This is a genomic window from Chitinilyticum litopenaei DSM 21440, assembly GCF_000428145.1.
Lineage (GTDB): Bacteria > Pseudomonadota > Gammaproteobacteria > Burkholderiales > Chitinibacteraceae > Chitinilyticum > Chitinilyticum litopenaei.
This window is the reverse complement of sequence record NZ_ATZJ01000008.1, coordinates 1-115343: the sequence shown is the minus strand read 5'-3', so window position 1 is coordinate 115343 and position 115343 is coordinate 1. Positions and strand designations below refer to the sequence as shown.

The window sequence follows — 115343 nt, the reverse complement described above, 5'->3', positions numbered from 1 at the left end:
CTGGATCTGGCGCGCAAGCGCCAGAAGGAGCACGAAGAGCTGGTGGCCGCCGGCGCCGGCGACAAGTTCGCGCTGGAAGAAGCCAGATCACGCGTGCTTGAGCTGGAAGGCGATCTGGCCAGCGCCATTGCCACGGAAAACGAAGCCAAGCAGAAATTGTCCGCCAGCAGCCAGGGCGAGTTTGCCGCGATTGCCTCGGCGCGCGCGCAGCGCGCCGCCACCGAGGTGCAGCTGGAAAACGCCAAGTGGGAACTCGATCAGACCATCTATCGCGCGCCGGCCGATGGCAAGGTGGTCAACCTGCAGGTACGCGTCGGCACCATGCTGGTGCCCATGCCGTTTGCTCCCGCCTTCAGCTTTATCGAGGACGAGCAGGAGCTGATTGCCTTCTATCACCAGAACGAACTCTACAAGGTGGGCGAAGGCAACGAGGCCGAGGTGGCGCTGGAAACGCATCCGGGCGAAATCATCAAGGCCAGGGTCGACTCGGTGATCTGGGCGCAATCGCAAGGCGCCGTGCCGATGGCTGCGATGGCCGGCAATACCGGAGGCACCCTGCCCAATACCGGCCCCTATGCGCCGCCGCCCAACCGCTTCGCGGTCAAGCTCAAGGTCGACGGCAAATCCAAGGGCATGTTCCTGCCGACCGGGGCCGTGGGCGCCGGGGCCATTTACACCGACAGCGGCAAGATGGTGCATATCCTGCGCAAGGTGATCCTGCGCGTGAACACCAAGATGAATTACCTGATCCTGAAGCTGCACTAAGGGGAATGCCATGACCGTTTCCCCACGCATTACCCCGCTGCGCAGCCTGCCGGCCCTCTTGTTGCTGGCCCTGTCCGGCTGCGCGCTGCAGCCGGTGCCGACCAGCGGCGAGTTGCGCGAGCAGCAGCTGCCGGTGCTGGCCGAGCGCGGCAACTGGAGCGCGCAGGCCATAGCCGGCGACCCGCAGCGCGGCTGGCTGGCCGACTTCAACGATCCGCAACTGCTGGCGCTGGTGCAGGAGGCGGTTGGCAACAATCGCGACCTGCTGCGCGCCGCCGCACGCATCGAGCAGGCCCGCGCCATGGTCGCCGTCAACGGTGGCGAGCTGTATCCGGCCATCGGCCTCAAGGGCGTCGGCGGCAAGAGTGACACGCAGATTCTCCAGCTTGCCGCGAGCTGGGAGGTCGACCTGTGGGGCCGCGTGCGCGCGCAGGCGCGCGCCGCCGATGCGCAGCTGGCCGCCACCCAGGCCGATTTCGCCTGGGCCGAGCAGCTGGTGGCGAGCACGACGGCGCGCTACTGGTTTGGTCTGCTGCAATATGCACAGCTGGAGACGCGTCTGCAGGGCATCATCGCCGCGCAGGAAAAGCTGCTGGCGCTGACCCGTCAGCGTGTGGCGACCGGGATCAGTCCGGCCAGCGACATCCAGGATGTGAACAGCGCGCTCTTGCAGCAGCGCGATCAGCTGCGCCAGTTGCAGCTGGCCAGAACGCAGCTGCAGCAGGAATTCGAAGTGCTGCTGGGCCGCTATCCGGCCGCCAGCCTTGCCGCTGATCGCAGCCTGCCTGCCCTGCCGGCAGCGCCAGCCGCCGGCCTGCCGGCCAGCCTGCTGGAGCGCAGGCCCGATCTGATCGCTGCCGAGCGGCGCGTGGCTGCCGCCTTCGACCTGCAGCAATCCGCACAGGCCGCGCGCCTGCCGCGCATTGCGCTGACGGCAGCGATTACCGACATCCAGAGCGACGTTTTCCTGCTCAATGCCGCGGAAACGCCGCTCAAGGGCCTGAGCGGCAGCTTCCTGGCGCCGCTGTTTACCGGCGGCCAGCTCAAGGGCCAGGCCGATTACTACACGGCCGTGCAGAAGGAGGCCGCGATTGCCTACGGCAGCCAGGCGCTGAACGCGCTGAAGGAAGTCGAGGCCGGCCTGCAGGGCGAGGCGGCGCTGGCCGAGCGCGCCCGCTTGCTGGAGGCGCGGCTGGCCGAACAGCACGAGGCGCTCCGGCGCGAGCAGGTGCGCGTCAAGGTCGGCTCGCGTGACCCGCGCAGTGTGCTGGCACGCGAGCAGGCCGTGCTGGCGGCGGAAAGCGAGCTGCTGCAGTTGCGTACCGCCCAGCTCAATCAGCGCATCACGCTGCTGCTGGCGCTTGGCGGCGGCTGGCAGGGCATGGCGGCCACGCCTGCCGGCTGAAGTGCTGCCCATGCGGCATGAAAAAGCCGGCGCGAGCCGGCTTTTTCATGAGTATTGTCATAGGTATTGACATGGGTATTGCCCTGTGGCCATTTTCTGGCTTGGGCTGTGGGGCAATACCCTATTGGTTTGGCCCTCAGGGGCATGAATTTCTGTAGGAGCGAGCTTGCTCGCGAAGCGTTGCTGATCGCGAGCAAGCTCGCTCCTACGAGTGAAAACAGCAAAGGGCCGGATCAAGATCAGCTGCGCCAGAAGGTGGGCGTCAACAGCACCAGCACCGAGAAGATCTCCAGTCGTCCCAGCAGCATCGTAAAGCTGCAGATCCAGATCTGCACGTCGCTCAAGGCGCCATAGTTGTTGGCCGGGCCAACGACGCCCAGACCCGGTCCGGCGTTGTTGATGCAGGCCAGCACGGCCGAGAAGGCGCTGATGAAATCCAGCCCGGTCAGCAACAGCGCCAGTGTCAGCACGACGATGCTGGCCACATACAGAAACACGAAGCCCATCACGGCAAAGATCACCGGATTGGCGATCACCATGCCGTTCACGCGCAGCGGCGTCACCGACTGCGGGTGAATCAGGCTGCGGAACTGGCGGCCCGATTCGCGCAGCATGACGAGCGTGCGGATCATCTTGATGCCGCCGCCGGTCGAGCCGGCGCAGGCCGTCATGCACGACAGCAGCAGCATCGTCAGCGGCACCAGTATCGGCCACTGGCCGAAGTCCTGACTCGCGAAGCCGCTGTCGGTGGCGATGGACACCAGATTGAAGGCGGTGTGGCGCAGGGCGGTGAGGTAGTCGGGATAGGTGCTGTGCCAGAGCAGGTAGCCGGCCAGCAGCAGTGTGCTGCCCACAATCAGCAGCAGCATGCTTTTGAATTCGCTGTCGTGCCAGTAGGTGGCAAGGCGGCGGCCGGTCAGTGCCAGATAATGGGTGGCAAAATTGGTGGCTGCCAGCAGCATGAAGACGATGAGAATGCCCTCGATCAGCGGCGAATCGAAAAAGCCGACGCTGGCGTCGTGCGTGGAAAAACCGCCCAGCGACAGGGCTGCCATGGCGTGGCAGACGGCATCCAGCCAGCTCATTGCACCGGCGTATTTCAGCAGCAGCGCGCAGACCAGCGTCAGGCCGGCATACACCAGCCAGAGGTTGCGCGCGGTTTCGTGGATGCGCGGCGTGAGTTTGGCGTCTTTCATCGGCCCCGGCGTTTCCGCCTTGAAGAGCTGCATGCCGCCCACGCCCAGCAACGGCATGATGGCGACGGCCAGCACGATGATCCCCATGCCGCCCAGCCAGTTCAGCAGGTGGCGCCACAGATTGAGCGACGGCGGCAACTGGTCCAGCCCGGCAAAGGCGGTGGCCCCGGTGGTGGTCAGCCCCGACATGGCCTCGAAATAGCAGTCGGTAAAGCTCCAGCCCGGGTTGTAAAGCTGCAGCGGCACGGCGGCCACGGCCGGCAGCACCGTCCACAGGCCGACGACCAGGATGAAGCCGTCGCGCGCCTGCATTTCGCGCCGATAGCGGCGCGTGGCGAGAAAGGTCAGCAGGCAGATGGCCTGCAGGCCGATCAGCGCGTCGATGAAGGGCCACAGGCCGGCATCGCCGCCGAACCAGGCCAGCGCGATCGGCGCCAGCAGCGACAGCGAGAAAATGCCGGCGACGCGCGCCAGCACATTGGCTACGGGCAGGATGCGGCGGGAGAGGGCCATGGCGGTGCTCAGAAAAAGCCGATCTTCACGGCAAACAGTTTTTCGACGGTGCGCAGGTGATTCTTGTTGTCGATGAACACGATGGCGTGGTCGCCATCGTGCAGCACCGTGTCGTGGTGCGCCATCAGCACCTGCTCGCCACGGATCACTGCCGCCAGATTGGCGCCGGAGGGCAGCTCCAGCTCTTCCACCTTGCGGCCGATCACGCGCGAGGTGTCGCGGGTGCCGTGAATCACCAGCTCGATGGCCTCCGCCGAGCCGCGGCGCAGGCTGTGTACGGCGACGATATCACCCTGGCGCACATGCGCCAGCAGCGAGCCGATGGTGGCCTGGGCCGGCGACAGCGCCACGTCGATGCGCCCCCCCTGCAGCAGATCGACATAGCTGGAGCGGTTGATGATGGCGATGGTCTTGCGCGCGCCCTTTTGCTTGGCCAGCAGCGCGGACATGATGTTGTCCTCGTCGTCGCTGGTCAGCGCCAGATAGAGGTCGCAGCGCTCGATCTGCTCGGTGTCGAGCAGGGCTTCGTCGGTGGCCTCGCCATGCAGCACCAGCGTGTTGTCCAGGCGCTCGGCCAGCCAGGCGGCGCGCTCGGCCTTGCATTCGATCAGCTTGACCTGATAGTCGTGCTCCAGCGCGCGCGCCAGCCGGTAGCCGACATTGCCGCCGCCGGCGATGAGGATGCGCTTGATGGCGCGGTCGCTGGCGCGGAATTCGCGGATGACGCTGCGCGTGTCGGCGCTGGCGATCAGCACGAACACCTCGTCGCCCACCTGCAGATGGGTGTCGCCATCGGGCTGGATGCGCCGGTCCTTGCGGTAGACGGAGACCACGCGGCAATCGGTTTTCGGCAGATGGATGGCCAGCGCGCTGAGCGCTTTGCCGTCCATCGGCGCGCCGGCTTCCACGCGCAATACGACGAGCATTGCCCGGCCGGCGCCGAACTCCAGTACCTGCAGGGCTTCGGGGGTTTCAATCAGGCTGACCAGATAGTCGGTGACGATCTGCGCGGGGGTGATCACATGGTCAATGGCGAAGCCGCCCTCGCCAAAAAGCTGTCGGTGCTTCAGGTAGTCCTGCTGGCGGATGCGCGCCAGCCGGGTCGGGACATTGAAAAGCTCGCTGGCGACCTTGCAGGCCACCATGTTGACCTCATCGCTGGGGGTGACCGCCAGCAGCAGGTCGCAGTCCGCCGCGCCCGCCTGCTGCAGCACCGCCGGGGAGGCTGGCTCGCCCTGCACGGTGCGCAGATCCAGCCGGTCCGCCAGTGGCTTGAGCAGCGTGCCATTGCTGTCGACGATGGTGACGTCGTATTTCTCCAGTACCAGCTGTTCGGCGACCGATGAACCAACCCGGCCAGCGCCGAGAATCAGGATGCGGGACATGCTGCGGGCGTCTCCAAACGAAACGACCGCCGCGGCATGCGCCGGGCGGTCATGGTCTTTTTGAGGGGTATATGGCCACAGGCAATCATGGGAATGGCCTCGGGGCATATACCCTTCATGGGTTTCTGATTATGTCTCTGCTTCTGGAAGCCTGAGCAACAAAGGCGCTGATTAGCACGCTCTGCCCTGAAAGCCGCTGAGAAGCGCAGGTTTTCCGGGATCAGGCGCGGGACGTGTTTGAGGCCCGCAGGGCCGAGTTGTCCCGCGCCCCCGGAAAAACGAGCATCGCAAGGTACCCCGCGTAGCGGGGCGGCTGGCCGGGCGCGCCTTGGGGGTGTCGGGGGGCTTGGCAAGACAAGCCCCCTGACGTGCCGCCGGGCACCCCCGGCATCAAAACACCGCGCCGCAGGCGCTGAAAACCTTGCTTCCTGAAGGAAAGACATAATCAGGCATGGGTTTAGTCGTCTTCTTGTACGCGGTTTTTCTTCTGCATCTGGATGCCCAGCTGCTTGAGCTTGCGGTAGAGGTGCGTGCGCTCCAGGCCGATCTTCTCGGCCACCCGGCTCATATTGCCGCGCGCCAGTTCGATCTGCCGTTCCAGATAGAACTTTTCGAACTGGTCGCGCGCCTCGCGCAAGGGCAGATCCAGATCCAGCTGCGGCAGCGGCATCGCCGCCACCGGCGCGCTCGCCGCATCACCGCCCTGGGTCGGGCCGATCTGCGAGAGCAGGCGGCTGACCGGCAACACGTCGATTTCCGGCGTGCGGCAGGTGAGCGCCAGGCTTTTCACCACATTGTTCAGCTGGTCGAGGTTCCCCGGCCAGCTTTGCTGCGACAGCAGCTGCATGGCGGCGCGCGAGAAATGCTGCTCGCCGTTCTGGTTGGGGATTTGCGCCAGCAGCTGGTTGGCCAGCATCGGGATGTCTTCGGCATGCTCGCGCAGCGCCGGGATCGGCACGATGACCTGGGTCAACAGGCGCAGCAGTTCCGGGTCGAATACCGGTACCAGCTGGTCGAGCGAGCGGCTGCTCACGCACACCAGACGCACTTTCTGCTTTTCCAGCTTGGGCAAGAGGCCCAGCAGGCTCAGCTGCGCCTTGCGCTCCAGCCAGGCGATGTCGCGCAAAAACAGCGTGCCGCCGCTGGCGCGGTTGAGCAGGTCCTGCGGGGCAATGGCCAGATCGTCGTTGGCGTTCGGGGCAATGAAGGGGGCGTTGGCCGGCGTCAGATAGCGGGCACACAGTTCGTAGCCGGCGCCAGGTTCGCCGGTCAGCAGAATCGGCAGGGGCTGCTTCCCGACCTGGTCAAGTGTCTCCTGCAGCGCAGCAATCGTGCTGCTGCTGCCAAGACTCTGCAACCCCTGCGTCACTTTTGGGGGGGCGGCCTGCTGGCTCATTGCCCGCTTGACCACCGCCAGCAGTTTCTGCAGGCCGATCGGTTTTTCCAGAAAGTCCAGCGCGCCGATGCGCGTGGCCTCGACGGCGGTGTCGATGGTGGCGTGGCCCGACATCATTACCACCGGCATGGTGAGCTGGCCGTTGCGCGACCATTCCTTGAGCAGGGTGACGCCGTCGGTGTCCGGCATCCAGATGTCGAGCAAGACCATCTTCGGAATGGCCTGGTTGCGGTAGCGGCGTGCGGCTTCGGCGTTTTCCGCCTCGGCGACGCTATAGCCTTCGTCCTGCAAGATTTCCGAGAGCAGTTCCCGGATGCCGATTTCATCATCGACAATCAAAATATCCTGACTAGCCACTTATTACATCCTCCCACAGCGGCAGTTCAATGCGCACAAACGCGCCCCCGGTTGGCAAATTGCCGACCTGGATGCGTCCATGATGCTCTTCAATGATTTTTTTCACGATGGCCAGTCCCAGTCCGGTCCCTTTGGTTTTGGTTGTGATATAGGGCTCGAAAACACGGGGCAGAAGCTCGCTGGAGAACCCAGGGCCATTGTCGGCAATGTTCAAGCGCGCCCATTTTTCGTCTTTTTCGCAATGAATGCAAACTTTTGGCTCGGTACTTTCCCTAATGGCGTCCTGGGCGTTTTGCAGCAGGTTGTGAATGACCTGGCGCAAATGGGTGGCATCGCCCTTGACCATGACGGGCGCGACCGGGATGCCGTGCTGCTCGATCGGCGCGGCTTCGTAGAGCACCAGTACCTCGCGCAGCAACTGGGCGAGATCGAGCGGATGCAGCTTGCCCGATGGTTTGCGCGCGTAGTCGCGGAAGGCATCGACCATCTGCTTGAGCGCGGCGACCTGCTTGACGATGGTTTGCGTATTGCGAGTCAATAGCTCGGCGGCCTGCGGCTCCAGCTTGTCGGCAAGCTTGTGCTCCATGCGCTCGGCAGCGAGCTGGATCGGGGTGAGCGGGTTCTTGATTTCGTGGGCCAGCCGGCGCGCCACCTCGCCCCAGGCGGCATCGCGCTGGGCGGCGAGCAGGTCGGTGATGTCGTCGAAGACCACGACGAAGCCGCCCATGATGTCGAACTGGTCGGGCATGCCCGACAGCCGTGTGCCGTGCACGAGCAGCACGCGCTTGTCGCCAGCCAGCTCGACCTGGCATTGCCAGTGCTCGTCGTCGGACAGCACGCCGCGCAGCACCTGCGCGCAGAAATTGGCCAGTACCGGGTATTCCTCATGCCAGCGCCCCAGCGGCTGGCCATCGACCTTGGCGGGGTCCAGCCCGAGAATGCGCAGGGCGCTCAGATTGGTCGACTGCAGCAGGCAGTCTTCGTCAAACGACAGCACGCCGGCGGAAATCGAGCCCAGGATCGCCTCGACATAGGCCTTGGCGGCGGCCTGTTCGGCCTGGTTGAGCTCAAGCTTGGCACGGGTTTCGGCCAGCTGGCGCGTCATGCGGTTGAAGGAGTGCGTGAGGATGCCCAGCTCGTCGCGACTGACCACCGGCTGCTGCTGGCTGAAGTCGCCCTGTGCCACTGCCTTGGTGCCGGCGGCCAGCAGCGACAGCGGTGCGGCCAGCTTGTCGGACAGATACAGCGCCAGCACCAGCGCACCCAGCAGTGCCACCAGCAGGGCAATCGTCAGGGTCAGGCTGAAGATCATTTTCAGCCCCTGCCGCGAATGCGAGAGCTGCTTGTATTCGCTGCGCACCTGTTCGACCAGCTCGGCATCCTGCGCCAATTGCTGCGGCACCGGCTGGATCAGCTGCAGGTAGCGTTTCTTGTCGCTGAAGGTATTGCCGGGCAGCTGGACCAGTACGCGCATGTCCAGCGTGCCGTCCAGATTGTCTTCCAGTCCGCTGTAGCCATCGACAGCAGCCTTGCGCAGCATCTTGCGGTCCGGCTGCGGCGGGATCAGGCTGGCCCGTTCATTGCCGATGTGCGCCGCCACGCCGCCGTATTCGTCGAACAGCGTGATTTCCTGCACGCCGGTCGTGTCACGCAGGCGGGTCAGCCGCGTCAGCATGGTGCTGCTCGGGTTGTCGTGCACATCCCAGGCGATCACCTGCGCCTTGCGCGCCAGCTCGCCCAGCTGGAAATCGATGGCGGTGTGGCCCAGGTTCAGGCCCTTGTCGAGGGCGTTGTCGACGCGGACATCGAACCAGGTTTCGATCGAGCGGTTGAGGAATTGCACCGACAGCGTGTAGACGAGCGCGCCGGGCAGGACGGCGACCAGTGCGAACATCAGCATCAGCCGCAGCATCAGCCGCGAGCCGAAGACCTTGCTGCGCACGCGCTTGAGCAGGCGGTAGAGGTGGCCGATGACGAGCGCCGCCATGCCGCCCAGCAGCAGCAGGTTCAGCGTCAGCAACACATCGTAGTATTCGGAAAAGGCGGATTCATTGCCGGCAGCGGTGGCCAGCATGAACAGCAGCACGGCGCCGAGCGCCGCAAAGACCAGCAGCAGGCGCTTCATGGCGCGGCTCCCGGCAGGGCGACGGCCTGCAGTTCGTGCCAGCCCGAGTCCAGCCGCCAGTCGCTGTTGCCCAGCGCGCTGATCTGCATGGGTTTGGGCATCAGCGCCACATCCAGAAAGAGGCGTACCTTGCCGGAAAAATCGGCGACATCACTGGCGGCGCTGCTGTCGCTCAGTACGGTCCAGCCGCCGATGGTGCCGGCGGCCAGCAGGGCTTCCTCCAGGCTGGCGAAGTTGCGGGCAATGCCGTTGGTGGTCACGCGGTACTGGCGGGTCAGCGGGTGGAAGCTCAGCCTGTGAGTGCTGCTGGCAATCGCGCCAAAGCCGTTCTTGGTCTGGTGATACCAGGCCGCCAGCCGCGGCTTTCTGAGCTGGAATTCAAAGGTGAAGGGCAGGCTGCTGCCATTTTGCAGCGCCTGCTCGGTGGCCGGGCTGAGCGTGATCGCGAAGCGCGCGGTGAGTTGCACCTGACCGTTGCCAAGCTCCGCCTCGGTTTTCAGTGGCTGGATGTCGCCCGCCAGCGCGGCCAGGCTCAGCAGCAGCGCGCACAGCGCCAGTCTGAGCCTAGGCGGACGCAGCATCCTTGCTGAAAAGCGCGTAATAAAACCCATCATGCTCCGGGGAGGGCAGTAACTGGCCGGCGGCAGGCAGGCTGTCGGGCAGCGGCAGGCGGCGGGCGTCCGGATGACGCGCGGCAAATGCGGCTGCGGACTCGCTGTTTTCCGCCGGAAAAACGGAGCACGTAGCGTACAGCAGTTTCCCGCCGACAGCCAGAAGCGGCCACAGCGCATCCAGCATGGCGGCCTGCTGGCGGGCAAAGCTGGCGAAATCCTCGGGGCGGCGCAGCCATTTGATGTCGGGGTGGCGGCGGGTGACGCCCGAGGCCGAACAGGGGACGTCGGCGAGGATGCGGTCAAAGGGCTGGCCATCCCACCAGCCTTCCGGCTGGCCGGCATCGCCGCAGCGCAGGGTGGCCGTGAGCTGCAGGCGGCCGAGATTGTCGGCCACGCGCGCCAGGCGCTCGGCGTTGTTGTCGATCGCGGTGAGCTGCACATCGGCCAGCTCCAGAATATGGCCGGTCTTGCCGCCCGGCGCCGCGCAGGCATCGAGCACGCGCTGGCCATCGCGCACATCCAGCAATTCGGCGGCGAGCTGCGCGCCGTAATCCTGTACCGACACCCAGCCCTCGGCAAAACGCGGCAAGTGCTCGACACCCACGGCCTTGTCCAGTTGCAGCGCCGCCTGGCCCAGCGGGCGGGCGGCAATGCCGGCCTCAGTCAGCAGGGCCTGGTAAGCGGCGGGCGTGCCGTGCCGGCGGTTGACGCGCAGGGTCATCGGCGGGTGGCTGTTGTTGGCGGTGAGCACGGCCTCCCAGTCGTCGGGCCAGGCGCGGCGCATGGCGTCCTGCCACCAGCGCGGATGATTCCAGCGTCCTTCGGCCTGTTCGGCCGCCTGGTTCAGCAGGGTGTCCTGCTGGCGCAGGAAATTGCGCAGCACTGCGTTGACCAGCCCCTTGGCGCGCCCGCTGCCGGTTTTGGCGGCGACCTGGACGGCATGGTCGACAATCGCATAGCTGGCCGCACGGCCGGCCGCCAGCTGCTGCAGGGCCACCAGCAGCAGGGTTTCGATTTCCGGCTCGCTCAGCGGCGCTTTCAGCAGTTGCCGCAATACCGCGCGCCATAGCCCGAGCTGGCGCAGCGTGCCGTAGCAGGCATCCTGGATCGCGCCACGCTGTTGCGGGCTCAGTTGCGGATGGCGTCGCCAGAGCTGCTGCAAGGCGTCGGTGAGATTCTGGCCGCCGAGCACGGCGTGCAGGGTCTGGCTGGCGAGCTTTTGCGTGAGGAACATGATTGATCCGGGTATCCGCCTGCGGCCGAATTGGTTAATGAGCTACAGGCGGATAGGGGTTGGGGTTTATGGGTGGCTTGGCCTGGCAGGGACGTGGCTCAGTCCGCGCCGAGGCGCTGGCCACAGGCCAGGCTGTTGCCGGCCAGAAAGGCTGCAGCATCAAGGCGCTTGCCACCGGCCTTTTGCAGCTCGGTCACCCGCAGGGCACCGTCGCCGCAGGCAATCAGGATGCCGCTGCGCTCGGTCGCGAGGATTTCGCCGGGCGCGCCGCTGGCGGCTTCCGGGCTGGCACGCCAGAGCTTCAGTGCCGCGCCCTCGAGCGTGGTCTGCGCGGAGGGGAAGGGGTTGAAGGCGCGAATCATGCGGTCCAGCTCGGCCGCCGGACGGCGCCAGTCGATGCGCGCTTCGTCCTTGCTGAGCTTTTCCGCGTAGGTGACGCCGGCCTCGGGTTGTGGCTGGCGCACCGCCTGCAGGGCCGGCAGGTCGGCCAGTGCGGCGACGATCGCCGTCGCGCCCTGGCTGGCCAGCTTGTCGTGCAGGCTGACGGCCGTATCGTCGGGCAGGATGGGGGTGACATGGCGCGAGAGCATGTCGCCGGTATCGAGGCCGGCATCCATCTGCATGATGGTGATGCCGGTTTCTGCATCACCGGCCAGAATGGCGCGCTGGATCGGCGCCGCACCGCGCCAGCGCGGCAGCAGCGAGGCGTGGATATTCAGGCAGCCCAGGCGCGGCAGATCCAGCACCGCTTGCGGCAGGATGATGCCGTAGGCCGCAACGACCATCACGTCGCAGCTCGCCAGGGGCGCCTGCTGTTCCGGTGTGCGCAGGCGCTCTGGCTGATAGACCGGCAGGCCGAGCTGTACGGCCAGCGCCTTGACCGGCGAGGGGGTGAGCTTCATGCCGCGCCCGGAAGGGCGATCGGGCTGGGTCAGCACCTGGACAATCTCGTGGCCGGCTTCGTGCAGCGCCGCCAGCGCGCTCGCGGCGAAATCCGGCGTACCGGCAAAGACAACTTTCATTTTTCAATCAATCCGGTCAAGTGCTTCTTTTTGGGTATGGGGCTGCAGCCCTTATACGGAAAAGGCTGTGTAACGATACCCGGTGTTGGATATGGTTCTGCCGCCTCGCGCCTTACGCCTCACAGCGTCTTGCGCTGGTTTTTCTTCAGCTTCTGGATAATGCGGTTCAGTTTCAGACGCGAGAGCTTTTCAACGAAGACCTTGCCGTCCAGATGGTCGATTTCGTGCTGGATGCAGATCGCCAGCAGGCCGTCGGCGTCCAGCTCGAAAGGCTGGCCGTGGCGATCCAGTGCGCGAATCTTCACCCGCTCGGCGCGCTCGACTTCTTCATAGATGCCGGGCACGGACAGGCAGCCTTCCTCGTAGGTGGTGATGCCGTCCTTTTCGAGGAACTCCGGATTGATCAGCACCAGCAGCTGATCGCGGCTTTCGGAAAGGTCGATCACAATCAGGCGGTAGTGATAATTGACCTGCGTGGCCGCAAGGCCAATGCCGGGCGCGGCGTACATGGTCTCGGCCATGTCGTCGATCTGCTTTTGCAGGGCAGCGTCAAAAACCGTCACCGGCTTGGCAACCGTGTGCAACCGTTCGTCGGGGTAGTGCAAAATGTTCAGGATGGCCATATTTTCTTGCGGGGAAAAAAGTTTCTATGCAGAATCAGGAAATCTGGCGATAGGCTTTGCGGCGTGATTGCACTGGCATTCGCCGCAAGGCTTTCGCAATTGTCGCCGGCTTGGTCTACCTTTGGGAAGGTATGGGCAATCAAACTGGCAAGGAATGGGCATACCAGCATGCGTAAAACAATTATATCGCTTCTTCTGTCGCTTGGTTCATTGGCCGGCGTAGCCAATGCCGATACCTTGCAGCTCGCCAAGGATGCGCCGGATCGTTACGTCGTCGTCAAGGGCGACACCCTGTGGGGCATCTCCGGCAAATTCCTGAGCCAGCCCTGGCGCTGGCCGGAAATCTGGCAGATGAACAAGGAAGAAATCAAAAACCCGCACTGGATTTACCCGGGTGACGTCATCCTGCTCGACCGCTCCGGCGCCCAGCCTCGCCTGCGCCTGCTGAAGAACGAGAAGGTGTCCGGCCGTTCGGTCAAGCTGTCGCCGACGGTGCGCTCATCGCCCCTGCAGGGTATGGCGATTCCGAGTATTCCCGCTTCGGCAATCGATCCTTTCCTCGACAAGCCGCTGGTCATGGCGGAAGCCGACTACAAGACGGCTGCCCGCATTGGCGCCGGTCTGGAAAACCGGGTGGTTTTCGGTACCGGCGACACGATCTACGCCGTCGACATGGCCGGCAAGGAAGGGGAAACCTGGCAGGTGGTGATCAACCGGGCCTCCATCCTTGACCCGGACAACAAGGAAAAGAAGATCGGTCTGGAGCTGGCTTACCTGGGCGACGCCATCGTTACCGCCGAGGGCGAAGTGACCACGCTGAAAGTCACCAAGGCCGTTCGCGAAATTCCGGTCGGCGCCCGACTGGTCCGTGCTCCGGAAAAACCCTTCATCAATTTCGTGCCGCACCTGCCGGAGCAGGCCATCGAAGCCAAGGTCCTGTCGTCCTATTCCGGTGCGCGCCATGTGGGGTCCCTGTCAACCGTGGTGGTGAATCGCGGTGCAGCCGATGGTATTGATCTGGGTACCGTGCTGTTCGCCTACAAGCCCGGCAAGCTGATCAAGAAGGAAAGCAAGGAAGAAGCCGACCGCATGACCCCGCCGGTGCGCAATGGCGCTGTATTCGTATATCGGGTCTTCCCCACCCTGTCTTATGGTCTGGTGCTCGACAGCACCGATGCGGTTACTTACGGTGACTTGCTGAAGGCGGAGCCGGCCAGCAGCGAATAAGGTTGCCGTCTTGTCCGAACACGACGCGTGGTTGCGACTGGCGCTGGCGCCTGGTCTGACCACGCGTCGTCGTTTGCGGCTCCTGCAGCTTGCCGGTGGGGCGCCACAGATTCACCCGCTGGCGGACAAGCTTCTGCCGGAGCTGGTTCGCCCCGATGCGCTGGCGCAGGCCCGTGCGTTTTTCGATCCGGATCACGAGCAGCCCGACGTCGCTGCGGCCTTGCGCTGGCTGGAAGACCCCGGCCATAGCCTGCTGACGCTGGGTGAGCCGGCTTATCCGCGCGCTCTCCTGGATTTGCCCGATCCCCCCGTGCTCTTGTTCGCCAAGGGCAATCCGGAGACCTTGCTGCATTTTGGTCTGGCCATTGTCGGCAGTCGCAATCCGACGCCACAGGGCGTGAATCATGCACATGATTTTGCCGCCGAGCTGGCGGGCCGCGGTGCGGTGATCATCAGTGGCCTGGCGGCTGGCATCGATGCGGCGGCGCATGCGGGCGCCCTGCAGGCGGGCGGTCTCACCGTCGCGATCGTCGGAACCGGCCTTGATCGGGTTTATCCTGCGGCCAATCGGGATCTGGCGCACCGGGTCGCCGAAACGGGTCTGTTGCTTTCCGAGCTGCCGCTTGGTGCGCCGCCCAAGGCCGAGCATTTTCCGATGCGCAACCGCCTGATCGCCGCTCTGGGGCAAGGCTGTCTGGTGGTCGAGGCCACCGAGGGCAGCGGCTCGCTCATTACCGCCAAGCAGGCGGCTGACCTGGGGCGCGAAGTTTTCGCGATTCCGGGCTCAATCCATTCGCCGCTGGCCAAGGGCTGTCACTGGCTGATCAAGCAGGGCGCCAAGCTGGTCGATTCGGTGAATGACATCAGTGACGAGCTGGCCTGGCCGGTCAGACCGCAAGCGGTGATCGGGCCGGCAGGCAAGGTCCAGTCCGGAACGCCGGTGCCGAACGAAGATGCACAAGACGCAGTATTGCTGCAGCAACTGGGCTGGGATCCGGTCGATCTGGATACGCTGGCCTTGCGTTCGGGCTTGACTCACGGCCGCCTGTGCGAGATTCTGCTCGGTTTGGAATTGCAGGGCGCCGTCCTTGTGCTTCCGGGCGGCCGTTATCAGCGCGTCGCCAATGACAGGGTAATGTGAATGCTGGACGTACTTGCTTTTTTGTTTGAAGAAAATGTCGATGCAGACACGCCGGACCTGGGGGCGCTCGCCCGCAAGCTGGATGTGGCCGGTTTTGCCGACGAGGATATCCAGGCTGCCTTGGCCTGGCTGGGTGAGCTGACCTCGCAGCAGGTGCCAACCCCGCTTGGTGGTCTGCAGTACGGCATTGCCTCCCGGGCGCTGCACCCGCAGGAGATGGAGCGCATGAGTGCCGAGTCCATTCATTTTCTGGCTGCCCTCGTGCAAAGTGGCGTGCTGTCATTTGACGAGCGCGAGCAACTGCTTGACCGGGTAATGCGCGAGCCAGAAGGCGAGGTCGCGCTGGAGCGCATGAAGCTGCTGGCCTTGATGCAGGTCTGGCGCAAGCAGGACCAACTGTCTAATCTTTGGGTCGAAGAGATCCTGTTCGGCCGGGAAGGGCAGACGCTGCAATAACGGCAAGCCACGTCATTTCCTGCCTGTAAACCAACACACACCGTTAGCCGGGGAGCCATGCCCGACAATCTTCTGATCGTTGAGTCGCCGTCGAAAGCGAAAACACTGCAAAAGTATCTGGGCAAGGATTTCCAGATTCTGGCGTCTTATGGCCATGTACGCGGTCTTGTCCGCAAGGATGGCTCGGTCGATACCGAGAATGACTTCAAGATGAAGTATCAGGTGATCGACAAGAACAAGAAGCACGTCGATGCCATCTGCGCCGCCGTCAAGGAAGCCAAGCACGTTTATCTGGCAACTGACCCGGATCGTGAAGGCGAAGCCATTTCCTGGCACATCATGGAAATCCTGCGCGGCAAGAAACTGGTCGCGCCGGAAAAAACCTTCAAGCGCGTGGTATTCCACGAGATTACCGAATCCGCCGTGCTGTCGGCGGTTGCCAACCCGCGCGACATCGACAATGACCTGGTCAATGCCCAGCAGGCGCGCAGTGCGCTTGATTATCTGGTTGGCTTCAACCTGTCGCCGCTATTGTGGCGCAAGGTGCGTACCGGCCTGTCGGCCGGCCGCGTGCAAAGCCCGGCCCTGCGCCTGATCTGCGAGCGCGAGATCGAAATCCGCGCCTTTGTCACCCAGGAATACTGGACGCTGCATCTGGATACCCACAAGGGGCGCCAGAAATTCGGTGCCAAGCTCTCGCAATGGCAGGGCAGGAAGCTTGAGCAGTTCGATATTCCCGATGCCGCCCGCCATGAAGAGATTCTGGCGGCCCTGCAGGGCAAGACCGCCCAGGTCAGATCGGTCGAAAAGCGCAAGAAGTCACGCAGCGCCGCCGCGCCGTTCACCACATCCACGCTGCAGCAGGAGGCCGTACGCAAGCTGGGAATGACCACTGACCGCACCATGCGTACCGCCCAGCAACTCTATGAGGGTATCGATGTTGGTGGTGGCACTGTCGGTCTGATTACCTATATGCGTACCGACTCGGTCGCGCTCGCCAATGACGCGCTGGTTGAGATCCGCGACTACATCGGCCAGCATTTCGACAAGGATTACCTGCCCAAAGAGCCGGTCGCCTACAAGAACAAGGCCAAGAATGCCCAGGAAGCGCACGAGGCGATCCGCCCGACGTCGATCTTCCGCACTCCCGATTCGGTCAAGGCCTTTCTGTCGCCCGAACAATTCAAGCTCTACCAGATGATCTGGAAGCGCACGCTGGCCTGCCAGATGGCCGCGGCCAAGTTTGATACCGTTGGCGTTGACATTGCCGTGGGCGACGAAGCCATGTTCCGTGCCTCCGGCCAGACGCTGGTCTTTCCCGGCTTCATTGCCGTTTATCAGGAAGATGCCGACGACGTCGAGGACGAGGATGAAGCCCGCCTGCCACCGCTGGAAGAAGGCGACGAGCTGCCCGTCGACAAGCTGTCCGGCGAGCAGCATTTCACGCAGCCGCCGCCGCGCTACTCGGAAGCCTCGCTGGTCAAGGCGCTGGAAGAATTCGGCATCGGCCGTCCGTCCACCTACGCTTCGATCATTTCCACGCTGAAGGATCGCGAATACGTCATCCTCGACAAGAAGCGCTTCACGCCCACCGATACCGGCGAAGTGGTCAACAAGTTCCTCACCGATCACTTCACCCAGTATGTCGACTACAACTTCACGGCCAAGCTGGAAGACCGGCTGGATGATGTCTCGACCGGCAAGCTGGACTGGATTCCGGTGCTCGACGAATTCTGGAAGAAATTCCACCAGCAGATCGAAGAGAAGCAGAGCCTGTCGCGCAAGGATGTCACGCACGAGGAAATCGACGAGGACTGCCCCAAGTGCGGCAAGAAACTCGCCATCAAGCTCGGCAAGCGCGGCCGTTTCATCAGCTGCACCGGCTACCCGGAATGCACGTACACGCGCAATCTGGGTGAGGACGCCGAATCGGCGCCGCTCGAGCCGGAAGTGGTCGAAGGCCGCACCTGCCCGAAGTGCGACTCAGCGCTGCACATCAAGACCGGTCGTTACGGCAAGTTCATCGGCTGTTCGGCCTATCCGAAGTGCAAGCATATCGAGCCGCTGGAAAAGCCCAAGGATACCGGCGTGGAATGTCCGGAATGCCACAAGGGTTCGCTGATCGAGCGCAAGAGCCGCTATGGCAAGCTGTTCTACTCTTGCAATACCTATCCGGATTGCAAGTATGCGACGTGGAATCCGCCCATTGCCGAACCTTGTCCGAAGTGCAACTGGCCGATCCTGACGCTGAAGACCACCAAGCGACGCGGCACGGAAAAAGTCTGCCCGCAGAAGGAATGCGGTTACAGCGAAGTCGTGATTCCGCCGGAAACAGCGGCCAAGGCCTGATGCGGTTGCGAGGAGGGCGCAGGTGTTTGTTCATCTAATGACCGGCAATGATGCGCCAGACTTCAACCTGCGCCACGAAGTCGCGATCTACCACACCTACTTCAATGCCTTTGACGGTGTGGTGGCCTCGCTGCTGGCGGCTGACGAGCCGGATGCGCTGGCCGAGGCCATTCGCATCCTTGGCGAGGCCTGCCGCTGCAGCCTCGCCACGCTCTACCTCAATACCCCGGATGGCGAGCATGCCCGGCTGATTGCCGCCTGGCGCGATGCCTCGGGCCGGGTGCCGCACATCATTCCCGATGTGTTCATGGAGCTGCATTACGCGGCGTATCCGCTGCTCGCCGATTCGCTCGCGGTGGGCATGGTGCTGAACAAGTCGCTGCTCGAGTTGCCGCTGTCGGAGCAAATGCTGCTGGCGCTGGCCGGTGGCCGCCAGCTGCTGTGCATCCCCCTGCTTGATCGCGGCGAGCCCTTCGGTTTTCTGGCTTTCATTTTTGAAGAAGTCGAGCACAGCCGCGACCCGGTCGAGCTGCGCCTGCTGGCCATGCTCGCCAATCATGTCGCCCAGGCGCTGCTCAAGCAGCGCATGGAGCAGCTGGTCGCCGCCAACCAGCAGCGCCTGCAGGCACTGGTTGGCGCCTTGCAGGACATGGTGTTCGAAATGGACGCCGATGGCGTGGTCGAGCGCGTCTGGTCGGTCTTGCCCATCCTGCCCGGCGCCGAGCGCCTGCAGGGACAATCGATCCGTACCGGCCTGCCTGCCGAACTGGCCAGCGAGCTGGTGCGGGTGCTGCCGCTGGTGCTGTCCAGCAGCCGCAGCGAAAGCTTCAATTGCGGCCTGCCGACCGCGCAGGGCATGGCCTATCTGCTTGTGCGCGTGCAGCCGGTGCTGGCCGAGAACGGCCGGCGCAATGCCGTGGTGCTGGTGCAGGATGTGTCCTCGCTGATGCAGGACGCGGCACGCCGCAAGACCATGCTTGATACGCTGAACCTGCTGGAAGAGGCCATCGTCGACCTGCTGCCCGGCGGCGAGATGGTCGAGCTCACGCCGGCATGGGCCAAGCTGCGCGGCATCGACCATCAGGGCTTGCTGGCCGCGCGCGGGCAAAACATCCTGACCTGGGTGCACCCGGAAGAGCAGGAGCTGCTGCTGGCGACACTGGCCAAGCTCGAGCGCACTGCCACGCCCGAGGCCATCCGTTTCCGCCTCCAGCAAAGCAATGGCAGCTGGCTCTGGGTCGAGGCCAGACTGATCGCGCACCGCAACCCGTCCGGCAATGTCACCTCGCTGCGCGGCATCCTGCGCGACGTGACGGTGGCGCACCTCAACGAACAGCACATCACGCGGCTGGCGCTGTACGACAACCTCACTCACCTGCCCAATCGCCTGCTGCTCGATGACACGCTGCACCAGGCCATCGACCGCGCGCGCCGCAATCACACCAAGGTCGCGCTGGGCTTCATCGATCTTGATCACTTCAAGCAGATCAACGACGCCTTCGGTCACAAGATCGGCGACGAGCTGTTGGTGAATGTTGCCCAGCAGCTGTCGGCCGAGCTGGGGGACGAGGCCATGCTCGCGCGCTGGGGCGGCGATGAATTCATCGTGCTGATTCCCGATCAGGATGATGTCGAGCAGGTGCGCAAGCTGGCCGAAGCGCTGCGCAATGCCGCACGCAAGGGCGTCACCATCGACGGGCTGGAAACGCGACCGACGATTTCCGCAGGGTTCGCGCTGTATCCCGACAATGCCGAATCGGGCGAGGAATTGCTCTCGGCCGCCGACCACACGATGTACCACGCCAAGCATGCCGGGCGGAACAATGTCTGCTTCTACAGCGACATCGTGCACCTGAAGGCGCTGGGCCGCGAGCATGTCGCCATCCAGTCGCGACTCTCGGACGCGATCCGCAATGGCGGCCTGCAGGTGTATTACCAGCCGGTGATCCACGCGCGCAGCGGCGAGGTCATGGCCGTTGAAGCGCTGGCGCGCTGGCAGGACGACAAGAGCGGCTGGATCAGCCCCGAGCTCTTCATTCCCATGGCGGAAAAGGTCGGGCTGATCCAGGAATTGTCCGAGCAGGTCATCCGCATGGCCTTCGAGCGGCTGCGCGCCTGGCGCGATGCCGGCCTCAAGCAGAAGCTGATGATCAATATCTCGCGCAGCCAACTTTTCTATCCGCGCTTCATTTCGCAACTGATCGACTGGCTGGACGAGCGCCGGCTGCAGCCCTCCGACGTGATTCTGGAAATCACCGAAAGCGTGGCGCTCACCGACTATTCACGCCAGCTCAAGCACCTCAAGCATCTGGTGCTGGCCGGCTTCCAGCTGGCAATCGACGATTTCGGCACCGGCTACTCCGCACTGTCGCAGCTGCATGAAATGCCCGCCCATCTGCTGAAGGTGGACGTGTCCTTCGCCCAGCGCCTGCATACCGAAGAAGGCCGGCGCGTGATGCAGGCCATCGTCCAGCTTGGCCAGGGTCTTGGTCTGCAGGTGGTCGTCGAGGGGGTGGAAAACCTCGAAACCGCGCGCTTCCTGCAGGGGCTGGGTGTCGATTACCTGCAGGGTTTCCACTTCAGCGAACCGGTGCCGGCCGGCGTTGTCGACCTCTATCTGCGCCTTGGACTGGGCAACAAGACCTGAAACGATGGGCGCTGCCGCGCTACGGTCGGGTTTTATTTGGCTATGTACCAAAACCTAGTTGTTGTCTTGAATTCGTCATTCCGGCGCAGGCCGGAATCCAGTGGTTCCGGTTAAAAATGCAGTCTGGATACCGGCCTTCGCCGGTATGACGAAGTGGTTTCTCATGCTTCTGTGACACAACATAGTTCTGGGGCAAAATCTTTTATTTCCTGGGTATGTGCCTGAAGCCATTGACCGGGATGGGTTCTGTACGTATACCCTGGCTTTTGTGGTTTCATTTGGCCTGTCGCAAGCCCTCCCACATTTGATCGCACCGCCCATCCCCCCACAGCGGTGCAGATTGGCTTGCCGGCCTGTATGGGCCAAGCCTAATATTCCTCTCGCGCCACCGGCGTACCTCAATACCAGCGGCATACCAACAACAAGCCGCAATAACGATGCGCAATGAGGAAACACATGAAGAACGTAAAGCGAACGGGCTGGGCCCTGGCGCTGGCGGGCGCCTGCCTGTCGCCGCTGGCGCTGGCCGATTGCGGCGGCTTTGCCGCCTGGCAATCCGGCAAGATCTATGTGGCGAACAATGTCGTCAGCCACAAGCAGGTGATTTACGAGGCGAAGTGGTGGACGCGCGGCGAGGAGCCGGGAACCACCGGCCAATGGGGCGTCTGGCGCACCCGCAGCGCTTGTCCGGCGCCTTCCGCAACGCCCACACCCACGCTCAAGCCCAGCCCGACACCGACCGCCACGGCTACGCCGAAGCCCAGTCCGACGCCCAGTGCGATGCCCACCGCGACCCCCAGGCCTTCCGCCACGCCAACGGTGACGCCCACCGCGACCGCCACGCCAAAACCCAGCGCGACGCCAACGGCCACACCGACGCCAGCCGCGACGGCCACACCCAAACCCAGTGCGACACCGACGGCCACGCCCACTTCCAGTCCAACGCCGACCGTAACGCCAACGCCGCTCACGGCGTCGCCAGACCTGAACGACCCCGCCTACCGCCTGACGAATGCCAGTCCGGTCTTTGATAGCGGCCGCAACTGGCCGTCGGGCTTTACCGTCCATGTACCGGTCGGCGCGCCCGTGCTGGATCCGCAATTGCGGGTCAGCGACATCGAGGATGGCGACCTGAGCGCACGCATCGTGCAGACGGCCGGCTACAATCCGGCGGTCAGTGGTGCATACACGCTAGCCTATACGGTCAGGGACAATGGCCATGCTGACGTTGGGGCGTATACCTCGAATTACTCGCTGAATGTCGTGGTGTACGACCCGCTGCAGCCGCCCACCCAGCCCATCCCGCTGCCGCGCCTGTGGCCCGCCGAGCTGCAATCCGCCGCGCTGGTCCGCAGTGCCGGACAAAGCTTCAGCCGCGTCATCAAGATCGACGGCGCGCAACTGCCCTGGCCCACGCAGCAGCTCGCGCTCAAGAGCCTGACGGTCAAGGAAACCCAGTGGGGAGGCTCGGCGCGGCAGTTCCGCCTGCAGATCAGCGATGTGGCCGCGGGCGCCATCGTCTATAGCGATGCCACGACGCTGCAGAGCGGCAAGACGCTGACGCTGACCGCCCCGGTGACCTTGCAGACCGGCCGCGACTACCGCGTCACGCTGTTCTACGACGCCGGCAATCCGCAAGGCCTGGCCGGCACCGGCACGGGCGAGCTGTGGCTGGAAGCCGCCGGCGAGCTGCTGAAGCCGGTTTACCCCTACGCCGACATCAGCGCGGCAGCAGGCAATCGCCTGGCCTGGGACCCGGGGCTCGCTGCGCCGCTGAAGGCCAAGCTGCTCGCCGCAGACGGCAGCAGCGAAACGCTGCGCGTGCGCAAGCTGCTCAACGGCCCGGCGCTCAGCTACCGCCTGCGCAATCCGGCACTGGCCGACCTGCGTGTCGAGGCGCAGGCCAATGGCGACGAGCTGCTGGTGCTGACCGGTCGCAATGCCGGCGAGACGGTGCTGGAGGCCTGGGCCAATGGCGCGCTGGTCGATGTGGTGCAACTGGTGGTCGCCCGGCCGAAGACCGTGACGCTGTCGTACAGCTATATCCGCCATCCGAGCGAAGCGGTGACGCACATGCTCAGCGACGGTCCGGCCATCATGCAGCAGATTGCCGCCTTCTACGTGCCGTATCTGGTCGATGTGCAGTGGGTGAATCAGGGCGTGATCGTCTACAACTGGGACGCCAACGGCAATCTGAACAACGATAGCGAGGAGAAGGCGCTGGCGCTGCAAAATGGCGCGATTCCGGGCGCTGCGGCCGTGTTCTCCAATGTGTTCACGATGCGGCAGAACCTGATCAGCAGCTCCGGTGGCAGCAACGGCGGCGGCTCGTCGATCGGCATGGGCGCGGCCGATGGTCCGGTGCGCGCCGCCTATCGCGGCACCACGCCGGACAACTACCCGTTCAACAGCGCGGTGACGCTGACGCACGAGCTGGGGCACAACCTGGGCCTGTCGCACTACGAGATCGGCTCGGCCAACCGCGATGGCAACTTCATGGCGATCAACAAGGTTGATCCGGCCTTCTATGCCTTCCAGTGGTCGACGATGCACGCGACGCTGGAGGCCAGGCTGGCCGCCGGCGATCCGGGGATCGCGGCGCGCTGACGGGCGTACTTCCCGATCAGGATGGCGCCGTGCGCGAGCATGGCGCCATTTTTACTGATCGCTGGGTATTGCCATGATGGTCATGCAGTAAATGGGGTGTGGCGATATACAGGTGGCTGTATAAAAGAGGCTAGCCCGCAGGCGCAACAGTCGCATCCCTGGTGCGGGCATTCGCGTTTATGCTGAAAGCCCCGAAAGCCATTCCGCCATGCCCGACCATGATCAAGAAAATCCCGCTCAGCGAACTCAAGCCCGGCATGTACATCCACGACCTCAATGTCGGCTGGATGGATCACCCCTTTCTACGCAACCAGTTCCCGGTCAACACTGAGGAGGAACTGACGCGCATTCGCGCCACCGGCGTGCGCGAGGTCTACATCGACACCGAGCTCGGACTGGATGTGGGCAATCATGCGCCCACCGCCGCCGAGGTGCAGGCGGGCATCGAGGCGGAAATCCTGCAGGCGGCAAGCGCCCCCGCGCCGGTGCTGCAAGTCTCGTTCGCCGAGGAGGTCCAGCGCGCCAGCCGCATCCACAAGCAGGCACACTCGGTGGTGAAAAGCGTGCTGCAGGACGTGCGCCTCGGTCGCGCCGTGCAGCTCGACGCTGTCGAGGAAGTGGTCGAGGCCATCACCGAGTCGGTGTTGCGCAATGCCGGTGCGCTGGTCGGCCTGTCCGCGATCAAGGACAAGGACGAATACACCTTTCTGCATTCGGTCAGCGTGTGCACGCTGATGGTCACCTTTGCCAAGAATCTGGGCTTTTCCCCGGACATGATCCGGCTGGCCGGCGTTGGCGGTCTCCTGCACGATACCGGCAAGATGAAGGTGCCCAATGAAATCCTCAACAAGCCCGGCCGGCTGACCGACGAAGAATTCGCCATCATGCGCTCCCACCCGGAGGAGGGCTGGAAAATCCTCAAGGACATCCCCGACATCGACGACATCACGCTCGATATCGCCCTGCATCATCACGAGCGCATGGATGGCAGCGGCTACCCGCACAAGCTGCCCGGCGTGGCGATCAGCAAAATGGCCCAGATGGCCGCCGTGGTCGATGTGTATGACGCCATCACCTCGGATCGCTGCTACCACAAGGGCATGCCGGCACCCGAGGGGCTGCGCAAGCTGTGGGAGTGGAGCAACTTCCATTTCAACCCGGCGCTGGTGCAGGCCTTCATGCGCTGCGTGGGGATCTATCCGGTCGGCTCACTGGTAAAGCTGGAGTCGGGAAGACTGGCGGTGGTGATCCAGCAGAACGAGGGCACGCTCTTGCAGCCGCTGGTCAAGGCCATTTTCAGTACCAAGTCCAACAGCTATATCACACCGGTCGAAATCGACCTCGCCCGTCCGATGGGCCGCGGCGGCGCCGACCGCATCACCGGCCACGAAGACCCCGCGCAATGGCGGATCGATGTGCAGCGCTTCATGTTCTAGCTTGGCTGAGGCGCCAGCCGTGCGTCCAAATAGCGCAGAAGCCCCAAACACCTGCACTTTCCTGCGTCGTGCTGCCGCACTATCCGCCAGGGGGCGCTACTGAACCTGTACCTAAGCACGTATATGGTTTTGAGCTTTTTTGGTGTTTGGCTTCAGAGATATACCCTGTTGATTGACCCTGATTGGGTAGTCGGCTCAGCAACTTGGCATGCCGGCGAAAGCCGGCATCCAGAGCGGCGCTCGAATGGGCATTGCTGCAGTAGCTATCGATTGATCCAGTCCTCTGATGTTGTCTCTCGAGCGAGCTTGCTCGCGATCAGCAGCGCCTCGCGAGCAAGCTTGCTCCTGCGGAAATTCAAACTGCTGAGGGCCGGATCAATAATCAGGTGATTGCTTGCATCACTCCAGGCTGGGTACTCCTCCTGGTCGCTGTCGCACTGACATTTCGACCAGCTCGGGTCTGGCGATGGTGAATGTCTCCTTGCTGTGTGTTGATTGGCTGCGCGCGCATGCGGTCATGGTTCTGTCGCCGCCCGTGAATTAGAATCGCACATGAACTGGTCCGCCCACATGTCATGAGGCTTCGAGGCCAGCCATCGGGAGACCCATGTGAAATCGATCTTGTCTGGCCTTGTCACCGGCCTGTTGTTGCTGCAGGGCTGTTCAATGACGCCGCCACGTTTGCCGGCTGTACCTCCTGAGTCTACGGCCAGGGCGGAAATTCCGGGAATGCCGGGGGTGCGCTATGTCGTCGGCGAGAGAGCCAGCGCACTCAATGACGCTGCGCAGAAGGCCCTGCAGCGCGAATTGCGCCATCTGGCCGCCCAGGGTCATCAGGGCGCCATGCCGCCTGCCGTCTTTCTGGCGATTTCCGGCGGCGGCGACAATGGCGCGTTCACGGCCGGCGTGCTCAATGCCTGGACACAGACCGGCACCCGGCCGGAATTCAAGCTGGTGACCGGCATCAGCACCGGCGCGCTGATTGCGCCCTTTGCCTTCCTTGGCCCCAAGTACGACGCGACGCTGAAAGAGGTTTACACAACCATTTCTCCCAAGGATGTCATCGAGTACCGCAGCTTTATCGAAGGGGTGCTCAGTGATGCGATGGCCGACAATTCGCCGCTGATCCGCCTGACCCGCAAGTCGGTCAATGCCGGCTTGCTGCAGGAAGTGGCCGCAGAGTACGCCAAGGGCCGCATGCTGCTGGTAGCCACCGCCGATCTGGATGCGCGGCGCGCCATCATCTGGGATATGGGCAAGATCGCCAGCCATGGCACGCCAGAGGCGCTGGATCTGTTCGTCAAGGTGATGATCGCCTCGGCATCCATTCCGGCCGGCTTTCCGCCGATGATGATCGATGTCGAAGCCGACGGCAGGCCCTACCAGGAAATGCATGTCGATGGTGGCATCGTGGCCCAGGTGTTTGCCTACCCGGCGGCACTGCGGCTGCAGCAGGGTGCTGCCGAGCAGGGGGTCGCCCGCGAGCGCAAGCTGTACGTGCTGCGCAATGCCCGTCTTGACCCGGACTGGGCGCAGGTCGAACGCAGCACCATGAGCATTGCTGCACGTTCGGTCGCTTCGCTCATCCATAGCCAGGGCATTGGTGATCTGTACCGCATCTATGCCACGGCCAACCGCGATCAGGTGGATTTCAACCTTGGCTACATTCCCGCCAGCTTCAAGGCGCCGCACAAGGAGGAGTTTGATACCGCCTACATGCGCGCCCTGTATGACACGGGGCACGCCATGATGCTGCAGGGCTTCCCCTGGCAGAAAACACCGCCGGGCTTTGTGCTGCCCGACGCGCCACGCGGCGCGGCGCAATAAGCCGGACTGCATAGCCGCTCAGCAAAGAACATCCGTCATTCCGGCGTCCCACGGGGATTCCCTGCGGTCAAGGCGGGAAGCCAGCGGCAATGCTTGTTCGAGCGATGCTCTGGATGCCAAGCAGCAAAGACAAAGGGAGGCGTTTGCCTCCCTTTGTCATTCCAGCTCTGGCCGGATTACTTCACCTGCACATTCCAGATGAATTCCACGCACTTGGCGTAGTCACCCTTGGAAATCGTGCGGAAACCGGTCTGGTAGTTCACCGGCTTGCACATATTGTCGCGCTGCCAGCCCCAGTCCTTGTCCCAGTACAGCGGGAAGGAGGCGGCGCCGCCCTCGCTGAACTGCTTCTGGGTCGCGCAACCGAGCTGCTCGTTCGCGGCGACGGCTACGCCCAGTTCCTGTGCGAAGTTCTGGTAGGCGTAGATGCGGTTCTGCGCCTGGCTGGTTTCGCCACCCTTCGAGCACTCGAAGCCTCCATTGATGATGTTGATGGTGGTGCCGAAGCTGGCAGTCAGGCCATTGGCCTGGTCAACCGCATTCGGCACCCAGCTGCCATCGATCACGTGGATCATGGCGGGTTTCGGCGGCTGGGTTTCCAGCATGAAGAACACCGACGAGGCCAGGTTCAGCCAGGTGTCGGCCACACGCTTCGGATCCTGCAGCAGCACATTCGGATCACCATACAGCACCTTGGAGAACGGTGCGTAGTTGTAGTGGTGGGTCAGCTGGTGTGCGCCACGGCCGTGGTAGGAGTTGTACTGGCCGTCAGGACGCTTCGGGCAGGTCCAGATCTTGCCCCAGTACGGGTCGCCGCAGCTGTCGGTGTAGCCCGAGAGGTTGGGGTTGTTCTGGTAAGCCACTTCCTCGACCCAGTACAGGCCCTGGCGCCACTTCGGCGTGTCGATCGCGCCGATGCCGTCCAGCCAGGTGGTGTTGGCGCCGGTTTCCTGCACCATGTGCGCAAACATCGTCGCCAGCAGCTTCGAGCAGATGGCGTCCGAATTGCGGCCATCGCTGTAGGTCTGGCAGAACGCCGGGAATTTGGCGACGGCCTTCAGGAAGTTCGTGTAGCTGTAGCGGGCGTTGCGCAGTGCGAACAGGTAGTCAAAGCGGGCAGCGGGCACGATGCGCTCGACGCGCTTGACGTTGTCCGGGTTGGTGGCGGCCAGCGGCGCGACCTGATCGACGATGCTGTCATCGATCACGCGCTGGGTTTCCTTGACCAGCGCCACATAGGCCGGCGCATTCTTGGTCAGCTCGATTTCCAGTGCGTCGGCCTGTGCCTTGCTGGGAACGGTGCCCGGGGTGTAGCTGGGCACGCTGCTCGGGTTGGCGGTCGGCGTAACTGTCGGTGTAATTGTCGGGGTGACGGTGGGCGTTACGCTCGGAATCTGCGTGGGGCCGCCCAGGCTGACGGTCTGTTCGTGGTAAACGCCGCAGTTGCTCGCGCTGCGCGGCGGCGCGGGCACGACGGCCGGCAACGGTTGCGGATCGATGCAGATCGCTGCCTTGTAAGTGCCGGCTGCTGCCGGATCAAGGCGGTAGCTGCCCAGGGGAACGTATGAATCGCCGCAGAAACCGGTGCTCGAACACGTGCCCTTGAAGGCCCAGCTGGCGGTGCCGCTGAAGACGGTCTTGCCGTCGGCAATGGCGAGCCAAGTGAGCGGGGTCTTGTTGTACCAGAGCAGATAAGGGCCGCTGCCCAGTTGCCAGCTGAACACGATGCTGCCCGGTGAGGCGGTGATCGTGGTCCAGCTGGGAATCGGCGGCGGGGTGATCAGGGCCGTGGGGGTGACGGTCGGGGTCGGTGTGCTCGCCGCACCGAGCGCGTTCCAGGGACCCCACGCGCTGGCGCCCGGTACGTCGCCCTGGGTCCACCACTTGGCTTCGTAGAGCACGCCGTTGTATACGACGCGCTGGCCACCGGTATAAACGGCGCCCTTGTCCCAGCTGTTGCCGGCCGGAGGGGCGGTCACAACCGGAGCGGTCGGGGTTACGGTCGGAGTCACGGTCGGGGTGATGACCGGTGCACAGATGCTGCCATTCCAGACCGCGCCTGACTGGCAGGTCGGTTGGCTGGACGGTTTGGGGGTGACCGTGATCGGTGGTGTCGCGATAGCAGTCGGGGTCGCCGTGGGCGCTGTCGTCGGACTGCTGTTGCCAATGGCTTTCCACAGCGTCGGCGAGGCGGCGGGATTCCAGCCGGTGCCGGCATAGGCGGTGTGGGTCACCAGGGCCGAGTAGTCGCTACCGTTGTAGCTGACGACGCTGCCGGCCGTATAGGTTGCGCCTTCCTGCCAGGCCGGGGCTGCGTGCGCAGCGACCACGGTACTGAACAGGGCGGCGCTTGCGAGAAGTCGCAGGCGTGTGTTCATTCATTGCTCCATCGTCTGATTGAATGACGGCTGTTGCCGTTCTTGCGCACGGGCCGGCTGGTGTAGTGGATATGTGCCGACTACGCGAGTGTAGCGATGGTGTAAGGCTGTGATCAAACAGGGGCTGCTTATGTAAGCAGATGGTCATGTTCTTGCTTGCCGGTGCGAGTGTCTCGCGCTTCTGAATGATGGGTATAGCCATGTAGCCATTTTTTTTAAATGGCTTTGGAGATATAGGGTGTTGGGTATTTTGCCTTGCTGCGGCTTGTGAATACCCGTCCGCCCGGCGGGCGTCGTGTTGGCGCAACAGCGGGCGGACAAACAGGCTGCCCGCTCCCGGAGTAGCGTCTTGATCCCGGCTGGCCGGCATGGCGGACGCGTTTGCCAGGGCGCGCTGCTGTTCTGTCGGCGCTTCCGCCTGAGTGCCTGAGCACCGGAACGTCAGAAGCAACAACGCAGATCAACAGAGCCTAGTGTTTCTGCGGACGGCTGATCCGTTCATTGAGCACATAAATGCTCAGTGCCGTGGCGCACTGCTTTTCGGCCAGGACCACCTGGTCGATCAGGTTGCGGTTGAGTACCGTGCTTTTGGAGAGCAGAAGGAAGCCGTCCGGATGCATGACATCGCGCGACAGCATCATGCCGTCCTGCAGATGTACCGCCGATACCCGCCGTTCTTCGACCTGGCTGTTCACTTCCAGGGTCAGCAGCGGCTCCATGAAATCGATGACCCGCGGGTCGTAGCGGTGGCCACGGTTTTCCAGCAGGAAGTCGAGGCTCTCGCGTGCGCTCAGCGGCGTGGTGGTCAGCAGGCCGGCGCGGAAGTCATCATAGTCGCTGGCCGCCGCGATGATGCGCGCACCGATCGGGATGTTCAGCCCGCTCTTGCCGGCCGGGAAACCGGTACCGTCGAAATACTCGTGATGGTCCTGGATCATGCCGGCAATGTGCGCGAGCGAATCGATCTTGCGCAGGATGTCGGCGCCTTGCAGGCAATGCCGGCGGTAGACGCCCAGTTCGGCCGAATTCATGGTGTTGACCGGCTTGTGCTGCAGTTCGTCCGGAAAGCTGATGTGGCCTATGTCGTGCAGCAGCGCGGCGATGAAGATGTCCTGCACTTCCTCGTCATCCAGCCCCAGACGGCGCGCCGTCTGGCGGGCGAGCTCGGCAACCCGGCGCGAGTGTTCGCCGATGCCGCCGCCGCGCAGTTCGATGATGCCGTTGATGGCCAGCAGGGTGCTGAAATAGCTTTTCTTCAGCTCGCTGTGCGCGGCTTCCTTTTTTTCCAGCGTCAGCTTCAGCGCCCGCGTGCGTTTCGCCACCTCTTCCTCAAGCCGGCTGTTCTGGGCCTGCAGGCGGTCGCGTGCGCTTTTCAGTTCGAGCTGGGTGTGGATGCGCGCCAGCAGGATGGGCGGGCTGATCGGTTTGGTGATGTAGTCCACCGCGCCCTTGAGCAGACCCTGTTGCTCGCTGTCGCTGCTGTCCATGGCGGTGACGAAAATCACCGGAATATGCCGGGTCGCGGCGTCCTTGTGCAGGATGTCCAGCACCGAATAGCCGTCCATGCCCGGCATCATGATGTCGAGCAGCACCAGATCGGGCTGGGGCGGGCTGGCGATGGCCCGCAGCGCTTCGCTGCCGGAGCGCGCGGCCCGCACGCGGTAATGCGGCTTGAGCACGGCGGCCAGCAGGCCGATGTTCGCCGGCTCGTCATCCACCACCAGAATGGTGGCCGGTTCACTGTGTTCGCTGGTGTTCAGGTCGGTGCTGTTCATGGCTGATCCTTCATGGAGCGGTGCGGCGCATGGGCGCCCAGACCCTGCGCGATGGCCAGTGCGGCAGGAAAGTCGAAATCGTTGAGGTGTTGCTCCAGCTCGCCAAGCCCAGCGCCGAAGGCTGCTTCCAGCGTGGCCCGCCCGGACTGGTAGAGATCCTGCGCGGCGGTATCGTCGCTGGCCAGCAGGGCGGCCAGCTGTTGCAGGATGGCTTTGGCCGCCTCGGCATCGGCCGGCGCCGCCGTGCTGCCGGCTTCGGCCGCAAGCTGGGCCTGCAGGGCCTGCAGCGTCTGTTCATGCCGGGCCAGCTCCTTGAGCAGGTCCGGCAAATCTTCATGCTGCTTGCTGCGCAGCCTTTGCTCGATGGCGGCGGCAAGTGCCTGGACATGCCGGATGCCCAGTGTCGCCGCTGCGCCTTTCAGCGTGTGGGCCCGTTGCTGCGCATCGGCGCTGCGGCCCTGGCGCAGGGCATCAAGCATTTGCCGGCTATCCGCCAGATGCTGCTGCATGAATTGCCGCAGGAGCTTCAGGTAGGCGGCCGCGTCGCCCCGCAAGGCCTGCAGCGGTTTGCGCGCGTCGATTTCGTCCTGCCGCTGCAGACAGACCGGCAAGGCCAGGTGGTCCTGTCCGTGCGGTGCGGGCGTCGCCGCCGGCAGCCAGCGCTGCAAGAGTTGCGCCAGTTGCTCGGGATCGACCGGCTTGCTGATGAAGTCGTTCATGCCCGCCGCGAGACAGGCGTCGCGGTCTTCGGCAAAGGCATTGGCCGTCATCGCGATGATGGGGATGTCGCGCCAGCGCGGATCCTGGCGCAGCGCGCGGGTGGCTTGCAGGCCATCCATGCCGGGCATCTGCATGTCCATCAGGATCAGGGCGTAGTGCTTGGTGGCCACGGCCTGCAGCGCGGCTGCGCCATCGCTGGCGGTATCGGCGGCCAGCCCCAGCTCGCTGAGCATGCGCACCGCCACCTCGCAATTGATCGGATTGTCTTCGGCGAGCAGGATGGGGATGTCATGCCAGTGTGGTGTGGCGGGGAGATCGGCCGCCGGCATGTCGCTGTTGGGGCGTGCCCCCTGTCCGGGCGTGAAGCGCGCGGAAAACCAGAAACGGCTGCCCTGGCCCACCGTGCTTTCGACGCCGGTATCGCCGCCCATCATGCGCGCCAGCTGCCGGGAAATGGTCAGTCCCAGGCCGGTGCCGCCATAGCGGCGGGTGATCGAGCTGTCGGCCTGCTCGAAGGGCTGGAAAAGCTTGGCCAGGTCGGCCGGGCTGATGCCGATGCCGGTGTCGATCACGTCAAAGCGCAGCCTGATCTGGCTGCCCGGCTCGGGCTCGGCGGTGACGCGCAGCGTGATGCAGCCGCGCTCGGTGAATTTCAGCGCATTGCTGCAGAAATTCATCAGGATCTGGCGCAGCCGCGTCGGATCGCCGTGCAGCCAGTCCGGCACGTCGCCGATGTCCAGCCTGAGCTGCAGCCCCTTGCGCTCCAGTCCTTGCGCCAGCATGGCGCACACGTGATCAATCACGTCCTGCAGCGAAAAGTCACAGCGATCAAGCTGCAGACGATCAGCTTCAATCTTGGAGAGATCAAGGATGTCATTGATGATCGCCAGCAGGTGCTTGCCCGAGGCGTCGATTTTCTGCAGCCAGTCATATTGCTCATCGCTGAGCCGGCTCTGCCGCAGCACGTGCGTCAAGCCGATGATGGCATTGAGCGGCGTGCGGATTTCATGGCTCATATTGGCCAGGAACGCACTCTTGGCCTTGTTGGCGGTTTCGGCTTCCTGCTGGGCGATCCGCAGCTCGGCGGTACGCTGTTCGACCAGTTCCAGCAGGTGGTGGCGGAAGATGTCGAGTTCTTCGCCCAGGGCCTTTTTCTCGGTAATGTCTTCCTTCACCGCCACGTAATGGGTGATTTGCCCGTTTTCCTGGATGATGGGGGTGATGACGGCCGATTCGATGTACTCGCTGCCATCCTTGCGGCGGTTGCAGAATTCGCCCTTCCAGGGTTTGCCCTGGCTCAGGGCCTGCCACAGGTCGGTATAGGTCTCGGCAGAGGTTTTGCTGGTTTGCAGGATGCGCGGGTTTTGTCCCAGCACTTCGGCGGCAGCGTAGCCTGAGGTCAGCTCGAAGGCCCGGTTGACGTATTTGATCGCACCGTCGACATCGGTAATCACGATGCTTTCCGAGCTTTGTTCGATCGCCTGCTGCATGATGCGCAGCTGCTGTTCGTTCTTCAGGCGCTCGGTGACATCCTGCACCAGAATCAGGCCGGCGATGTCATTGCCGAACATGATGGCCCGGCCGGTCAGCATGACCTGCATCACCGAGCCGTTCTGGCGCCGGTGCTGCCAGGGCCCGGTCTCGACCTCGGAGAGCAGGGCCTGGCCCAGGCGCTCCACGCCGTTGTCCGCCGCATCGCGCAGATGGAAGTCCTCGATGGTCTTGCCGAGCATGGCTTCACGGCTGTAGCCATACAGCCGCAGCGCGGCAGCATTGATGTCCAGAATGACCAGTGAGTAGAGGTCGTAGACGCACAGCGGCATGGGGTTGTTGTCGAACAGCAGCTGATAGCGTTCCTTGCTGACTCTGATCGCGGTGTCGGCTTCCTGCCGGGCGGCGCGGGCGTCCAGGTTGTCCAGCGCATTGCCGATGTCTTCGGCAAGTGCCATCAGCAGCTCGCGAATGTCGTCGTCAAAGGCATGCCGGTCATCGGCATAAATGGCCAGTACGCCATTGAGCCGGCCCTTTTTACGAAAGGGCAGGGCGGCGATGGCTTTCCAGTCGCCCGGCTGGCCTTGGCTGCCAGCCTGGCCCCAGACCGGGCATTTATTGCGAATGGCCTGCACCGCCGGATGCTCGCCCGTCTGTTCGCCTGCAGCCAGCGCAAGCGGCAGATTGGCAAGGTGGTCGCTGTTGTCTCCGTACCGAGCCAGCGGACGTATCGTCATGCCCGCTTCATCCAGCTGCCCCAGCCAGGCCGAGCGCATCCCGCCGAAATGCACGAGGGCGCGGCAGATTTTTGCAAACAGCTCCTGGACGGTTTGCGAACGGATGATGGCCCGGCTGCACTGGCTGAACGCGGCATTGAGCAGCGTGAGTCGCAGCAGCCGGATCTTGGTGCTTTCGTGCTCGGCAATTTCCCACTCCAGGCTTTGCCGCAGGGCTTGCTGTTCCTGCAGGCTGCTGCCTTCGTCATCGCGGATCATGCTGTCGCCTCGTCTGGCAATGCGGGGATGGGCCCGGGGCCGTTTATGAAGTGCTTTCGATTTTGTTCATTCTAATCGTATTGAAATTTGTTTGTTCATTCCGTTTTCGGTAAGGAACTGTGCAGCAAGCGTTGCGCAATAGCGGTGGCGCGCAAAAAAAAACAGGCTCCCCGCAGGGAGCCTGTCATGACCGGAATGAACCGGATTACTTGGATTACTTGGTGTTGTCGATCACGATCTGGCCATTGTGCTTGACCTGGCCGCGGAACATGTAGTCCACGCAGGCCTTGTAATCGCCCGGGTTGGCGAGCGAGAACGGCATCTGGTAATCCACCAGCTGGCAGGCGTAGGACTTGCCGCCCGGGTAGTTGGCGTTGTAGCCCCAGTTCTTGTCGAGGTAGGTCTTGGTCGCGGCAGCAGAGCCGGTCTGGAAGCCCTTCATGGCCGCGCAGCCCAGCGGTTCGTCCGCCGGGATGGGTACGCCCATTTCTGCGGCAAAGGCCTGGTAGGCCGCGATGCGGTTCTGTACTTGCGGTTTTTCCGCGCCGCCGCCGCCGCACTCGATGCCGCCGTTGATGATGTGCACGGTGGCGCCGAAGCCCGGCTTCATGTTGTTGGCCAGATCGACCGCATTCGGTTGCCAGGTGCCATCGACGACCCAGGTCATCGGCGGCTTGGGCGATTGCGGGTACACGGCAAACCAGATGGCCGAGGCGAAGTTCAGCCAGGTGTCCGCCACGCGGGCCGGATTGTCGAGCAGGACGTTCGCATCACCGTACAGCGATTTGCTGAACGGGCCGTAATTGTAGTTCCACGACAGCTGCTTGGAGCCGCGGCCGAAGTAGTCGATGAACTGGCCGTTGGCGTTCTGTGCGCAGGGCGAGAAGATCGAGAAGATCGAGCTGCCGGCGCCGCGGAAGCAGTCCTGGTACATGCCTACGCTCTGGCCTTCGGTGGTGCCGTTTTCACGCAGATACCACAGGCCCTGCTTGTAAACCGGGATGGCGGTGTTTTGCGGCATGGTGGCCAGCACCGGATTGTTCTGCGCCGGATAGGTGCGTGCGGTGGCCGGGGTCAGCGCCGGCCAGTTGGCACCGGTTTCCTGTACGAAGTGGGCGAAGGAGGTCGCCAGCAGCTTGTTGCAGATGGCGTCCGAGTTGCGGCCGTCGGTGTAGGTCTTGCAGTAGGACGGGAACTTGGCCACGCCGCGCAGCAGGTTGGTGTAGGTGTAAGCGACATTGCGCACCGGGAAGAGGCTGTCAAAGCGTGCTTCGGAGAGCACGCGCTCGACGCGCTTCACATTGTCCGGGTTGGCCGGATTGCCGGGGGTAACGGCTTCGACTTCGGCATCGTTGCGGACTTGCAGCGCCTCGCGGATGCGGGCAATCGCGCCGGCATCGGTGCCGGCCTGGCTCATCAGCGCCTGTTCGGCCGCAGCCAGCTGGGCATCGCTCGGGCCGCCGGCCGGCATCGGCACGTAGGTAATCTGGGGCTTGTAGGCGGCAACGACACCCGTCGGCGTGGCCGTCGGTGTCACGGTCGGCGTGGCGGTTGCGGTCGGGGTTGCCGTGGGCGTGGCCGTCGCGGTCGGGGTTGCCGTGGGTGTGGCGGTTGCAGTCGGAGTTGCGGTCGGCGTGGCCGTTGCCGTCGGCGTAGCGGTTGGTGTGCTGGTCGTGCCGGCATTGCAGGCGCCCAGGTCTTTCCAGGGACCCCATGCGCTGTTGCTCGGCGCGTCGGTGGTCCACCACTTGGCTTCATAGTCGCGGCCGTTGTAGGTCACTTTCTGGCCGCCGGTGTAGGCCGTGCCGGATTTCCAGGCGGTGAAGCAGCCGCTGCTGCCGGTCGGCGTGGCAGTGACGGTCGGGGTGGCTGTTGCCGTGGGGGTTGCGGTCGGCGTCGCGGTCGGTGTGGCCGTTGCCGTCGGTGTGGCGGTGGCCGTGGGGGTTGCGGTCGGCGTCGGGCTGGTCGACGTAGTCAGGGCTTTCCACAGCGTCGGCGTCGACGCCGGGTTCCAGTTGGCGCCCACGTAGGCCGTGTGGGTGACCAGCGCCTGATAGTCCTTGCCGCTGTAGCTGACGACGGTGCCGGCGGTGTAGGTGACGCCTTCCTGCCAGGCCGTGGCCGCATGGGCCGTGGCGCTCAGCATGGGCAGCGGGGCCAGGGAGCCCAGCGCGAGCAGGCAGGCGCCTGCGAGAGTACGCATACGAGTTTTCATCAATCACTCCATCGTTGTTTTTGACGCTGCTTTTGCCTGGCGCAGCTTTTGGCCTGGACGAAGCGCGGGGTTTTTCCCCTTGAAATGTAGTGTGACCTCGACCGGCTACGGAATGGTAAAGCAACTTTGTCAGAATTGGGAGTCACGCGCCGGTCACAGTGATAAAAAAACGCCGGTCATTGACCGGCGTCTGGATTGCTTTATGGGTATTGGCTTGCAGCCTATTTTGGCAAATGGTTGTGGCTGCATAGGGTTTCGGGTATTTGGGCGCTTCCTGCCGCGCCCGGCCCGTGGCCTTACAGACGGTAGAGCACCCTGCTGTCGCGGTTTTGCCAGATCGGCTGCGTCAGCGGTTTGAGCGCCATGCCGCCCAGCGTGGTGCGTGTGGCGGCGTCAACCGCAATCCCCCATTGCTCGAAGAAGGGCGTCAGGTCGTAACCGGCGACACGGCTGGTTTCGATGATGAACGTCTGCTTCTCCGCGGCATCGGTGCTCGGGCGCAGGGCAGCCGGCATGTTGCGGTAGTTGGTGCCGAGCTTGGCGTAGAAGTCCTGGCCGAAGGTCAGGTCCAGCTGCCAGAACATCGTGGCGCGCACGAAGAGATCCGATTGCGTCGCGAAGTCGCGCGTCGGTTGCGCGAGGTAGGCGAAGGTCTTGGTCCAGGTGCCCTGCGTTTCATAACGCGAGGCATTGCCCAGCGCGCGCTGTACATAGGCCGAGGTCAGGTTGACGGTGACTTCGGTCTGGTCGGCCCAGGTGAAGGTGCTCATCTGATACTGGTGACCCAGCTCGTGCCACGGACCCCAGCCATCGGTGCGCAGGGTTTTGCTGTTGAGGACCGGGCGCAGTGCGCCGTCGGCCGAGGCGCTGGCCATGCGGTATTGCCACGAGTACATCCAGCCGTCATACGGCGGCAGCTCGACGTAGTGGAAGCGGTGCGGCGTCGGGTTGTGCGGCCAGGCATTGCCGGGCTTGATGCCGTACTGCTCGTCGGTGAGGCGCACGACTTCATCCCACAGCGTCATCAGCACGACCGGGTCGTCGACATGCTGCTTCACCTTGGGCAGCGTGGCCGTCAGCATCATGCGCTGGCTGACCAGCTCGCCATATGGCGCGTCGCTGTAGTTCGCCAGCATCTGTGCCCAGTCGGCGGCCGTGTGCTTGCCGAGCACGAAGCGCGGCATCACGCGTCCGCCGGACACCAGCTCGACCTTCAGTTCGCCATCGGTCGGCGTGTTGAAGGCGGCCACGTACACGGCGCCGGTCTTGCTGGCGGTGATGGTGGTGCTGCCGACATTGAGCTTCACCTTCTGGGCGGTGCTGTAGCCCCAGGTGTCGTCATCGATCGAGTGGATCCAGATTTCCGGGCCCTTGTTCGGGGCGCCGCCGGTGTAGTGGTAGTTCACCACCAGCACATCGCCGGTCTGCACCCAGTAGCCGGTGGACTGGAAGGGCGTGTGGTTGAAGGAGCGCTGCTGCGCGGCGCGCAGGGTGCCGATGTCGCCCGGTTGCTCCAGCGTCAGGGCGCGCGGCGGCACGAGGCTGCTGCCGACAGGCGTCGGCGTGGCGGTTGGCGTGGCACTGGGCTTCGGTGTGGCTGTGGCGGTCGGCGTTGCGCTGGGCTTCGGAGTCGCCGTGGCGGTCGGCGCGGCAGTCGGAGCAGCTGTTGGCGTGGCGCTCGGTTTGGGTGTGGCCGTTGCGGTCGGCGTCACGGTTGTGGCGCCGCAGGCGCCCAGATCCTTCCACGGGTCATAGGGGCCGGCCTGGCTCGGGTCGAAACCCTGGGTCCACCACTTGGCTTCATAATTGCGGCCCAGGCGCGATGCTCGCTGACCGCCGGTATAGGCCACGCTGGCCGACCAGGCCGCCAGGCAGCCATTGCCTGCCTGCGGTGTGGCGGTGGCACTCGGTGCGGTGGTCGGTGTGGCGCTGGGCGTTGCTGTGGGGGTGCTGCTGGGGCGCACGGTGGGCAGCGGGCTGGGCTGCGGCGTTGGGCTTGGCTGGTTGCCGCTGGTGCAGGCGCCGAGCAGTTGCCAGACGCCCCACTGGCCGGTCGTGCCGGGCTCTTCGCCGCGGGTCCACCATTTGGCGCGGTAATTGCTGCCTTGCAGGCTGGCCTGCTGGCCTTCGGTATAGGTGCTGGTACTGCTCCAGACCGGGCTGCACGGGTCGGCGGCGTGGCTGTTGAAGGCAGTCAGCAGCGACAGCAGGGCCCCGGCACGCAGTGCGTGGCGTGGTGTCATGCGATTCCTCTCGTCAGTTTTTTGTTTTTCTGCGCCGGCGGCCTGTGCTTGTGCCTGCCTGCGCATGCTTGCGTCATTGCGCCAGCGATCATACTGAAAAATTCGCAACTTACAGCATTTGCTGATGGATGGATCTTACAAGGTGTGGTCGCCAGGCCACGGCAGTTGCCAGGGCGCAGGCTGGGTCGCCAGCCAGTCGGCAAAGGCCGGCTCGAGAAAGTGCTCGCCGCCATCCGGCGGCAAGTGCCAGTGCAGGATTTCGCCGCGCCAGCGCAGGCGCAGCGCCCAGGCATGCAGATAAAGGCGCTCGGCGTTCGCACCACCGTAACGCGCATCGCCGAGAATGGGGCTCCCCAGGCTTTTCATCGCCACGCGCAGCTGGTGGGTGCGCCCGCTCAAGGGGCGCAGCACGAAGGCGCGCAGGCCATTGCCAAGGCCCGACGAGAAAAACTGCGTCACTGCCGGCAAGCCTTCGTCGCGGGTCAGGCGCCAGCTGCCATTGCGCCCCTTGAGCATCTTGCCCCTGACCCAGCCCTGTTTTTTCGCGGGCTGGCGCGGGCTCAGCGCCAGATAGTATTTTTCGATGCGGTGCTCGGCCAGTTGCTCGCCCAGTTCGCGGGCAGCTTCTGTGTGGCGTGCAAACAGGATCAGTCCCGAGGTGGCGGCATCGAGCCGGTGTACCGGATGCAGCGTGGCCAGGCCGGTCTGCTCGCGCAGGCGCTGCGCCAGGCCGGCGCTCTCGCCCGCCTGATGGCAATCGAGGCCGGCCGGCTTGGCGACCAGCAGGAAATCCTCGTGCCAGGCGCAAATGTGCAGGGAATTCAAAGGGGTATATCCTCAGGGGCTTTGATTTGTTTGGGCTGCAAGGCTATACATTGTGCTTGCGCGCGATGTTCTGCAAATTTTTGCTTGCCGCAAGCGGAACATGGCTTAATACGGTAAATCAGCAATGCATGATGCAATGGAAACGACGCAATTGACCGCCGCATATCGCAAGACGTCAGCCTGGTCCGGCCTGCGCGCCAAGTCGGTGCTGCTGTTTGCCGCCTGCGCCGCGATGATCGTTGCGCTGGCCACCGTGATCGGCCTGCAGGTGGTCGAAGTCATCAAGCGGCACTATGGCGAAGCCTTTGCCCGCGAGCACACGCAATTGTACAAGCAGCGTATCCTGGCGCCACTGAACCGCGAGCTGGCCCTGGCGCAGCGGCTGGCCAGCGAGGAGAGCATCCGCGCCTTTCTGCGCGAGGATGGCAATCCGGTCCTGCGCGAAGCGGCCTTTCGCGAGGCCGAGGCCTATCGGACACTGTTTGCCGGCAAGATGTATTGCCTCGCGGCCGCCGCGACCGGCCATTACTTCCTCAACGATCCTTCGCTGCCTTTCAGTACTGCACCGCGCTACACGCTCAAGCCCGCCAATCCGGACGACAACTGGTTTTTCAGCCTGCTGGGCAAGCCGGCGCCCTACCAGCTCAATGTGTCGCAGGATGCCCATGTCAAGACGACCAAGGTCTGGATCAATGTCATGGTCGGCGATGCCGGCAAGCGCCTGGGCCTGATCAGCGGCGGGCTGGACCTCACGGCCTTCCTGCAGGAATTCGCCCGCAGCGCGCAGGCTGGAGTGAGCTCGATGGTGCTCGAGGAGCAGGGCGCGATCATGGCGCACGCCGATCCGCAGCGCATCCAGTTCCAGATTGCCGGCAGCCGCAGCATCGACAAGACGCTGGCGCGCTACCTGGGCAGCGATGCCGACCGGCTGGCCGTGCAGCAGGCCATGGTCGAGGCCCGCGCCAACCCCGATGGCGTGACGATTGTCGAGGCCGTGCTCGACGGCAAGCCGCAGCTCTTTGCGCTGGCCTATATTCCCGAGCTGCGCTGGTATGCCGTCACTGCGCTGGATCTGCAAACGGCCAAGCTGATCGCCGTGGAGCAGTTCCTGCCCTGGCTGCTGGCGGCGCTGCTGCTGCTGGCGCTGCTCTTTGCCCTCCTGATGTATGGCGTTGACCGCGGGCTCTTGCGGCCGCTGGCTTCGCTGACGGAAATTGCCCAGCGCTTCGGGCGCGGCGAATACCAGGTGCGCATCGCCAGTCGCCGTCAGGACGAGCTGGGCGCCCTTGCCAATGTGTTCGACCGCATGGCCGAACAGGTCGACCGTCACGCCAGCGAGCTGGAGCAGAAGGTCGCCGACCGCACGCACGAGCTGGCCGAGACCAATGCCCGCATGGCGGTGGCGCACCAGCACATCCAGGAAAGCCTGCGCTATGCGCGGCTGATCCAGCGCTCGCTGCTGCCCGAAGAGGAATTCCGCCAGCAGTTCGGCGCAGCCGGGCTGGTCTGGCTGCAGCCGCGCGATGTGGTGGGGGGGGATCTCTTCGTGTATCGCAGCGATGCGTCCGGTACGCTGTTTGGCGTGATTGACTGCGCCGGCCACGGCGTGCCGGGGGCCTTCATGACCATGCTGGCGCATGTGGCGGCCGATCTCGCCATTGACGAGGCCGGGCTGACCGACCCGGCGCGCCTGATCGCGCTGATCGATGCCCGCGTGCGCAGCATGTTGCCCGCCGATGCGACCGGCAATCTGCTCGCCACCAATATGGACGCCGCCTTCTGCCATATCGACGCGGCGCGTCAGCAGCTGGTGTTTGCCGGAGCCAAGCTGCCCGCCTTCATCCAGCAAGGGGGCGAGGTCCGCATCCTGCCGGCTGGTCGGCGCGCCATCGCCGAGCGTCGCCAGGGCGAATGGCATAACCAGAGCGTGCCGCTGAACGGCGTGGCCGCTGTCTATCTGGCCACCGACGGCCTGTTTGACCAGTCCGGCGGTGAAGATGGCTTTGGCCTGGGCGAGGCGCGCTTTGCCCAGTGGCTGCTGCAGCTCTCGGGGCTGCCGGCCAGTGTGCGCGAGGAACGGCTGACCCGGCTGATGCTCGACTGGCGCGCCGAGCGCGAGCAACGTGATGACATGGCCGTACTGGGGGTGCTGCTGGGTGCGGCATCTGCGGCGGCGCAAGGAGAACCTTCAGCATGACCACCCTTGATATCCTGGGCTTGCGCGATACCTTCGAGCAGCACCGCATCCTCATGTGTTTCAACGGCCCCTTTTCCGCCAGCCTGATCGAAGAAATCGGCATGGCGCTGCGCCGGCATCTGGAAAGCGTTTCCGTTTCGCCGGGCTCGGTGATGGACGTGTTCGCCGTGTATATCGAGCTGACGCAGAACATCCGCCACTATGCCCGCGAAAAGTCGCTGCCCGACGAGCTGACGCGCGCCACCGTGGTGATTTCGCTGACGGCCGATGGCCGTTATCTGGTCAGTGCCGGCAACAAGCTCTTTGCCGCCGATGGCGAGCAGCTGCTGGCGCGCATCGAGGCCCTGGCCGCGCTGGACAAGGCCGCGCTGAAGGCCGCCTACAAGGAGCAGCTGCGCCAGCCGCGCGCGCCCGACGCCACTACCGGCGCGGGTCTGGGGCTGATCGACATGGCGCGCCGCGCCAGCGAGCCGCTGTCCGCCCGTCTGCAGCATCTGGAAAACGGCATGGCCTTTTTCAGCCTGGAAGTGGTGATCTGAACCCCGTGCCGGCCAGTCGGCCAATGTGCCTGCCGGCGCGGAAGACGTGATTGTGATGTGATTGAAAACCGATCGAATGCTGTGGCTGCTTCGACTTGGCCAGCTCCGGGCCTGACCCGGCGCCAGCCGAGCGACTCGACAGCGTGTTAGGAACCGACATGCAAGACTTGAATATCGCCGCCTCGACCTCCTCGCCCTCGATCCAGACCGACTGGAGCGCCGGGATGGTGCGCCTCGGCGGCGACTCCTACCCGGAAAATGCCTTTGAACTCTTCCGCCCGCTGCTGGACTGGGTCGGTGCCTACCTCGGTAGTGACCATGGCCCGCTGCAGCTGGAATTGCGGCTGCTCTACCTCAATACCAGCTCGATCCGCATCATGATGGACGTGCTTGATCAGCTGGAGGCGGCGCACGGGCAGGGGCGCGCGGTGTCGCTGCGCTGGTTCTATGACAGCCGCAATGCCCGTGTCGCCGATCTGGCCGAGGAGTTCCGCGAGGATTGCAGCTTCCCCTTCGAGATCGTCGCCGAATGAGCACGCAGCCTGATTCCAGGGAAGGCCTGGAGCGCGACGTCGAAGCCGCGCTGGCCGATCCCGCCACCTCCGCGCCCGTGCTGCAGGCGCTGCTGGGCGGGCTGTACGACGGCTACCGCGAACGCGGTGCGATGATGGCGCGGCTGATGCGCATTGCCGACCAGTATCAGCTGGCCGAGCGGGAGCGGGGGCAGACCTTTGCCCAGCGCTACGAGCGCCAGCTGCGCCAGCTGGAAAAGATCGTGCGCATCAGCGACCAGTACCAGCACATGCTGCGCGAGCTGAACAATGAATTGCAGCGCACGGCCTCGCACGACCTGCTCACCGGCCTCTACAACCGCCGCTATCTGTTCGACCGCCTGACTGCCGAGCAGGCCAAGGCCGCGCGCGGCCAGGACAGCTTTGCCGTGGCCATGGCCGACATCGATTTCTTCAAGCAGATCAACGACCGTTTTGGCCACGATGTCGGCGATGCCGCACTGTGCCATGTCGCCAGCGTCATGGCCGGCCCCCTGCGCGAATACGATCTGTGCGGGCGCTGGGGCGGCGAGGAATTCCTGCTGCTGTTTCCCGGTGGCGACATGGCGGCCGCCGAGCGCGCCATCGTGCGCATCCGCGAGCAATTGCGGGCCGAACCCTTTGTGCACGATGGCGAATCGTGCACGCTGACCCTGAGCTTTGGCTGCACGGCGTACCGGGAAGGCGAAACCATCACCGAAACGCTCAAGCGCGTGGACGAGGCGCTCTACCGCGCCAAATCCACCGGCCGGGACAGGCTGGAGCGGGTGTAAGCGGGTAGGCTTACCTGCCCGCTGGCCCGAAGCGGTCGCCGAAATTCACCAGCACCACGCCGATCACCACCAGCACCGCGCCCAGCAGGCGCCAGCTGTTGATGTCACGCAAGGGCATGCCCAGCAGTCCGAAGCGGTCAAACAGCAGCGAGGCCACGACCTGGCCGGCGATGATCAGCGAGAGCATGACCGCCACGCCGATTTTCGGCGCCAGCAGCGTGGTGCCGAACACGAACAGCGCCCCCAGCACACCGCCGAGCAGCATCCACCATTCGGCACGCGGCAGATTGGCCAGACCCTGCCATTTCTGCCCGGTCGCCAGCGCCACCAGCGCCAGCGTCAGCCCGCCCACCACGAAGGACACCAGTGCCGCCAGCACGGTGCTGCCGCCGATGACATGCTTGAGCTGATTGTTGATCGCAGCCTGCAGCGGCACGACCAGGCCTATCGTCAGGGCGAGCAGGGGATAGAGGGGATTCATGGCAACTCCTCGTGAGCGGACTGGCAGTGTACGCAGATTGGCCGTGCAGGCAAATGCCGGTTTGCCATCGGCCAGCGCCGCCGCGCGAAGCCCAGCCTGAAAACCGGTGGCTAGATTTGCTCGCACCGGGTTGGCAAGGCTTCTCAGCAAAAGCCGAATCAACCACAGAGACACAGAGAGCTCAGAGGAAGCAAAACCCTGAGGTGTTCCCATGACGTGTTCTTGCTTTTCTCTGTGCTCTCTGTGTCCCTGTGGTTCAGCAGATTCTTGTGGCTTGCTCAGAAGGTTCTCCACGCAGGAGCCCGCATGCGCTTTCCGGCCTTGCCGGAACATCCGGGCACCGCTGTGCATCACTCTCATGGTTACATAATTGGGTATGTCGCTGTAGCCAATTAAAGATAATGGCTACAGCGATATACCTGTTTACTGATCCTGATTATGTCCATCCTTTAGGACGCTTGAGCAACAAAGCCGCTGGTTAGTACGCTCTGCCCTGAAAGCCGCTGAGAAGCGCAGGTTTCCCCGCAGGGGGAGGATCAGGCGCGGGACGTGTCTGAGGGCGCAGCCCGAGTTGTCCCGCGTCCCCGGAAAAACGAGCATCGCAAGGTACCCCGCGTAGCGGGGCGGCTGGCCGGGCGTGCCTTGGGGGTGTCGGGGGGTTTGGCAAGACAAGCCCCCTGACGTGCCGCCGGGCACCCCCGGCATGGAAATACCGCGCCGCAGGCGCTGAAAACCTTGCTTCCTGAAGGAAAGACATAATCAGGTTACTGATTGAGCCGGAAAGTGATCGGCACCAGCACCTGGTCGGCCACCGGGCTGTCGCCGCGGCGCGCCGGTTCGAAACGCCACTGGCGCACCGCCGCCAGGGCGGCGGCATCCAGGCGCGGGGAGCCGCTGCTGCGCTCGACGGCAAGGCTGTCCACCATGCCGGCGGCGCTGACGCTGACGCGCAGCAGCACCTGGCCTTCTTCGTTGCGACGCCGTGCCGCATCGGGATACTGGGCCTGGGGATTGTCCAGTCTGGCGCCCTGAAAGCGGGCTGGCGTGAAGGCGGCGGCCTTGCCGGCTGTGGCCGCCGCCTCGCCAGTCAGGGCCGGTGTGTCGGCGTTGATCGGGCGGCTGGTCGGCGCCTCGGCGTCAGTGCGCAGCTCGCTGCTGGCGGCCTGCTGCGTCATCACGGGGTCTGGCAGCGCTGCCCTGCCCAGCTCTGGCGTGGCCTGGCGCGCGGGTGTGGCGGCCCGGCCGACCTGACCGGGCGTCGCACGCGGCCTGGTGGCCGCGGGGGCGGCGGCAGCGGGAGGCTGGGGGGCGGCCGGTGCGGACAACGCGATGCGCAGCGGCATACTGGCGGCGGGCGGCCGTGACGGCGCCGGCAAGGGCAGCCCGGCCAGCAGCAGGTGCAGGGCCAGGCTGCACAGCAGGATCAGCACAAGGCGCCGGGCGGGGCGCTGGTTCCGGGGGGCGGGCATGTCGGTGCAGCAGGGGCAAGAGTGACGGGGGCCGCCGTGCGCAGCCTCAGGGAGATGCCGGGATTCTACCCGCGCTGCTGCCTTGCTGCTCAGCTCGCCGTGCGCAGGCGGCGATCGGGCGTGCGATAGGGTTCGTCAGCGGCGACGAAATCGTCTTCGCGGCAGGCTTCCTCGCACCATTGCTGCAGCGCGGGCAAGGCCAGCAGGCTGTCGACATAGGCTTGCGCCGCCGCCGGCAACGCCACGGCGTGGCTGGTGAGCCGCAATGCCACCGGGGCGAAGAAGGCGTCGACCGCACCGAATGTCCCGCACAGAAAGGGGCCGGCATCGCCAAAGCGGCTGCGGCAATCCGTCCAGGCGGCCACCAGCCGGTCAATGTCGCGCTGCACCGCTTCGGTCATGCCAAGGCCGGGCAGGCTGGCTTCCACATTCATCGGCATGGCGGTGCGCAGCGCGCCAAAGCCGCTGTGCATCTCGGCGCACAGGCAGCGCGCCAGCGCGCGTGCTTGCGGGTCTTCGGGCCAGACGCCGGCGTCGGGAAAGTGCTCGGCCAGGTATTCGGCGATGGCCAGCGTATCCCACACCGCCTGGCCGTGGTCGATCAGCACCGGCACCTTGCCGGCCGGGGAGTATTGCAGCACCTGCAGCCGGAAATCCGGGTCATTGAAGGAGAGGCGGATTTCCTCGAACGGAATGTCCAGTACCCGCAGCAGGAGCCAGCTGCGCAAGGACCAAGACGAGTAGTTCTTGTTGCCAATCAGCAGTTGCAGCATGGGACAGGCTCCGGAAGTGGCGGGAGTCGTCATCATAGTCAGATTTTTGTCAGAGAGTAAGCGGATGGATACATGGTGGTGTATTCTCATAAAGCCTTTTATCGGCAATAGTTCTAGTCGTATACCCATTGATAGGTGTGGGTGCCGCATGCCGCTACCGGTCGCCACGCCTGGTAAATAGGTCAACTTGCGCCGCACTGGCGCCGGCGGGCTTGTTACCATGAGGGCCAGACGAAACCTGGAGGATGCCGATGCTGAACCGCTTGCCCCACTGGACCGTCGTGCTGCCGCTGGCCGGCTGCGCGACCCTGCTGCTGTCGCCCTGGCTGCCCGTTGCCGCACCCATGGTGCTGCTGGTCGCGCTGATTCTGGCCGGCACGGTCTTTGCTGCCGTGCATCACGCCGAGGTCGTCGCCCATCGCGTCGGTGAACCACTGGGCACGCTGGTGCTGGCGCTGGCCGTGACGGTAATCGAAGTCGCGCTCATCATCTCGATGATGGTGGGCGGCGGCCCCGACAAGGCTGCGCTGGCGCGCGACACGGTGTTTTCCGCCATCATGATCGTCTGCAACGGCATCGTCGGCATCTGCCTTTTGCTGGGTGGCCTGCGTCATCATGTGCAGGGCTTCCAGCTGCAAGGCGCAAACGCTGCGCTGGGGGTGCTGATTCCGCTGGCCGTGCTGACGCTGGTGCTGCCCAATTTCATGAGCAGCGAGGCCGGCCCGGCGCTGGGCGCCAGCCAGCTGGCTTTTACCGGACTGGTGTCGCTGACTTTTTATGGCGTGTTCGTGTTCGTGCAGACGATACGCCATCGCGATTATTTCCTGGTGCCAGGCAGCCATGACGAGGACGAGCATGCGCCGCCTCCCGGCAATCGCGCTGCGGCCGTCAGTGCGCTGCTGTTGCTGCTGGCGCTGGTGGCGGTGGTCGGGCTGGCCAAGCTGCTGTCGCCGACGATAGAGCGTGCCGTTGCTGCGGCCGGAGCGCCGGCTGCCGTGGTGGGGGTCATCATTGCTGCATTGGTGCTGATGCCCGAAGGGCTGGCCGCCGCCCGCGCCGCGCGGGCCGATCGCCTGCAGACCAGCCTGAATCTGGCGCTGGGCTCGGCGCTGGCGTCGATCGGCCTGACCATCCCCGCCCTGGCCGCCATTTATGTCACGCTCGGTCAGCCGCTGGTGCTGGGGCTTGGCACGCGCGATATCGTGTTGCTGGTGCTCACGCTGTTCGTCAGCACGATGACACTGGCCACCGGGCGCACCACGGTGCTGCAGGGCATGGTGCACCTCTTGCTGTTTGCCGTGTTCCTGTTCCTCTCGGTCGTGCCCTGAGTCGGCCGATCTGCCAGCCGGGCTGCTGGGATTAGAGGCGATCGGCCGCCAGCAGGTGGCGCTGCAGGAAGCGGCGGATGGCCTTCAGGTCGTCCTGGCGCGGATGGATGAATTCGATGCCATGCAGCACGACATCCTCGGAGGGCAGGCCGCTGTGTTCGTTGCGGATGATGCCCTTGAGCGTCAGCGAGGCATGGCCGCGCTCGGCCGCCAGCGCAAACCGCAGACGGATTTCGCTGCCCGGGTGGCCCAGCTGCGTGTGGTATTGCAGCAGGGCGCCGGTTTCCGACAGGTTCAGCATCAGCGCGCTGCGGCGGATGTCGCCGGCGCGCTCGACCAGCACCGGCTGGTGCACCGGCATGCGCGGACACAGGCGATCCTGCTGCAGCGTGACGGTGGCCGGCCAGCCCAGATGCAGGTGCCAGTAGGGTTGCAGGTTGACATGAGTGACCGGGCTGTCAAACAGCAGGACGTCCTGACCCACGGCAACGCGGACGCGCAGCAGTTCACCGGCCTGCAGTTTCAGGCGAATGGTCTCCGGGTGTTCGCCGGTGACCGGGACAACCAGCAGATCGGTGCCGGGCAGTTTGCCGATCAGGTGCGCTGGCACGGGGCCGGTGCGTTCGTCGCGGCGCGGGGTCAGAAACAGCGTGGCGCCCATGTTCAGCGGAAATTCGTCAAGCGAGACATGCGTCTTGATCGGGCTGGCCGGATGCACTTCCAGCTCGTCGATCAGCTCCAGATCGGCGATGCGGCAAAGCCCGATGGCCTGGATGCGCTGCAGCAGCGGGTGCTCAGCGATGCGCTGGCCTTTCTGTGCCAGCACCTTGCCATACGGGTCGCGCACTTCCACCGGCAGCGGTTCATTCATCACCAGCAGGCCGGGCGGCAGGGCGATCCACATCGGGGACTGAATTCCGGCCATGATCATCATCCAGGCGGCAAAAACGCACCTTCTTTATGGCAGATGCCGCAGTAAGCTGCGCCGGTGGATGGCTTACTGGCGGAAGCGGGCTGACACGTGGCGGCGCCGCAGGCGCAGGCCGCTCCTTACCCGTGTCGCGCCCTCGCCATGCTCGCCAAGACAGGGTTAGTGTGGTTGCTGATCAATACGGTGATATGTATTGCCTTGTGGTCATTTAAATGGAATGGCTATGGCTCTATACCCTGACATGATTGCCGGTCTGCGTCAGTGCCGAGCCGGCTGGCTGATCGGCCAAGCCCTTATTTGATGCTCGCGGGTTTTTCGCGGAAGAAGGTGATGGGCTGCGGCGTGGCCGGGATGATGCTGGGCGGTGCCGATTTGAAGATGTGCGGCTTCATCTTGCCCATCACGTGCATCTCGCACGGTTTGCAGTCGAATTTCAGCGTGTAGGTTTCGTTGCCGGTTTTCAGCGTCATCGGCTCGGCCCTGATCTGGCCCTTCACGCCGATGATGCCCTTGCCCTGCTTGGGACACAGGTTGTACGAGAAACGCAGGCAATGCTTGGTGATCATCAGGCTCACTTCGCCGGCTTCCTCGTGCGCTTCGTAGGCGGCGTCGATCAGCGCCACGCCGTGCTTGTGGTAGAACTCACGCGCCTTGTGGTTGTAGACGTTCGCCAGATACGACAGCGAGGTTTCCGGGTAGGGTACCGGCGGCTCGACAGCGGCCTTGCGGGTCGGGCGCTGCCAGCCGGCAATGCGCGTGGCTTCGAGCTGTTCGATCACCTCGCGGCGCAGCGCGTTGATCTGGCTGGCCGGCACGAACCACGGCTGGCTGAGCGACAGCTGCACATCGACGGCATTGAAGATTGTGTTGCCGAGCTTGGCGACATTGTCGCGCAGGCCGGCCATTGCCTTATCCGCGTTCTGTGCCGGCTCCAGCGCCAGCTCCAGCGTGCTGGAGGCGCTAAAGCCGTCCTCGTCCGTCGCGGTCAGCGTCAGTGCATGGTGCGAATCGGCGAGGGTCAGCCAGACATCGATCTTGCGCTCGGACGACTTCTTGGTCAGAGCCAGCTCCCAAGCGTGGTCGCGGTTGCGGTGGATGGTGATGCCGGGTTTCAGGCCTTCGAGTTCGCTCATCGCCTCGTTGGGGAACACGCGCCAGGTATTGGCCGCCTTGTTGATCAGCTCGACGGTATTGGCCTGCAGGCCCACCACTTCGCGCTTCTTCATGTAATTGAGCCCGTCGCCGTTGGCGAGTGCTTCAAGGGCTTCCAGCTCGAAGTATTTCGGTGTCACGCGCGTGACGGTGCCCAGCTCCGTGCCGACGAATTTCGGCGAATCGAAGGCGCCGATGTCGATCTTGCGGCCGGTAGCAAAATAGTCCGTGTGTCCGCGGTGGAAATTCTTGTCGACGTCCGGCGTGAAGAAGATGTCGGTCCTGCCGCTGGAGGCGCGCGCCAGTTCGGGCCGGCGGTTGAGGATCTCGTCGAGCAGCAGGCGGTAGTGCGCCGTGATGTTCTTCACGTAGCCCATGTCCTTGTAGCGGCCCTCGATCTTCAGCGAGCGCACGCCGGCATCCAGCAGCGCTTCCAGGTTCGCGCTCTGGTCGTTGTCCTTCATCGACAAGAGGTGCTTGTCGAAGGCCACCACGCCGCCATTCTGATCGGTGAGCGTGTAGGGCAGGCGACAGGCCTGCGAGCAGTCGCCACGGTTGGCGCTGCGGCCGTTGTCGGCGTGGCTGATGTAGCACTGGCCGGAAAACGCCACGCACAGCGCGCCATGGATGAAGTATTCGATGGTCGCGCGGTCCGCACAGGCATCCGAAATCTCGCGGATCTGCGGGATGGTCAGCTCGCGCGCCAGCACGATCTGCGAAAAGCCCGAATCGGCGAGAAACACCGCCTTGTCCTTGCCGCGGATATCGCACTGCGTGCTGGCGTGCAGCTCGATCGGCGGCAGGTCGAGCTCCAGCAAGCCCATGTCCTGGATGATCAGTGCGTCAACGCCGGCGTCGTACAACTGCCACACCAGTTCGCGCGCGGGCTCCAGCTCGCTGTCGTGCAGGATGGTGTTGAGCGTCGTGAAGATGCGCGCGTGGTAGCGCCGCGCGAACTGCACCAGCTCGGCGATCTCGCCGACGGTGTTCACCGCATTGTGGCGGGCGCCGAAGCTCGGGCCGCCGATATACACCGCATCCGCGCCATGCAGAATGGCTTCGCGGCCGATTTCGATGTTCTTGGCGGGGGCGAGCAGTTCGATCTGGTGGGGCAACAGCGACATGGGGCTTCCGGGGTTGATGCGGCAAGGGGCGGAAGTATATAGCAATCAGCGGCTTATGCGCATTCCGGTGCGCTCGCTGGCGACAGGCGCCGGCCGGCGCGATGGGTGGCAGCGTGGAGCCAGCACTGCGTGTCACAAGTGTGTAATATTGCGGGCTTTCGCGCCTGTTCATCCGGCAGAGCCCAAGCCATTTCCCACATTTCTCAATGACCTGCAATCAATGAACCACCTGCAAATCGACAAGCTGCACAGTGCAGCCAAATCCGGGCATGCCGAGCTCATCCGTCTCGGCATCGCGCTGCTGTTCATCGTCGGCATCATTTTCTACACCGCGCTGCGCGGCACGCCGCCCAATCTGATGCTGATCGTCGCCGCTGTCATCGGCGCCTATATGGCGATGAACATCGGCGCCAATGACGTGGCGAACAATGTGGGCCCGGCCGTCGGCTCCGGGGCGCTGACCATGGGCGGGGCGCTGATCATCGCCGCGATCTTCGAGGCCGCCGGCGCGCTGATCGCGGGCGGCGAGGTGGTGACGACCATCCGCAGCGGCATCATCGACCCCGCGCAGATTCCCGATCTGCAATCCTTTGTCTGGATCATGATGGCGGCGCTGCTGGCCGGCGCCCTGTGGCTGAATGTGGCCACCGCCGTCGGTGCGCCCGTGTCGACCACACACTCGATTGTCGGCGCGGTGCTGGGGGCCGGTGTGGCTGCTGGCGGCATGCAGATCGCCGATTGGGGGCAGGTGGGCACGATTGCCGCCAGCTGGGTGATTTCGCCGCTGCTGGGCGGCATTTTTGCCGCGCTGTTTCTCTACCTGATCAAGCGCACGATCACCTACAAGCAGGACATGGTGCGTGCCGCCAGCAGCATGGTGCCGCTGCTGGTCGGGCTCATGGCCTGGACATTCACGACCTATCTGATTCTCAAGGGGCTCAACAAGGTCTGGAAGGTCGATTTCCTGCCCGCCGTGCTCTATGGCCTCATCGTCGGCGTGGCCGTCGTGCTGATACTGCGCCCCCTGCTGAAAGCCCGGCTCGGCCAGATCAGCAATACCAAGCAGAGCGTGAACAATCTGTTCACCATTCCGCTGATTTTTGCCGCCGCCCTGCTGAGCTTTGCGCACGGTGCCAATGACGTTGCCAATGCCATCGGCCCGCTGGCGGCCATTCACGATGCACTGATGAGCGCCGGCGGCGAATTGCACGCCAAGGCGGCCATTCCGCTGTGGGTGATGATGATCGGCGCGCTGGGCATCTCGATCGGGCTGGCGCTGTATGGCCCGAAGGTGATCCGCACCGTGGGTAGCGAAATCACTGAGCTCGACAAGATGCGCGCCTTCTGCATCGCGCTGGCCGCGACCATCACCGTGATCGTCGCCAGCCAGCTAGGCCTGCCGGTCAGCTCCACCCACATTGCCGTGGGGGGCGTATTCGGCGTCGGTTTCCTGCGCGAGTACCTGAAGGCCAATCACGCGCGCACCATCGACGAGATCAAGGCCCACCATCCCGAAGATGACCAGGCTGCCATCGATGCCTTCATGGGGCGCTTCGAAAAGGCCAGCATCCAGGAAAAGGGCATTCTGCTCGCCGAACTCAAGGAGCAGGCGCGCAAGCAGCTCGATCCGGCGCATTTCTCCAAGATGGAGCGCAAGAACCTGAAAAAGGTCTATCGCCAGGAGCTGGTCAAGCGCTCGCAGATCATGAAGATTGCCGCAGCCTGGGTGATTACCGTGCCCGCCTCCGCCCTGATGGCGGCGATGATCTATTTCATGCTGCGCGGCATGCTGCTGAGCTGAGCGCCCGACCATTCATCGCAGCGCTCGCCCTGCGCCCCTGCCGCAAGCCGGCGGCAACGCCGTAGACTGGAGCAGGACCACGGACGGGAGACGGCGATGAGGCGTTACGGACATGTGCTGGTGGCCGGGCTGCTGGCGGGCCTGGCGGCGCTGGCCCAGGCGGCTGGCGGTGGTGGTGGCGGGCCGGCCAGCGGATCGCGGCCGGATGCTGCGACAGCGGTCCAGGAGCGCCAGCTGCAGGCCGCGCTGACGGCTCAGGATTGGCCGGTAGCGCTGGCGCTGCTGGCCGACTTGCGGCGCCAGCAACCCGAGAATGCCGACTGGTGGAACTGGACGGGCTACGCCGAGCGCAAGCGCGGCAATCTTGATGCCGCATTTCCGGCGTATTACGAGGCGCTGCGCCTGAATCCCGCTCACCTTGGCGCGCACGAATACCTGGGCGAGGCTTATCTCCAGGCTGGCCAGCGCGAACTGGCCGAAGAGCAGCTGAACGAACTTGGCCGTCTGTGCGGCGAATGCAGGGAACAGCAGGAGCTGGCCGCAGCCCTGCGCCACGATACCCCGCGACCGCCGGAGGCTGCTCAGTAATTAGTAATTTTGCAGGGTATTGCCTTGTAGCCCTTCCTGGTAATGGGTTGTGGTTGCATACCCATGAAAAAAGCCGCAGCATCCGCTGCGGCTTTTTTCATGTTGCGTGCTGGCTCAGGCCTTGTCGTACAGCTTGGCGCCGCCCTGCACGAATTCGATGGCCTTGGCTTCCATGCCCTTAGCCAGTGCTTCCTCGTTGGCTTCCAGGCCCTGCTTTTCGGCGAACTCGCGCACGTCCTGCGTGATCTTCATCGAGCAGAAGTGCGGGCCGCACATCGAGCAGAAGTGGGCAACCTTGGCGCTTTCCTTCGGCAGCGTTTCGTCGTGGAAGGAGCGCGCACGATCCGGGTCGAGGCCAAGGTTGAACTGGTCTTCCCAGCGGAACTCGAAGCGCGCCTTCGACAATGCGTTGTCGCGGATCTGCGCGCCCGGGTGGCCCTTGGCCAGATCGGCGGCGTGAGCGGCCAGCTTGTAGGTGATGATGCCTTCCTTCACGTCATCCTTGTTCGGCAGGCCCAAGTGCTCCTTCGGGGTCACGTAACACAGCATCGCGCAGCCATACCAGCCAATCTGTGCCGCGCCAATGGCGGAGGTGATGTGGTCGTAGCCCGGTGCGATGTCGGTGGTCAGCGGGCCAAGGGTGTAGAACGGCGCTTCGTGGCACCACTCCAGCTCCTTGTCCATGTTTTCCTTGATCAACTGCATCGGCACATGGCCCGGGCCTTCGATCATGACCTGTACGTCGTGCTTCCAGGCGATCTGGGTCAGCTCGCCCAGTGTCTTCAGTTCACCCAGTTGCGCTTCATCGTTGGCATCCCAAACGCTGCCGGGGCGCAGGCCGTCACCCAGCGAAAAGGCCACGTCGTACTGCTTCATGATCTCGCAGATTTCTTCGAAGTGGGTGTAGAGGAAGTTTTCCTTGTGATGCGCCAGGCACCACTTGGCCATGATCGAGCCGCCGCGCGACACAATGCCGGTCATGCGGTTGGCGGTCATCGGTACGTAGCGCAGCAAGACGCCGGCGTGGATGGTGAAGTAGTCGACGCCCTGCTCGGCCTGCTCGATCAGCGTGTCCTTGAAGATTTCCCAGGTCAGGTCCTCGGCCTTGCCGTTGACCTTTTCCAGTGCCTGGTAGATCGGCACGGTGCCGATCGGTACCGGCGAATTGCGCAGAATCCATTCGCGCGTTTCGTGGATGTTCTTGCCGGTCGACAGATCCATGATGGTGTCGGCGCCCCAGCGGATGCCCCAGGTCATCTTGTCGACTTCTTCGGTGATCGACGAGGTGACCGCCGAATTGCCGATATTGCCGTTGATCTTCACCAGGAAGTTGCGGCCGATGATCATCGGCTCGGATTCCGGGTGGTTGATGTTGTTCGGGATGATGGCGCGGCCGGCGGCGATTTCGTCGCGGACGAATTCCGGCGTGATCTTCTCCGGGATATTGGCGCCGAAGTTCTGGCCCGGATGCTGGCGCAGCATCATCTTGGCCATCTTCTCGCCCTTGGCGCCCAGCTTCTCAAGGCTTTCGATGTACTTTTCACGCTGCAGGTTTTCGCGGATCGCGACGTATTCCATTTCCGGCGTGACGATGCCTTTGCGGGCATAGTGCATCTGCGAAACATTCATGCCGGGCTTGGCTCGGCGCGGCTTGCGCTGCAGGTCGAAACGCAGATGGTCGAGGCTGGCGTCGGCCTCGCGCATGCGGCCGTATTCACTGGTCAGGCCGTCGAGGATTTCGGTGTCGTTGCGCTCTTCGATCCACGCGGCGCGAATGGCTTCGAGTCCCTTGCGGACGTCGATTTTGGCATTCGGATCGGTGTAAGGGCCCGAACAGTCATACACATAGATCGGCGGGTTCTGCTCGCCGCCGAACATGGTCGGGGTGTCGTCCTGGCTGATTTCGCGCATCGGGACGCGGATGTCGGCGCGCGAGCCTTCGACATAGACCTTGCGGGAATTGGGCAGCGGCTGGATGGCCGCTTCGTCGACCTGCGCGGTCTCGGCACGGAATTCGGTGGGCTTGTTCATGACTACTCTCCAGTGGTCTTGTTCGGCCCGGCACAGAGGGAGTAGCAGACGATGCAACTCGCTTCCCTACGCCGGTATTAACCGGATCAGGTTCCAAGGGTGATTCTCATCCGGAGGGCCGTGTCGAATCAGACACGGGGCCGGAACCCCTAGCGATTGATGTGTGTAGAGCTTAAAGACTTATGGGATAATTGCAAGTTATATGGCCGCAGGCCGACTGATATCTACGCAAGCTTTGAGGTTGAGCAAAAAATGGATTGGGACCACGCCCGCTACCTGATGGTAGAGCAACAGATTCGTACCTGGAACGTGACCGACATGCAGGTGCTGCAGCGTTTCCTGGACGTTAAGCGCGAGGACTTCGTGCCGGCTGACAAGAAAGAACTGGCCCTGGCCGATATCGAGCTGCCGCTGGGCGATGGAGTCTTCATGCTGGCCCCGAAGATCGAGGCGAAGTTCCTGCAGGAAAGCGCCATCAAGCCGACGGATCGCGTGCTGGTGATCGGCGCCACGACCGGTTATCTGGTCGCCCTGGCGGCAGGTCTGGCCAGTCAGGTGTATGGCGTGGAGGCGCGGGGCGAGCTGGTCGAGTTTGCCAATGCCGCACTGAAAAATGCCGGCATCAAGAATGCCCAGGTCGTCCAGGGCGATGCTGGCGCAGCGCTTGCCGGGCAGGCGCCGTTCGACCTGATCCTGGTGTGCGCGTCAGCCCCCGCCTTGCCGCAAGCCTATATCGATCAGCTGGCCGAGCAAGGCCGCCTGATCATGGTGGTGGGCGAACAACCGGTGATGACAGCTAGGCTGGTCACCCGGTCTGCAGGCGGCGCAGTACAGGAACGCGGCCTGTTTGAATACAATTTGCCTGCCTTTGCCGCACAGCGCGCCATTTTTGCGTTCTGAGGCTTGGCTAATGGCCTTGCCGCCTTGGGCGATTTGAGCTGTTTCAGGAGCGCACCCGTAAGGGGGCGCTCTTTGCTATTGCGGAAGGGGCGGGACGGGTGAGCTGGCACGGCGCTGTTCGGACAAACATTGCATGCTTGGGCTAAAATCTGGGCTTTGGTGAAAAGCTTTCGCGCTAGTGAGATAATGATTTACTTTTCGCTTTCTTTTTTTGCAAGCTTTTTGCTCTGTTTGGGCATCGTCCGCTATACCCACACGCATGCGCATTTGATTGGCGACAATGATTTCAGCGGTGCGCAGAAATTTCACGCCTATCCGGTACCAAGGGTTGGTGGGATCGCGGTATTGCTTGCGCTGATCGTGACGGTACCGGCTGTCTGGTTTTTCGAGCGGCCCGAGACTGCGCTGCCACTCTGGCTGCTGTTGCTGAGCGTATTGCCGGTATTTGCAGGAGGGCTGGCGGAAGACATCCTGAAGCAGGGCCTGATCAGGCTCAGGCTCCTGGCCATGCTGTGCAGTTGCTCCCTGTTTGTCGCCATGCTCGGCTGGCTGGTCTTGCGTACGGAAATCGGGCTGCTGGATGGCTTGCTCGCCCATCGCTGGCTTGCCGTCGGCGTTACGATTGCCGCAGTCATGGGGGTCATCAATGCCTTCAATCTGATTGATGGCTACAACGGCCTGTCTGCCGCAGTGGCGATGATCATGCTCAGCTCCCTGGCCTATGTTGCCTTCAAGGTTGAAGACCGCGCCATCATGGTTGCGGCCTTGTCGCTGATTGGTGCCTGCCTTGGCTTCATGATGTGGAACTGGCCGCGTGGTCTCATTTTCATGGGGGATGGCGGTGCCTATACGATAGGCTTTGCATTGGCGACTCTGGCCATTGCGATCGTGTTCCGCAACCCCCAGGTTTCGCCCTGGTATGCTTGTGTGCTGCTGCTGTACCCGATTGTGGAAACTGTCTTCACGATCCAGCGCCGCTTGCACCGCAAAGCCAATCCCGGCATGCCGGATGCGGCGCATCTCCATCAGCTGATCTACAAGCGCATGATGCGCTGGGCCGTTGGTAGCAGTTGTCCGGCCGAACGTACGATGCGCAACAGCATGACTTCGCCTTACCTCTGGTTTTTTGCCTCGCTTTCCGTGGTGCCTGCCACCCTGATGTGGCATTCGACGCTTGCCTTGCAGTTGACGGCGTGCGTGTTTGTGGTCGGCTATATCTGGCTATACCGGAGCATCGCCCGGTTTCGTTCGCCCAAGTGGTTGGTGTATCGCAAGGTTTCTGCTTTGGACAAAAGCTGATTGCCTCTGATTCGAGGAGGTCCCCATGATTCTGGTTACCGGTGGCGCCGGTTTTATCGGCGCCAATTTTGTTCTGGACTGGCTGGCGGGCAATGAAGAGCCGGTCGTCAACCTGGACAAGCTCACTTACGCGGGCAATCTCGATACCCTCAAGTCGCTGGCGGACGATGCCCGCCATGTGTTCGTGCGCGGCGATATTGGTGATCGCGAACTGGTGAGTCGCTTGCTGGCCGAGCATCAGCCGCGCGCCGTCATCAATTTTGCCGCCGAATCGCATGTCGACCGCTCGATTCATGGTCCCGATGATTTCATCCAGACCAATGTCGTCGGCACCTTCAACCTGCTGGAAAGCGTGCGCGCTTACTGGACCGGGCTGCCTGGCGGGGAAAAGGCCGCTTTCCGTTTCCTGCATGTTTCCACCGATGAGGTGTACGGCACGCTGGCAGCGACGGACCTGCCGTTTGCGGAAACCCACCCCTACGAGCCGAACAGCCCGTATTCGGCATCGAAAGCCGCAAGCGATCATCTGGTGCGTGCCTGGCACCATACCTATGGTCTGCCGGTGCTGACCACCAACTGCTCGAACAACTACGGTCCCTACCATTTCCCCGAGAAGCTGATTCCGCTGGTCATCCTCAATGCGCTGGCCGGCAAGACCTTGCCAGTGTATGGCGATGGTCAGCAGATCCGCGACTGGCTGTATGTGAAAGACCACTGTGCCGCCATCCGCCGCGTGCTGGCAGCCGGCAAGCCTGGCGAGACCTACAATGTCGGCGGCTGGAACGAGAAAGCCAATCTGGATGTCGTCAACACCATCTGCGCGCTGCTCGACGAATTGCAGCCGCGCGCCGATGGCCAGTCCTACGCCACGCAGATCAGCTTTGTCGCCGACCGTCCTGGCCATGATCGCCGCTATGCGATCGACGCGCGCAAGCTGGAGAGCGAACTGGGCTGGAAGCCGGCCGAGACCTTCGAATCCGGCATCCGCAAGACCGTCGCTTGGTATCTCGCCAATCAGGACTGGGTGCAGAACGTCACCTCCGGCGCCTACCGCGAGTGGCTCTCCACCCAGTACGGAGTGTGAGCGATGACCTTTCCGAAAATTCTGCTGACCGGGGCCGCCGGCCAGGTCGGCTTCGAGTTGCAGCGCACCCTTGGCGTTCTTGGCGAAGTGATAGCCATTGACCGCACCGAGTGTGATCTGGCCGATGCAGCGGCCATCCGCCAGCTGCTGGATGCCGTGCAGCCCGACCTGATCGTGAATCCCGCTGCCTACACCGCCGTGGACAAAGCGGAAGGCGAGCCGGAGTTGGCGCAGGCCATCAATGCCGATGTGCCCGCGGTCTTTGCCAACTGGGCGGCTGCGCACGATGTGCTGCTGGTGCATTACTCCACCGACTATGTGTTTGATGGCCGCAAGGCGGGCTGGTATGGCGAGGACGCACAGCCCAATCCGCAGTCGGTGTACGGCAAGACCAAGCTGGCCGGCGAAGAGGCTATCCGCGCCAGCGGCTGTCGCCACCTCATTTTGCGCACCAGCTGGGTGTTTGGCGCGCATGGTGGCAACTTCCTGAAAACCATGCTGCGCTTGATGCAGGAGCGCGAGGCGCTGAACGTGGTCGCCGACCAGATCGGCGCGCCGACCTCGGCAGCCTTGCTGGCGGACTGCACGGCGCAGATCCTGGCCCGCTACCTGCAGGCCGGCCAGCCGGCCGGTTTCCCTTTCGGTACCTACCATCTGGTGGCGGCAGGTGAAACGAGTTGGCATGGGTATGCGCTGGAAACCCATCGCCTTGCTGGGTTGCATGGCTATACCCTTAGGTGTGATGGTGAGGCCATCCGGCCGATCCCCACCAGCGCCTATCCCTCGCCAGCGCCGCGACCAGCCAATTCGCGGCTGGCCACCGACAAGCTGCAAAGCACATTCAATCTGCGCCTGCCGCCGTGGCAGGATGGCGTCCGGCAGGTGATGACCTTGCTGGCCCGCTGATTTCAGGAAGACAGACACCATGACCAAGCGCAAGGGCATCATCCTCGCCGGTGGCTCCGGCACCCGGCTCTATCCGGCCACGATTGCCGTCAGCAAGCAACTGCTGCCGATCTACGACAAGCCGATGATCTACTACCCGCTGACCACGCTGATGCTGGCCGGCATCCGCGAGATCCTCATCATCTCCACCCCGCAGGACACACCGCGCTTCGAGCAGCTGCTGGGGGATGGCAGCCAGTGGGGCATTACTCTTGAATACGCTGTACAGCCCAGTCCGGATGGCATTGCGCAGGCCTTCATCATCGCCGAGGAGTTCATTGGTGGTGATCAGGTAGCTCTGGTCTTGGGGGACAATATTTTCTATGGCCATGACTTTGCCGGTTTGCTGCAGACGGCTGCCGGCGAGAAGGGAGCCAGCGTGTTTGCCTATCATGTGAACGATCCGGAGCGTTACGGGGTTGTGGCGTTTGATCAGGCGGGGAATGCTCTATCCATTGAGGAGAAGCCGCTGCAGCCGAAATCCAACTATGCAGTCACCGGCCTGTATTTTTATGACAACGATGTGGTCAGCATCGCCAGGAGCATCAAGCCTTCGGCGCGTGGCGAGCTGGAAATCACCGACGTGAACGGTGAATACCTGCGGCGTGGTCTGCTTCATGTCAAGACAATGGGGCGTGGTTATGCCTGGCTGGATACCGGCACGCACGAATCGATGCTCGAGGCCAGTCTGTTCATCCAGACCATCGAGCAGCGGCAGGGTCTGAAAGTGGCCTGTCCGGAAGAAGTCGCCTATCGGCAGCAATGGATTGGTGTTGCGCAACTGGAGGCACTGGCCCAGCCGCTGAAGAAAACCGGGTATGGGCAATATCTACTGCAACTGGCAAAAGATCCTTGCGCCTGAAAGTCGCCTGTTTGCTTCCGGCCATTGCCGAGGATAGTGCACTTTCCTGTGCCTGTGATGGCCGCCCAGTCTTGCATTCCCTGCCGCAATGAGCATGGATTGCCTGAGTGCGACTGTTCTGGCATTCATGCCTGCTTGGTGAGTTTTACCGTTCAGGCCCCTTCCATTTTCCTTATTGCGATCCAGCATGCATGTGATAGACACTCCTCTTCCCGGATTGAAAGTTATTGAGCCCAAGGCGTTTGGTGACGAGCGCGGTTTTTTTTTCGAAAGCTTCAATCGTGCGTCCTTTGCGAGGATGCTGGGGCGCGACATTGATTTTGTGCAGGACAATCATTCCAGTTCCCGGCATGGCGTGTTGCGGGGACTGCACTATCAGCGTCCCCCTAATGCCCAGGCCAAACTTGTACGCTGTACGGCGGGAGCGGTTTTTGATGTGGCTGTTGACATGCGCCGCTCGTCAAGTGCCTTCGGGCGCTGGTTCGGTCTTGAGCTGAGTGCCGAAAATCGCAAGCAGTTATGGATTCCGGAAGGATTCGCACATGGTTTTCTGGTTACCGGCGAACAGGCTGAAGTGCAGTACAAGACCAGCGCTTACTGGAGTCCACAGGACGAGGAAATTCTGCTATGGTGTGACCCCTTTGTCGGGGTACGCTGGCCGGATGGCCTAACGCCGATCTTGTCCGAAAAAGATGCAAAGGGCCGCCGTTTCGATGATGCCCATCATTTTCCCTGATTGAGATGCAAGCATGACCATTACCCCTGTCATTCTGTGTGGCGGTTCCGGCACACGGATGTGGCCACTTTCGCGTGGTGGTTACCCCAAGCAGTTCCTCGCGCTGTATGGGCATGAAAGTCTTCTGCAGCAAACGGCCACAAGACTGTCCGGCCTGTCTGAGGCCGGTGCGCCTCTGCTGATCAGCAATGCGGAGCAGCGTTTTCTGGTGGCCGAACAATTGCGCGAGGCTGGCATCAAGGATGCACGCATTATTCTGGAGCCCGTCGGTCGCAATACGGCCCCCGCCGTGGCTGCCGCTGCGATTGTTGCCCTGCAAGGCAACCCCGAGGCAATGCTGCTGGTTCTGCCCTCGGATCACGTCATCCAGCACAAGGCTGTTTTTGCTGAACTGGTGCAACAGGCCGCGCAGGTGGCCGCAGCAGGAAAGCTGGTGACATTCGGCATCAAGCCAGAGTCGCCCCATACCGGGTATGGTTATATCCGCCGTGGCAATGAGTGCCGGATTGGTACGGCCAAGGGCGTGTATGACGTCGCCGAATTTGTGGAAAAGCCCGATGCCCAGCGAGCCGCGCTCTTTCTGGCCAGTGGTGATTACTACTGGAACAGCGGCATGTTCCTGTTCCGTGCCGATGCGTATTTGCGTGAGCTGGGACAATTTCAGCCGGCGATGCTCGAGCAGGTGAGGTCGGCGATTGCCGCAGGCAAATCCGATCAGGATTTTTTCCGCCTCGACGCCGAGTACTTTTCCGAGTGTCCGGCAGACTCCATCGATTATGCGGTAATGGAGCACACGAAAGAGGCTGCGGTCATTGCTGCTGCGGGTTTGGGCTGGAACGATATCGGTTCATGGACCGCGCTGGCCGAGGTCAGCGAGCCGGATGCCGAAGGCAACCACTTGCTCGGCGATGTGCTGGTTGACGATGTCTCCGACTGCTACATCCGCAGCGAGAATCGCATGATTGCGGCACTGGGGGTGCGTGACCTCGTGATCGTTGAGACCGCTGACGCCATTCTGGTCGCCCACAAGGACAAAGCGCAGGATGTGAAGAAAATCGTCGAGCGCTTGAATCAAGCGGGCCGCAGCGAATCCGTGACGCATCGTCGCGTATTTCGGCCATGGGGCTGGTATGAAGGGCTTGATGCCTGTGACCGTTTTCAGGTCAAGCGCATCATGGTCAGCCCGGGTCGTTCGCTCAGCCTGCAGATGCACCATCACAGGGCGGAGCACTGGGTCGTCGTCAAGGGCACGGCTGTGGTTGTCAATGGCGACAAAGAGCTCCTGCTGAGCGAAAACCAGTCCACGTACATTCCTTTGGGTATTACGCATCGCCTGGTGAATCCGGGCAAGATTCCGCTTGAAATCATCGAAGTGCAATCCGGCAGCTACCTCGGAGAAGATGACATTGTGCGATTTGACGATAACTATGGTCGGGTAGACTGAACGGGGATGGTCATGAATCAGCAACTGACATGTTTCAAGGCCTATGACATTCGCGGCCAGTTGGGGAGCGAATTGAATGAGGAGATTGCCTACCGTATCGGCCGTGCGTATGGCGAGTTCCTGCAGCCTCGCCGTGTTGTCGTGGGCGGCGATGTGCGTGAGACTTCGGCCGCACTGAAAATGGCGCTGGCAAATGGCCTGATGGATTCCGGCGCTGATGTCATCGATATCGGCATGACGGGTACCGAAGAAATTTACTTTGCCGCATTTCACCTGGATGTCGATGGCGGCATTGAGGTCACTGCCAGTCACAACCCGCTGGACTACAACGGCATGAAGCTGGTGAAGCGCGGCGCGCAACCGATTAGTGGCGACTCAGGTTTGCGCGAGATTCAACGGCTTGCCGAAGCCAACGAGTTTGCGGCACCTGGCCGACGCGGCTCACTCAGCGAACTCACCGTACTCGCGGATTACGTCCGGCATCTGCTGGCGTATATCGAGCCTACCCGCCTGAAGCCTCTGAAGCTGGTGGTCAATGCCGGCAATGGCGCAGCCGGCCATGTCATTGACGCCATCGAGCAAGAGTTTGCCGCCCTTGGCGTGCCGGTGAGCTTCATCAAGATTCACCATGAGCCCGATGCGCGTTTCCCCAATGGCATCCCCAATCCCTTGTTGCCGGAAAATCGCGCCGATACGGCCGAGGCTGTAAAGGCGCATGGTGCGGATATGGGCATCGCATGGGATGGCGATTTCGACCGCTGCTTCCTGTTTGATGAGAAGGGTGAGTTTATTGAGGGGTATTACATTGTAGGCCTTCTGGCTAAAGCGTTTCTGGCAAATACCCCTGGTGAAAAAATCATTCATGATCCTCGGCTTACCTGGAATACCATCGCAATGGTGCAGGAGGCTGGCGGCGTTCCTGTGCAGAGCAAGACGGGCCATGCCTTCATCAAGGAGCGGATGCGCAAGGAGGATGCCGTCTACGGGGGGGAAATGAGTGCTCATCACTATTTCCGCGACTTCGCCTACTGTGACAGCGGCATGATTCCGTGGCTGCTGGTAGCCGAGCTGATGAGTACCTCAGGGCAAGCCCTGTCCGCCCTTGTGGCTGAACGTATTGCCGCTTTTCCTTCCTCCGGTGAAATCAACCGCAAGGTCAGCGATGTCAAGGCAACGATTGCCCGGGTTCGCGCTGCCTTTGATGAGTCTGCTTGCGCGGTCGATGAAACCGATGGCATCAGCATGGAGTTTGCCAACTGGCGATTCAATCTGCGGGGCTCGAATACCGAGCCGGTATTGCGCCTGAATGTCGAAAGTCGCGGGGATGAAGCGCTGATGCGTGCACAAACCGCAATGCTCCTTGCCCTCATTGATCAGAACAGTGCAGTGTCTTGATGCACATTATTTTCTCGGCGAATTGCATCAGTCATCCCCTGACCGGGATCGGGCGTTATGCGGCGGAACTGGCTGCGAACTTGCCTGCTCAGCCGGATGTGGCAAGTCTGGAGTTCCTCCGGGGCGGCAAGCGCGTCAGTAGTGCCGAGCCTCCCGCCATGGAGAACCAGGCGCGGGCTCTTGCTGCACGACTGGGCCCTCTGCGCAGTGTGGCACGGCAGGCCAAGTTCTGGCTCGACCGTATGCGCGCCGAGCGCTTGCCAGCAGATGCAATTCTGCACGAGCCCAATTACATTCCAAGTCAGCTGCATGGCCGTACGGTCATCACGGTGCACGATCTTTCACATCTGCGGCATCCGGAATGGCACCCGGCCGAGCGCGTGCGCTTTCTCAACAGGTATCTGCGGCCCGCTCTTGAGCGCGCAGCCGGAATTGCCGTCGTTTCGGAGTTCACCCGGCGAGAGCTGCTGGACTGGCAGCCAGGCCTGGAATCGCGCGTGCGTGTCACGCCGAACGGGGTTGATCTCGTGCGTTATCAGCCCTCGGCGGCAGATCCGGCCGCCTTGCGGTCCCTCGGGCTGGCTGATACGCCATATATCCTGTATGTCGGCACGATAGAGCCGCGCAAGCGCGTTGTTGATGTTCTGGATGCCTGGGCGCGATTGCCCAGTGCGCTCAAGGAAGGTCGCCGTCTGGTTGTCGCTGGCAAATTGGGGTGGCTCAGTGACGAACTCTTGCCAAGGCTGAGTGCTGACGACGGCGTGCTGTGGTTGCGCTATGTCGATGAGGCGGCTCTGCCCGCGCTTCTGCAGGGCGCCCAGATGCTGGTTTACCCTTCCAGCTATGAAGGTTTTGGCCTGCCAGTGCTTGAAGCCATGGCGGTCGGAACCCCCGTCATTACCACTGCAAATTCGGCCATGAGCGAAGTGGGGCATGATTGCGTGCTGACCTGTCAGGCTGGGGCCGTCGAAGAACTGAGCGATGTGATCTGCAAATTGCTGGAGAGCCCCGAGTTGGGGCTGGCACTGTCCAAAGCGGCGCTGTTGCGTGCCAGTACTTATACCTGGCAGGCCTGCGCGCACGAGACTGTCGAGCTTTACAAGACGGTCTCGTAAGGTGACTTATCTTCTTGCCCTGCTGGCAATGCTGCTCCTTGCCTTGATTGCTTTTGGCTCGTTTGTCGATGTGACCGACAGGTTGCCAATTCGCAATGACAAGCTGCTGCATGCCATGGCTTATGGGACATTATCGCTGCTATTGCTCCAGGTTCTGCCCTGGTGGCAGGCTGCGCTGTTTCCAATGCTGGCAGGGATTCTGATTGAGTGGTTGCAGCCGCGGTTCGGGCGTCGTTGCTGTTATTGGGATGTTTTGGCCAATGGCGTCGGCATCCTGTTGGCCTGCGGTATTAACTTCATGGTGTTGTATGGGATTGCTTGAACGTTTGTGGGGCGCGCGCTGGTTGTTCCAGGCCTTGGTCAGTCGTGAATTGAAGGCCAGATACAGTGGCTCCATGCTGGGCTGGTTATGGCTTTTTCTGCCTGCAATTGTATTGATTTTTACTTACAGCGTAATTTTTGCTGATTTGATGAAATCCCGCTTGCCCGGTGTACAAACCACATATGGTTATACCGTCTATCTTACCAGCGGCATGGTAATGTGGCAGTTCATGTCCGAGCTGATTCTGCGCGGAAAACAGTACCTTGTGGACAATGCCAATCTGCTGAAAAAAAACGGTGTTTCAAAAATCATACCGCTTCTTGCTGTTGCAGCAGTTGCTGCATTTAATGCCTCTGTGATGGCTTTGATATTTTGGGGTTTCTTGCTGCTGATTGGTGAGTTCAACTTACTGATTGTTCCAGTGTATTTCCTGCAGCTGGTGGTTGCTGCTGGCTGGATTTTTCCTCTTGCTGGAATATTGGCCTTGCTGAATGCCAATGTACGCGATGTTGGACAGTTCGTCGATTCTGCAATGCAGATCCTTTTCTGGGCAACGCCTATTGTCTATTCAGTTGCGATTGTTCCCGCTTCAATCCGGGAAATTTTTCAGCTTAACCCATTCTTGTGGCTGATCGAGCCCGGCAGGGCTGTGCTTCTTGGTCATGAAATTCCTTGGTTTGCATTTGTAAAGGCCTTGCTGCTTGGCATCATTCTTTTTGCCATCTTTGTGCCATTCTATCGCCGAAATATCCAGAAAGTCATGGATGAGCTGTAATATGGGTACAATTGTTGTCAATCAGCTTAACAAGTGCTTCACGATCTATCGCGGGCGTCTTGCAAAAATACTTGCATTGTGCGGTATTAATGTGCCGGGCCGTGCATATCACAAGCAGGTGTTGCGTAACATTAGTTTCCGTGTCGCACCGGGTGAGGCGCTTGCCATCGTCGGGCGTAATGGCTCTGGCAAGAGTACTCTGCTCAAGTTGATTTGCCGAACCCTCGCGCCTACCTCGGGCCTGGTTTCCCTTGAAGGCCGGGTAAGCGCTTTGCTGGAGCTTGGTGTCGGATTTCATGAAGAGCTGACAGGCAGGCAGAATGCCTATATCTCAGGGCAGCTGCTCGGTTTCAGTCGTGATGAAATTCACGAGCATATCGATGGGATGATGGCCTTCTCTGAGCTTGGAGAGTACTTTGATGTGCCTATCAAGAAATATTCCAGTGGCATGCAGATGCGTCTGGCATTTAGCGTTGCTACGGCAATCCGTCCGGATATTCTGATTGTCGATGAGGCTCTTTCAGTTGGAGATGCCTATTTTCAGCATAAATGTTTTGATCGCATCAAGGATTATCGACAAAAAGGCACAACTCTGCTTTTTGTCTCGCATGATCCGCTTGCCATCAAATCAATTTGCAATCGTGCAATCTTGCTTGATCGGGGCGACATGGTCCGTGATGGTGATCCTGGTGAAGTGCTGGACTATTACAATGCCCTGATATCCGAGCGTGACAATGCCCAAATTAAAATTGTAAGCGAAGAAGGTGTGCGTTCTGGTACAGGCGACGCAGAAATTACCCAAGTCGTTTTGCAGAATGCCTCGGGACAATCTGCCGAGGTCTTGCAAAGTAATGCTCCGGCCCGTTTGCTCGTATCATACCGACTGAATCGTGTCGTTGACGATCTGACCGTTGGAATGCTGATAAAGGACCGCGTGGGAAATGAAGTTTTTGGCACCAACAGTTTCATCAAGGGGGTGGCACTTCCCGCTGGTGGACAGGGGGCAGATCATGTGGTTGCTTTCGATATAGCTGCTCTAGCTTTGGGGGCGGGAACATACAATCTGAGTGTGGCGCTGCATTCCAGCTACCACCATCTGAATGACAATTACGACTGGTGGGATCACGCCTGCACTTTCACCGTTTTAAGTGATGAGGTGTTTGCAGGTGTCGCCAGGCTGGAAACAACAGTTAGCCGGATAAGCTGATGACAAATATTGATGAAATCATTGCAAGGGTTCGTGATGAGGCTCGCCAGGTAGAGGCAGTGACTGATATTGACCCAGTGTATAGTGGCTCTATGCCTGATCTGCAGAAGGTCGAACTCCAGTGGCCGAGCTCCATGGGGGAGGTTCTATTCCAGCCCGCTGATCGGTTTTTTATTTGTGCGGCGAATCAATTACTCCTTGGCAAGATGCCTGAAACGTCAGCAATTCAAGGCCTGCTTCCAGAGATCAGTAGTGGCCGCTTGTCACGACTTGAATTGCTTTTTCGTCTTGCGACTCAGAAGAATTTACAACTCAGGCGCTTGGGTTTCTTAGATCGCATGATTGTCCGTGCGATTCGTTTTTTCAAGTCGAAGCCCGCTGCCTCGTTAACCATCAAGGTGACAAAGCTCGTTGCTTTGCTAATGTGGCGATTCACTACCAATCGCTCATTTGTGGCAATAATGGCCACTTTAAGAGAGCTGGATATTCAGGGGGAAAGGCTTGCTGTGCTTGGTCAAGAGCAACAGCAGCTTGCTGCGCAAGTCCATAAGGTATCAGTGCAGCACGCCGGTTTTCAAAGGGGCATGCTTGGAGCCATGCAGGCTTTTTCGAGTAGTGTCAGGCATGAGCAGCAAAGGCTAATTGCTTTTCAGGAGTCTCTTGCATCACGGTGCGTCGGTACTGATTTTGTAGATGATCTGCATGCAAAAGTCTCAGCTGATGATGATCTTTCACAGGATTTGGATCGATATTATCTGGCGTTTGAAGATCATTTTCGTGGTGACAATTCAGCTATTGCTGGCAGGCAACGGCTGTTTCTTCCGATCATTCGCCGCGCCTTGAGCCAATCCAGAGGTAGTGTGTTGGATATTGCTTGTGGTAGGGGAGAGTGGCTCAGTATTTTAGTTAATGAGAACATCCCCGCTTCAGGTGTGGACTTAAGTGCTGCCATGATTGATTATTGTTGCCAGCAGGGTCTTCAGGCATATGAGATGGATGCTTTGAGTGCTTTGGATGGCGTGCCTGCGAAATCACTTTCGGCGATCACATCCTTTCACCTTGTTGAGCATTTACCATTTGATGCATTGTTTCAAATGATTCAGAAGTCATTTGCAGCACTGGCTCCAGGGGGCGTCATGATTCTTGAGACCCCAAATCCTGAGAATGTTCTTGTCGGAAGTCATACCTTCTATCATGACTTTACTCATCGAAATCCCGTGACGCCGACAAGCTTGCAGTTTTTGGCTGAGTATCATGGATTCACTGATTGTGAAGTGCTCCGGCTTAATCCCTATCCAGATGGTGCGAAAGTGCCAGGAAATGACCCGCTGACGGAGCGTGTTAATGGTCATTTGTGTGGGCCTCAGGATTATGCCCTAGTTGCCTGGAAAAAGGCGCAGTCATGAGGGTGCTGGTAACTGCCAGCATTGCACCTTTTATTCATGGTGGGGCTGATTACCATGTCAATGGGGTGTGTGATGCTTTGCGTTCGGCAGGTTGTCAAGTAGAGCTTTTGCGCTTTCCGTTTACCTTCCAGCCTGAGCAGACCATCATGGATCTGATGGAATGGCTTGCTCGACTTGATCTGCGCGCACCAAATAATTATCGAGTCGATAAGCTCATCAGCCTGCAGTTTCCAGGTTATGGCGCTATGCATGATGATCATGTCGCTTGGGTAATGCACCAGCATCGAGCTGTATATGAGTTGTATGACCCCCAGACTGCAAGTCCGGAGCTTGCTGCACTGCGTGAGAAGGTGGTTGCCTATGATCAACGCAGTTTTGCGCGATGCAAGCGCGTCATGGCCAATTCGCAAACGGTTGCTGACCGTTTGCGTCGATTTAATGGTGTAAATGCCGAGCCACTTTACCATCCACCCCCACAGGCCGAAGCGCTTTTCCTTGCAGAGCCACTCGGCTACGTGTTTTGTCCAAGCCGAATTGAAACACTCAAGCGGCAAGATCTGCTGGTAAGAGCTTTGGCCCTGGCGCCAGAGTCGCTGCCAGTTCTTTTTGCTGGCGATGGCGGGCAAAGAGCGGCATTGGAAGAACTCATTGCAGAACTGAAACTCGAGAGCCGTGTTCGCCTGTTGGGGCGCATTTCCGATGCAGAGAAGAGGCTTTATTACGCGCATGCGGACGCTGTTTTTTTTGCCCCTTTTGATGAAGATTATGGCTATATAACCCATGAGGCGATGCTATCGGGTAAGCCAGTGATTACCTGCTCCGATAGTGGCGGGCCGCTTGAGTTTGTAAGAAATGGTGAGACTGGCTGGGTGGTCGAGCCAGATCCTCAGGCGGTTGCTGAGGTTCTTCAGCAAATCCGGCGCAGGCCGCAGGAAGTTAAGCGCATGGGGCTTGCTGCCCGTATGAACTGGTCGGAGTTCGGGATATCGTGGACCAATGTGGTCAATCGTTTGCTGGAGAATTGAATCGTGAAAGTTGCCTTGCTTGCTCCCAGTAGTGTTCCCTTTGTTTGGGGGGGGGCTGAAAATATCTGGCGCGGCATCTGGATACAATTGAATCAGACCCCTGGTGTTATTGCTGAAATGATAAAGCTGCCGTCCCCGGAGCAAGATTTTTGGTCAATAATTTCTAGTTACAAGCACTTCTCTGAGCTAAATCTCGATCATTTCGATAGAGTCATTACGACAAAATATCCGGCTTGGATGGTTGAGCACCGTGATCATGTTGTATACATGCAGCACACATTAAGGGGGCTTTATGATACGTACCCCGCTCATCTGAGCAAGCAAGATCCCGAACTCAGAGAGCGCTATGGAGCATTGTTTGCCCTGCTGGATGAGCCCGCACCTGACCGGATTAGCCTCAAGTCTTGTTTTGATGAACTTGATCGATTAAAGCAAGCAGGAGTGCTTTTGCCAGAGCATTGCTCGCTGCCAGGTCAATTGCTGCGTAGGGTTGTGCATTTTTTTGATCGGGTTGCCTTGCGCCCGAGTGGCATAAGCCGCTATATGGCAATTGCACATGAAGTTGCAGGGCGCGAGTATTACTTCCCCCAAAATGTGCAAATTGATGTTGCATATCACCCCAGCGCACTTGCTGTCTCGCCCTCTGAAAATGATGCTGCCGGAATGCATATTTTCACGGCCAGTCGACTTGATGCTCCAAAGAGACTAGACCTCTTGATCAAGGCATACAGGAAGGCTGGGCTCAAAATCCCCTTGAGAATTGCCGGAACTGGTCCACAGGCAGCCGAGCTTGAGTCATTGATTGCTGGTGATCCAAGCATTGAACTGCTTGGCCATGTTAGCGAGGTGCAGTTGGCTCAAGAGTATGCCAAGGCATTATTTGTCCCTTTCATTCCCGAGAAAGAAGATTTTGGGTTGATTGGGTTCGAGGCAATGCGTGCAGCGAAACCGGTGTTGACATGCACGGATAGTGGTGGAATTGTTGAGTTGGTCGAGGACGGTAAAAATGGCAGGATTGTTGAGCCTACTCTGCAAGCAATTGCTGGAGCCCTTGCCGATTTGTCAAATGTCAGCGTATCTGAGGAAATGGGCCGTAATGCTTCGTTGACTGTGGCTGGAATAACATGGCAGGGTCTTGCCGAAAATTTGTTGGCCCCTGCGCAACGTCACAGCTCAAGACGTTTGACCGTCCTGAATACTTTTCCCGTTTTCCCTCCAGTTAGCGGAGGGCAAGCTAGATTGTTCAATTTGTATCGAGAGTTGGCCCGCCTAGGTTTTGAAGTTCATCTCATCAATCTGGCACCGTCTGCCAAGGTTTCGAGCAGGCGTAGGCTTGCGCCAGGTTTGTTTGAGACATTGGTGCCGGTTGGCGTGGATTTTTTACGTCTCTGTGAAGAAGAAGAGAGACGGTTGGGAGTCTCGTGTGTTGACTGGGTTGCCGCAAGACATCCGGACATGCTGCCAGAGTGGAGAAAAGCTATTGAGCTGGCACTGGAGCAAGGAGGGCAGTTCATTTGCAGTCATCCGTATTCTCTGCCTGTCTTTTTACTGGCTGGTGGTGAAAAGTGGATTTATGAAGCCCATAATGTTGAAGCGGATTTAAAGGCTGCAATGTATAAAAACCAGCCTGATGTGGCCGAGCGTATCGCTGCACTTGAGGCACAGGCGTATCGCGATGCCGAGATGGTGATTTCATGCAGTGATGGCGATGCCGAACGCTTTGTTCAGCTGTACTCTGCGAAGAGTGATCCAGAACGTGTTGTCGTTATTGCAAATGGTGCAGATACAGAACGTGTAAAAATGACTTCTTTGGGAGCGCGGAAAGAAAAACTTCGTTCACTGCAGATGTCAATCGCCCCTGAAAAAATAGCACTATTCATGGGTAGTCATCATGGCCCAAATATTGAAGCTGCTTTTCATGTGCTTGCTGCCGCGAGAAAGTGTGAAGATACATATTTTATCGTGCTGGGAAGTGTCAAGGATGCGCTAGCAGCTGAAGAGTTGCCTGCAAATGTCCGTTGCCTCGGTGTCGTTGATGATGCGGAAAAGTGCCTTTGGCTTGAGATTGCAGGCGTTGCTCTTAATCCGATGGATGGCGGGTCAGGATCAAACCTGAAAGTGATTGAGTATGCTGCAGCAGGCATCCCGATTGTCAGCACTTCGTTTGGGGTCAGAGGGACGGCTCTCAGTCCAGATAAAGACTACATTGCAATTTCCTCTGAGGAATTGGCAAAGGGGGTCAGGGCTGTCCAGGCATTATCTGCGAGAGATTGGGAGAATATGACGGCGAGCGCCAGAAGCTGTATTGCTGCTACTCTCTCTTGGAGTTCTTTGGGGCGTGCATATGCAGATGCACTTCTCGTGCACTGAAAGACAATAGATTTTTTTGCTTTGTATTGTTGCGTTTTTAGAGGTGGTTTTTCTTGATCTGGGGAATGTGTCAGGATTTCTGGCGTAACTTGATATTTAAATAACCGCACTGGAAATGGCTGGTTTCTCAAGTGCGGCCTGCCCTCTTTTTTCGTGATTGGGCAATTCCGGTTAATTTGACGCTTTATGTTTTTATTGCATGCGTCAAGCCATGACTGGCAAGGAGTTGCAGGCCCTTTAAGTCTCTAATCAGCAGTTTTTTCCCATCTTTACGAACCAGTCCATCCTGGATTAGCTTTGCAATTGCACGTGAGACACTTTCGCGGCTGCAGTTGCACATGCCCGCCATGACAGCCTGAGGAGGAGGTTCAAGATATTCCACTCCTCCTGCTGTTGTTTTTTTAAAGCGCAGCAGCTGCATGCAAATACGCTGGGTTGTATCGTTGATGGCCAGGACTGCCCTGCTTTGTGAGGCAAGACGAACCAGAAAAGCCAATTGTTTGAGCATGCGCTCCGCAAGCAGAGGGTGAGAGTAGAGTAGCTGCAGGGCAAAGCTAGCCCCTAAGGCCCCCACCGCAGATGGAGTTATGGCGCTGACCGAGGTTGAGCGCACACCACCATCAATCACGGCCAGCTCCCCAAAAAAATCACCGGGTTGAATGATGTGAATGGTGATGCTGTGCCCGTCTCGCGTGACATCCTGCACCTGTAATGAGCCGGAGAGCAGGAAGAGAAGCTCTTCACCTTTGCTATCCTTTTGAATCACCGTATCATTCTTCCCGTAGTGCTTTACAGACAGTTCCGACTGGATGCGCTGCAGGATCAGTTCCGGCAGTCCTGCAAAAAGTGGTATGTGGTAGACTGAGAGCACGAGTCGATGTCCTGACAGGATGTGAAAACCGGGCCGCTGGCTGGGTCAAGCGTTCTTTCGTGGTGCGAGGTAAAACAAGATGACCAATTCATATACACGCATGCTTGTCGCTCATGTGACGGCGGCCCTTGCCATGCTGCTCATGCCGCAAGGCCATGCGGCCCCCCAGCCCATGGGTCAAGTGCTGAGTATAAACGGATCTCCCCAGCTTGAAAGAGGGGGGGAAGTATTGGCACTGCGGGCGGGTGATGCCGTTTATCCCGGAGATCGGTTAACGACAGCAGACAACGATTCGGCCTACATCAAAACCGTAGATCATGGATTTTTGGTTGTTCGCCCCAGCAGTCGTCTTGCCATCGAAGCCTACGGGGTTGATCTCTCAGGGGTAGAGCAGTACAAGTTCAGACTTGAGCATGGCGTCGTTCGTGCGGTGTCTGGAGCCAAGGTCAAGCAATCGAGAGACAAGTACCGCTTGAACACTCCGGTTGCCGCGATTGGCTTGAGAGGGACGGATTTCATTGTTCGTGCAGATGCAAGCACTACTCAGGTTGCTGTGCTGAGCGGTGGTGTTGTCATGTCTCCGTTTGGTAGTGACTGCAAGTTTGAAGGGGCGGGCCCTTGCGAGGGCTTTGCCGCAAGGGAGTTGTCGGCATCCCGCGAGAAAATGCTCGAATATCGACAGGGTGATGTCGCTCCGGTCATTCTGGAAAATGCGCAGCAGCAACTGCGGCAACTTGCGCCAGATCTTTTGTCAGCCACGCGCGACTTGGGTGGTGCTACTGGTGGCGGTCAGCAAAAAGACCAGGTTTCAGGAGGGGTTGATGACCTGAAAACCGGATTCAATGGCTCTGTCGTTGTTCGCCCGGAAATTGTCCAGCCGGATTTGACAGGGGCAAACGGTGATGGGGCAGTTAAGCCCAGGCAGATTTACTGGGGGCGGTGGCGTGATGTTGCCGGTCTGAAAAATCAGGTTTCGCTTGACGAGTTCCTGGCTGGGCGCGCACGTTTCTCGACAACGCTGGCGTATGTCGGGGCGTATTCGAGTGCGCGGGAGTTGCCTGAAGTCAAGACCGGGACGGCGAGTTTTGCCCTGGCTGAACATGAAGGGCTATTCATCGATACCCGGACAGGGTCGGCATTGAGCATGAGCGCCGAACGCGCAGCGCTCACGGTAGATTTTGCGCGTTCAACCTTCAATACCGAGCTTGATTTGAAGGGGCCTGGCATGGCTTATCAGCTCTCCGCCAATGGCACGATTGACAAACAGGGCCATATGCAGAACAGCCCGATCAGCAACGTGACCATCCAGGGGGTACTGGCTGGAAAGCAGGCTCATGAGGCTGGATATGTCTACCAGCAAGGCCTCGGAGAAGGCAAGTATCTTACCGGTGCTACCTACTGGAACAAGCTCGACAAATGATGCTTTCCATCAAATTTGCCCTGTGCCTGCAAGGTGCAGGGCATCTCTTGCGCATCGGTGTGGCCTGACTTTTTTGCGGCCCCCTTATCTAGCGTCTGTCAATTTTGCCAAGCCCACTTTTTTCTGAAAAACTGCAGCGGCAATTTTTGGGCTTGCGGCTTGGCTTGCTGCTTGGTGTCAGTGCATTGTTTGCTGTGATTTTGCACCTGTCACCAGGGGCGCTGCCGCAGCCCCTATCCCTGCTTGAGCGCTATCAAGATCATCTGTTGCTGGTGCATGCCAAGCCGGAAGCTGGCCCTCAGGTCGTGCTGATCGACATCGATGAGTCCAGTCTTGCCCAGTTGGGTCGATGGCCATGGGCGCGCAGCAGGATGGCGGATCTGCTTGATGCCCTGCTGCTTGATTATGGAGTTGCCCATGTTGGCCTGGATGTCGTCTTTCCGGAGCCGGCAGATGCGGAGGGTGATGATCGACTGCACGCCTGGGCAAAAGCCGGGAAGGTTACCCTTGCCCAGGTGTTCCAGATGGATGCCGGTGATGGCTTGCGTGTAGGCCAGTTGCAGGGCGGGGCGCCGATTGCCGGTCCTTCATTTCCTGCCGCTACCGGCTTTATCGGCAACCATGCCGGTCTGTCCGGTGCTGGATGTGTGGGCCATATTTCCCCCTTGCTCGATCAGGACGGCATGGCGCGCAGGGTGCCGCTGATGATTCGCTATCAGGATCGGAATTACCCTGCACTTGCCATGGCCATGCTGGGGTGTTGGCTGGATGGGGCTGGTGAGGCTGCCTGGCAAAAATCCGGCTATGGCTGGCGCATGCGCCCGATCAACGTATCACCAGGAATATGGCAAACCGATGCGGATGGGCTTTATCGCTTGCCCTATCAGCATGGCGTCTCTTCCTGGATTGCCGTGCCTGCGGCAGATGTCTTGTCCGGGCGTGTGCCTGCTGACATGCTGCACGGCCGGCTGGTGCTCGTGGGTTCAACCGCCCTGGGGGTTGGTGACTTCGTCGCGACACCGCATGGGGCCAGAACGCCGGGATTGATGCTGCATGCCGAGATGTTGCTGCAAGCCCTAGGGGAGCTGGAACGACCATCTCCCCCGCCGGTTCCCGTCTGGGCGCTGGTCATGCTGTGGTCGCTGGTCGTCATGCTCACGCTGGGCTTGTGGTGGCTGAACCGCCCTTTCCAGGCGCATGTGCTGTTGCTGTTGGGATTGGTTGCGCTGATCGCGGCGCTGGAGGCCGGCGCCCTGCGCGCGGACATTCGCTGGCTTGCCCTGCTCAGTAGCGGAACAGTCTTGCTGTTGCTGGCCGTGCTGCTGGACTGGTATGTTTCCCAGCGTTATGCCCGGCAGCTTTATGCGCTGTTTCGCGACTATCTCCCCAAGGAATTGATAAGGCAACTGGTAGACCGGAACGACCCCAGCGTCTTGCGTGCCCAGGAGCGCACCATTACCGCCTTGTTTGTGGATATTCACGGGTTCACAACCATGGCGGAAGTTTTGCGCACCGACGAACTGGTAGCGACTACCCGCAAGGTGCTGGGTGAGCTGACTCACTCGGTGCTCCAGTCCAATGGCACATTGGACAAATATATGGGTGATGCCTTGTTTGCCTACTGGGGTGCTCCGCTGGATTGTCCCTCGCATGCGGATCAGGCGCTTGATGCGGCTCGCGACATGTTGCGGCGCATTCACGATTACAACCGCGAGCATCCCGAACGCCCGATCAGCATACGGATTGGCATTCAGTCCGGGCTGGCCATTGTCGGCGATCTGGGTACCGATTTCCGCCGCAGTTATACCGCAATCGGTGATGTCGTCAATGTCGCCCAGCGTCTTGAGAAGCTGGCGGCCGAGTATCCGGGTGGCGTGCTTATCGGTGCTGGCGCACAGGAGCGTCTGACAAGGCATGCATGTTCTTACTGTGCCGACGTCAAACTCAAGGGACGGCAGGGACACATGGCGGTCTACATCCCCGACTTTGCAATTTATCGGGCCTATTCATGAGCGTGTCCTGCCGATCCGGCTGGCCTTCACTGGCGGCCGCCCTGTTTCTTGTCGCTGCGCACGCATGGGCCGAAGCGCCGTACGACCCGGACCATGACCCCCTGTATCTGCAAGTGGAGCAGGAAATCCAGTCCGGTCACTGGGAAGCTGCGCGCTGGCTGCTGGAGGAGTTTCTCCAGCGGCAGCCCGACCATTTTGGCGCCAGAATCGAGCTGATCAGCGTCTATTGCCGGCTGGGGCTGGTCGAGCAATCCCAGCTGCTGCACGAGCAACTGCTGGCTGACCCCGCGCTCAACGCCATGCAGCGCCGGGCCTTGAACCTGATCGCTGATGCCGGGTGTGTCCGCGTCAATCGTGATGAAATTACCCTGTCCAGCTGGATGGGCTATACCTCCAACCTCAATCGCAGTACCTGGCGTCAGGTATTGGAGATCACCACGCCCGATGGTGAAGTCACCTTGCCGCTGGATGATCTCAGCAAGCCCCGCCCCGCGGGTTTGCTGGGCGCACAGATCCAGTATCGCACCGGTAGCGAGGCCGAATGGCTGCTGCAGGCCGGCTATCACGGCAGCTTCAGCCCGGCTGGCTACCGGCAAAGCTGGCTCACGCTGGGCTGGCAGCCCCGGGCGGATCTCCGTGTGGAGTTGTCCGGCAACTGGTTCATTGAAGAAGCCTATCGCCAGGCTTTGCAGCTTCGCTACGAACCGGTGCTCAGTCAGGATGCCGGTCAGTTGCTGCGCGCGGAGCTGCAGTTCAAGCAGGAGCATTACACGGTCAGCCCGGACTATCATGCCAGCGATCTGGCGCTGGGCTTGCGGCATTACTGGCTGGCAGAGCAAAGCCTGCTTGATGTTGCCGTACATGCCGGCTATCTCCACGCACCAGATCGCCCCGGCGGCAGCCGCTCACGCCTGCATGCTGAAGCGGGTTATGCAACCGGCTGGCGCGATTACCGGATCGATGGCCGCCTGCACTACCTCTGGCAGCAGGACGCGCAGGGCTACAGTCCGCTGCTCAACAACAACCAGCGCCGGCAGGGGCAGGAATGGCGCATCAGCGCCGGCATCGAGTGGGGATGGCGGGAAAGCATCTGGCGCCTTGAGTACAGCTATCAGCAACTCACTGACCGCATTCCCCTGTTCAGCTATCGCGAACATGCGCTCTTTCTCAGCAGCGAGTGGCACTGGCGCTGATGCGTGCCCGGGCATGGATACTGTTGTTGCAGTGCACACTGTGTCCTGATGCGGGAAACACCTGATCAGACCGCTGGACCCCAGCCATGAACCGTTTTTGCATGCCGGGTATCCGTCTCTCACGCTTCGTCTTGCTGGCCTGCCGGGCTATACCTTGTGGTGTTTTTCCGGGGTGCCCCCGCTGGCTGATGCGGCGGGGCCTGCCCGTCAGCCTGGTGTATCCTTCAGCTGGTTAATCCTGGCGGATTTGCGGTATGATCCGCCCGCTGTGTGGGTTCTTGCCCGCAGGGCTTTTTGTGTCGCAACTCGGCAACAGCCGCGGCAGAAAAAGCAGAAATGTGACGAGAGTCACATTTTTTTGCTGGTCTGTTTCACATAATCCACCGCAAGCACATCTATAGCGTGCTTATTTTTTCTCTTTCAATGCATTGGAGTAAAAAAACAATGGCTTCTGCAGCTTCCCTCGCGAATGTGCAAAAACTCTACATCGCCTACTACGCTCGCCCGGCTGATGCCCTGGGTCTGGAGTATTGGGCTGGTCAAGCTGACGCAAACGGCGTAAGCAGCATCGTTAACGCGTTTGCTTCCTCCGAAGAATCCAAGGCCCTGTTTGCTGGTCAAACCGTTGCTCAGCAAATCACTTCTGTATACCAGAACGCATTCAACCGCGATCCGGATCTCGCTGGCCTGAACTACTACGTGGCTGAAGTTGCTGCCGGTCGTCTGACTGTTGGTCAGGTAGCTTTTGCAGTTTTGGAAGGCGCTCAAGGTGCTGACCAGGCCGAACTGGACGCCAAGCTGGCCGTTGCCGATGCTTTCAGCACTGCCCTGAACACCGTCGACGGCATCAACGGCTACACCAGCAACGAAGACGCAGTTGCAGCTCGCCAGTTCCTGGACGGCGTTACCGCTGCCAACAAGGACGCCAAGCTGACTGAAGTTCCGTCCGTTACTGATGCCATCATCAACAACGCCAGCAACAACACCTTCGTGCTGACCAACGGCACCGACAAGGCTACCGCCAACGTCTTCGAAGCCGGCCTCGTTTACACCCCGGGTGGCGACGACCGCATCAACAGCCTGCAAGACGAAGACGTACTGTCCGGCACTGGCACCAACGCTACCCTGAACGCTACGCTGGGTAACGCCAACGACAACGGCGCCAACATCATCACCCCGGCCCTGAGCAACATCGAAACCATCAATGTTGCCTTCTCTGGTTCTGGCGCGGATGCTGTGAAGGGTCTGGACCTGCAAGATGCTACCGGCCAGAAGGAAGTGAATGTTACCCGTGTTTCGCAAAGCATCAACGAAGCGGAAATCGGCAACATCACTACCGTGGCTTCCAAGCTGTCCCTGGCCAACACCAACGCCAATCAGGCCGGCACTGTTGAATTCTCCTACGCAGCTGGCGTACTGAAGGGCGACAATACTGCTGATCTGACTCTGAGCAATGTACAGATTGGTACCCTGAACCTCGGTGAAAACACCTCCGGCATCGGTGGTCGCGGTGTTTCGGTCAACGGTTTTGAAAGCCTGAACCTCGAGTCCACTGGCGCGGCCAATACCGTGGGTTCCCTGAACCTGCCGGCTGATACCGGTACCGCTGGCGAACTGAAGATCACTGGCGACAAGGATCTGACCCTGGCCAAGACCAACAACGTCATCAACCGCACCACGGAGAAGGTTGAGGCCGAAGAGTACACCGGTGGTGTCCTGCAGGCTTCCGGTCGTCTGGCCAAGATCGATGCCAGCGATTTCGAAGGTTCCCTGAAGCTCAACCTGGGCAACAACATCCTGTCGCAAGGCAAGGCTGACACTTCGGGCGTGGCTCAGAACGTGACGGTCATCGGCTCCAAGCAAGCCGATACCTTCTACCTGAACGACACCGTGCAAGCTGGCGACAGCATCGACGGTGGTGATGGCGAAGACAGCCTGGTCGTACTGGGTGGTGGTGTGGCCGGCACCGTCAGCAAGGTGGAAAATGTTGACATCAAGGCCAACAACGCCGCTGTGGCCATCGATTTCTCCAAGATCGCCGATGCCAAGCTGACCAGCGTTCGCAATATCTCGAATATTGATGGCGCCGGTCTGGATACGCGCAAGGATCTGGCTACCAGCTACGATGCAGTGGTTACCCTGACCAAGTTGACTGTCGATCAAGCCAAGAACATCACCGTTCTGCACGGCGTGACCGGCAACAACGACATCAGCGATCTGACCCTGAGCGCCGCGCTGGCGACCGATACCGCCAGCGACGAGCTGGGCATCACCATCGGTGAAGGCACCAACACCGACGAGCGTTTCAACTTCACCCTGGCTGCCGCCAAGTTTGAAAACCTGACCATCAGCAACGCTGACAGCGAGTCCAACACCGTTGAACTGGCCAATGCTGCTGATCTGAAGGGCAAGCTGGTGCTGAAGGGTGGCGTTGCTGGTACCTTCATCAACTTTGACACCGACACCGCTGCTGCTGATGACGCCAATGTTGGCCTGTGGCGCAAGGCTATCGGCGATGGCGCAAACGCCACCAACGACAACAAGAAGGTTGGCGTTGTGACCCTGGGTCAGGAAGACGTGGGTTCGCTGGCTACCGCGGTGCGTCTGGTTGCCGCTGAAATCGATGCATCCGCTGAAGTTTCCGACGTGATCGTGCGTGTTTCCACCACCGAAGCCAACACCTCCGGCGGTCAGAAGATCACCATGGGCGCCGGTAACGACACCGTGATCTTCGACCAGCTGACTGGCGAAAACGCTTCCAAGGCCGGCCTGACCGTCAAGGACACCGTGGTTGGCGGCGCTGGCGACGACACCCTGGTGATCGATGGCGACAATCTCGACATCCAGATCCAGAAGTCCGAGTGGGACAATGTGTCCGGCTTCGAAACCCTGTATCTGGCTGGCAACGGCGCAGGCAAGGCTTACTTCCTGGAAATCGACGACGACTTCATCAAGGCCAACAACAAGGCTGGTCGTCTGAAGATCGACAATGACGATGACTCCAGCATCAACGGCGCTGCCGGCACCTCCAATGCCGCCAAGAACACCGATGATGACATCGACAATACCGCGCTGACCCTGTTCGGCACCAAGCTGTCCGCTTCCACCTACTTCGAATACGATGGTGAAGAAGGTACTGGCTCCACGGTTGACCGTTTCGTGCTGAACGACAACAACGTCAATGGTGGCCACATCATCGACGGTGGTGAAGTTGATCTGGTCAACGACAAGACCAACGCCGAATGGTCGGCCGTGGACAACCAGTCCAAGGACGTGATCGAAGTGCGCGAAGAAGCCACCTTCGGCCTGGGCGATCTGGACAACATCAAGAACGTGGGCAAGCTGGTGATCAACAACACCGCTGGCGCGACCCCGATCTATCTGGATGTCAGCCTGAACAACACCGTGGCCGATGCGCTGTCCGATGCGGGTCACACCGCTTCGCTGTCGCAAGTCGAGCGTCTGGACATCATTGCTGACGAAGGCACCTACCGCACCGAAACGGGCACCAACCAGGCAACGGCGACTGCCGGTTCCGGTCTGAAGATCAAGGCCAAGGATCTGGGTGGCCAGTTCCAGCTGAATGTCAAGGGTGATCAGGACTCCAATGTTTCCGACAGCGTTGAAATGACGCTGAACATTGGCGGCGCAACCCAGATCATCGATCTGGATGGTACTGACTTTGCTAATGCCAACACCCTGGCTTGGACTGCGGCCGGTTTTGACGTCGCTGCCGGTGGCAACAAGCTGATCATCAATGGCTATGACGCTACCAAGCACACCATTGACGTAACAGACATTGGCGGCAAGGCATCGATCAAGTTCACCGATACCAGCAGCAACTCGCAGGTATTCACCCTGAACGACGCAACTGGCACTATTGCTGATTCGTCGACCGTGGTTGGTCTGGTGAATGCGGCGGGCGTGACTCACTACTACACGGGTGACGCCGTTACTCTGTCGCATATCGTGGGCACTTCGGCCGCTGATGCGCTGGGTACCATCGCTGCCGGCGTGACCGTGGTGGGTGGTGCAGGTGCTGATACCTACACCCTGGGTGCTGCTGCGCAGACCGTGGTATTCAATAGCACGACTGGCGCCGACACCATCACCGGTTATGCGATCGCCGATGATTCCATCCAGCTGAGCAAGTCTGTGTTTACCGCGCTGACTACTGCCGCTGGCGGGCTGACCGCTGGTGAATTCGTGAACGTTGCCAATGCCGCTGCTCTGGCCGGTGGTTCGGTGGCGGCTGCTACCAATGCTCAGCAGATCATCTTCGTGGCAGATACTGGTTCGCTGTATTACAACGCGGATGGTGCAACTGCCGGTGGCCTGACTCTGATCGGCGTTCTCGGTACTGGTCTTGGTGCTATGGCTGAAACTGAGTTTACCGTCATCGCTTAATCTCCCCGGAGAGACATCCCGCACTTCGGTGCGGGATGTGGCAAAGCAAAACCCCGTGGCTTCGGCCACGGGGTTTTTTTGTGGCCTGATCGCAATGCCACGGGTATTGCCATGCGGACAAAGTGCCGATTGGGGGGGGGGGGCGCAATACCCTGCCTGGAAACGCGCAGCTGCCTGCCTGCGGCTTGCCCGCCGGCGCCGGTGCGCGGTGCCGGGGCGGCTTGCCAGGCGGAGCAGGGCTTGTCCATGCCGGCAGAGCCTGCCGGCCATGGCTGGCGTGCATTTTGCTTCAAGGGGGCTGATGATAGTGGGAGAATCACCATGCATGTCGAATCGCTACGCACCACAACGAGCAGCGAGCGCAATGCCGTCGCCACGGCAGTCCGGCCGGGCGGCGCCTCTGCCTCCGCCTTCGCTTCGGCGCTGGCCAGCGCCCGGGATGTCAGTACCTTCCGTTCGGGACGCCTGGGCATCAGCCTGCACGAGAATGGCCAGCCCAATCTGGTGGAGTATTACGCGCCGGATGGCAGCCTGCTGACGCGCTCGAATTTCAGTGCCCCCGACATCCTGCGCACGACGCGCCAGTACGGCATTGCCCTGGACGATCTGACCGGGCTGGGCGCCCAGCTGGATGCCGCCGGGGTCGGCTACCGCCCTTATGAATTGCTGCCGGGCGCCGGCTCGGACCACGGCATTGACTTTGCCGATCTGCAGCGTGGCGGTCTGGGTACGGCCTATGACTGGCGCATTGATCCGTTGGTCGACCAGAAAGGCCGGTATGCCCGCCAGCGGCTGGCGGAAGACCGGCAACTGGCCAGCGAACTCGGCCTGCATGCCACCGTGGGAGTCACGCGTGGCGCGGCGGTCGCCGTGCCCGCCACCGCCGGACTCGCCACGGCAAATTCTGCCGGAGGGACGGTAACGCCGCAGCCGGCCGGGGCAAGCCTTGCCGCCGGCACGGCTGACGCGCAACAGGACGAGCTTCTGCAGGCCGGCGCAACCGCGCCGTTGCCGCAAGACGCCGCCCTGCCATCCGCGTCAGCCGCGTTCGGGCCGGAAGAGCAAGCCGCCACCACGCCGGCGCAGCGTGCGCTGGCCCATTTTGCGGATGGCCTGTGGCTGGCTGCCGGTCAGCGCGTGCGCGAACGGGCGGATCAGCACGCCAGCACCGGGAATGCCTTGCAATCGGCCCTGGCGCAGGCCTTGCTGGAACGCCAGCGCGTCTGAGCGGCCCCGGCGCTTGCGCATGAGGCGGGGCAGGGCGAGTCACTGTCGCCAGATAAGCTGGAAGACTGGTTATTGATTCGGCACTCTGATGTTTTTACTCGTAGGAGCGAGCTTGCTCGCGATCAGCAATCCTTCGCGAGCAAGCTCATCCAGCAGCAGTGTTGGCCTGCGGCGGTTTTCGGTAGAATGCGCACCTTTGTTATGAAGGAGCGCAATCATGTCCGAAATGACCGTGACCATCGCCGGTACGGAGTACGCCATCGCCGATCTGCCCGAAGCGGCCCGGCAACAGTGCGCCTTGCTGCAGTTTCTGGATGGCCAGCAGGCACGCCTGCAGAACGAACTGGCGGCGGTACAGCTGGCGCGCCAGAATGCCGTGCAGCTGCTGATGGCCCAGGTGGGTGCCCCCGAGCCTGCGCCGGCCAAGCCCAGGAAAGCCGCGTCGCGCAAGAAGCCGGCGTGAGGTCTTGGGCACGCACGCGGCGCGCAGCCGTGCCGGCGTGCCGGTAAGGAGCTGGCGATGAAGTTTCAGTTGTATTCCCCCAAACCCGACCACTGGCTCTGGCTGTGGCTGCCGCCTGAACAGGCCGCGGCGGGCTTTGCCATGGCGACGGCAGGGCTGCTGCAGGTACGCGCGGCCCTGTTGCGCGTGACCGCGCATGACTTGCCAGCCGGAGCGGTGGCCGAGGCGCGCCACTGGCTGCAGGAGGAACATTGTCAGCGCATTGCCGCGCAGCGGCCGGTGCGACAATCGGACGCAGCCCTGCCAGCGGACTCTGGTCAGTGCGATACGCTGGCGCGCCTCAGTCTGGGGCGTTTGCCTGATGGCGGCTTTTTGCTGGAGCTGCAAGGTGAGGGTGGCCTGAGTGCCAGTGCCGAGCTGGGGACGGGCGTCATGTATGGCCTTGTCAATCTGATTGATGGCGAGCTGGAGCGTATGCAAGCGCTCCAGCTGCGTGGGGCCTTGCAATGAGACCGGCAATTTGCATGATGCAGGGTAAACCGTGAGCAGGCGCGTGCTGTTTGTCCATCAGGGCTTCCCGGGGCAGTTTGTCCGTCTGGCGCCATTGTGCGCCCGGCAGGGGTGGGAAGTTGTGGCGCTCGGCATGCATGCCGCGCCACCGTTGCCCGGGGTGCGCTATTGCCGCTATGGCATCCCCGAGCGCCCTCGGGCGGATCTGGACGAGCTGTTGACGGGGCTGGATGCCAAGCGCCTGCGTGCACTTGGCGCCGGTAATGCGGCCAGGCAGTTGCGGGATTCGGGTTTCACGCCCGATGTGATTGTCGTGCATCCCGGCTGGGGAGAGTCACTGCTGTTGCGCGAGGTATGGCCGCAGGCTCTGCAGTTGCATTACTGCGAGTTTTTTTATCATCCGCATGGGCTGGATACCGATTTTGATCCGGAGTTCGCCCCGCCGGCGGACGACTGGCAGCTGAATCTGCGTTTCAAGAATGCCACCCTGTTGCTGGCGCTTGCCGACATGAATGCCGGTGTCGCGCCGACCCGCTTTCAGCGCCAGCTGTTTCCGACCCACCTGCAGGCCGCAATTGCCTGCATCCACGATGGGGTGGATACGGATCGCCTGTGTCCTGATCCGCAGGCCGAGCTGGTTCTGGATGGGGAGGTTTACCGTGCGGGTGAAGCGATCATTACCCATGTCAATCGCAGTCTGGAGCCCATGCGCGGCATCCATTCCTTCTTGCGGGCTCTGCCTGCCATCCAGGCTGCCCGCCCCGACGCGCGCGTGCTGATTGCCGGCATGCCGGCGCGCGGTTATGGTGTGGCCCTGCCTGCCGGGCATGCGGATTGGCCCAGTGTGCTGCAGGCCGAGTTGCAGGGGGCCGTGGACTGGTCGCGCGTGCGCTTTGCCGGGCGTCTGGATCACGAGCAGTTGCGGCGCTTGTATCAGGTGTCTGCCGCACATGTGTATTTGAGCTATCCCTTCGTGCTGTCGTGGTCCGTGCTGGAGGCCATGAGCTGCGGGGTGCGTCTGGTGGCGTCGCGCACGGCGCCGCTGGCGGAGCTGGTGCTGCATGGCGAAAACGGTCTGCTGGTGGATTTTTTCGACACCGCCGCGATTGCCGGCAGTGTGCTGTCGCTGCTGGCGCATCCCGAGCACTACGACGACCTGCGCGCGCGCGCACGCCAGACGGTGGTGGCCGGCTATGACTGGCAGCGCGTCTGTGCTCCGCGCTGGCTGGCCTTGCTGCGGCGCCTGGCTGACAGCCGGGTGGCGCCACGGTCAGTCTGACGCCCGCTAGGCTCTGCTGATCCGGCGCTCAGCTCGGCATCTCGGCAACTGATTGGGTGGCCAGCTCAGCAACTCGTCATGCCGGCGTCCCACGGGGATTCCCTGCCGTCAAAACCGGTATCCAGAACGGAGATTCCCGCTTTCGCGGCAATGACGAGTTGTGAATGACGAATTTGTACTTTGCTGAGGTCGCGACCTGATCAGGGGTGCCTTTGGGGTATGTCTTGGAAGCCATTTTCTGGAAAGGGCTCTACGCCAATACGTGGTGATGTTTATCGCAGGCATGGCCAAAAGTCTGTCTGCTGTTACCATTGCCTGCCCGGGCTGGCAGCCAGTCAGGGTACGAACGGGCAGGATGTTGTCGGTCGCCTGTGTTCCGGCCATGCAGGCCTTGTTTTTCTGATCGGATAGCTACTCGGCAAGTTGGCCGTGCAGCAAGACCCGCATCCAGCGCGCCACGCGAATGAGTGCAGCCGCTGGATTTTCAATGGCGCGGGAATGCGGAGCCGGGCTTTGCCGGGGCGGCTGTCTGATGAGATTTTTTCCGTTTTTGCGGCATATCGTGCAATCTTCCAATTTCTCGTATCAGCCCCGTCTCGATCAGCTGCGCGCGCTGGCAGCAGGCATTGTCTTCCTTTTCCATGTCTACCATTTCTATTACTGGCAGTGGCAGCCCGTACCCGGCAAGCCATGGCTGGCACTGATTGCCGAAGGACATACCGGGGTCGGCCTGTTTTTTGCGCTGTCCGGGTATCTCTTCATGCAGATTGCCCTGCATTCGGGCAGCATCGATTACGGTCGCTTCTTGCGCAATCGCCTGTTGCGAATTTTTCCGCTGTTCCTGGTGGTGTTTTTCGTAGCCATTTCGGTGGGCCGGGATGAATTTCGGGCCGCCGACGTCCTGTATCTGCTGTTTTCCAATCTGGGGCAGGCGCCAACTTCCAACTCCTTCATCACCGGCGCGGCCTGGACCATTTCGGTCGAATTTACCTTCTATCTGATCTTTCCCTTCCTGGCCCGCTTTGCACTCGCCGAGGGCCCAGCTTATCTGTGGCGCTGCCTGCTGCTGCTGGCCGTCATCAAGCTGGGAGCGTTTCTGGTGACCGAGCGCAGTACGCACATGCTGTATTCGACGCTGGTCGGCCGCCTCGACCAGTTTCTGATCGGCATGCTGGTTGCCCAGTATTGTCACCGGCATGCCAGCGTCATTGAGCGCTATGCCCTCCCTGTGCTCTGCTGCGGGATCCTGGGCATTTCGCTGGGGGTGATGGCCCTGGCGCAGTGGGCGAGTTATTTCAGCCCGGCTCCCAAACACTGGTTCTGGCTGGCGTGGCCAACGCTGGAAGCGGGAAGCTGGGCCTTGCTGATCGCTGGCTGGCATCACACGCGCCTGCCTTTGCCGAACTGGCTGGCGCGTGGCGCGCAGCAGCTGGGTGAAGTCAGTTTTTCATTCTATCTGTGGCATGGCTTGGTGATTTACATCCTGCATCGCCTGCTTGGCCCCCTGGCGCCCACGGGCATTTTCCACCTGGATGCCTTGTTAAATGCGCTGCTGCTGTTTGTCGTTAGTTTTGCCCTGGCGCGACTTAGCTTCCTGACTGTCGAGCGCCCCTTTCTCGGCATGCGTGGCCGTTATTCCGGGCTGGGACGTTAAGATAGTGTGCTGGCCTTCGCCTGTATTGGGGGCGCTGTCTTGCCGGGCAAGCCTGGCGATTTGTCGCTCAGGCCCGGCAATGGCCAAACGGCTGCGCCAGCCTGTGTCGTGCAGACTTACCGCAAGCAGAGCCTGATGTGCGGGTGCGTGTTGTCCGCGTGCAGGCAGCTTTGGCGATCAGCGCGCGGGAGCAGATAGAGACTTGGGCTCCCGGCCGGTGGCGGGAGTGCCGGCGTGGCTGCACTGTCCTGGCGGGCCTGCAGCGTGCGCGAGATATAGCGGGCCCCCCGCTGTGCCAACAGCCCATCCAGCAGGCGCTGTTCGGCGAGGAGCTCGGCGGGGAGTTCGCTGTAGACGAAGCGGCTCCATGGCTGGCCGTCCAGCACTCGCTGCAGCGCCTGCTGCTGCTGCCGTGCTTGCTCCTGCAACTGTGGATGCCGATGGCTGGCATGCGGGGTGGCGTGCCAAAGATCGGCCAGCTGCAAGGCGGCGGCCAGCAGGGCACCTGCCCACCAGCGTTTGCTGCCTGCAGTGCGTGACTGCCACAGCAGTGTCGCCAGCAAAATGAGGACGAGCGCCAGTGGAATGGCGAAGCGCCCGGCAACGCGGAAGCGCTGGTAAATCGGCGCGAGCCATTCCTGCAAGGGGGTCGTTGCCAGGTGCTGGCCCAGTATTCGCACTTCCCCGGCTGTGGCGATAATTGCCAGCAGCAGGGCGGGAGCAAGCAAGGGGGGTAAACTTTGCCAGTTGATATGGGGTGATGGGTATGCGGCTGTAGCCATTTTCTTGTAATGGATCAGGGCTAATACCCCAATGGCCAAGGAGCCGGTTCCCAAATAGACCAGTGCATCTTTCTGCCAGGGTTCATTCACGGCATAGGCATAGCCGCTTATCCCCCAGTTGAGTGACTGCACAAAGGCGGCCAGATCAATGCCCGTGCCGGCGGCGCCCTGTGCGAGTTGATAGGGCGCATGAAACACGCCAAATGCGGCAAGCAGGGCAAGCGGTACAAGTTGACTCAGCAGGGCGGCCAGCCATTGCTTCCGCATCACTAGTGCCAACGCGAGGATGCCGGATGCCATGACGCCGAGGTAGGCATGCGTAAGCCAGGCCATGCTGCAGGCCAGCACGCTCAGTGCGCAGGTTTTGCCTGCGGAGTCCTTGCTGTTGAGCGCCAATGCGCAAGCCCATACGATGACCCAGTTTCCTGCCAGCGCGATGTGCTGGGCGCCGAGCATTCGTGTCGGTGTAATCAGGTTCGCGCTGATCAGCAGGACAAACAGCCATTGACTGGGGCGGTGGTCGCTGACTTGCCGGATCAGCAGCAAGGCAAACAGGCCCAGCAGGCCCTGATTGATTACCAGCAGGCTTTCGAAGGGCAGGGTGATGCCGACGGTCTGCTGCAGTACTTTTGCGAGCAGGCTGAACCACGGCGCCGTATCGGAAAAATAGAGGTTTCCCCCTCCGAACATGGGATTCTGACCCAGCGGCCAGCGCCAACGGTCGTTCAGGTAGAACGTGTGGGCGGCGGCGCTGTTGGGATAATCGCTGGCGACCATGAGCTGACCGGAAAACAGCCCTGCAAGGCCGCCGCTATACCAGTGCAGGAGGGCGATGCCCAACAGCGTCGCCAGCAGGCATTCCAGGAATAGAGTACGACTGACCGGTTTCATGGTGTGCCAGGCTTGCCAAGCAGCTCTGCGTAGAGCTGGCCGTAGCGCTGCACCATTCGTGCGCTGGTGAATTCCTGCAGATAGCGTGCGCGGGCGGCAAGACCAAACCGCCGGCATTGTTCCGGCTCGTCCAGCAGGCGCTGCATCGCGTGTGCCAGTGCGACGGGTTCCGCTGGCGGCACCACCAGCCCGGTTTGTTCATGCAGGTTGATGTGGCTGGTGCCCGTGCCGATTTCACAGGAAATCATGGCCTTGCCATGCATGGCCGCCTCGACCAGGCCCAGCCCGAACGCTTCAGAGCGCAGGTGTGAGGGGAAGACGAACGCATGAGCGCCGGCCAGCAGGGCCGCCTTGTCGGTGTCGTCGATCTGCCCGGGAAAGTGCACGTGCGTCAGGCCGGCGGCGGCGGCCTGCTGCTGGTAACGGGCGCGCAATGGCCCGTCGCCGGCCAGCACGATGGGGCTGCGAATGTGGCGCGCTGCGGCCAGCAGAAAGTCCAGGCCCTTGTAATAGCGGAAGACGCCGATAAAGGCGAAATAGGGCGCGCCCAGCCGGGTCTGCCAGGCCGCTACGCGGGTCTGGTCCACGCTGGCGGCCTGATCGGGCAGGCCGAGCGGGATGATCTGGCACCGGTCGCGGTAGGGCGCCAGATCCTGACTGCTGGCCAGGTAGGCCGGGCTGGTCGGGCAAATGCGCTGGCTGTGCCGCAAATGCCAGTGAAACAGCGGGCTGTAGAGGCGCTTGAGCTGTTTCTGCTTGACGATGTCGCTGTGGTAGGTAACGACACTCGGTTTGTCGGCCAGCTGCAGGTGCAGCAGGTCGCCAAACGGCCAGGGTGCGTGGTAGTGAATCAGGTCATAGCCTGCGGCGAGCGCGCGAATCTGGCGCAGTGCCTGCCAGCTCATCGGTGTGGAGGCGATGTCCAGCGTGGTGGCGAAGCGGTGTATCCGGCTGATGCCGTTGTCAGCGAGGCCGGGTGCGGTTTGCCGGCTCAGTACGGCCAGATCGGCCTGATAGCCATGCTCTGCCCCCCCGTCGAGCAGATGCTCGATAACCTGCTCGACGCCACCAACGGTGTCGGGGTAGTACGTTTTATAGAGATGCAGAATGCGCACGCGGCCAAGTGTTCCATTGGTGACTGGCCGGCAGTTTAACAGCTGCTGCAAGCCTTTGGCTTGTCAGTACTTGCGCGGTAATGGTTGCCGCTTGCCGCGCATCACAGTACCTCGTACGGATTGATGCCAAAGCCGAAATCGATGATCTGGCCGACAAGCTCGAAGTTCTCCGGGCTCTCGGAGAAGTCGGCCAGCACTTTTTCACGGCTTTTCACGCCCCTGTCGAGTTCACCGACCCAGAAGTCCACGCCGCCCTGCTCACCTTCTCGCTGCAGCACGTTCCGATAAAGGGCGCGAATGTAATCCGTATTGCTGAGCTGGGTGCCGTAGATGGCCCGAAATTCTGCACTGTCGATAAAACGGGCTGCGACCTCGATCAGATCCATGCCGCCATCAAGCTGGTCAAGCCAGTAGCTGACGCCGCCCATGTCCGGAGTCCGTGCAAAGGCGGCCTGATAGATGCGGTATGCCATGCCGCCATTTTCACCAATGCCTACATCGAGTGCGTAGGCCTCCGAGTCATCAAATTGTACGCGTTCGATGTCATACAGCAGATCGGCGCTGCCACTGACATTGTTGACAAAGCGCCAGCCGCCATCGCCTGTGCGCGTCCAGTTGTAACCGAGATCCGGTGCAGAGTTGAAATGCCCGACATCAATACCGTTGCCGCCATCGAGGGTGTCATTGCCCGAATAGCCATAGAGCCAGTCATTGCCGTCATAGCCATAAATCACATCATTGCCGGCCATGCCGGCCAGGATATCGCCGGCAGTCGTGCCGTGCAGAGTGTCGTTTCCGGCCAGCAGAAAGCCATACAGGGCGGCGCCCTCGGTCAGTGTGATGCCATCGACAACCAGTGTTTCCGGCGCATTTGCCACAACATGGTTGAGACCTTCGATGTAGAGCAGGTTGTCGCCAGTCGTGCGATCGGTGATGGTGATGCTGTTCAGGAGAGTATTGCCGTCAAATGCCCCCGTAGCCGGGAAATTGCTTCCTTTCAGCTCGGCTTCGTATTGGTTGTCCCGCAGGGTGAGTCTGCTGCTGCTGCGATTGATGATGTTGATGTCTTCGGTATCCGGAAGTTGTGTGGCCAGCGAGTACCATGGAGTTGAACCGTAAATGGTTGCCATGTTTGAGTCCTTCAAGCGGATAGGGTGGGGCAGGGTTTGCCAGTTCTGACTGGACTCTGTCCTAGCCCCGGGAACTTTGGGTGTTCCCGGGTGCAGCAGCATTGTCCGGGGCGAACTGGCCGCCGACGGCACGATCACCCTCTGGGAATATTGTCAGAGGGATTTACCGAGTATTGGATGTGGACACTGCTTTTGGCAATGTTCGCGTGGCTTGAAGGTGGAGCTGACGCCTCTGCCGTTGTGACAATCCCCCGGTTTTGCCGGGGGATTGTCACGGCCAATCCGGAGGGTTAGGCAAGGGCATAACTGTTCTGGTCGTAGCCATAGCCGTTGTTGATCAGTACGCCGACCAGATTGACGTTTTCGGTGCTTTCCGCAAAGTCGGCAAGGACCTTGGCCCGTGATTTGCTGCCGCTGTCGAGCTCTCCGACCCAGAAGGTAATGCCGCCTGTTTCACCGTCGCGATTGAGTACATTCCGGTAGAGTTTCTCGACATAGCTGCGCGTGTCCGGGTTGTTGCCATACAAGGTGCGGAATTCATTGCTGTCGATGAAGCGCGCCGACATTTCGATCAGATCCATGCCCTTGTCCAGTGCGCCAAGCCAGTAGCTGAGGCCGCCAAGATCAGGTGTGCGATCAAAGGCCGCTTGGTAGATACGGTAGGCCATGCCGGCATTTTGTCCGGCAAGGGTGTCGATTCGGTAGCCAAGGCCATTCAGCTCGCCGCCTAGGTTGCTGGGCAGCGTGATCAGCTCACCATTGCCCACACGCAGCTGTTCGATACTTACAAGGATGTCGGCACCATCGCCGCTGTCCGCGGTCCAGGTGCCCTTGCTGTCAATGCTGAGCCGAACATCACGGCGCGATTGGCTGTATTCGGCCGTGTCGGTGCCGCTGCCGCCATCCAGCCAGTCCCAGCCGCTGCCGCCAAGCAGGGTGTCGTTACCACTTTGCCCCAAAAGGCGGTCGGCTCCTTCATTGCCGACCAGGCGATTATTGCTTTCATTGCCTTCTATCGTGTCATCACCACCACCTCCGATCGCGTTTTCGATCACGGCATTAATGGCGATCGCGATATTGTCCTGCATGCCTATGTTGCTGTAGCTGCCATCATCCAGTCTCATGGTTATGCCGGAGGTGAATTGGCTCGCATCCATGGTGTCGTTGCCGCCGGCGTCCCAGATGGTCTTGATCAGGGTTTCGCCGTCATTGAAGATGTAAATGTCGTCGCCGGTGCGGGTGGTGAGGTCGGCGCCATACAGGTATTGCGCTGCCTGTATGTCATACACCATGGGCGTGCTGGCCCATGCATAGCCATGCGGGGCGTAGTCGGTGTACGACATGATGGTATTGCTGCGGTTGTCCAGTTCGGAGCTGAGTCGTGTCACTCCTTCAAAGGGATGCTCAAGCCCTATTGCATGCCCGATTTCGTGCAGCATGGCTGTGAAGTCGTAATTGTCTTTGCCTGATTCCTTGAAATCACTGTTGCGCGCATAGACGGGGCTGATGCGTATGTCGCCCGAGTCTGCCCCTTGCTGAAACGGGTAGGTGGCCCAGCCCCAGGCCTCGGAGCCGACGGCGTTGGTCAGGTAGACGCGAAGGTCGCCCACCAGCCCGGTGTCCTTGGATTCTGTGATTTCGACGAAGGAGGGGGCGATGACTTCATCCCAGGCCGCAAAGGCTTTGCGGATCTGCGCACGCTGGGTGTCATTCAGCAGCTCCAGCCCCCATTGGTCCCCAGACTCATTGGCTGCACTGAACAGCTCTCGGGTAAAGGGAAAGCTGTAGCTGATGGTGGAGTTGCTCCAGTAATTGGTTGTTCCGGGCAGCCATTCCATCAGGAGCGTGTTGATCAGTGAGTTGCTGCTCCATGATTTGCTGCTTACCGGGTTTTCGTTTGCTGTGTAATGCGGCATGAGGACTGCTCCGGAGAGGGGTGACAGATGGTCGCTGGGTATGTGCTGTGAACTACGCTTTCTTTTGTGTTGTGAAATTGTAAGTCTTTGGTGGTGGAGGGATCAATAGGGGTTGCCCGCAGTTTCTCCGGAAAAGGCCACTGATAGATTTCATATAGGATGTTCCTATATGAAGTTTTGCGGTATAGTCCGGCGCATGACTTTGACCGATGCAGTCCCTCTATCGCTCAATCAGGAGCAGCGAGTGCGTTTGCAGGCCTTGCAGGATGAGTTCAGCAGGGCTTGCAATATTGTTGCGCCGGTTGCGCAGGCGCAGAGATGCTGGAATCGGGTCGCCCTGCATCACCTTACCTATCGTACCCTTCGCGACCAGTTGCCCGGGCTCGGCGCCCAGATGGCGTGCAACGCCATTTATGCTGTTTGCCGTGCTTACCGTGCGCTGTATCAGATGCCCGCTGCGCCATGGTCCGGAGGGGATACCCCCCTGCCGCTGGTGCGTTTTGCCAAGTCAGCTCCTGTTTTCTTTGATCGCCATACCCTGACGGTCAAGCCGGGAAGCCTTTCCCTTTTCACCATGGAAGGGCGTTTGCGCTTTCAGTTGACTCTCAGTGAGCAATTGACTTGGCGGTTTGCCAATTTGCGTTTGCGGGAAGTGATTCTGCTTGGGTCAGGAGAGGACTACAGCTTGCGCTTCATTTTTCTCGATGAAGGAGACGATGACGGTCTGCCAAATGAAAGCTGGCCAGATTATCTGGTGATAGTTGATCCCCTGCTGCGTGAAGATGCGCTGGGCGCAATGTCTGCACGAATGGGGTTTGTTGATTCTTTGCATAAAAATTCGTCTTCTTCCGGGGTTTGATATGAAGAAACACTTGCAGCCACGTACCGAGTTGGCTGGCGTTCTGTTTTCAATGCGGCGGTATTTCATCATCGCGGGTGCTTTCAGCCTTGTCATCAATTTGCTTGCACTGACACCGTCGATTTACATGCTGCAGGTTTATGACCGTGTTTTGGCGAGCCGAAACGAAGTTACGCTCTTGGCTCTTACGGTGATCATGCTGGGCTTGTTTGCCTTGTCTGGAGCCCTTGAGTTTGTGCGTTCACGCCTGTTGGTCAGAATCAGCAGCCAGATTGACGAAGCGTTGAACTCGCGAGTTTTTACCGCGGCGTTCGAGAATAATTTGCGTTCGGCGGGAGGGAATGCCGGGCAGGCCTTGGGTGACATGTCAACCATTCGCCAGTTTTTGACCGGTAATGGCCTGTTTGCTTTTTTTGATGCACCCTGGATGCCAATTTACCTGCTGATTCTGTTCCTGTTTGCGCCATTGCTGGGTTGGTTGGCCGTAGCCGGTGCACTGGCGCTGATCGGCCTGGCCATCGCCCAGGAAATTCTCACGCGCAAACCGCTCGCAGAATCACAGCTGCACGCCAATCGTTCCAGTAATTTCGCCACCAACAATCTGCGAAATGCCGAGGTGATCGAAGCAATGGGCATGCTTGGTGGCCTGATGGAGCGCTGGTATACCCACCATGGCAAGGCACTGGCATTGCAGGCTTATGCCAGTGACAAGGCGGGCTCGGTATCGACCTTGTCCAAGTTCGTGCGGATCAGCATTCAGTCTCTGGTTCTCGGCGCAGGCGCTTTGCTGGCCATCGAAGGCAAAATTTCGCCAGGAGCGATGATCGCGGGGTCGATCATCATGGGTAAGGCGCTTGGTCCGGTTGACTTGATGATTTCCACCTGGAAACAGCTGATTCAGGCCCGCACTTCTTACGCGCGTCTGGATGAGCTGCTGCAACGTTTTCCGCAACGTGATCCCGGCATGCCCTTGCCGCGTCCCTTGGGCAGACTGCAGCTTGAGAATGTCATGGCGCAGGCGCCCGGTACCCAGCACATGATTTTGCGCGGCGTGACTTTCGCGATCAATCCGGGTGAAGTTGTGGGGGTCATTGGGCCAAGCGCATCGGGCAAGTCAACCCTTGCGCGGCTGATGGTCGGAGTTTGGCCTGCCGTTGGCGGGAAGGTGCGTCTGGACGGGGCCGATGTTTTCACCTGGAACAAGGCCGAGCTTGGCCCGTACATTGGCTATCTGCCTCAGGACGTCGAGCTGTTCTCGGGCACCGTTGCAGAAAATATTGCGCGTTTTTCCGAGGTGGACAGCGCCGCAGTGGTGGAGGCCGCGCAACTGGCGGGAGTGCACGAGATGATTTTGCGCCTGCCCAATGGCTATGACACCCCGATCGGTGAGGGTGGCTCGAATTTGTCGGGTGGCCAGCGGCAGCGACTTGGCCTGGCTCGTGCGCTTTACCGGATGCCGAGCCTGATTGTCCTCGATGAGCCGAATTCCAATCTGGATGACGTGGGCGAGAAAGCCCTGGTCGGTGCGGTTTTGGCGGCGAAGCAGCGTGGCTCCACGGTCATCCTGATTACTCATCGCACGGCAATCCTCGCTGCTGTGGACAAACTGCTGGTAATGGCTGATGGTGCTTCACGGCTGTTTGGCCCTCGCGATCAAGTGCTTGCCAGTCTGAATGAAGCTGTTCAGCAGCAGGCCCAGCAATTGCAGCAGCAGGCACAAATCAAGGCGTCCTGAAGCGCCAGTCAAACTGAATACGGGAATTGACCGATGAAAAACTGGTTAAAGAAAATCCAAGGCTTGAGTGAGGCCGATGCCGGAGCCGTGCTGGCGCAAGGCCGTCCGCCCACTGACGCCAATAAGGTCGTGCGCGCTGGTGTCCTTGCCCTGGTCCTGGGCTTTGGGGGCTTTCTGGTGTGGGCTACGTTTGCCCAGCTGGATGAAGGGGTTCCTGCTCCCGGCGTGGTGAGTGTGGACTCCAAGCGCAAGGCGATCCAGCATTTGCAGGGCGGCATCGTCAAGCAGATCATGGTGCGCGATGGCGATCTGGTGAAGGCTGATCAGCCATTGCTGCAGCTTGACCAGACCCAGACTGCGGCGATGCTCTCTACGGTACGTACCAATTACTGGCAAATGCAGGCCATGTCGGATCGCTTGCAGGCCGAGCAGCTGCGGGCGCCCAAGGTCACGTTCAATCAGCGTCTCATTGATAGCGCCAAGACAGACCCCAAGGTTCAACAGGTGATGGATGCACAGCAGCAGCTGTTTGAATCGCGCAGAAGTGCGTATACAAATCAGCGCCAGATTCTTGCTCAGTCTGCCGCTGCGGCAGAAGAGCAGGTTCGTGGTTTGCGTGCGCTTGAGGTCAGCCGGGCTCGTCAGATTGCGCTGCTGGAAAAGGATATCGCTGGTTTGCGCAGTCTGGTTGATGAGGGGTTTGCGCCACGATCGAGACTGTTCGAGCTCGAACGGATGCTGGCGCAGCTCAATGGTGAGCGCAGCACGACGCTTTCGGATATCGAGCGAGCCAGCCGGATGATTGCAGAGGCCCGCTTGCGCAGTTCGCAGGTCGAGCAGGATTTCATGAAGGAAGTGGATACTCAGCTGACCCAGGTGCAGGGTGAGCTGAACCGCTGGAGCAACGAGTTGCGCAGTCGCGAAGAAGAAATGGATCGCACCGTTTTGCGCTCGCCTGCTGTCGGACGTGTTGTTGGCCTGAATGTGCATACGGTCGGTGGTGTCATCAAACCCGGTGAGGTATTGATGGAAATCGTTCCGGAAGACGACAAACTGGTGGTCGAAGCCCAGCTTCCGACGCATCTAATCGACAAGGTACATGCAGGGCTGGAGGCAGAAGTGCGCTTTGCCTCGCTGGGTACGCGTGGGCAGGTTCCTGTTCTGAACGGCGAGCTGGCCAGTGTGTCTGCGGATCGGATTGTTGATTCCCGTGGCTATGCCTACTACCTCGCAAATATCCACGTCAAAAAGGAAAGCCTGGCCGAGTTGAGCAAGATGAATCTCAAAATCCAGCCGGGCATGCCTGCCGATATCGTCATCAAAACCGGTGAGCGCAGCCTGCTTGATTATTTGATGCGTCCGCTCATGAATCATTTGGCCCCGGCCATGAAGGAACACTGAGAGGCCAGGTATGCTTAAGCTGAAAAAAACGCTTCTTCTTGTTCCCTTTGCCTGCGCATGCAGTGCAATGACATCTGCCGGTGAGCTGTTTGACCTGTACCAGCTCGCCCTCGGGAATGACGCCCGTTATGCGGCTGCCCGTGCGCAACAGCAGGCTGCCCAGCAACTGGTGCCCTTGGCGCGCTCGGGTCTTTTGCCCAAGATTGCCTTGTCGGGCAGCTATAGCCGTGAGGCGGTCAATAGTGAGTCACCGAATATCCTGGGGAGAATGGCGGAGCGTGAGTACCGCTTCACTTCCGAGAGCTATTCCGCCAACCTGATTCAGCCCCTCTATCGCCAGGCAAGCCTTGAGGAATATTGGCAGGCGCAATGGCAGGTTAAAAGTGCTGATGCCCTGCTGAATCGCAATCTCGATGATTTGAAGCGTCGCCTGACGGAGAGTTATCTTGAGGTGCAGTTGGCTCAGGCCAGAATCGCGCTGATCGAGCAGCAAAAGATCGCCTACGCCGAATTGCGCCGCCAGGCGCAACGCTCTTTCGAGTCTGGCTATGGAACGTTGACCGAGGTTGCAGAAAGCCAGAGCCGGCTGGATGAGTTGCTCTCAGAAGAGGTCTCGGCCAAGGCGGCATACGACAATCGGCTTACCGAACTGCGCAATATTATCGGCCGGCCAACTTATGTTACCAAGCTGGCGGAAGTTCCCGATTTTGTGCCTGACATGCACGCGGGAAAGAGCCGGGAAGACTGGATTGCCCTGGCCGAATTGAATGCCCCCTTGTTGAAAGAGCAGCAAGCAAAAGTAAAGGCTGCGGAGTATGAAGTCGGCAAGGCCAGGGCGGGTTTCCTGCCCACGCTGGATCTGCGACTGCAATACAGCAACCAGAAAAACCCCGGCTATACCAATATCAACACGACAAATGATTCGGCGTCAGTGTTGCTGTCCTTGAGCGTCCCGGTATTCGAGGGCGGGGCAACTTTGGCGCAGAGCCGCAGGGCCGCTGCCGAGCTGTTGGCTGCACGCGAGGCATCACGAGGCGTTGGTGATGACTTGCGTGCGACGATTGCCAAGGAGTTCGATACGGTCACTGCTCTGGCCGTTCGTATTGATGCGCTGGAAAAGTCCGTGAAGACCAACGAACTTCTGGTTCACGCGACCGAGAAAAGTGTGAGTGCCGGCGTGCGTACCAATGTCGATTCGCTGAATGCCCAGAGTCGCCTGTTTGAAGCCAGGCTGCGTCTGACCGAATCGCGCATCAGTTATCTGCTGTCCATGGTCAATCTGCGTACGGCAGCCGGTCTTGTTCAGGACGAAGAACTGCTCAAGATCGATGAGCTGTTGCGCAGCAGTACCGCCAAGTCTTGAAGGTAGTGCGGCATGGCAACAGGGCGACTTCAGTCGCCCTGTTGTCGTTTCTGGGGAGGGCGCTGAGCCCTGATGCGGGCTTTACACCAGCACCACGTCAAACTGCTCCTGCGAGTAGGCTGTTTCCACCTGCAGGTAGATGGGCTTGCCGATGAAGTCGGCCAGTTGTGCGAGGCTGGCGGATTCTTCATCGAGGAACATGTCGATGACGCTTTGTGCGGCGAGGATGCGGTATTCGCGCGCGCTGAACTGGCGCTCTTCGCGCAGGATCTCGCGCAGGATTTCGTAGCACACCGTTTCGGCCGTCTTGATCTCGCCGCGGCCCTGGCAGGTGGGGCAGGGCTCGCACAGCACATGCGCCAGCGATTCGCGCGTGCGCTTGCGGGTGATTTCCACCAATCCCAGGCTGGTGAAGCCGGAGACGGTGATCTTGGTGCGGTCGCGCGCCAGCGCCTTTTTCAGCTCGTCGAGCACGGCCAGGCGGTGCTCTTCGTTATCCATGTCGATGAAATCGACGATGATGATGCCGCCCAGATTTCTGAGGCGCAGCTGGCGGGCGATGACCTGGGTGGCTTCCAGATTGGTCTTGAAGATCGTGTCGTCAAAGGAGCGCGTGCCGACAAAACCGCCGGTGTTGACGTCGACCGTGGTCATGGCCTCGGTCTGGTCGATGATCAGATAGCCGCCGAACTTCAGATTCACGCGCCTGGACAGCGCACGCTCGATCTCCGGTTCGACGCCATACAGTTCAAAGAGGGGCTTCTCGCCGTTGTAATGGCGCAGGCGCGGCGCGACGTCGCTGACGAACTGTTCGGCAAATTCGACCATTTTCTGGTGATTTTCGCGCGAGTCGATCAGCACTTCGCCGGTTTCCTCGTTCACCATGTCGCGCAGCACCCGCAAAGACAGCGACAGATCCTGGAACAGCAGCGAGCCGGCCGGCAGCGTGTGGGACTTGTGGCGGATGTCGGCCCAGATCAGGTTCAGATAATCGATGTCGGCGCGCAGCTCGTCGTCGCTGGCGTGGTCGGCGCTGGTGCGGATGATGTAGCCGACATGATCGGCGGGCAGCAGGCCTTCCAGGCGGCGGCGCAGCGCTTCGCGCTCGCCGTCGTTTTCAATGCGCTGGCTGATGCCGATATGGTGTTCCTGCGGCAGGAATACCAGAAAGCGTCCGGCGATGCTGATCTGCGTCGACAGCCGTGCCCCCTTGGTGCCGATCGGGTCCTTGATCACCTGCACCATCACCGGCTGGCCTTCATGCAGCAGCTTTTCGATGCGCTGGGCTTCGTTGGGATTCTGGCGCTGTTCGATCACGTCGGCAATGTGCAAGAAGGCGGCGCGCTCCAGGCCGATCTCGATGAACGCCGACTGCATGCCCGGCAGCACGCGCTTGACGATGCCCAGATAGATATTGCCGACGAGCCCCAGATGTTCGGTGCGCTCGATGTGCAGGTCCTGCACGACGCCGTCTTCCATGGTGGCGACGCGGGTTTCCTGCGGGGTGATGTTGACGAGAATCTGGTCTTGCATGGTGGCTCGCGGCTGGTGATCCGCCGGCGGCAATGCGGGCTGCGCGGCGCTGAAGTGGGTGGAAGGCAAATGGCTGCTGAGCTTAGCCGGAAGTCATGCTTTTGTCAGCCATTTGCGTGTGGCCTGTCGTGGTGAGGGGGGACTGTTTATGGGCTGGCCCGATTGCTGAGCCGGCCCTCTGCAGTGGCATTCCTGCTGCGCGGTTTTCCCGGCTGGCAAGCCGTTCCGGCAAGTTACAAAATCCCAAAACCTCTCCTGATTAGAAACCCTTCTCAGCAAACCACAAAAACCTATTGAACCACAGAGACACAGAGGGCACAGAGGAAGCAAAACCCTGAGAATTGCCTGGACGTGCTCCGATTTTTCTCTGTGTTCTCTGTGTCTCTGTGGTGGATGTGGGTTTTGTGTGATATGTCTTTCTGGTCGAATTTGGGGTGGGTATTGCCGTGCAGCCCTTTTCAGTATTTGGCTGCAGCGTAATACCCTTGTTATTTGCGCCCGGCCAGCAGCGGCAGGCACATCTCGCGCAGCAGATCCCAGGCATCGCCATGACCGATGCCCTTGTTCAGCCGGTCGATGCGTGCGGCCTGGTCGAGCGCCTGGCGCAGCATGCTGGCGCTGAGCCGGTCCAGTGCGCGCGGCAGCAGTTGCTGGCGTGCGCCCCAGACACGCTGGCTTTTCAGCAGCTCCGGCATCGGTGTGCCGCGCTTGCGGCCCATGCCGATCTGATAGAGCGTGCGGATTTCCTCGCTGAGTGTCCACAGCACCAGATGCGGCGCTTCGCCCTCGGCCTTCAGGCCGTCGAGCATGCGGCAGAAGCGCTCGGCGTCGCCGGCGAGCAGCGCTTCGCCCAGCTGGAAGACGTCAAAGCGCGCCACATTGGCGACGGCGGCCTGCACGGCGGCCAGGTCGAGCTCGCCTTCCGGATACAGCAGGCCCAGCTTCTGGATTTCCTGATGCGCGGCCAGCAGATTGCCTTCCAGCCGGTCCACCATGAACTGCAGGGCTTCATCGCTGAGCTGCTGGCGCTGGCGCGCCAGGCGCTGGCGCAGCCATTGCGGCAGTTGCTGGCGTTCGATGCTGCGCGCCTCGATTACCTGGCCGTGTGCGGCCAGCGCCTGGAACCACTTGCTGTTGAGGCTGGTTTTTTCCAGGCGCGGCAGCGTCACCAGCGTGATGGTGTCGTCCGGCAGGCGCGCACAATAGGCTTCCAGCGCCTTGGCGCCATCGGTGCCGGGCTTGCCGGTGGGGATGCGCAGGTCGATCAGTTTCTGGCTGGCGAACAGTGAAAAGGAATTGCCGGCTTCCAGCAGCTGGTTCCAGTTGAAGCCACGCTCGACGGTGAAGACTTCGCGTTCCAGATAGTCGGCGGCACGGGCAGCGTCGCGAATGGCTTGCGCGGCTTCCAGTGCCAGCAGCGTTTCGTCGCCATGGATGACATACAGCGCCTGCAGTCCGCGCTGCAGCGCACCGCCAAGTTCGTCGGGACGCATTACGGGGCTGCGGCGCTGCTGGCTGCGCTGGCCTCGGCGCTCGTTTTGCGGGCCTTGCGGGCGGCCGCATTGATGCGGTGAAGCACCAGCGGCACGGCGTCCTGCGCCATGCTTTGCCACAGCATCGCTTCTTCCTTGTCCTTCGACAGCACGCTGTTGTCGTCCCAGGACAGCTCACGGGATACGCTGACCTGCGCTTCATACAGGAAGGTTTCACCATTGCTGCTGGCCGAGAAGGGCACGCGCAGGGTAAGGCGGTATTCGGCAACCTGACCGCTGCTGTTGATGCTGGAGACCTTGCGGTCGCGGGATTCCGGCAGCATGGTGATGGTCAGGCCGTTGCTGGTCGCTGCCGTACCCAGGCGGTAGCCTGCCTGGGATTGCAGGTAATTGCGCACCGCTGTCGCAACTTCGCCGTTGCCACTGACAAACACATCACTGTAAGGCAGTGTCGAGGCGCTGCCCTGGCCACGCAACTGGAAGCCGCAGGCAGCCAGCAGGCTGGCGAGCAGCAGGAGCAGGGTCGATTTCACAAGTGCAGCCATGGTGGTTTTCCGTGGTGAATGGGCCAAAGGCGGCTGGCGCGCGCCTTCGGCCCGGCCTGATCGGAGGATCAGGCGACGATATTGACGAGCTTGCCCGGCACGATGATTACCTTCTTCGGCGCGCCGTTCAGGTGTTTCTGCACGTTCTCGTCGGCCAGCGCAGCGGCTTCGATGGCGGCCTTGTCGCTGCCTGCGGCAACGTGGATTTCGCCGCGCAGCTTGCCGTTGACCTGCACCATCAGCTTGATCTCGTCTTGCGTCAGCGCATCGGCTGCCGGCTCGGGCCAGGCGGCGGTGGCGATCTGGCCGCCGTAGTTCAGCTCCTGCCACAGTGTGTGGGCGATGTGCGGCGCGGCCGGGTAGATCGCGCGCAGCAGGATGCCGAAGCCTTCGCGAATCACCGCAGCGTTGTCGCCCTTGTAGCCTTCCAGTGCGTTCAGCAGTTTCATCACGCCAGAAACCACCGTGTTGTACTGCAGGCGGTCGAAGTCGGCGTTGATCTGCTTGAGCGTGCTGTGCACCTCGAAGCGCAGTGCCTTGTCATCCTTGCTGAGTTCGATACCCGCCAGGCTATCGCCTGCCTGCCCAATAATTTCGGCGTGCTTGAAGCCATACCCCCAGAGGCGGCGCAGGTAGCGGTAGGCGCCTTCGACGCCGGAATCGCTCCAGGCCGCGCTCTGGTCCGGGGGGCCTGCGAACATGGTGAAGAGCCGCGCGGTGTCGGCGCCAAATTTCTCGATAATGTCCTTGGGCTCGACGACGTTGTTCTTGGACTTGGACATCTTCTCGATGCCGCCCATGATCACCGGCTGACCGTCTTCCTTGGCAATCGCGGAAACCGGGCGGCCCTTGTCGTCGTGCTGGACTTCGACTTCCGCCGGGTAGAACCAGCGCTTCTTGCCGCTGGCGTCTTCACGGTAGTAGCAGTCGCGCAGCAGCATGCCTTGCGTAAACAGGTTCTTGAACGGCTCGCCAAAGTTGATCAGGCCGGCGTCGCGCATGGCCTTGGTCCAGAAGCGGGCGTACAGCAAGTGCAGTACGGCGTGCTCAATCCCGCCGATGTACTGGTCCATGCCGCCTGCCGCATCCGGGCCAGCGCCCATCCAGTAAGCCGTGCCGTCGCCGACCATTGCGTCCGCGTTCTTCGGGTCGCAATAGCGCATGAAGTACCAGCTCGAATCGACGAAGGTATCCATGGTGTCGGTTTCGCGGCGGGCCGCCTTGCCGCATTTCGGGCAATCGACATTCAGGAAGTCATCGCGGTGGTTCAGCGGGTTGCCCGAGCCATCCGGGATGCAGTCGACTGGCAACTTAACCGGCAGGTCCTCGTAGGGCACCGGCACGTCGCCGCAGCATTCGCAGTGAATGATGGGGATCGGTGTGCCCCAGTAGCGCTGGCGGGAGATGCCCCAGTCGCGCAGGCGCCAGGTGGTTTTCTTCTCGCCCGCGTTTTTCGCGGCCAGATCAGCGGCGACCGCATCGACGGCCGCCTTGTATTCCAGGCCGTCATACTTGCCGGAATTGATGGTCACGCCGCGCGTTTTGTCGCCGTACCACTCGGCCCAGGCATCCGTGCTGAATTCTTCGCCTGCAACCGCGATGACCTGCTTGATCGGCAGGCTGTATTTCTTGGCAAAGGCAAAGTCGCGCTCATCATGCGCCGGAACGGCCATCACCGCGCCATCGCCGTAGCCCATCAGCACGTAGTTGCCGATCCACACTTCGACCTGTTCGCCGGTCAGCGGGTGGGTGACGAACAAGCCGGTCGGCATGCCGACCTTTTCCTGCGTGGCGATTTCGGCTTCCGAAACGCCGCCCTTTTCGCATTCCTTGATGAAGGCGGTCAGTTCCGGCTTCAGTTCGGCCGCGCGGGTGGCGAGCGGATGCTCGGCCGCCACTGCACAGAAGGTGACGCCCATGATGGTGTCGGCGCGGGTGGTGAACACCCACAGCTTGCCATCCGCAATCAGCTTGCCATCGGCATCCTTGATGTCGTGCTCGAAGGCAAAGCGTACGCCTTCCGACTTGCCGATCCAGTTGCGCTGCATCGCGCGCACCATGTCCGGCCAGCCTTCCAGTGTGTCGATGTCGTTCAAGAGTTCGTCGGCGTATTGCGTGATGCCGAAGTAATAACCCGGGATTTCGCGCTTTTCGACAATCGCGCCTGAGCGCCAGCCGCGGCCGTCGACCACCTGCTCGTTGGCGAGTACGGTCTGGTCAACCGGATCCCAGTTCACGATCTGGGTTTTCTTGTAGGCGACGCCCTTTTCGAGCATTTTCAGGAAGAACCACTGGTTCCACTTGTAGTAGTCCGGATCGCAGGTGGCGATTTCGCGCGACCAGTCAAACGCCAGGCCCAGCGGCTTCATCTGCGACTTCATGTCGGCGATGTTGGCGTAGGTCCATTCCGCTGGCGACTTCTTGTAGGCAATCGCCGCGTTTTCCGCCGGCAGACCGAAGGCATCCCAGCCCATCGGCATCAGCACGTTGTAGCCCTTCATGCGCAGGTGGCGCGCCAGCATGTCGTTGATGGTGTAGTTGCGCACGTGACCCATGTGCAGCTTGCCCGACGGGTAGGGCAGCATGGAGCAGGCGTAATACTTGGGCTTGTTCTGGTCTTCAGTGACTTCGAAAGCGCGCGTTTCTTCCCAGTGGGCTTGCGCTGCGGCTTCGACGGAAAGCGGTGAATACTGTTCTTGCATGGGAGTGCGCCGGATACAGATGAACGAAGGCAGCGATTATACCTTGCCGGGCTGGTGCGCGGCACGCGTGGCGGGTCGCGACATTTTTCTGGCAAAGTTCGTGAAACATCCTAATTTAAATTTCCCGAAACTGACTATTGGTGGAATTTGAATGGCGGGCAAGCAGGAAGGCGGGTTTACCCTGGTCGAGCTGGCTGTGGTGCTGGTCATCATCGGCCTGATCATGGGCATGGCGTTCAAGGGCAAGGACCTGATTGACGGCGCGAAGATCAAGAACATGCAGGCGCAGTATCTGAAGGTGCAGGCCGGCATCAATGCCTATTACAACAAGTATGGCGCCTACCCGGGCGATGGCTGTCCGGTGGCCGCGCCGGCGGCGGTGTCGGCCTGCTCTGGCGTGAAGAACGGCCAGCTGGATCAGACCGAGGCGCAGGCCGCGCTGGCGATTCTGCAGACCACGCAAATCCTCAGCGCCGCCGATGTGCAAAGCGTGTTCGGCCAGCCCTGGGCGATTTCACCGGCGACAGCCACGGCCAGTGGCAATTTCGAGGCCAATACCAGCTACCTCACCTTGCCGGTTTCCGCTGTCAGTACGGCGCCGGGCGCGCAGGCCGATGCGCGCATGGTCTGTGCGCTCGATCGCGCCATGGATGATGGCCTGCCGGCCAGTGGTGCGGTGCGCAGCGACGGCAGCTATGCCGCCAGCGACGATTGCTGGGCGCTGTCCGGTCTGCTGGCGGTGGGGATGCGCCTTTTGCCTTGATTGTGTCTGGGTATCTTGCTGCAGCCCTTTAGGGTAAAGGGCTATGGTGGCATGGGGTGTGGTGTATCTGCTGGGTTGCCGGTATCTGCCAGACTGGGTGTGGTTTTGCAGTTGTGGGAGCGAGCTTGCTCGCGAATCCTTGCTGATCGCGAGCAAGCTCGCTCCCACGGTGTTTTCTCTGCGCCTCCGCGCCTCTGCGTTGGGTTTTGTCCGTTTCCAGAGCCTAGAAATCGATGGCCAGTTGGGTCTGCTGGATGACGCTGCGCAACAGCGCCAGCGTCACCGGTTTCTTGCGTGACAGGGCCAGGGTGTTGACCTCGTCGAGATGGCGGTACAGGCTGGGCAAATCGCGCCGGGCGTGCAGCAGCAGGTAGTCGGCCATGTCATCGCTGAGCTCGAAGCCGAGCTGGCTGGCGCGCTGTTTCAGCGCCTGTGCCTTGTCGTCGTCCGACAGCGGCCTGATCTGGTACACCAGCCCCCAGCCCAGGCGGGTGGTGAGGTCGTCGCGCAGATTGAGCAGCATGGGCGGCAAGGGGCCGGCGGCCAGAAAAAAGCCGCCACCTTCCTTCAGCGTGTTGTAGTGATCGAAGAGGCGGATCTGGCCTTCGGCATCCAGCGCTTCGACATTGTCGACAAGCAGATGGATGTCGCCGGGTATCAGGTCGGGAAGCTTGCTGGTGCTTGCATCGATAAAGATGGCTTGCCGGGTATCCAGCTGCTGGCAGGCCGAGCGCAGCAGGTGGCTTTTGCCGGTGCCGGCCTCGCCCCAGAGGTAGATGCTGCGCGCGTGCGCGTCGTGCGCCAGCCACTGGCCGATCTGGTAGAGCGGCTCGGCATTGTCGCCGGCGACAAAGTCGGCAAAGCTGTTGGGGGCGGGCAGCAGCAGGTCAAGGACCAGTTGTTTCATCACCTGAGCCGGTTTTCCTGGAGTTGGGCTGGTTGCCGATAGTTGGGCGCACGTTTCATCACGACTTACGGTAAAATGCGGCGTTTTCAGCCAGAAGCGGCCGTCATTCTAGCGCAAAGCGCCGGGGCTGCCGCCGGATTTCCTGCACGAGGCCATTCTTTCATGACCAAGCAAAGCCTGAGTTACCGCGACGCGGGTGTCGATATCGACGCCGGCGATCAGCTCGTCGAGAACATCAAACCGTTCGCCAAGCGCACCATGCGCCCCGAGGTGCTCGGCGGACTGGGCGGCTTCGGCGCCATGGTCGAAATCAGCAAGAAGTACAAGGAGCCGGTGCTGGTGTCCGGCACTGATGGCGTGGGCACCAAGCTGAAACTTGCTTTCGAGCTGAACCGTCACGATACGGTCGGCATCGATCTGGTCGGCATGAGCGTGAACGACATCCTGGTGCAGGGCGCCGAGCCGCTGTTCTTCCTCGACTACTTCGCCTGCGGCAAGCTGGACGTGCCGGCGGCAACCGAAGTGATCAAGGGCATTGCCGAAGGCTGCGAGCAGGCTGGCTGTGCGCTGATCGGCGGCGAAACCGCCGAAATGCCGGGCATGTATCCGGTCGGTGAATACGATCTGGCCGGCTTTGCCGTCGGCGTGGTCGAAAAGAGCAAGGTCATCAACGGCCAGGCCGTGATCAAGGCCGGCGACGTCGTGCTGGGTCTGGCGTCCAATGGCGCGCATTCCAATGGCTACTCGCTGATCCGCAAGATCCTGCATCTCACCAACGCCGATTACACCGCGCCGTTTGAAGACGGCAAGTCGCTCGCCGACGTGGTGATGGCGCCGACGCGCATCTATGTGAAGCCGCTGTTGAAACTCATGGCCGAACTGCCGGTCAAGGGCATGGCGCACATCACCGGTGGCGGCATTACCGAAAACACCCCGCGCGTGCTGCCGGACGATGTCGTGGCGCAAATCGACGCCAAGAGCTGGACCATGCCCAAGCTGTTCCAGTGGCTGCAAGCGGAAGGCAATGTCGACGCGCAGGAAATGTACCGTACCTTCAATTGCGGCATCGGCATGGTCGTTGTCGTCGCGGCGGAAGACGCCGAGCGTGCCGCTGCTTTCCTGAGCGCCGAGGGCGAAACCGTTTACCGCATCGGCGCGATCCGTGCGCGCGTGGGCGACGAGCATCAGACCCAGGTCGCCTGAACGTCGTAACACCTTTCAACGCAGAGGCGCAGAGGCGCAGAGCAAGACAGGGGAGCTGACCAGTCTCCCGGTTTTCTCTGCGTCTCTGCGCCTCTGCGTTGGGTTTTGGGATATGTGAATGAAGAAACTTGTCATCCTGATTTCCGGGCGCGGCTCGAATATGCAGGCCATTGTCGAAGCGCGCATTCCCGGCGTCGAGATCGCCGCCGTGATCAGCAACCGCCCCGACGCCGCAGGCCTGGCCTGGGCGGCCGAGCGCGGCATCGCGACGCTGGCGCTGGACCACAAGGCCTATGCCTCGCGCGATGAGTTCGATGCGGTGCTGGCCGAGAAAATCGAGGGTATGCAGCCAGACCTCATTGTGCTGGCGGGCTACATGCGCATACTCACCCCGGCATTCGTCAGTCGCTTCGAAGGGCGCATGCTCAATATCCATCCCTCGCTGCTGCCGTCCTACCCGGGGCTGCACACGCATCAGCGCGCGATTGACGACGGCCTGAAAATTGCCGGCTGCACCGTGCACTTCGTCACCGCCCAGCTCGACCACGGCCCCATCGTGGCGCAAGCCGCCGTGCCAGTGCTCGACGACGACACGGCGGACATGCTGGCCGCGCGCGTGCTGAAGCAGGAGCACCAGATTTACCCGGCTGCGGTGCGCGATTTTGCCGCCGGCCTCCTGACGCTGGTCGACGGCAAGGTCAAGCGCAGCCAGCCGCTGGCTGCCGACGCCTGCCTGCGCGTGCCGGGCTGACATGCCGTTCTGGCTGCGCCATGCCGTTGTGCTTGCGCTGGTCCTGTCACTGCTGCTGCATCTGGCGGCGATGCTGGGCGGGCCGCTCTACACCTGGCTGACGCGGCCCGAATTCGCCGAAACCGAGTTGCGCACGCTGCGTCAGGCCTTGCAGGCCCAGGCGCTGGATGATGCCGACGCCGCGCGGCCGGCAGCCCTGCGTGGCGTGAAGCCCGCCGAGCAGCTCAGCGTGAGTCTGGCGCGCCCCGGCCTGCCTGCGCCGCCCCCCGTAACAGCGCAAGCGCGCGCGGCCAGTGCGCCACGACAGGCGCGCGCTGTGGCGTCGCCGCCGCTGGCCGCCAGCGCGGTGCTGCCAGCCAGCCAGCCCGTCAGCGCGGTCGCGACCGCCGGTGTTGCCAGTGCGCTTGCGCAGGCCAGTCAGCCGGAGCGCGTGGCCAGCGCCCCTGCCGCGCTGGCGTCCGCGCCGGCCCGGCTGGCGGCCAGCCGTCCGCGCGCCAGCACTGTGGCGGTGGCGCGCCAGGACGAGGTAAAGCGCTTTCCGCGCGATGTGAAGATCACCTATGTCTGGGGCGCCGTGCCGGCGCACATGCATTGGCAGATCGGCGACGAGCGCTACCAGCTGGATGTGGTTGGCGCCTTCGGCTTCAAGTCGCGCACCTTCCATTCCGAAGGGCGCATTGGCCCGGATGGCATCGTGCCGCTGCAATTCCGCGAATACCGCGACAAAAAACCCGAGCCAAAGTATCAGGTCGATTTTGACTGGACGGCGATGACGGTGCAGGTGGGTGAGCCTGGCCAGCGCAAGCAGGAGGAGCTGCACGAGGGCGATCAGGATCTGTTCTCGGCGGCGTTTCATCTGGCGCTTACCGGCGGCAAGCCGCAGACGCTGTCGCTGTATACCGGCCGCAAGCGCTATCCGGACATCCGCTTTGCGCCGGCTGGCGAAGCCACGCTGACCATCGGGCGCGAGCATATCGACGCCGTGCTGGTGCGCGGCCAGTGGGAAGACCGGCGCGTCGATTTCTGGCTGGCGCCGCAATGGAACAATCTGCCGGTGCGCATGACGGTGGACATTCCGAAAGAGGGCAGTTTCGACATCTGGGCCAATGTGGTTACGCTGGACGGCAAGACGGTGCTGGAAGGCCCGCAACCCGGCCGCATGGATGGAGCGCAGCGCCGGCCATGAACTACTTTGTCCATGCCGGCTGCTGGCTGGCCCGCTTCTGGCTGATCGTGCTGTGCGCCGCGCCCATGCAGGCCGCGCAGGCCGCGCCGGTCGGGCAGGGGGCGCTGCCGCAATCGGCGCGCATCCGTTACAGCTACGGGCCGTTTCCGGTCGAGCTGCACTGGCGCACGGCGGACGGTGCTTACCGGCTGGATCTGGCGCTGACCGTCCTGCACAAGGCGATTGCCTACCGTTCGGAAGGGCGGCTTACTGCGCAGGGCCTGCAGCCGCAGCGCTTTGCCGAATACCGCGATCACGCGGCCGAGCCGCGCTATCTCGCGGAATTTGACTGGCCCAAGGGCACGCTGACGCTGGGCAAGCTGGCCGAGCGCCGCCAGGAGGTGTTGCAGCCGGGCGATCAGGATCTGTTTTCCGCAGCCTTCCAGCTGGCGCAAAGCGGCGGCCGTGCCGTGCCCGGCGCCCTGATCAACGGGCGCAAGCGCTATGCCGGCGCGGTATTTGCCGCCCCGCAACGCAGTCGCCTGCAGCTTGGCCGGCAGGAAATCGACGTCATCGTGCTGCATGGCCGCATGGGCGAGCGTACAGTGGATTACTGGCTGGCGCCGCGCTGGGGCAATCTGCCGGTGCGCATGGCGCTGAGCCTGCCCGATGGCAGTTATGACCTGTGGGCCAATGAAGTCGAACTCGATGGCAAGATCGTGTGGCGCGCCGAGCCATCCCGCAAGAATCAATTACCAGAAAGCGCCCCGAGCGGGCGGGAGTAACCATCATGAATGCAGTGCAATTTTCCGCGACGCTCGACATCCTGAGTACCGCCCTGGGCTTTACCGCGCCGGTGGACGGCACGGTGTCGCGCTATTTCCGCGACCACCCGGAGCTGGGGGCCAATGACCGCAATGTGATTGCGGAAACCGTATTCGGCATTCTGCGCCATCTGCCGCAGCTGGAGTGGATCACCGAAGGCAATGCCAGCACGCGCGAAATCCTGCTGGCCTGGTTTGTCGGCGTGAAGCGCATGAATCTGAAAGAGCTGCCAGCCGCCTTTCACGACAAGGACAAGGAGCGCGCCGGCAACATGAAGGCGCGCGTGGTCAGGGATGCGCCGCTCTATGTGCGTGCCGCGTTGCCGGAATGGGTGGTGCAGGCGCTGCTGGACGAGGGGCGCGATGAGGCTTTTGTACTGGCCCTGGGGTATAGCCTGCTGGCCTCTGCACCGCTTGACGTTCGGGTCAATACCCTCAAGATGAAGCGTGACAGCGTGCAGCGGGAAATCGAGCGGCACGGCATGGCCTGCCAGCCGACGCCGTTCTCCCCCTGGGGGCTGCGCCTGGAAGGCAAGCCGGCGGTCAACCGCCTGACGCTGTTCAAGGAAGGCGTATTCGAGGTGCAGGACGAAGGCAGCCAGTTGCTGGCGCTGCTCACCGGCGCCAAGCGCGGCCAGATGGTGGCGGACTTCTGCGCCGGAGCTGGCGGCAAGACGCTGGCGCTGGGCGCCATGATGAATTCCACCGGGCGGCTGTATGCATTTGATGTCTCCGAAAAGCGCCTGAACAACCTCAAGCCGCGACTGGCCCGCTCCGGGCTTTCGAACGTGCAGCCGCAGCTGATTGCCAGCGAGCACGACCAGAAAATCAAGCGTCTGGCCGGCAAGTTCGACGCCGTGCTGGTCGATGCGCCGTGCTCGGGCATGGGCACCACCCGCCGCAACCCGGATCTGAAGGTGCGCCAGTCGCCGGTTAGCGTTACGGAGCTGAACGCCAAGCAGACCAGCATCCTCGCGTCTGCCGCCCGGCTGGTGAAGGCCGGCGGGCGACTGGTGTACGGCACCTGCAGCTTCCTGCCAGCGGAAAACGCTGCCATCGTCGCCGCCTTTCTTGCGGAACACCCCGATTTCGAGGTGCTCAACGCGCAGCAGCTGCTGGCCGACGCCAAGGTCGAGATCGCGCTGGATGGCGACTTCCTGCAGCTGTGGCCGCAGCTGCACCAGACCGACGCCTTCTTTGCCGCCGTACTGCAGCGCAAGGCCTGAGCGCGACGGCAATGCTGCTCTGTACTGGATTGGGGCGCTGCCGATTAACCCGGCTCTTTGATGTTTTTAGTCGTAGGAGCGAGCTTGCTCGCGATGAGTAGCGCTTCGCGAGCAAGCTCGCTCCTAAGAAAGTTCCAATTTCTGAGGGCCGGATCAATAGGATCAATTGAGCTGCCACTGCCCCTTGGCCGAACTCAGCTGCAGTGCAGACCGAAGCGTTTTTTCATGTCGGCCGCCACCGCCGGCGGCTCCTTGCTCAGCAGTGCGCAGGCGGTGAAATTGCCCATCATGCGGCCGCTGTTGTTATCCACATACAGCCAGTCGACGATCTCGCCCTTGCCAAACTGGTAAGTCTCGCCCGCTTCGACATTGCTGACCAGTTGTGGCTCATTGCTGATCTGGCCGCTGAATTTGCCACTCTTGGCGGAGAAATCGCTGATCCAGAAATACTCGGTCTGCTTGCCGTCACGAATGCCGACCTTGACCGCGTAATGGTCCGTGCCCTTGGGCGGCTTGGCGGCCTTGGCCAGAAAATCGTCCAGCGTGGCGCGGGCCTGCTGGAAAGCACGGCGCATGGCCGGGTCGTCATCCGGCATGAACACGACTTCATCGCGCTCGGCCTTGGCGGCAAGATCCTTGGCGTGCGCAGGCAGGCCGAGCTGGCAGGCCAGCAGCAGTGAGAGGGCAAGCAATTTCTGCATCATGCATCCTTGGTGGGCTTGAAACAGGAGGTTATACCGCCCCGCTCTTTTTCTGACAACCCAAGAAATATTTTGGGCTCAGGCCACGCCGTCCGCTTTCCTGGCGACGCGGGCAAACAGCCACCACAGCGCCAGCGCAATGATCGCCAGTGCCAGCACCAGCGCCAGCCAGTAGCCCGGCGCGCCCCAGCCGGCCCAGCCCGGCCAGCCGTAGGTCAGCGCGTAGCCCAGCGGCAGGCCGACCAGCCAGAAGGCGAGAATGTAGGCGATCATCGGGCCGCGCGTGATCTTGTAGCCGCGCAGGATGCCGGCCAGAATCGCCTGGCTGGCGTCAAAGAGCTGGAAGATCGCGGCAAACACCAGCAGCTGTGCGGCGAGCCGGCGTACCGGCTCTGCGCTGGTGTAAAGCCCGGACAGTGCGTAACCGCCCAGCGAGAGCAGCAGCGCACCGCTGGCAGCGATCAGGAGCCCCATCATGAGGCCGGTATTGCCGATAAAGCGCGCCTCGTCCGGCAGGCCGGCCCCCAGTGCCTGGCCGACGCGCACGGTAAGCGCCGAGCCCAGCCCCAGCGGAATCATGAACATCAGCGAGGTGAGGTTCAGCGCAATCTGGTGCGCGGCCACCGTTGTGGTTCCCAGCGGCGCCAGCAGCAGCGCAACGCCGGCGAAACAGCTGACCTCGATCAGGAAGGTCGCGCCGATCGGCAGGCCCAGTTTCAGCAGGCGCAGCTGCGTGGCCCAGTGCGGCGCGATCCAGTTGCAAAAGGGCTGGGTGGCGCGATAGGCGGGCGCCTTCCAGACCCAGAGCATGGCGGCGATGGCGCCGATCCAGGCACAGATGCTGGATGCCACGCCGCAACCGACGCCGCCCATGGCGGGGGCACCCAGGTGGCCGTAGACGAAAATCCAGTTCAGCGGGATGTTCAGCAGCAGCGTCAGGAGTGCAATCACCATGACCGGCCGCGACTCGTTGATGGCCGTGCTGTAGTTGCCCAGCACGCGCTGGATGGCCAGGCCCGGCATGCCCCAGCCCACCGCCATCAGGAACTGGCTGGCCTTGTCGGCGACCTCGGTTTCCAGCCCCAGATGCGGATATACCCAGGGGCCGATAAACTGGAAAGCAATCAGGAACAAGACCCCGATGGCCATACCCTGCCAGAGTGCCTGCTGGACCAGGTGCGGAATGGCGTCGGCCTTGCCGGCGCCCACCTTGTGCGCCACCAGCGGGCTGATGGCCAGCAGCAGCCCCATCATGGTGACGAGCGCGGTGATCCACAGCGAGGCGCCAACCGACACCACGGCGAGGTCGGCGGCGGAGGCGTGGCCGGCCATGGCGGCGTCGATAAAGGCCATGCCGGTGCCGGCCAGCTGGCTGATGATCAGCGGCCAGGCCAGCGTCCAGGTCTGGCGGGTATCGGCAAGGCGGCGGGAAAAGGGCATGGCGACTCCGTGGCGGGTGGGGCTGAGCGGTTGGCGTTCCCGGAACCCGAACACGGCTCGGCGAACCAGTGCCCTGACTGGCAAGACTTCTTGGCAAAACCCCAAGCAGGCACAGAGAAACAGAGAAAAGCGGGGGCACATCATCGGCATTTCAATCTGGGCTGTGCTTGCGTCTCCCTGCCTGAACAGGTGTTTGTGGTTTGCCGGGCAGGGCTTCTATTGATCCGGCCCTCTGATGTTTTCACTCGCAGGAGCGAGCTTGCTTGCGATCAGCAAGGCTTCGCGAGCAAGCTCGCTCCTGCGGAAATTCAAACTTCTGAAGGCCAGATCAATAATCAGTAAGCTTGTTGCTCTGCGCCTGACCAGTGTTCCGCTTGGGCTGCCGCCCCTGCGGGCCAGTCCGGCCATCAGGTGCTGCGCACCCAGGGGCGCGCCGGTTCGTAGCGGATCAGCAGCCCGGGAAAGCGGCGCGCGAACAGCAGGGCTTCGTCGAGCGCCACATCGAGTACATCCAGGCTGCCATTGTCGTGCTGCACGACGGCCAGTCCGAGGCCGCTGGCGACGGCAAAGGCCTTGTTCAGCTGCAGGGCACCCGGGCCGGCTGGCGCCGCCAGTGTCAGGCGGGAACGGCGAAAATCCTGCAATGCGTGGCGGGCAGGGCTGGCCGACTGGGCCGGACGGAGCGCGGGGCGGATTTCTTCACTGACAGAGCAATCATACATGGTCGTTTCTCCTGAACGGTGTGGCCGGTCAGGTCGGGCCCGACCGACGCTTTAGCAGTACTTGTAGCGCGCCCTGGAAGTTGTCGCTTAAACGGCGCGTGCAGCAGAACAGCCCGGAAACAAAAAAACCTGCGCAAAGCAGGTTTGCGCACGCTTTAGCAGCATTTGTTGGCAGCGCCCTGCAAGCTGGGCTTCAAATCGGCGCTGTTGGTACGACGATTCTTCTCCTGCCGGACAGTAGCGTCAAGCACAGTGGAAAACGAAATCCACCAGTACAGATCGGTGTTTTGCGTGCGCCAATGCGCGGGCAGAACGGCGAATCCGCTGTGCGATGGGGCGGGCATCCGGAGCACCGCGCCCGCTGCCGCCCCGCTTTTCGGTGGCGGTCGGCTCAGCGGCCCCGGCGGGATTTCTTCTCGGCGTACATTGCCGCATCGGCCTGCTGCATGGCCTGCTCGGTCGTCATCAGCCCCGGATGAACCGCAACGGCGCCGATGCTGGCGCCGGCATAATCCAGCCGGCAACCCGGCAGCGTGTATTCGCCCAGCAGTGTGTTGCCAAGGCGGCTTTTCAGCATGGCGAGAGCCTGCCCGGCCTCGGTTTCGATTTCCGGCCCCAGGCCGATGGCAACGAATTCGTCGCCACCCAGTCGACCAAGCAGGTCACCCTGGCGTATGCCGCTCTGCAGGCGGGTCGCCGCCTGTTGAAGAAACACGTCGCCCGCGTCGTGGCCGTACTGGTCGTTGATCTGTTTGAAACCGTCGAGGTCGACAAAGGCGATCAGCACTTGCCGGCCACTGCGCTGGGCAATCGCGAAGAGTTGTGCCAGCCCGGCCAGGATGGCGCGCCGGTTCGGCAGCGCGGTCAGCGCATCGGTATGCGATTGTGTCAGCAATTCGGCATTGGCCTTGTGGAGCTGCTGGACAAGCTGCTCTTTCTGGATGTGCTGGCTAATCAGGTTGGCGAACAGCAGCAGCACCTGCTCGGCTTGATCGTTCAGCGGTTTGCGCTCCGAGCTGGCCGCACACAGCGTGCCGTAAAGGCTGCCGTCGTCGAGCAGGATGGGCATGCTGACACCTGATTATGTCTCTCCTTCAGAAAGAGAACGGATGTTCTATATTGAAATCCGGTTCAGCCAAGGAGCGAGATCATGATCAACGGCATCCAGTTCCAAAAAGGTCTTTCACTGCCTGAATTCGTGGCCAGCTACGGCACTGAAGCACAATGCCAGGCGGCGCTCATCAAGGCGCGATGGCCAGATGGCTTTCGCTGTCCGCATTGCCAGCACCCGCTGGCCTATGAATTTCAGCATGGTCACCATCGCTACTGGCAATGCCGCTCCTGCCAGCATCAAACCAGCCTGCGGGCAGGCACCATCATGGAGCAAAGCAAACTGACGCTGAGAACATGGATGCTGGCCATCTATCTGGTTACGCAAGCCAAGACCAACATTGCGGCGCTGGCATTGCGACGACAACTCGGCATCAGCTGGAAAGCCGCATGGTTGCTGAAACACAAGCTGATGGAAGCCATGCGCCAGCGGGAAGAGT

General features: G+C 61.5%; 87 protein-coding genes and 1 riboswitch (1 of these 88 running past the window's edge). Of the genes, 53 read left to right on the top strand and 34 right to left on the bottom strand.

Annotation, left to right across the window (positions count from 1 at the left end; translation table 11 throughout):
• A protein-coding gene (locus tag C515_RS0105630) for an HlyD family secretion protein (protein WP_028454744.1) crosses the window boundary here: on the top strand, window positions 1-765 show its 3' portion. The gene continues 435 nt to the left of window position 1, outside the view; 765 of the gene's 1200 nt are visible here — the last part of the coding sequence; its start codon lies off the left edge, out of view; its stop codon occupies window positions 763-765.
• Between the two features lie 10 nt (window positions 766-775).
• Window positions 776-2170: an efflux transporter outer membrane subunit gene (locus C515_RS0105625; RefSeq protein WP_043648248.1), complete on the top strand. Its 1395-nt coding sequence runs from the start codon at window positions 776-778 to the stop codon at window positions 2168-2170.
• Window positions 2171-2409: 239 nt separating this feature from the next.
• Here C515_RS0105625 and C515_RS0105620 read toward each other — a convergent pair whose 3' ends face one another.
• From C515_RS0105620 to def, 8 genes are all read right to left on the bottom strand, one after another.
• Window positions 2410-3879 carry a TrkH family potassium uptake protein gene (locus C515_RS0105620; protein WP_211233990.1) on the bottom strand — a complete coding sequence of 490 codons (1470 nt, stop codon included), beginning with the start codon at window positions 3877-3879 and terminating at the stop codon, window positions 2410-2412.
• Between the two features lie 8 nt (window positions 3880-3887).
• Entirely contained in the window at window positions 3888-5264 is a 1377-nt protein-coding gene (trkA, locus tag C515_RS0105615; RefSeq protein WP_028454741.1) for a Trk system potassium transporter TrkA, read from the bottom strand.
• 457 nt (window positions 5265-5721) lie between these two features.
• Window positions 5722-7017, bottom strand: a complete 1296-nt coding sequence (locus tag C515_RS0105610; RefSeq protein ID WP_028454740.1) for a sigma-54-dependent transcriptional regulator — start codon at window positions 7015-7017, stop codon at window positions 5722-5724.
• A complete protein-coding gene (locus tag C515_RS0105605; protein ID WP_028454739.1) occupies window positions 7010-9142 on the bottom strand; it encodes a sensor histidine kinase in 2133 nt (710 codons plus the stop codon). Before C515_RS0105605 ends, C515_RS0105610 begins: the two co-directional genes overlap by 8 nt.
• Window positions 9139-9723: a DUF4390 domain-containing protein gene (locus C515_RS0105600; protein WP_028454738.1), complete on the bottom strand. Its 585-nt coding sequence runs from the start codon at window positions 9721-9723 to the stop codon at window positions 9139-9141. The genes C515_RS0105605 and C515_RS0105600 overlap by 4 nt, the downstream gene beginning before the upstream one ends.
• Complete coding sequence (gene rsmB / locus C515_RS0105595) at window positions 9707-10990, bottom strand: 16S rRNA (cytosine(967)-C(5))-methyltransferase RsmB (RefSeq protein WP_028454737.1); 1284 nt, start codon at window positions 10988-10990, stop codon at window positions 9707-9709. The genes C515_RS0105600 and rsmB overlap by 17 nt, the downstream gene beginning before the upstream one ends.
• A 98-nt stretch (window positions 10991-11088) precedes the next feature.
• Window positions 11089-12012 carry a methionyl-tRNA formyltransferase gene (gene fmt / locus C515_RS0105590; protein WP_028454736.1) on the bottom strand — a complete coding sequence of 308 codons (924 nt, stop codon included), beginning with the start codon at window positions 12010-12012 and terminating at the stop codon, window positions 11089-11091.
• A 119-nt stretch (window positions 12013-12131) separates the two neighbouring features.
• Window positions 12132-12635, bottom strand: coding sequence for a peptide deformylase (def, locus tag C515_RS0105585; protein ID WP_028454735.1), 504 nt, complete (start codon window positions 12633-12635; stop codon window positions 12132-12134).
• 168 nt (window positions 12636-12803) lie between these two features.
• Here def and C515_RS0105580 point away from each other — a divergent pair, with 168 nt between their 5' ends.
• The 8 genes from C515_RS0105580 to C515_RS0105540 all read left to right on the top strand — a co-directional run bounded on the left by C515_RS0105580 (window position 12804) and on the right by C515_RS0105540 (window position 26325).
• Window positions 12804-13862, top strand: a complete 1059-nt coding sequence (locus C515_RS0105580) for a LysM peptidoglycan-binding domain-containing protein (protein ID WP_028454734.1) — start codon at window positions 12804-12806, stop codon at window positions 13860-13862.
• 10 nt (window positions 13863-13872) lie between these two features.
• On the top strand, window positions 13873-15003 hold the full coding sequence (gene dprA / locus C515_RS0105575; RefSeq protein WP_043648245.1) for a DNA-processing protein DprA: 1131 nt from the start codon (window positions 13873-13875) through the stop codon (window positions 15001-15003).
• Complete coding sequence (locus C515_RS0105570; protein WP_028454732.1) at window positions 15004-15459, top strand: DUF494 family protein; 456 nt, start codon at window positions 15004-15006, stop codon at window positions 15457-15459. It begins immediately after the preceding gene.
• Between the two features lie 57 nt (window positions 15460-15516).
• Window positions 15517-17808: a type I DNA topoisomerase gene (gene topA, locus C515_RS0105565; RefSeq protein ID WP_028454731.1), complete on the top strand. Its 2292-nt coding sequence runs from the start codon at window positions 15517-15519 to the stop codon at window positions 17806-17808.
• Between the two features lie 22 nt (window positions 17809-17830).
• Entirely contained in the window at window positions 17831-20455 is a 2625-nt protein-coding gene (locus C515_RS22335; protein WP_144290361.1) for a sensor domain-containing phosphodiesterase, read from the top strand.
• 456 nt (window positions 20456-20911) lie between these two features.
• On the top strand, window positions 20912-23062 hold the full coding sequence (locus C515_RS0105550; protein ID WP_158380784.1) for a carbohydrate-binding protein: 2151 nt from the start codon (window positions 20912-20914) through the stop codon (window positions 23060-23062).
• 179 nt (window positions 23063-23241) lie between these two features.
• Window positions 23242-24498: an HD-GYP domain-containing protein gene (locus C515_RS0105545; protein ID WP_245574988.1), complete on the top strand. Its 1257-nt coding sequence runs from the start codon at window positions 23242-23244 to the stop codon at window positions 24496-24498.
• A 729-nt stretch (window positions 24499-25227) separates the two neighbouring features.
• The gene (locus C515_RS0105540; RefSeq protein WP_028454727.1) at window positions 25228-26325 is read left to right on the top strand and encodes a patatin-like phospholipase family protein; all 1098 of its coding nucleotides are present in this window, start codon (window positions 25228-25230) and stop codon (window positions 26323-26325) included.
• A 176-nt stretch (window positions 26326-26501) separates the two neighbouring features.
• On the opposite strand, the gene C515_RS24765 is transcribed toward C515_RS0105540, so the two are convergent.
• From C515_RS24765 to C515_RS0105510, 6 genes are all read right to left on the bottom strand, one after another.
• Window positions 26502-28703, bottom strand: coding sequence for a glycoside hydrolase family 19 protein (locus C515_RS24765; protein WP_051304668.1), 2202 nt, complete (start codon window positions 28701-28703; stop codon window positions 26502-26504).
• A gap of 470 nt (window positions 28704-29173) precedes the next feature.
• Window positions 29174-30478: a response regulator gene (locus C515_RS19685; RefSeq protein ID WP_051304667.1), complete on the bottom strand. Its 1305-nt coding sequence runs from the start codon at window positions 30476-30478 to the stop codon at window positions 29174-29176.
• Window positions 30475-33684 (bottom strand): PAS domain S-box protein, encoded by a 3210-nt coding sequence (locus C515_RS19680; RefSeq protein ID WP_051304666.1) that lies wholly within the window; start codon window positions 33682-33684, stop codon window positions 30475-30477. The genes C515_RS19685 and C515_RS19680 overlap by 4 nt, the downstream gene beginning before the upstream one ends.
• Window positions 33685-33898: 214 nt before the next feature.
• On the bottom strand, window positions 33899-35887 hold the full coding sequence (locus tag C515_RS0105520) for a glycoside hydrolase family 19 protein (protein ID WP_211233989.1): 1989 nt from the start codon (window positions 35885-35887) through the stop codon (window positions 33899-33901).
• 308 nt (window positions 35888-36195) lie between these two features.
• Window positions 36196-38142, bottom strand: coding sequence for a M60 family metallopeptidase (locus C515_RS22325; RefSeq protein WP_158380783.1), 1947 nt, complete (start codon window positions 38140-38142; stop codon window positions 36196-36198).
• A gap of 135 nt (window positions 38143-38277) precedes the next feature.
• Window positions 38278-38967: a pseudouridine synthase gene (locus tag C515_RS0105510; RefSeq protein WP_028454725.1), complete on the bottom strand. Its 690-nt coding sequence runs from the start codon at window positions 38965-38967 to the stop codon at window positions 38278-38280.
• A gap of 136 nt (window positions 38968-39103) precedes the next feature.
• On the opposite strand from C515_RS0105510, the gene siaA reads away from it, so the two are divergent.
• The 4 genes from siaA to siaD all read left to right on the top strand — a co-directional run bounded on the left by siaA (window position 39104) and on the right by siaD (window position 43027).
• On the top strand, window positions 39104-41164 hold the full coding sequence (gene siaA / locus C515_RS19670) for a biofilm regulation protein phosphatase SiaA (protein ID WP_051304664.1): 2061 nt from the start codon (window positions 39104-39106) through the stop codon (window positions 41162-41164).
• Window positions 41161-41703 (top strand): biofilm regulation protein kinase SiaB, encoded by a 543-nt coding sequence (gene siaB, locus C515_RS0105500; protein WP_028454724.1) that lies wholly within the window; start codon window positions 41161-41163, stop codon window positions 41701-41703. The genes siaA and siaB overlap by 4 nt, the downstream gene beginning before the upstream one ends.
• A 158-nt stretch (window positions 41704-41861) precedes the next feature.
• Complete coding sequence (siaC, locus tag C515_RS0105495) at window positions 41862-42236, top strand: biofilm regulation phosphoprotein SiaC (protein ID WP_028454723.1); 375 nt, start codon at window positions 41862-41864, stop codon at window positions 42234-42236.
• A complete protein-coding gene (gene siaD / locus C515_RS0105490; RefSeq protein ID WP_028454722.1) occupies window positions 42233-43027 on the top strand; it encodes a biofilm regulation diguanylate cyclase SiaD in 795 nt (264 codons plus the stop codon). The genes siaC and siaD overlap by 4 nt, the downstream gene beginning before the upstream one ends.
• 10 nt (window positions 43028-43037) lie before the next feature.
• On the opposite strand, the gene C515_RS0105485 is transcribed toward siaD, so the two are convergent.
• The 3 genes from C515_RS0105485 to C515_RS0105475 all read right to left on the bottom strand — a co-directional run bounded on the left by C515_RS0105485 (window position 43038) and on the right by C515_RS0105475 (window position 45750).
• Window positions 43038-43508, bottom strand: coding sequence for a DMT family transporter (locus C515_RS0105485; protein WP_028454721.1), 471 nt, complete (start codon window positions 43506-43508; stop codon window positions 43038-43040).
• 764 nt (window positions 43509-44272) lie between these two features.
• Entirely contained in the window at window positions 44273-44977 is a 705-nt protein-coding gene (locus tag C515_RS19665) for an energy transducer TonB (RefSeq protein ID WP_081686773.1), read from the bottom strand.
• An 89-nt stretch (window positions 44978-45066) separates the two neighbouring features.
• Entirely contained in the window at window positions 45067-45750 is a 684-nt protein-coding gene (locus C515_RS0105475) for a glutathione S-transferase family protein (protein ID WP_211233988.1), read from the bottom strand.
• A 251-nt stretch (window positions 45751-46001) separates the two neighbouring features.
• On the opposite strand from C515_RS0105475, the gene C515_RS0105470 reads away from it, so the two are divergent.
• Window positions 46002-47078 (top strand): calcium:cation antiporter, encoded by a 1077-nt coding sequence (locus C515_RS0105470; RefSeq protein ID WP_211233987.1) that lies wholly within the window; start codon window positions 46002-46004, stop codon window positions 47076-47078.
• Between the two features lie 31 nt (window positions 47079-47109).
• On the opposite strand, the gene C515_RS0105465 is transcribed toward C515_RS0105470, so the two are convergent.
• Both C515_RS0105465 and C515_RS0105460 read right to left on the bottom strand, forming a co-directional pair.
• The gene (locus C515_RS0105465) at window positions 47110-48003 is read right to left on the bottom strand and encodes a PilZ domain-containing protein (protein ID WP_158380782.1); all 894 of its coding nucleotides are present in this window, start codon (window positions 48001-48003) and stop codon (window positions 47110-47112) included.
• 299 nt (window positions 48004-48302) lie between these two features.
• Window positions 48303-50285: a peptidase U32 family protein gene (locus tag C515_RS0105460; RefSeq protein ID WP_028454717.1), complete on the bottom strand. Its 1983-nt coding sequence runs from the start codon at window positions 50283-50285 to the stop codon at window positions 48303-48305.
• A gap of 220 nt (window positions 50286-50505) precedes the next feature.
• Between C515_RS0105460 and C515_RS0105455 the strand changes: the two genes are divergently transcribed.
• Window positions 50506-52086, top strand: coding sequence for an inorganic phosphate transporter (locus tag C515_RS0105455; RefSeq protein WP_028454716.1), 1581 nt, complete (start codon window positions 50506-50508; stop codon window positions 52084-52086).
• 96 nt (window positions 52087-52182) lie between these two features.
• Window positions 52183-52674: a tetratricopeptide repeat protein gene (locus tag C515_RS22320; RefSeq protein WP_051304662.1), complete on the top strand. Its 492-nt coding sequence runs from the start codon at window positions 52183-52185 to the stop codon at window positions 52672-52674.
• A gap of 114 nt (window positions 52675-52788) precedes the next feature.
• On the opposite strand, the gene thiC is transcribed toward C515_RS22320, so the two are convergent.
• The gene (gene thiC / locus C515_RS0105445; RefSeq protein ID WP_505621202.1) at window positions 52789-54651 is read right to left on the bottom strand and encodes a phosphomethylpyrimidine synthase ThiC; all 1863 of its coding nucleotides are present in this window, start codon (window positions 54649-54651) and stop codon (window positions 52789-52791) included.
• 100 nt (window positions 54652-54751) lie between these two features.
• Window positions 54752-54866: riboswitch (TPP riboswitch) on the bottom strand.
• A gap of 91 nt (window positions 54867-54957) precedes the next feature.
• Here thiC and C515_RS0105440 point away from each other — a divergent pair.
• From C515_RS0105440 to C515_RS22975, 15 genes are all read left to right on the top strand, one after another.
• Window positions 54958-55605, top strand: coding sequence for a protein-L-isoaspartate O-methyltransferase family protein (locus tag C515_RS0105440; protein ID WP_028454714.1), 648 nt, complete (start codon window positions 54958-54960; stop codon window positions 55603-55605).
• A gap of 186 nt (window positions 55606-55791) precedes the next feature.
• The gene (locus C515_RS0105435) at window positions 55792-56904 is read left to right on the top strand and encodes an MraY family glycosyltransferase (protein WP_028454713.1); all 1113 of its coding nucleotides are present in this window, start codon (window positions 55792-55794) and stop codon (window positions 56902-56904) included.
• 25 nt (window positions 56905-56929) lie between these two features.
• Window positions 56930-57988, top strand: a complete 1059-nt coding sequence (rfbB, locus tag C515_RS0105430) for a dTDP-glucose 4,6-dehydratase (RefSeq protein WP_028454712.1) — start codon at window positions 56930-56932, stop codon at window positions 57986-57988.
• 3 nt (window positions 57989-57991) lie between these two features.
• On the top strand, window positions 57992-58894 hold the full coding sequence (gene rfbD, locus C515_RS0105425; RefSeq protein WP_028454711.1) for a dTDP-4-dehydrorhamnose reductase: 903 nt from the start codon (window positions 57992-57994) through the stop codon (window positions 58892-58894).
• A 19-nt stretch (window positions 58895-58913) separates the two neighbouring features.
• Window positions 58914-59795 carry a glucose-1-phosphate thymidylyltransferase RfbA gene (rfbA, locus tag C515_RS0105420; protein WP_028454710.1) on the top strand — a complete coding sequence of 294 codons (882 nt, stop codon included), beginning with the start codon at window positions 58914-58916 and terminating at the stop codon, window positions 59793-59795.
• Between the two features lie 187 nt (window positions 59796-59982).
• Entirely contained in the window at window positions 59983-60531 is a 549-nt protein-coding gene (rfbC, locus tag C515_RS0105415) for a dTDP-4-dehydrorhamnose 3,5-epimerase (RefSeq protein WP_028454709.1), read from the top strand.
• A 13-nt stretch (window positions 60532-60544) separates the two neighbouring features.
• Window positions 60545-61975 (top strand): mannose-1-phosphate guanylyltransferase/mannose-6-phosphate isomerase, encoded by a 1431-nt coding sequence (locus C515_RS0105410; protein ID WP_028454708.1) that lies wholly within the window; start codon window positions 60545-60547, stop codon window positions 61973-61975.
• 12 nt (window positions 61976-61987) lie between these two features.
• On the top strand, window positions 61988-63370 hold the full coding sequence (locus C515_RS0105405; RefSeq protein ID WP_144290358.1) for a phosphohexomutase domain-containing protein: 1383 nt from the start codon (window positions 61988-61990) through the stop codon (window positions 63368-63370).
• Window positions 63370-64485, top strand: coding sequence for a glycosyltransferase family 4 protein (locus C515_RS19655; protein WP_028454706.1), 1116 nt, complete (start codon window positions 63370-63372; stop codon window positions 64483-64485). Before C515_RS0105405 ends, C515_RS19655 begins: the two co-directional genes overlap by 1 nt.
• A gap of 1 nt (window position 64486) precedes the next feature.
• A complete protein-coding gene (locus C515_RS23480; RefSeq protein ID WP_144290357.1) occupies window positions 64487-64807 on the top strand; it encodes a VanZ family protein in 321 nt (106 codons plus the stop codon).
• Complete coding sequence (locus C515_RS0105390; RefSeq protein ID WP_028454704.1) at window positions 64794-65582, top strand: ABC transporter permease; 789 nt, start codon at window positions 64794-64796, stop codon at window positions 65580-65582. Before C515_RS23480 ends, C515_RS0105390 begins: the two co-directional genes overlap by 14 nt.
• 1 nt (window position 65583) lies before the next feature.
• Window positions 65584-66789, top strand: coding sequence for an ABC transporter ATP-binding protein (locus tag C515_RS24760; RefSeq protein WP_028454703.1), 1206 nt, complete (start codon window positions 65584-65586; stop codon window positions 66787-66789).
• Window positions 66789-68195, top strand: coding sequence for a class I SAM-dependent methyltransferase (locus C515_RS22980; protein WP_081686770.1), 1407 nt, complete (start codon window positions 66789-66791; stop codon window positions 68193-68195). The genes C515_RS24760 and C515_RS22980 overlap by 1 nt, the downstream gene beginning before the upstream one ends.
• On the top strand, window positions 68192-69220 hold the full coding sequence (locus C515_RS19650) for a glycosyltransferase family 4 protein (protein WP_043648240.1): 1029 nt from the start codon (window positions 68192-68194) through the stop codon (window positions 69218-69220). The genes C515_RS22980 and C515_RS19650 overlap by 4 nt, the downstream gene beginning before the upstream one ends.
• A 3-nt stretch (window positions 69221-69223) precedes the next feature.
• Entirely contained in the window at window positions 69224-71590 is a 2367-nt protein-coding gene (locus C515_RS22975) for a glycosyltransferase family 4 protein (protein ID WP_144290355.1), read from the top strand.
• Window positions 71591-71774: 184 nt separating this feature from the next.
• Here C515_RS22975 and C515_RS19645 read toward each other — a convergent pair whose 3' ends face one another.
• Window positions 71775-72461, bottom strand: a complete 687-nt coding sequence (locus C515_RS19645; protein ID WP_051304660.1) for a Crp/Fnr family transcriptional regulator — start codon at window positions 72459-72461, stop codon at window positions 71775-71777.
• 79 nt (window positions 72462-72540) lie between these two features.
• On the opposite strand from C515_RS19645, the gene C515_RS22315 reads away from it, so the two are divergent.
• The 9 genes from C515_RS22315 (at window position 72541) to C515_RS0105300 (ending at window position 86626) form a co-directional block, all read left to right on the top strand.
• Window positions 72541-73881, top strand: coding sequence for a FecR family protein (locus C515_RS22315; RefSeq protein WP_081686768.1), 1341 nt, complete (start codon window positions 72541-72543; stop codon window positions 73879-73881).
• 164 nt (window positions 73882-74045) lie between these two features.
• The gene (locus tag C515_RS0105335; protein ID WP_144290354.1) at window positions 74046-75893 is read left to right on the top strand and encodes a CHASE2 domain-containing protein; all 1848 of its coding nucleotides are present in this window, start codon (window positions 74046-74048) and stop codon (window positions 75891-75893) included.
• Complete coding sequence (locus C515_RS0105330) at window positions 75890-77086, top strand: hypothetical protein (RefSeq protein WP_028454697.1); 1197 nt, start codon at window positions 75890-75892, stop codon at window positions 77084-77086. The genes C515_RS0105335 and C515_RS0105330 overlap by 4 nt, the downstream gene beginning before the upstream one ends.
• A gap of 444 nt (window positions 77087-77530) precedes the next feature.
• Window positions 77531-81493, top strand: coding sequence for a beta strand repeat-containing protein (locus C515_RS0105325; RefSeq protein ID WP_028454696.1), 3963 nt, complete (start codon window positions 77531-77533; stop codon window positions 81491-81493).
• A gap of 321 nt (window positions 81494-81814) precedes the next feature.
• Window positions 81815-82720 (top strand): hypothetical protein, encoded by a 906-nt coding sequence (locus C515_RS0105320; RefSeq protein ID WP_028454695.1) that lies wholly within the window; start codon window positions 81815-81817, stop codon window positions 82718-82720.
• Between the two features lie 217 nt (window positions 82721-82937).
• Complete coding sequence (locus C515_RS19635) at window positions 82938-83183, top strand: DUF6447 family protein (protein ID WP_043648234.1); 246 nt, start codon at window positions 82938-82940, stop codon at window positions 83181-83183.
• Window positions 83184-83240: 57 nt separating this feature from the next.
• The gene (locus tag C515_RS0105310) at window positions 83241-83693 is read left to right on the top strand and encodes a hypothetical protein (RefSeq protein WP_028454694.1); all 453 of its coding nucleotides are present in this window, start codon (window positions 83241-83243) and stop codon (window positions 83691-83693) included.
• A 31-nt stretch (window positions 83694-83724) separates the two neighbouring features.
• Complete coding sequence (locus C515_RS0105305) at window positions 83725-84972, top strand: glycosyltransferase (RefSeq protein WP_028454693.1); 1248 nt, start codon at window positions 83725-83727, stop codon at window positions 84970-84972.
• 562 nt (window positions 84973-85534) lie between these two features.
• Window positions 85535-86626, top strand: a complete 1092-nt coding sequence (locus C515_RS0105300; RefSeq protein ID WP_158380781.1) for an acyltransferase family protein — start codon at window positions 85535-85537, stop codon at window positions 86624-86626.
• 116 nt (window positions 86627-86742) lie between these two features.
• Here C515_RS0105300 and C515_RS0105295 read toward each other — a convergent pair whose 3' ends face one another.
• From C515_RS0105295 to C515_RS0105280, 4 genes are all read right to left on the bottom strand, one after another.
• Window positions 86743-88299 carry a DUF6311 domain-containing protein gene (locus tag C515_RS0105295; protein ID WP_028454691.1) on the bottom strand — a complete coding sequence of 519 codons (1557 nt, stop codon included), beginning with the start codon at window positions 88297-88299 and terminating at the stop codon, window positions 86743-86745.
• A complete protein-coding gene (locus tag C515_RS0105290) occupies window positions 88296-89414 on the bottom strand; it encodes a glycosyltransferase (protein WP_028454690.1) in 1119 nt (372 codons plus the stop codon). The genes C515_RS0105295 and C515_RS0105290 overlap by 4 nt, the downstream gene beginning before the upstream one ends.
• 101 nt (window positions 89415-89515) lie before the next feature.
• A complete protein-coding gene (locus tag C515_RS24755; RefSeq protein ID WP_081686764.1) occupies window positions 89516-90646 on the bottom strand; it encodes a DUF4214 domain-containing protein in 1131 nt (376 codons plus the stop codon).
• Window positions 90647-90834: 188 nt separating this feature from the next.
• Window positions 90835-92460, bottom strand: coding sequence for a DUF4214 domain-containing protein (locus C515_RS0105280; RefSeq protein ID WP_028454688.1), 1626 nt, complete (start codon window positions 92458-92460; stop codon window positions 90835-90837).
• A 196-nt stretch (window positions 92461-92656) separates the two neighbouring features.
• On the opposite strand from C515_RS0105280, the gene C515_RS19625 reads away from it, so the two are divergent.
• Genes C515_RS19625 through C515_RS0105260 form a run of 4 tightly spaced genes read left to right on the top strand, consistent with a single transcriptional unit; the run spans window position 92657 to window position 97818 of the window.
• Window positions 92657-93319, top strand: coding sequence for a hypothetical protein (locus C515_RS19625; protein ID WP_211233985.1), 663 nt, complete (start codon window positions 92657-92659; stop codon window positions 93317-93319).
• 1 nt (window position 93320) lies between these two features.
• Window positions 93321-95054 (top strand): type I secretion system permease/ATPase, encoded by a 1734-nt coding sequence (locus tag C515_RS19620; protein WP_043648231.1) that lies wholly within the window; start codon window positions 93321-93323, stop codon window positions 95052-95054.
• Window positions 95055-95087: 33 nt separating this feature from the next.
• Window positions 95088-96455, top strand: a complete 1368-nt coding sequence (locus C515_RS0105265; protein ID WP_051304657.1) for an HlyD family type I secretion periplasmic adaptor subunit — start codon at window positions 95088-95090, stop codon at window positions 96453-96455.
• 10 nt (window positions 96456-96465) lie between these two features.
• Entirely contained in the window at window positions 96466-97818 is a 1353-nt protein-coding gene (locus tag C515_RS0105260; RefSeq protein WP_081686763.1) for a TolC family outer membrane protein, read from the top strand.
• Between the two features lie 81 nt (window positions 97819-97899).
• Here C515_RS0105260 and rng read toward each other — a convergent pair whose 3' ends face one another.
• The 4 genes from rng to leuS all read right to left on the bottom strand — a co-directional run bounded on the left by rng (window position 97900) and on the right by leuS (window position 104091).
• Window positions 97900-99351 (bottom strand): ribonuclease G, encoded by a 1452-nt coding sequence (rng, locus tag C515_RS0105255; RefSeq protein WP_028454685.1) that lies wholly within the window; start codon window positions 99349-99351, stop codon window positions 97900-97902.
• A 488-nt stretch (window positions 99352-99839) separates the two neighbouring features.
• Window positions 99840-100844, bottom strand: a complete 1005-nt coding sequence (holA, locus tag C515_RS0105250; protein WP_028454684.1) for a DNA polymerase III subunit delta — start codon at window positions 100842-100844, stop codon at window positions 99840-99842.
• A complete protein-coding gene (locus C515_RS0105245) occupies window positions 100844-101389 on the bottom strand; it encodes an LPS-assembly lipoprotein LptE (protein WP_028454683.1) in 546 nt (181 codons plus the stop codon). The genes holA and C515_RS0105245 overlap by 1 nt, the downstream gene beginning before the upstream one ends.
• A gap of 68 nt (window positions 101390-101457) precedes the next feature.
• Window positions 101458-104091, bottom strand: a complete 2634-nt coding sequence (gene leuS, locus C515_RS0105240; protein WP_028454682.1) for a leucine--tRNA ligase — start codon at window positions 104089-104091, stop codon at window positions 101458-101460.
• A gap of 19 nt (window positions 104092-104110) precedes the next feature.
• On the opposite strand from leuS, the gene C515_RS24750 reads away from it, so the two are divergent.
• Both C515_RS24750 and C515_RS22310 read left to right on the top strand, forming a co-directional pair.
• Complete coding sequence (locus tag C515_RS24750; RefSeq protein ID WP_281170846.1) at window positions 104111-104242, top strand: hypothetical protein; 132 nt, start codon at window positions 104111-104113, stop codon at window positions 104240-104242.
• Window positions 104243-104854, top strand: a complete 612-nt coding sequence (locus C515_RS22310; protein ID WP_028454681.1) for a type II secretion system protein — start codon at window positions 104243-104245, stop codon at window positions 104852-104854.
• A 223-nt stretch (window positions 104855-105077) separates the two neighbouring features.
• On the opposite strand, the gene hda is transcribed toward C515_RS22310, so the two are convergent.
• Window positions 105078-105761 (bottom strand): DnaA regulatory inactivator Hda, encoded by a 684-nt coding sequence (hda, locus tag C515_RS0105230; protein ID WP_028454680.1) that lies wholly within the window; start codon window positions 105759-105761, stop codon window positions 105078-105080.
• A 162-nt stretch (window positions 105762-105923) separates the two neighbouring features.
• On the opposite strand from hda, the gene purM reads away from it, so the two are divergent.
• From purM to C515_RS0105205, 5 genes are all read left to right on the top strand, one after another.
• A complete protein-coding gene (gene purM, locus C515_RS0105225; protein ID WP_028454679.1) occupies window positions 105924-106964 on the top strand; it encodes a phosphoribosylformylglycinamidine cyclo-ligase in 1041 nt (346 codons plus the stop codon).
• A 118-nt stretch (window positions 106965-107082) separates the two neighbouring features.
• Window positions 107083-107715: a phosphoribosylglycinamide formyltransferase gene (gene purN / locus C515_RS0105220; RefSeq protein ID WP_028454678.1), complete on the top strand. Its 633-nt coding sequence runs from the start codon at window positions 107083-107085 to the stop codon at window positions 107713-107715.
• Window position 107716: 1 nt separating this feature from the next.
• Entirely contained in the window at window positions 107717-108901 is a 1185-nt protein-coding gene (locus tag C515_RS0105215; protein ID WP_028454677.1) for a DUF3108 domain-containing protein, read from the top strand.
• Window positions 108898-109665: a DUF3108 domain-containing protein gene (locus tag C515_RS0105210; RefSeq protein WP_028454676.1), complete on the top strand. Its 768-nt coding sequence runs from the start codon at window positions 108898-108900 to the stop codon at window positions 109663-109665. The genes C515_RS0105215 and C515_RS0105210 overlap by 4 nt, the downstream gene beginning before the upstream one ends.
• Window positions 109666-109670: 5 nt before the next feature.
• On the top strand, window positions 109671-110930 hold the full coding sequence (locus tag C515_RS0105205) for an RsmB/NOP family class I SAM-dependent RNA methyltransferase (protein ID WP_028454675.1): 1260 nt from the start codon (window positions 109671-109673) through the stop codon (window positions 110928-110930).
• 194 nt (window positions 110931-111124) lie between these two features.
• Here C515_RS0105205 and C515_RS19610 read toward each other — a convergent pair whose 3' ends face one another.
• From C515_RS19610 to C515_RS19605, 4 genes are all read right to left on the bottom strand, one after another.
• A complete protein-coding gene (locus C515_RS19610; RefSeq protein WP_081686761.1) occupies window positions 111125-111634 on the bottom strand; it encodes a YegJ family protein in 510 nt (169 codons plus the stop codon).
• 75 nt (window positions 111635-111709) lie between these two features.
• Window positions 111710-113071 (bottom strand): MATE family efflux transporter, encoded by a 1362-nt coding sequence (locus C515_RS0105195; protein WP_028454674.1) that lies wholly within the window; start codon window positions 113069-113071, stop codon window positions 111710-111712.
• Window positions 113072-113478: 407 nt separating this feature from the next.
• Window positions 113479-113793 carry a hypothetical protein gene (locus C515_RS0105190; protein WP_028454673.1) on the bottom strand — a complete coding sequence of 105 codons (315 nt, stop codon included), beginning with the start codon at window positions 113791-113793 and terminating at the stop codon, window positions 113479-113481.
• A 391-nt stretch (window positions 113794-114184) separates the two neighbouring features.
• A complete protein-coding gene (locus C515_RS19605; protein ID WP_051304655.1) occupies window positions 114185-114862 on the bottom strand; it encodes a sensor domain-containing diguanylate cyclase in 678 nt (225 codons plus the stop codon).
• Window positions 114863-114943: 81 nt separating this feature from the next.
• Between C515_RS19605 and C515_RS0105180 the strand changes: the two genes are divergently transcribed.
• The coding region (locus C515_RS0105180; protein WP_043648228.1) for a transposase at window positions 114944-115343 on the top strand (400 nt) is incomplete at its 3' end.

What these genes read in the sequence shown, in the direction of transcription:
- C515_RS0105465 (WP_158380782.1), bottom strand. Translation starts at nt 48,003, where the DNA reads ATGGCCGGAATTCAGTCCCCGATGTGGATCGCCCTGCCGCCCGGCCTG.
- C515_RS0105325 (WP_028454696.1), top strand. Translation starts at nt 77,531, where the DNA reads ATGGCTTCTGCAGCTTCCCTCGCGAATGTGCAAAAACTCTACATCGCC.
- holA (WP_028454684.1), bottom strand. Translation starts at nt 100,844, where the DNA reads ATGCGTCCCGACGAACTTGGCGGTGCGCTGCAGCGCGGACTGCAGGCG.
- C515_RS0105405 (WP_144290358.1), top strand. Translation starts at nt 61,988, where the DNA reads ATGAATCAGCAACTGACATGTTTCAAGGCCTATGACATTCGCGGCCAG.
- C515_RS0105190 (WP_028454673.1), bottom strand. Translation starts at nt 113,793, where the DNA reads ATGTATGATTGCTCTGTCAGTGAAGAAATCCGCCCCGCGCTCCGTCCG.
- C515_RS0105310 (WP_028454694.1), top strand. Translation starts at nt 83,241, where the DNA reads ATGAAGTTTCAGTTGTATTCCCCCAAACCCGACCACTGGCTCTGGCTG.
- C515_RS19650 (WP_043648240.1), top strand. Translation starts at nt 68,192, where the DNA reads ATGAGGGTGCTGGTAACTGCCAGCATTGCACCTTTTATTCATGGTGGG.
- C515_RS19610 (WP_081686761.1), bottom strand. Translation starts at nt 111,634, where the DNA reads ATGATGCAGAAATTGCTTGCCCTCTCACTGCTGCTGGCCTGCCAGCTC.
- C515_RS0105520 (WP_211233989.1), bottom strand. Translation starts at nt 35,887, where the DNA reads ATGCGTACTCTCGCAGGCGCCTGCCTGCTCGCGCTGGGCTCCCTGGCC.
- C515_RS24755 (WP_081686764.1), bottom strand. Translation starts at nt 90,646, where the DNA reads ATGCTGCTGCACCCGGGAACACCCAAAGTTCCCGGGGCTAGGACAGAG.
- C515_RS19680 (WP_051304666.1), bottom strand. Translation starts at nt 33,684, where the DNA reads ATGATCCGCGATGACGAAGGCAGCAGCCTGCAGGAACAGCAAGCCCTG.
- C515_RS0105455 (WP_028454716.1), top strand. Translation starts at nt 50,506, where the DNA reads ATGAACCACCTGCAAATCGACAAGCTGCACAGTGCAGCCAAATCCGGG.
- purM (WP_028454679.1), top strand. Translation starts at nt 105,924, where the DNA reads ATGACCAAGCAAAGCCTGAGTTACCGCGACGCGGGTGTCGATATCGAC.
- C515_RS24750 (WP_281170846.1), top strand. Translation starts at nt 104,111, where the DNA reads ATGAACGAAGGCAGCGATTATACCTTGCCGGGCTGGTGCGCGGCACGC.
- C515_RS0105410 (WP_028454708.1), top strand. Translation starts at nt 60,545, where the DNA reads ATGACCATTACCCCTGTCATTCTGTGTGGCGGTTCCGGCACACGGATG.
- siaD (WP_028454722.1), top strand. Translation starts at nt 42,233, where the DNA reads ATGAGCACGCAGCCTGATTCCAGGGAAGGCCTGGAGCGCGACGTCGAA.
- hda (WP_028454680.1), bottom strand. Translation starts at nt 105,761, where the DNA reads ATGAAACAACTGGTCCTTGACCTGCTGCTGCCCGCCCCCAACAGCTTT.
- C515_RS0105440 (WP_028454714.1), top strand. Translation starts at nt 54,958, where the DNA reads ATGGATTGGGACCACGCCCGCTACCTGATGGTAGAGCAACAGATTCGT.
- C515_RS24760 (WP_028454703.1), top strand. Translation starts at nt 65,584, where the DNA reads ATGGGTACAATTGTTGTCAATCAGCTTAACAAGTGCTTCACGATCTAT.
- C515_RS19655 (WP_028454706.1), top strand. Translation starts at nt 63,370, where the DNA reads ATGCACATTATTTTCTCGGCGAATTGCATCAGTCATCCCCTGACCGGG.
- C515_RS24765 (WP_051304668.1), bottom strand. Translation starts at nt 28,703, where the DNA reads ATGAACACACGCCTGCGACTTCTCGCAAGCGCCGCCCTGTTCAGTACC.
- fmt (WP_028454736.1), bottom strand. Translation starts at nt 12,012, where the DNA reads ATGAAAGTTGTCTTTGCCGGTACGCCGGATTTCGCCGCGAGCGCGCTG.
- C515_RS0105540 (WP_028454727.1), top strand. Translation starts at nt 25,228, where the DNA reads ATGCCGGGGGTGCGCTATGTCGTCGGCGAGAGAGCCAGCGCACTCAAT.
- C515_RS0105435 (WP_028454713.1), top strand. Translation starts at nt 55,792, where the DNA reads ATGATTTACTTTTCGCTTTCTTTTTTTGCAAGCTTTTTGCTCTGTTTG.
- C515_RS0105195 (WP_028454674.1), bottom strand. Translation starts at nt 113,071, where the DNA reads ATGCCCTTTTCCCGCCGCCTTGCCGATACCCGCCAGACCTGGACGCTG.
- C515_RS22315 (WP_081686768.1), top strand. Translation starts at nt 72,541, where the DNA reads ATGACCAATTCATATACACGCATGCTTGTCGCTCATGTGACGGCGGCC.
- C515_RS0105570 (WP_028454732.1), top strand. Translation starts at nt 15,004, where the DNA reads ATGCTGGACGTACTTGCTTTTTTGTTTGAAGAAAATGTCGATGCAGAC.
- C515_RS0105265 (WP_051304657.1), top strand. Translation starts at nt 95,088, where the DNA reads ATGAAAAACTGGTTAAAGAAAATCCAAGGCTTGAGTGAGGCCGATGCC.
- siaA (WP_051304664.1), top strand. Translation starts at nt 39,104, where the DNA reads ATGGAAACGACGCAATTGACCGCCGCATATCGCAAGACGTCAGCCTGG.
- C515_RS0105260 (WP_081686763.1), top strand. Translation starts at nt 96,466, where the DNA reads ATGCTTAAGCTGAAAAAAACGCTTCTTCTTGTTCCCTTTGCCTGCGCA.
- C515_RS19665 (WP_081686773.1), bottom strand. Translation starts at nt 44,977, where the DNA reads ATGCCCGCCCCCCGGAACCAGCGCCCCGCCCGGCGCCTTGTGCTGATC.
- rng (WP_028454685.1), bottom strand. Translation starts at nt 99,351, where the DNA reads ATGCAAGACCAGATTCTCGTCAACATCACCCCGCAGGAAACCCGCGTC.
- C515_RS0105485 (WP_028454721.1), bottom strand. Translation starts at nt 43,508, where the DNA reads ATGAATCCCCTCTATCCCCTGCTCGCCCTGACGATAGGCCTGGTCGTG.
- C515_RS0105475 (WP_211233988.1), bottom strand. Translation starts at nt 45,750, where the DNA reads ATGCTGCAACTGCTGATTGGCAACAAGAACTACTCGTCTTGGTCCTTG.
- def (WP_028454735.1), bottom strand. Translation starts at nt 12,635, where the DNA reads ATGGCCATCCTGAACATTTTGCACTACCCCGACGAACGGTTGCACACG.
- C515_RS19605 (WP_051304655.1), bottom strand. Translation starts at nt 114,862, where the DNA reads ATGCCCATCCTGCTCGACGACGGCAGCCTTTACGGCACGCTGTGTGCG.
- C515_RS19625 (WP_211233985.1), top strand. Translation starts at nt 92,657, where the DNA reads ATGACTTTGACCGATGCAGTCCCTCTATCGCTCAATCAGGAGCAGCGA.
- C515_RS0105320 (WP_028454695.1), top strand. Translation starts at nt 81,815, where the DNA reads ATGCATGTCGAATCGCTACGCACCACAACGAGCAGCGAGCGCAATGCC.
- rfbD (WP_028454711.1), top strand. Translation starts at nt 57,992, where the DNA reads ATGACCTTTCCGAAAATTCTGCTGACCGGGGCCGCCGGCCAGGTCGGC.
- C515_RS22325 (WP_158380783.1), bottom strand. Translation starts at nt 38,142, where the DNA reads ATGACACCACGCCACGCACTGCGTGCCGGGGCCCTGCTGTCGCTGCTG.
- rfbA (WP_028454710.1), top strand. Translation starts at nt 58,914, where the DNA reads ATGACCAAGCGCAAGGGCATCATCCTCGCCGGTGGCTCCGGCACCCGG.
- C515_RS0105215 (WP_028454677.1), top strand. Translation starts at nt 107,717, where the DNA reads ATGCCGTTCTGGCTGCGCCATGCCGTTGTGCTTGCGCTGGTCCTGTCA.
- C515_RS0105205 (WP_028454675.1), top strand. Translation starts at nt 109,671, where the DNA reads ATGAATGCAGTGCAATTTTCCGCGACGCTCGACATCCTGAGTACCGCC.
- C515_RS0105210 (WP_028454676.1), top strand. Translation starts at nt 108,898, where the DNA reads ATGAACTACTTTGTCCATGCCGGCTGCTGGCTGGCCCGCTTCTGGCTG.
- C515_RS0105295 (WP_028454691.1), bottom strand. Translation starts at nt 88,299, where the DNA reads ATGAAACCGGTCAGTCGTACTCTATTCCTGGAATGCCTGCTGGCGACG.
- C515_RS0105460 (WP_028454717.1), bottom strand. Translation starts at nt 50,285, where the DNA reads ATGTCGCTGTTGCCCCACCAGATCGAACTGCTCGCCCCCGCCAAGAAC.
- C515_RS19635 (WP_043648234.1), top strand. Translation starts at nt 82,938, where the DNA reads ATGTCCGAAATGACCGTGACCATCGCCGGTACGGAGTACGCCATCGCC.
- C515_RS22310 (WP_028454681.1), top strand. Translation starts at nt 104,243, where the DNA reads ATGGCGGGCAAGCAGGAAGGCGGGTTTACCCTGGTCGAGCTGGCTGTG.
- C515_RS0105245 (WP_028454683.1), bottom strand. Translation starts at nt 101,389, where the DNA reads ATGGCTGCACTTGTGAAATCGACCCTGCTCCTGCTGCTCGCCAGCCTG.
- C515_RS22980 (WP_081686770.1), top strand. Translation starts at nt 66,789, where the DNA reads ATGACAAATATTGATGAAATCATTGCAAGGGTTCGTGATGAGGCTCGC.
- C515_RS0105600 (WP_028454738.1), bottom strand. Translation starts at nt 9,723, where the DNA reads ATGCTGCGTCCGCCTAGGCTCAGACTGGCGCTGTGCGCGCTGCTGCTG.
- C515_RS0105470 (WP_211233987.1), top strand. Translation starts at nt 46,002, where the DNA reads ATGCTGAACCGCTTGCCCCACTGGACCGTCGTGCTGCCGCTGGCCGGC.
- C515_RS0105625 (WP_043648248.1), top strand. Translation starts at nt 776, where the DNA reads ATGACCGTTTCCCCACGCATTACCCCGCTGCGCAGCCTGCCGGCCCTC.
- topA (WP_028454731.1), top strand. Translation starts at nt 15,517, where the DNA reads ATGCCCGACAATCTTCTGATCGTTGAGTCGCCGTCGAAAGCGAAAACA.
- C515_RS0105620 (WP_211233990.1), bottom strand. Translation starts at nt 3,879, where the DNA reads ATGGCCCTCTCCCGCCGCATCCTGCCCGTAGCCAATGTGCTGGCGCGC.
- C515_RS0105605 (WP_028454739.1), bottom strand. Translation starts at nt 9,142, where the DNA reads ATGAAGCGCCTGCTGCTGGTCTTTGCGGCGCTCGGCGCCGTGCTGCTG.
- siaB (WP_028454724.1), top strand. Translation starts at nt 41,161, where the DNA reads ATGACCACCCTTGATATCCTGGGCTTGCGCGATACCTTCGAGCAGCAC.
- leuS (WP_028454682.1), bottom strand. Translation starts at nt 104,091, where the DNA reads ATGCAAGAACAGTATTCACCGCTTTCCGTCGAAGCCGCAGCGCAAGCC.
- rfbB (WP_028454712.1), top strand. Translation starts at nt 56,930, where the DNA reads ATGATTCTGGTTACCGGTGGCGCCGGTTTTATCGGCGCCAATTTTGTT.
- siaC (WP_028454723.1), top strand. Translation starts at nt 41,862, where the DNA reads ATGCAAGACTTGAATATCGCCGCCTCGACCTCCTCGCCCTCGATCCAG.
- trkA (WP_028454741.1), bottom strand. Translation starts at nt 5,264, where the DNA reads ATGTCCCGCATCCTGATTCTCGGCGCTGGCCGGGTTGGTTCATCGGTC.
- C515_RS19620 (WP_043648231.1), top strand. Translation starts at nt 93,321, where the DNA reads ATGAAGAAACACTTGCAGCCACGTACCGAGTTGGCTGGCGTTCTGTTT.
- C515_RS0105330 (WP_028454697.1), top strand. Translation starts at nt 75,890, where the DNA reads ATGAGCGTGTCCTGCCGATCCGGCTGGCCTTCACTGGCGGCCGCCCTG.
- C515_RS0105550 (WP_158380784.1), top strand. Translation starts at nt 20,912, where the DNA reads ATGAAGAACGTAAAGCGAACGGGCTGGGCCCTGGCGCTGGCGGGCGCC.
- rsmB (WP_028454737.1), bottom strand. Translation starts at nt 10,990, where the DNA reads ATGTTCCTCACGCAAAAGCTCGCCAGCCAGACCCTGCACGCCGTGCTC.
- C515_RS19685 (WP_051304667.1), bottom strand. Translation starts at nt 30,478, where the DNA reads ATGAACAGCACCGACCTGAACACCAGCGAACACAGTGAACCGGCCACC.
- C515_RS0105545 (WP_245574988.1), top strand. Translation starts at nt 23,242, where the DNA reads ATGCTGAAAGCCCCGAAAGCCATTCCGCCATGCCCGACCATGATCAAG.
- C515_RS0105280 (WP_028454688.1), bottom strand. Translation starts at nt 92,460, where the DNA reads ATGCCGCATTACACAGCAAACGAAAACCCGGTAAGCAGCAAATCATGG.
- purN (WP_028454678.1), top strand. Translation starts at nt 107,083, where the DNA reads ATGAAGAAACTTGTCATCCTGATTTCCGGGCGCGGCTCGAATATGCAG.
- C515_RS0105390 (WP_028454704.1), top strand. Translation starts at nt 64,794, where the DNA reads ATGGGATTGCTTGAACGTTTGTGGGGCGCGCGCTGGTTGTTCCAGGCC.
- rfbC (WP_028454709.1), top strand. Translation starts at nt 59,983, where the DNA reads ATGCATGTGATAGACACTCCTCTTCCCGGATTGAAAGTTATTGAGCCC.
- C515_RS22320 (WP_051304662.1), top strand. Translation starts at nt 52,183, where the DNA reads ATGAGGCGTTACGGACATGTGCTGGTGGCCGGGCTGCTGGCGGGCCTG.
- C515_RS0105580 (WP_028454734.1), top strand. Translation starts at nt 12,804, where the DNA reads ATGCGTAAAACAATTATATCGCTTCTTCTGTCGCTTGGTTCATTGGCC.